We start from the raw sequence: 100,436 nt of genomic DNA on the forward strand, positions 1-100,436 counted from the left end.
TTCAACATGGAAATCGGAATGCTATCGAACGTGTCTTTTGGGAAATAGAACGCCGAACATCATCGTTTGCGAATAGTTTTAGCAATGTCGCGTTAGAGACAGCTCAAAACTGGCTCGAAGCCTTCGCAGTCTACCACAATTCACGCCAAACTTAACGCGACCCCTCGATGTCGAGATCGCTTTTCCGGTGTACTAAGAGTGGCAGCCGGTCGCGCAAGTCCCGAATCAGTGGTTCCCGGCGCGGGGAGAGTGTTCCGCGTGGTGGCCGGCGTTTGGTTAGGGGTGGGAGTCCGTCCTTGTGGAGATCCTCTTCGGTGACGACCCGCACGTCGAGCAGCTGTGCCAACTGCCACGCACTTCGTATCGCTGACGCGTACGCGGTCGCGCTCGTCTACAGGCGGTTCAAGGCGAGTGCCTCGGGGCTTGACTCCGAAGGTGAAGCCGACAACGCCTAACCTATCAAGTAGATGGGCAAGATACCACGCGGCGGTGGTCACACCCAACGTCATTAGGACGGCATCGCTCAGACGAGTAATGCTCGGTGAGGGACAACCGCTGCGGCATGGAATGACAGATCGACGAGCGAGCCGCGGGAACCCATTGTAAGGATGTTACGGCGGATTTTCTGCTTCGTTCAGTTGTGTAAGCGAGTTCTCCTCGTATGCACGCCGCCAGAGAGAATGTACAGCACGTGTAACCTGCCTTGGTTCTGTGACAGTAATACAGGAGCGCTGTGGGTGCTCTGACGACGCATCGGGTGGGTTGTGAAAATGCTTGTTTGGAGCGTCTGGTTTTGGATGGTAATCAAACCGGAAGTTGACATCCTGTTCGTCAGTATGGTGAAAATTGTAGTATCCCGTTTGGTACCATCGAACATCGAATCGACACGAGTCCGCATCTCCAATCCCGTCATCGAGTCGAACGACGAGTTTCGTCGGGTCCAGTAGGCTGTCGAATCCTGCCTCGATGACGAGACCATCCAGCGCTGTGAACTCGTCTCGAATCTGTTCTACCGCTGTTTCGTCTAACGACCCGACCTCCCCCTCGATATCTGTGTCAGACTCCATCTACGCCGTTGATCGCTCGCTGTCATCGCTGAGTGCACCGTACTTGTACAATCCGGTAACACGGCTGGTGTCAGCAACACGAGCCGCAGCAGCGTGACTATCGTCAGGGTCAAAATCGTAGAGTGAGAGCGCCGCCTGTGCAATCTCAAGATTCTGTTCGATCTGTTGCCAGCGAGTTATATCTTGCCAGCCATCGTCGCCGGGTTCTAGTTGGAGAGTGAGTTCGTCGACGTCAGCAACGTCGTACTGCTCTCGGAAGCTGTGTAGTTCCGTCTTGAGGTCTTGAATCGTGTCTCGGATCTCGCTTTTCGTATGTTCGCGATGAATTGCTGCGATACGCTTCATTGCCAGCATCTGAGGAGCGCGCATATATCGGGTTCCAGACTCTGTGTTGATTACTTTGACACGGCCAGTCTCCGCCAGTATCGAGAGGTATTTCCGCGCAGTTGGTTCACTTACCTGTGCCCGTTCGGCTATTGTACTGGCCGCTTGCGGTTCGGTGGTGACGTCACTGACGTGCCGGATACGGTCGAACGTGGTTGTATCCGCCTTCCACTCCTCAATAGCGGCCTCATTTACGTCTCCCTCCCACAGTTCGTGGGGAGCGTCAGTTGTGGTCATGTGTATCATCGGTTACTGGCCCTGTCCATAAAATACTTTCTTAGAAATAACTAATATTTGGTATTCTAGCCAAACTCGTAGTCAGTGTCGCGAGCGTTGACGTACTCGTCGTTGCCCGTTCGGTCCGGTACGTAACACGGACCGTGATCCGCTATGTGGAAGACAGGGGCTTCAATATCGAGGCCGCTTCGACGGTGAACTAGAAGCGGTAATCGGTCACGCAAGTCTTGGATGAGCGGTTCTCGCCGCGCGTTGAGCGTTCCACCCGGAGGCCGGCGTTCGGTCAGCGGCGGGAGTTGGCCTTTGTCGAGATCCTGTTCGGTCATAATCCGAACGTCGAGTAGTTGGGCTAACCGCCACGCGCTCTCAGTTACGCGGCGCGCGACAGCGAGGACGGGCATTGCCCGCATGAGCATAGCCCGCAGCGCGACTGCTTCGACGGCGTCCCGCTGAACCGGGACTTGGTGCCAGTCTTTACACTCAACCACGAGGAAATCGTCAGGATCACCACGGGGCTCGTCCCGGCGGCCGATCACGTCGGTTTCGAGCCCAAAACAGTACTCGTTGCGGGCTGTTCTGTACCCCCACTGCTCGAGTGTCTCGGCGACCTGAGTTTCGAGCCAGCGCCCGTTGGTCGGATCGTGGTCCGGATCCTCGTCGTCGGGCGTGCCCACGGCGTCAATTTCGGCCGTGAAATCGAGGTTGTCGTCACTCATCAGTCGGATCCTCGATAGTGTCAGCGGCGTCTGCCTGCTGGGCTGCCGCTTCGAGAGCTGTCGCGATCGTCTGGGTCTCGCTCGGCGTGAGGACGGCGAAGGTGACCTCGCGGTCATCGCCGAAGCCGAGGAGGACACGTGATCCCTCAGTGACGTCGGTGCTGTCGGTGCTGACCTGGATACTTCCATCCGTCGCTGTCGGGCGATCACGTCTGATGACGGTCTCCAGATCGAGTGTTGGGTCGCTCACTGTTGGTCACCCCCATTCCGGAGTCGTGTTTGTGGGGTCGTGACTGCTGTCGTCGGGTGTGGTGTCGGTATCATAATGTCGGTTGGGTGGTCTCGGGTGTCTCGGACTTGATGGGCGTGGCTGTTCGGCTGCCGGCTTGTGTTGGCGTTCGTCATTGGACGTATGTTGTAATCGGTGGCTGCGCCAGGTTCAGTGAGGATCGATATCGGTGGCAGTCTGTCCCATCCACCGCGATCGGCTCCCCCCGTGCGGTCGGGGGACGGGTCGGTCGGCCCGGCGAGTCTGGTTGACTGTCGATGCGTCACCAGAGGTGGCGCGAGCTGATTGCTGTTCGTCGAGAGCCACGCCGTTACTGGTGGTGTCTTCGGATATGGCGTCGGATTCGTCGTGGTCCACCGGCGGTGGCCTCCCTGCTGGACGGGCGTGACGCGGTCGAGATCGCGGACATCGCTCAGGCGACGGTCGTAGCTGCTCGCGGAGATGTCTGCGTGCTCGATTAGCTCTGAGCGACCGAGTGGGCCGTTGGCTCGCAGCAGGGTTGCGTACAGCTTGGTCGCTGTCGGCGTGAGGTCGGGTCGGAAGCGCTCCAGCGGGAGCGTGGCCGCTGCGCGCTCGACCGCGCCCAGCGTCGGCGTTCGAGACTCGTTCAGCGCGCGCAGTAGGCTCGCCACGACATCGTACGGACACGCGCTTGAGGTGTCCGCCGGGCCGAACGAGCGGAGACAGAGCCGCACGAGTCGCTGGCGCTCACGGGGTGTCCACTGGGCGTCGTGGGTCATCGTGACCTCATCGATCACCCGTCGGATTGCGGGGTAGGTCGTCCCGTCGATGACCGGAATTTCGAGTGTCGGTGCGTGCTCGGTGCCGTCGGCGATCGCCTCCCGGACAGTTGTGAGTTCCCTCGTGAGGGTCGTGGAAATCTCGTCGTGGCATTCCGTGATTGTCGGGCCGGTCACCACCCACGACATGGTGAGATCCATTGTCGCGTCGTGTTCCGGTTCATACGGGAGCCGCCGGCACAGCTTTGCGGGCCGGTCTTCGAACAGCATGCGGTACCCCGAATGAACGCCGTAGACGGACTGTTTGGGAGCAGTTTTGGCGAGGAACTCACAGAGGTTCTGGAGACGTGTTTGGTTACGTGCGAGTGCGCCGGTATCGGGCACTCTGATGGTCGTCGTGAGATCGATCCCAACTGCATGATACAGCTGGGTTGCTGAAGCGATCAGCCCGTGAAGATCTTTCAACAAGTCGCTGCGAGCGGCTGTGTCGTCGCTGTGCGTAAGTTCAGCGACCTGTGCGAGAAGTCGGTCTCGAACCGTTGTGATTCGCTCGCGCCACGCATCGTAGGTGATTTCGGCGTCGCTACACCAGCCGATTTGGTGGCCACGGCGGAGAATTCGGGCCGTTGGAACTGTCTGGCTGGGCTCATCGATCGCCTCAAACTCCTGGCCGAGTCGTGTCGGGGTGAGAATGTTCGAGAGGGCCTTTTCGCTCAGTAAGGCGCCCGCGAGACGTCCCAGGGTGGCTAAGGGGCCACCCCACTGGAGGACGACGAGGGTTTCATCGTCAATGTGGCTCAGGTACGCGATACGGCCGTCGTCGAGCGGCTGTGGGTGATCATCAATGAGCGTGATGGCCTCGTCATGGGCAACAGTGCCGAATCTCTTGTGGAGGTTGCGTGGAGCGTTCGTAGGCCGGGTGAGCCACTGGACGTAGTCAGCGTCTTCATCTGGATCGACGGTTGTTGCCACCCACTCGTCGGGCGCGGGTGTTTCTTCGCCCACCCGGCGGGGCGACACTGTACTTGTAGGTTGTTGAGGGGTCCCAGTAAGATTCCCATCAAACCGGCGCTGATCCGGATGGACGAGGTCGTAGTTGTCGTCGAGACACTGTTGGACGGTTGACTGGCCTAAGTCGGTGAGCTGGACGGTGTTGTGCTGGCTACGCCGATCGACAGTGACCAACTCGCGGTCTTCGAGATTGAGGACATACCTGCTAATAGTGCCCTCAGCGATATCGATCGTGTGATCGTGGATGAGATCCCGGTAGCTCCGGGCGTACTCGGTGTCGAGATTTCCGAGGAGCCGACGTTTCCCAGGTTCGATGTCGAGATCACGGATGACTTCCCACGAGGTCTCAGCAGTCTCGGCGTGGTCGGTGTGGGGGGACCGATCCCGGCTGGCAGTAAGATCAAGGTGACACTCAGTCTAGGTGGGATATCGCTTCGAGAGGTGTCGTCGGACTCTGGGGGAAGCGACGAGTCTGACATCGAACCCGTCGGCGAGCACAGCGATCGCCGCGAGTGCGCGGACGCCCGTGCGGCGGTCTGTAAGACAGGTCCAGGCGTCGCCATCAAGCAGGAGCGTGAGAGCGGTGGGGTGCGCTTCGAGTTCGCGATGGAGCGCAACCGGACCTTTCGCGAGCGCACCAAGGTCGGCGTTGACCGGACCACGCCCCGTCCCGATGCTGGTGACGGTGTCAGTGAGATCCGCGTGTCGCTGTCGGTGGTATCTGGTGAGTGTACTGGAGAGTTCGTCTCGATAGGTAAGCGCGAGTGTCGTGATCGCACGAGTGTATGCGACGGCTTCCGCGACCTCATCGGTCCAGCGGGTGTCCGTCGTTTGCCACGCTGGCAGGATTTCTCCGAGAAGCTGGGAGCTCGTACGCCACGGATCGGTGGTGGCGTGATCGCGAATGATCCGCTCGGTACATGACCGGAGTTCGGCGAGGAGGTCTGGAATCCACTCGGTCAGCCGAGGCGAAACTGCCGAACAGCGGATCCCCTCAGGTGAGCAGTCTGTGGTGTGGCTGACGAGCCGGATCCCTCGCTTGCGGGCTGTAGACTGGCGTGTTCGCACAGCCGATCACCGCAGGGTGAGAGGCTGGCTGGTCACAGCGGCCACCATCACTCCGACCCCTCGCGTGAGCAACCACCATCAGGGCGGGCGTGTTCTCGGACAGCGGTGAGCAGCGGGGGTGGGTCTCGCTGGGTTGGCTGGGTTGGGTCTCGTGGTGTTGGGGCGTCTAGATTGACGTTTGGTTCGGTGGCTGTCGTGGGACTCGTGACGACTATTGTCGGATCAAGGAGGACGAACGTTGTCGATTGCGTTCGGGTGTTCGAACACGTCCCGATATGACCCGTGAGGACGTATTCGTAAACACCGCGTGTGAAGACGGTCGGGTGCTCGTGCCTATCTGATCCGCACATAATGTAGCCGATCGCGTATGTCGGCTCGCCAGCCGCGCGGTAGGCGTAGGCGGTGACGTCGTCGCCTTCGTTGAGGGGTTGCCCGCAGACTTGACAGATCGGGTCAGTCGTGTCGAGTGCGATGCGCGTGAACTTGGAGAGAGCTGCGGCGTGTGAGTTGTCGGGTCGCGTCATTCGTTTCTCCCCTCCGCATGGTGAGTGCCGGCTTGCCATGCCTGTCGAGCAGAGAGTGCGCGGCGGCCCGGCTCGGTGAGTTGGTACTCGGTCGTGTCATGGGTTTGTTTGGTAACGAAGTCGCGTTCGACGAGTTCTCCGAGGATGTCACAGATCCGGCTGTGGTTGATGCCGTCGGTGTAGTAGTCGGCGAGTGTGTAATAGAGTGGACGGCTCTCGCTGGGGCCAGTCTGTGAGAGTATCCAGAGCAGGTCGCGCTGGGTTGCCGAGAGATCGGCAAGCGAGTGGGTAGTGTTCTCGGTGTGGCTAGTCATTGTAGCCCTCCACAACGTTCCCGTCGGCGCTACGTGTCGTAGCGCACGTTGTACAGAGTGGGCCGTCAAAGGCAGCGTCGTAGCCGTCGGCTGGGTAGGGACACAAACTATAGCTGGAACTGTTACAGTTCGATCCGTCGGTCGTCTCGCAGGGCTTAAGCCCCACAGTTGCCACCATTAGCATGGTTCTGTGTTACGGCACAGAACCCGTCCCGGTCGGGTGCCTGTACACCGCGGCCGGGGTTTCTACATTTTCTCGCGAGCCGAGGGTTCGTCACTCGGGTTCCGTATAGGATCGGTTGCTCTCTAGTAACATATAATTAACGGTGATGTTCAATATGAGCTTGTGGCAGTCTATAAGTGCTATCCGCCCGTAATATAGACTGTGAAACTGAATATGTGCTCTATGAGGCACTCAGGCAAGTGGATGACATCTCTTGATGATCGAATCTTGGAGTTCCTTCATGAAAATAAGCCGACAACACCCACAAAGATGACTACAGAAGCATCCTTGCCATACTCTAGACAGCATGTTGACAGGAGGTGTAAAAAGCTGGATGAAGAGGGCCTCCTCGAAAGCTTAGGCAATGGTGTCTACATGATCACCGAAGCCGGTGAAGCATATCTCAAAGGGCACCTCGATACTGAAAATTGGAGGTATATTGCTGAAGATGGTGAGGACTCCTATGACAATTTGGCTGAAAATACTGGAACCAACAAATAAACATCTTTTCCAAATATTTGTAAATTATGTTTTCGATCGGACAGGAAATAGTACGTGTGCCGACGCTCGCGACAACGACTACACTTCGGTGAGACCAGCGCTAGCAGGCCGTTGGAAACAGCTCTCTCCGTTTATTAATTACTCCGATCGAGCTGGATGAGCGTCAAGAAGCGACGTCGGGAGAGGCCGATCGCGAGCGCGATGAGTCCGATCAGGCCGAGCCAAGTGAGCAGGTACGCAATTCCGAGGTCAATCGCGGAGACAGTTCCAGTACGCGAGACGCGAAACAGTAGCTGGGCCGCGAGAAGCACGCCGTTCGTGACGAACACCCAGCCAACGATATGCTCGTTCCGAAAGAACCGTGCTACATCGGCGAGGCCCGGAATCCCAGAGCGTCCAAAATGAGACAGAAAACATGACGAATGTTCCGGGAACCATCTGAAAACCGCGTTTTCAACCTCTCCGTCACGAGCGAGGGTCTCGAAGAGCGAGCCTAACCCCTCATCGGCCTTCGCGTAGTGGCCGTGTCGCGTCGTTCGCAGTACGCCGATGTCGACGAGAATATCGAGGTATTTGCTGATCGTCTCGTTATCTTCCACACTGGAGAACCACTTCGAAACCTCGGCGACGGTGTACGTCTCTGCCCAGGACTTGTCTTCGAATCTCGCGCGTGTAAGCTCGTACTGGAAGGTACAATACAACTCGGGCAGACACACTTTCCGGTGGTTCGCGGGCAGGTTTTGTTTCGAGTACGATTCTTCAGAGGTCACAAAGACAGGTCCGTCGACGGCTCCGGAGTCGACTTGCTCGTTCCACCGGGTGATCCGTTCCAGATTGTGTTCCGAGTACAACTGCTTTGGGTCGTGCCGAAACACCCGATTACGATTGATCTCCGTGTGGCTTGGTGGGATCGGGGGAGCGGGCCGCATCGATGTCAGGTTAGGACACGAATCGGCAATATCACTTTTTGTCTCCAAATTAAATTACTATCTCGAAACAATGGAGTTCACGGCGTGAGATTATAAGCTTTTATCCGAATCGACACCACTCGATTCGGAACAACGCGCAATCATTCCCCACTTGATGCTTCGAGTGCCGATGAACGGCAACCAGACGACGAACACGCTTGAACAGCACGCATCTCGGAGAGAGTACACTGTCCAACTCTTCGAAGAAATGGACAAAGAGCCAGGCACAGTCTCTCACGCAGCCGGAGGGATAATCGCCACGACAGCGCTCAAAGACGGGGCCGATGAAGTCGTGAATCTGATCAAGGATCCACAGGTATGGAGGGTAGAGGCCTGTCTCAGTGATCGTAGTACGGCAATCAGGATTGCCGATACAGTTGTCACGGTCCCTGAAACGATCGCCACGGCGGTGCGGATCCACTACGAAGACGACGACAAGATCCGGACCCTCCAATTGTTAGGGACAGACACCTCTCGAGCCCATCGATACGAGACTGCCGTCGCGCAGTTCCTCCTGACATTCACGGAGGCCGCCAACGGCGCGTCTCTCGACAAAGGCGAGCTGGCCGACAATCTCGGTCGCTGGCATCGGAACCTCACTGGCGACACGATCAGCCCGGTGTGGATCGGGCGGACGCTTCAGGCGCTCGATGTCGAGACAACCGAGCGGGCGGTCCCCGACCGGCAGTGGATCAACGGAGAGCTCATGGAATAATTACATGGCTTGGAGCGTTCGGACAAAGCTCCGAGACTACAGATGTCTCTGGCCTCGACTCGAGGCAGTATCTCGCTACTCGATACACCACCGACGTGGTTGACAGAGAACTCTCACCGAACGACTATTACGACGATCTCCGGGTGTTCCGGTCGTCGCCGGACCTGAGTCACGAGTCCATTCGTGCGTCCGTTGAGACAGCGTCGACGGTAACTCGGTAGAAAGAAGCTGACTACTAATCTGTCCAGGGCACACGCGACTGTGCTCGGTTAGTTATCGACGACTGCTTCGTCCACTTCATCATCCGCTTCCGGCTCCTCACCGCCCTCTAGTTCGTCGAGGCGCTCCTCGGCGCGGTCGCGGTCTTCGGGGTAGCCCACGTCGATACGCCAGCCGTCCAGCCGGATCGCGTCGATGGTGCGGCCGGACTGGATGAGGAGATCGATCGCGTCGGGGAGTTCGTACTCGCCGCGGTCCGAGGGCTGAACGAGGTGGCACGCGTGAAAGATGGCGGGCGTGAACGTGTAGAAGCCGGTCATCACGAGGTTGCTCGGCGGGTCGTCGGGCTTCTCGACGACCTCGACGACCTCTCCGTACTCGTTGGTGTCGAGGACGCCGTAGCGCGAGGCCTCCTCGTAGGGCACCTCCTCGACGAGGAACGCGGCGTCGGCGCGGGCCTCTTTTTGACGGCTGGCCACGTCGGCGAGGTTCCCGCGGAAGACGTTGTCGCCGAGCATCAGCATGAAGTCGCCATCAACGTGGGGCTCGGCTTGGAGGATAGCGTGGGCGAGTCCGAGCTGTTCGCGCTGGTGCGCGTACGTGATCGGTACGTCGCGGTACTCGTCGCCGTAACGGTCGATTATCTGTTCGGCCTTGTAGCCGACGACGACGATGAGTTCCGTCGCGCCGGCGTCGATCAGGTTGTCGAAGACATCCTCGATGAGGGGCGTTCCGTTAACCTCGACGAGCACCTTCGGTTTGTCGTCGGTGAGCGGTCGGAGGCGTGTTCCTTTGCCCGCGGCGAGTACGACTGCTTGCATAGTTTGGTGATACTGGTGGGGTCGCAAATACTTTGTTACCGATCCGGCCATTCTGTGATGGAACACCGAGTCTGGATATAGACCGTATTCTGTGATTGCGAAAGCGCGGTATTGATACGTGATCAGTCGAAAGCGGGCAACTGACGAACCCCCCGTGATCCGCACATGAAATACGGCCGAACCTCGATGATCGACTTCTTGTCGAAGATCGTCATGTCTTTTTCGGGGTTCGTCGCGACAATAGTCCTCACTAGAACGCTCGGTCAAGAGCGATACGGGGCGTACGTCGTCGTCTTGTCAGTGCTAGCGTGGGTCGCGATCGCGGGGAATCTCGGTCTGTCTCCGGCAGTCAAAAAGCGCGTGAGCGAGGCCGACGACGGGAACTACGTCGTCTCCGGCGTTATTGTGCAGTTGATCCTGTACGCGATTGTCGCCATCTGCCTCTGGATCGCTCGTCCGTATCTAAACGCCTACATGGAAGTCGATGCGACGGGGATACTCATCCTGTTGTTGGCAGTCAAGCTCGCGATGGACTTCGTCCAAGCCGTTCTCGAAGGCCAGCATTTGGTACACATTTCGAGTCTCCTCTCACCGGTCCAGTGGACCAGTCGAAGCGTCGTACAGGTCGCACTCGTGTTGGCGGGGTTCGGACTCACAGGAGCGTTCGCAGGATACGTCGTCGGTGCCGTCGTCGCAGTGCTCGTCGGGGCATATTTCGCGTCGTTCAACCTGTCTCGCCCGTCTCGTCAGGACTTCGATCGGTTGAGGTCGTACGCGCAGTTCTCTTGGCTCGCGTCGGTGAAAGGCCGGACGTTCCTTTCGATGGACACACTCGTGCTCGCTGTCTTCGTTTCGAACAGTGTTATCGCGGTCTACGAGATTGCATGGAATCTCGCGTCGCTGTTTGCCATCTTCGGGTCATCGGTCAGACGCACGCTGTTTCCCGAGATGAGTAGGATATCTTCAATTGAGGGAGCAAACGATGAGATAGCGGAACTGTTGCGTGTCAGTCTCGCGTACTCCGGGTTGTTCATTATCCCAGGGCTGGTTGGCGCGGCGATCGTAGGTGATGTCGTTTTGACGATCTACGGTTCCGGCTTCCAGACCGGGTACTACATCCTACTCATCCTGACCTTCGCTCGACTGCTGTACGGGTATCAAGGGCAGTTGCTCACAGCACTTGACGGTATCAATCGTCCCGACCTGACATTTCGAATCAACGGAGTATTCGTCGCTGTGAATCTCGTTTTGAATATCTTACTGACGTGGCAATACGGCTGGTATGGAGCCGCTGTCGCGACAACGGTATCTGCCGCACTTGGAATGGTGTTCAGTTACTACTACGCGAACCAGATCATTGGTGTTACTGTACCGATCGACGTTATCGGCAAACAACTGTTCGCAGCAGGCGTCATGGCACTCAGCGTGTACGGAGGTCGACTTTTGATTGGCGATTCACTGCCACTCGTATCCGTTCTCGTCATCGGTGGTGCGGGTGTGTACTTTTCTGTATTATTAGCTATCTCACAGGATTTCCGTACAACTGTCGGGAGGAATATCCCATTCAAGATTCAGGACTTCGGCGAGTGATAAGCGAACATGTAAACCGAACGTGGAGCGTAATAGCGCAGAGCAAGTTGAGCAGGAGCAGCACCTGTGTGACCTCGGCTACAGGTAGACACATATCAGTCGGATTGTAGCGTGAACACATTTTATCAGCTCTCCTGCCCAACATGCTAAAGCTATTTAATATTCCATAGCTACACGCGACTATGTAGGCTTTAGTTCTTGAGAAAAGAGAATACGGAGTAACCCCGAGTGGGTGTGGCCTTGATGGGAATAGTTGATCAAGTTCTGGTGTGGGCTGGTCGCACTCGCGATATCGTTGCGCTTCGGACCGGTGCATTCGGAGACTTGATGGACGTCTCCGTGGACGGATACGGTTCGCGGTTTCACATCGATACGTACCGGGAGCTATGGCGGGTTCGTGACCTCGTCGGAGAGCGAGAAGTCATTAGCCATCTCCTGTCTGAACTGGATGAGGGGTCAACCTTCTGGGACGTCGGCGCTAACATCGGCACACATAGTTGTATCTGCGCAAGCAAGGCATCGGAAGTTGTGGCTTTCGAGCCGAACCCCGAAACACGGACACGTCTCGAGGAGAACGCGAAGCTCGCTGCTGGCAGCATCCAAACGAGGGCGGAAGCCCTCTCTAACGAATCCGGAGAAGGAAGACTCTCGAGTACTGATGACTACGCCGAGGGAACACACGAGATCACCGAGTCGGGTGGAACGAGAGTAGCGACCGCACGTGGGGATGATCTGTTTGGTGATATCCCCTCCCCTGACGTAATCAAAATCGATGTCGAAGGACACGAATTAGCGGCGCTTGAGGGAATGCAGGATGTGCTCACGAAGTCCTCTCACGTATTGGTCGAAGTACACCGAGGGGTGGACCTTGAGGACGTACAAGCGCTCGTTTCAGAGTCTGGACTCGAGACACACCTGTGGTCCAAACGGGACGGCGAACAGTTTGTGGTTGGCGAAAAATTGGAAATTAATGCTGACTGATTAACTATTCGTGTTGAATAGTGAAACGAGTAAGGCCAACACCAGTAATTCAGATGTCCGGCTAAAGATTACTGAAACTTGCTCGATATGCTTGATAAGAATAAACATCTAAGCTCCATCGTTAGAGTAATTACCACCACACAAAACATCGGAGCATGACGGATTACATCCTCTCATTCAAGCCAGCTATCGGTGATTACGGAGATCATGACCCTAGTAGCGCACTATTCAAGGACGGGAAATTAGTTTTTGCTGTCGAAGAAGAACGTTTCACCCGCCAAAAACACGCTAAGGGTCAGTTCCCACGAAACGCTATAGAGGCATGTCTTGAATTTGGTGAGATCGATTTGGGCGACCTCAACAAAATCATCTTGCCTTATCAGCCGGAGCTCCAACTCAATATATGGCAGCACTATTTCAAACAGCAAGCACTAAAACCGGACAACACCCTTGAGAAGGTCTTAGGACTTGAGCGGTTCGCAAAGGGAATAATATCGAAGAAATTCATCGATGGGTATTCCGTTGGCCCGGTTAAGAATGAACTACGGAAGATTAGTGATTCGGTTCCTCGGATCGAACACAAACCACATCACCGATGTCACGCTGCGAGCGCGTTTTACCCGTCCGATTTCGACGAAGCTGTCGTTGTAACAGTAGACGGTAGAGGAGAGTACGATGCGACCGCTGTGTGGAAGGGTACAGAGGTTGGTGTCGAACGACTAGAGACGTTCGAGTTCCCGAACAGCCTCGGCTACTTCTATGCCGTTGTGACCGAGTTCCTTGGCTATCATTCGTTTAATGGTGAGGGGAAGGTGATGGGACTCGCTCCCTACGGGGGGGACAACACTAGGATCCGAAGAACACTCGAATCCTGTATCTCCACCGGCGCGGACTACGATGTTACTGATCTTACCGGCGATGGAATCGAGGCAGGAGTTCAGAAGTTAGAGGACATCTTTAATCGTGAGCGCAAGGACTCACCGAGTGAGTTCACAGACTGGGAGAAGGATCTCGCACGGGTCACACAGGAGTTGACCGAAGAAATTGTTTGTTCGATTGTCGAGTGGCATGTCCGCCAACTCGGTATCTCTGATGTCTGTCTCGCGGGCGGAGTTGCACTTAACTGTAAAATGAATAAGACCGTTGAGCAACTTGAGGTAGTAGACGATCTTTTCATCCAACCAGCGGCACACGACGCTGGTCTTGCCCTTGGTGCCGGAATGCTGGAGTCGACACCCAGCGAAACGCCGTCGATGACCAATGCGTACTGGGGGCCCGAGTACACCGGCGAAATCGAACCTGTACTTGAGGAGTCGAAGCTAGAGTACGAGGAGGTCGACAACCCCATCGAAGTTACCGCTGACGCGCTGGCAGACGGTGAGCTGGTTGGATGGTACCAAGGCCGCCTCGAGCTCGGGCCGCGGGCGCTCGGAAACCGTAGTATCCTTGCTGACCCTCGGACGGTCGAATCACGAGATCGGGTAAACAAGTACGTCAAGCATCGCGAAGAGTGGCGACCGTTCGCTCCGTCGATGAAAGAAGAAGCGCTCGATGACTACCTAGTAAATGCCACATCGTCGCCGTTTATGATTAAGACCTACGAGGTCCGAGAGCAAAAGCGGGACGAAATTGCTGCCGCACTACATCCAGGAGACGAGACGACGCGACCCCAGACGGTCAACCACGAGCAGAATCCCCGTTACTACGATCTCCTCTCCGAGTTTGAGAGCCGAACTGGTGTGCCTGTTCTCTTGAACACGTCTTTCAACGATCACGCAGAGCCTATCGTCACTAAACCTGTTGAGGCCATCAAAGACTTCTACGGGATGGGGCTCGATAAGCTCGTCTTAGAGGACTACGTACTTAGAAAGTAATTCTTCTGAAGCGTATTCAATAACACCAGAATTTCGTTTCTCACCAGCATTTTGGGCTCTTCGAAGTAAGAATGGATTGTTGGCATGTCCATACACCGGTAGCTCTGCCATTGTTCTTCAAACGGAGACTCGTAGAACCACAAAGTAGGAACCTAATCTGACGGACTCCGGTTTAATCCCTCATTCTGTGTAGCCGTATTTCGGCGTTTGTGTACTGGTCCGTGGTTTGAGAATCATCCGTACAGGTACAGAGAAGCAGGATCCACGCCATTTTATATACTTGTACGGCAGAGGAACAATCAAAATCGGATATTACAATGAGTAAAGTAAACCTTCGAGAATCAACTGGTGTTGTCTAAATGGGAACCACGGATTCTGTTCGGCACATAGTAGGCGAGCTACGGGAGAACGGAGGTAACTGGGGTTGGTGGCGAGGGCGTATTCGCCGGTATATCAACGAACCTGTTCAACAGTCATTATCGCCACGATCGGAATCAACAAATTTCTTAGATAAACAATGGGATACGTTAGTGATTATTGATGGGTGTCGAGCAGATCTTTTTGAGGAACTCAACTTCGATAACTCGTTCGACCACTACGAACGAGTACGAAGTAACGCGAGTGCGACCCCAGAGTGGCTACAACACACATTCAACGAGCATGGAGACATCGTCTACATCAGCTCGAATCCAATGGTGTCACGACATCAACCTGACGCGTTTCACGAGATGGTGGAGGTGTGGCGTGATAATCTCGATCCAGAAACATCAGTCGTGCCTCCCGAAGCAATTACGGAAGCAGCGCTGAAAGCCAGAGAGGAATATCCAAATAAGCGTCTGATAGTTCATTATCTCCAGCCTCACTACCCGTTCATCGGGTATCCAGATTTGAACTATACTAATATGACGTACGACGATCTCGGACTTGATGCGAAGAACCACCAACATGAGGATATCGCTAGTACATGGGACGCACTTCGTGAGGGGTTGGTCGAGAAAGACGAGACTCTCGAAGCCTACGCCGAAAACTTAAAAGTCGTGATGGAAGATGTTAACTCTCTGCTCAATCAGCTTGACGAGCGGGTCGTAGTTACTTCTGATCACGGGAACATGTACGGAGGGAGGTCGTGGCCAGTTCCGATTCGGGTGTTTGGACATCCGCGTAATCTTCGCCTCGGTGAACTCGTGACAGTACCGTGGGGAGTAGATGAGGGGCCGAGGCGAGAGATCAAAAATGATAGTGTGAGCGCTGAGTCTAACGCGACAGACGAAACGGTTAGTGAGCGGCTCCAAGGGCTCGGCTATCTGGAGTGATTTAACGCCGGGTTTAATAACCATCTCCAAGAGATGAGAGTAACAACCAATGACCACTTTAGAAATAAACGGGATTGAAAATAACTTTGACAACGTCTACATTTACGTTGCTGACGCATTGCGGATGGACTATCTTAGTCCGTCGCTTCGAGACAATCACGGATTTACGAAGACCATCTCAAGCGGCACATTCAGTCCACCGGGGTTCGCGACACTCGTTACGGGGCGCTATCCCCATGAACACGGCGTCTACGGTTTTCATCATGAACTGGATTCTGAGATGGAAACCATATTTACCGCATTTCCAACAGTCAATACTGGTTTCTACCGTGGTATCGGCCAAATTGGAGAAGTACTTGGTGCAGAACACGATGTCCCTTCAGAACCGTTCGAGTTAGATGAGCCGTTCTTAATTATGGAACGTGATCTACTGACCCACGTTCCATACGCAAAAGACCAACAAACCACGATACCGGAAGGAACTGAATCGTATTGGAAAGAAGTCCGAACAGATCGCGGCAAGCTTATTGACGATTATGAGCGTTCGGCGCGTCTTTCTGCCGAGCGATTTAAATCGAGAGTCGCCGAATTAGAGGAGAAAGAGATTCTGGAGGATACGCTCGTAATCCTGACCGCGGATCACGGTGAAACACTTGGGGAGAATGGACTTGTGGGGCACCGACACTCAATCACACCTGAGATATCGTACGTTCCCACGTTGATTTACAACGAGGGAGCGAGTATTCACCAAGATCTTATCGGACATACAGATATCTTCCCGATCGTTGCGAACGCATTAGGAAAAAAAGATCAAGTCCCGAATGATGTGCTAACCCATGAGATATCGGAAACAAGTAACCGGGCAGTATATCTGACTGAGAGTGCAGATATGGATTCTGAAGGAGTTTGGGGACCAAACGGTGGTTACGTCTTCGTAAATGAAGGACTGGTTTCGCGTCTGAAGTGGATTGTGGTGAAGATGGCAATTAGTGGAGCGAGATACTACCATCGACGGCGACCGCTGTCTGTGATCAAGCACGGGATGGAAGGGTTACTATCTCAGCCTCTCAAATATGGAAACCCGCAGTTCAGCGAAGAATTCGCTGAGAAAGTCGTCAAGAACGCCTTAGAGGACCAGATAGAAGGAGAGGATCGTGAGTTATCTAGCGAAGCCGAAGCCAGACTTCGAGAACTGGGTTACATGGAGGAGGCGAATAAGTAAACGCCAAAATGCGCTGTTAACAGAGCGGCACCGTGGATTAGTCTGCGTAACCCATATCCTTAAGGTGCTCTTTTGTTTTCTCGTCAAGTGAAGCTTCGTCGGGAGAAATTTCTGATGGATTTCCTTCCGTCTCGTGCCACTCCGAGAGGAATTGTGACAGCTGTCGATACACACCCGGATATTCGGAATTGACCGCGTTTTCCTCGTCGGGAAGCCGGTAGAGATCCGTCTGTCGGTCCGTTTGTACGAGCTTGAACTCAGTCGTTCTAGCAGTCGTTATCTCCGACTGTGGCAAATCGGAACGATCAAAATTCGGGTTACACTCCAGCAGGCTCTCGTAATTCTCCTGTGATTCGTCGTCAACCGACTCCAAGTGCTCTTGACTGATGGCCACGTCCCGGGTTTCACTGCGGAGATCGACCCCTTGGAACTGACTCGTATCTGCTCCGACCCGTTCCAGTATCGTCTGTATTACGTCCATGTGCTGTGTCGGTCTCAAGCTGTGTCGCGATATGCCTTCCAGGCCGTAGACGACGAGCGGGACGTGTATCAACGCGTCGTGGAGTACAGTACCGACCGGATAGTGTCCCAGTAGATTACGCTCTCCGAGAAGATCACCGTGATCCGCAGTAATCACGATTATCGTATCCTCGAACGTCGATCTGATGTAATCTACGAGGCTACCTACGCAACTGTCGGTATATCTGATACAAGAGTCATACATGGAAACCAACGTTCGTAGGTCACTCTCAGAGAGCGGAAGGCCGTCGGCGATCAGCTGATTGAGGTTCTCATGAACCTCGTTTGCGAGTGAAACTGCTTCGTCCCCGTCGACCGTACTATTTTCGAGGAACGTCTCCTCGTACGCCTTGGGAGGGACGTACGGGAGGTGTGGGTCATCAAAGTGGACGTAGCAAAACACCGGTTCGCTTCCCTTCGACGCACGTTTGAGCTTCCGTTTGGTTATATCCGTGGTGAAAAACGAATTCTGTTTGCCGTGTGCACTAACATCGAGAGTGAACCCCGGCCCGTGCTCTCGGAGGTATAGGGGATACTTCGCGGCGCTGAGCCCCAATTCACGAGAAACAAAATCATCTAGCGTGTAGGGAGACGATTTCGTAAAGTCGTCGAACCGCTCGTCCAACCCCTTCGCTGCTCCTGCGTAGTTGTTCTCGGAAACCCCGATCGTCCGGTACCCGATTTCGGAAAGCAACTCCGGTGCTGTCTCAATCTCTTCCGGAATGCGTGCCGAGGACTCCATCCCGAGCATCCGATGACGTGATGGGTACATACCCGTCAACATAGACGGGACCGATATCGGTGTCCGTGAACTGTGTGCTATCGCGTGTTCGAAGTTAATTCCCCCTTCCGACAAAATGCGTGAGAGCTCCGGGGTTGTCGTGCGATCATAGCCATTGATCGACGTGTGGTCGGCCCGAACACTATCCAAAGTTATCCACACTATGTTCGGTTTATTCGAGGGGATGGGAGCAGACATCTCGCCAGACATACCTGCTTAGAACTGTCGGGACTACAAATCGTTTGCCCAGTACTTCTGACAACTTTCGCTCAGCGAACGAACCAACCAGAAACGTATATCGACACTATTATACTCAATATTTGAGGACCCCGATAAAGAAACTCAAAATACATTTAGAGATTGGGACCGGCCGCTTCTGAACGTACTTTTCGAATACGAGTTGGTATACGCTCTCTGGGCTACCACACAACCGAAAAAAAAGCATGAATAAGGCGAGCACTGAAGCCGAAAGGCCGAAATTCTTCCTCACGAACCGGCCGTGGTTACGGAACCGCCAAGTGAATAGTTCTGGTGTGAATTCGTCTCCCTTCTCCTTGTGATAGCAAAGCAGGTTCGGATCGTAACAAATCCTCCCGAACTCGCTAATACGAGCAAACACGTCGGTCTCTTCTCTCTGTGAGTGACCACCGTACCCGGTGTCGAACCCCCCGATCTCTCGAAGGGTCTCTCTCAAGAAACTCATGTTCGCCCCCTTAAGAGTGTCCACGTATATTGCTTCTTCGGGGATAAGTGTCGAAGCATCCCCGTAAATCGTTCCCACCCTCGTAATGGATAGAGTAGAAAAATCACACACGCCATAGTCCGTCTGCTCCGCGACCGGGGGGCAAGGCCCCCCAGCAGCCACTAGATCGTCGCCCTCCTCGAATCGACTTCGCACCCGATCTCCGAAGTCTTCTGGGCAATAAACATCATCATCAATGAACGTTACCACCTCAGTCGAGAGTGAGTTGATCGCCTGATTCCGTGCCGCCTGCATGTTCTCTTGGGGGCCTCTCTGATAGCGGATCCCATCTTTGGTTTCACACCAAGTTTCCAATTTTTCCCCCGATGAATCGTCCACGACGAGGACTTGTTCAAATTTGGTTAAATCGATCTGTAGGAGTGTCTCTACGGTATCGACAAACCGATCCATCGTGACGATAGCAAGGCCGACAGTAGTGTCATTCGATGTCATCTTTAAGTTAAAACCTGATCACGTGCCCGGTTGCTGAGCTTCCAGCCAGGTCTCCCGAAAACGCTTGCGAGTATTTTAAACGGGCACAGTATACCTGGATCCGGGTTGACTCGACAATGTTTGAACATAGAGGTTACGGCAGTCAGAGACCAAACCCTGTTCTCCAAGTAGTATTTCGCTTTGGTGAATTCTGTCTCCGAAAGCGCCTTCTGCTGTACTTCCTTCGGGTGTTTTTGATAGAGCTTCGAGTATTTCTCTATTATCTCGAATCGCCCCTCAAAGGCACCTTTCGACGCACCCCTCGCATCGGGAGAACGACTCTTTTCCACGAGCACCTCGTCAGCGAAGTCAAACTCACCGAACCTGGCTAGTTCGATCATCATCTGTAAATCGTCCCCGCCAGGTAGCTCAACGAACATCTCCGACTGTTCGATTGCGCTTCTTCGTATCAACATCGTCGAAGTCATACAGGGCCACATCTCGAATTCGAGTGCGTTGCGTAACACCTCTCCTCTACACGCATGATGCGGATGCTGTGACTCTCCGTCGAACTCTACACCCGAGTAAACGACAGCCAGCTCATCTCGACCGCGCATGGTTTCGACTGACTTTTCTATCTTTTCCGGCTTCAGTCGGTCATCATCGTCGAGAAAGTGAATGAAATCTCCGGACGATAGCTCGAATCCGGTCTGCCTCGCTGAGTTTGCCCCTTGATTCCCTTCTAATTGAACGTACAATACATCTTCTCGAGAATCGAGCCACTGGGATGCGTAGCCCTCCCCGGAGTCGTCGACGACGATTACCTCAACGTTTTCGTACGTCTGTGAAACCGCACTCTCGACGGCATCAACGACATCTCTTCGATAGTATGTCGGTATTATCACGCTCACAAGGGGCGACGGTCTCATTGGATTCGTGGTAGTAACACTACGTCAAAGGTCTGCTGGCCTCGATTTTCCCTTCGATAACGATCCTCACTTCCCAGATCCGGAGATTTCACTGTACCAGTCTGGTTCTGTGTTCGATTTCTGGACAGCATCCCAAACAGCGCTACGTACCCGATCGTGGAAGGCGTCCACCGAAAAGCGATCCGCGAACTCCTCAATCTCTCCGCTTTCCCATTTCACACCCTCGCTCTCGAACCGTGCCACCGCTTCTCGGATCGATGTGCCGCTCGGGTCTCTCGCGAAGGAATATCCGTTCTTGCCGTCGACGATCTGGTACTGCGTCATCCCTTCTTCTACGCCGATCAATGGCGTTCCAGCGGCGAGTGCCTCTACGGGAGAAATACCGAAGTCTTCGTCTTGGCCGTTGAAGACAAAAGCTCTCGCCTCCGCCAGCAGTTCTTTTTTTGTGGACTCACTAACGTAGCCCGCAAACTCGACGTTCTCTCCCGCCATGCGTTCAAGCTTCTCGCGCTCTGGGCCGTCACCGGCGACGACGAGTGTCGCGTCAAGGTTATCGAAAGCTCGGACGATATCGTCGACACTTTTGTGCCAATCTAGCCGGGAGAGGGTGAGGTAGTAGTCGTTCGTCTCGGCGTCGTCGGGGGAGTACTCGTGTGTGTCGACCGGTGGATACACCACCTCAATCTTCTCCGCCGGGATCCCCCAGTAGCGGATCATCCGTCGTTTCACTTGTTCGGAGTTCGCGAGGAATAGGTTTGGCTTGTGGGTATTGTGGTCGAACGCAACGCGGATAGCGTAGTACAACAGTAGTTTTACTGGCGTGAGACTACCGTCACCGAGTTCGTCAATCTGGTCCGACTGGCGTCGGTTCGTGTGATGGATGTACGCGACCCACGTCTGTTCGGTGGGGGGGACGTAGAACAGCGGTTCGTTCCCACTTGTAACAAGTACGTCGTGCCCACGGAGCGGTTCCGCGACCTGCCAGCCCAGCATGTGAGAGAGCATTCGGGCCATGCCACCCCGACGAAGTGCCCACCCGTGGATTCGTCCGTTGATTATCTGAGTCGTTTCGATATCATCGGGTTCGATAGTTTCGTCCCGCCATCCGACGTAGAGCGGAGTCGTATCAAACACACGTGAGAGTTCCCACGCGACGCGATCACCACCGCCGTTGACGTGTTCGCCCCAGTGAGCGACTGCGATGTCCTCACCAATAGAGTCCCCGCTCATTTATCAAGAAATGGTTGGCACTCCGCTAAAGACTTCACGAATAGGCACCGACCAGTTCAACGCCGCCACAGTACACCGCTGACTTCTTGAAGGAGAGATTTCTAACCTCACCCGATGGAATCGAATCTTGAGGAGTGGGTTTCCGAACTGCGCGATCATGTTCGAGAGCATCCGAAACGTGCGCCACTCTACTTCGTATTCACACTTTATTTAATCGTATGGTATGCGATCACCTCTCGCTATCCGATCGGCAAAAACGTTTATGAGAAGGATTGGGATTTGCTTATCGTCCTTGACGCCTGTCGGGTCGACACACTTCGCGAAGTCGCGAACGAGTACGAATTCATTAGGGATGTCGGGAGTGTATGGTCTATCGGGAGTCAGTCGGCAGAGTGGATGTCGAACACGTTTACCGAGGAGTACCGTGACGAAATCAAGGATACTTCCTATATTTCCGCCAACGGATATAGTGAATCAGTATTGGAGGCGGGGCTGCGCCCCCCGGCGAACAACACTCTCCCTATTGATTTATCATCGTGGTCTGTTGTTCCAGGTCACGATTTTAATTCGCACGTACAAGTCTGGAAGACCAACCATGATGAGAAGTACCGAACCATTCACCCGGAACCGATGACCGATCAAACGATTGAGGAGGGTCGTCGGGGAAGTGCTGAGCGGATCATCGCACATTACACCCAACCACATCTCCCCTATGTTGGAGCAGCAGTATCCGAAAGTCGTGAACCCACCGAACTAGAAGACCGCGGCTACGAACTACTCGAGGAGGGCCGAGATTCGCGTGACGAGGTTCTCAACGCGTACAAGGAGACCCTCCGGTGGGTTCTCGACGATGTCGAAGAACTCTTACAGAACATCGACGCGGAGAAGGTAGTGATAACGTCGGACCACGGCGAAGCATTCGGGGAAGGGAAAGCGTATGGCCATCCAGAGGGGTTCCCTCATCCTGCTGTGAAAAAAGTACCGTGGGTGGTAACGAAAGCGACCGACGAGAAGACACGCGAACCGGATACGGAATCGGACACCTCCGTCGAGACGGATATCGAAGAACACCTGCGAGACCTCGGATATCGTTGATCGCTGCTTACCGTTACTTATTCACGAGTTTGCCTTCTCCACCAGATCCGACGTTACCATCGCGTACAGATACCCCAACCCGACGGCCGCGGTGAACGCTCCGATCGCACCGAGCTGCGTCACCGCCGCGGTCGACGGCGACCGAACGAGCCCCTCCACCCGGCGCGGTACGCGGTCCGTCAGCAACCATTTAAGATAATCGCCCTTGGCGTCTGGTGCGTCCGGGTACAACAGATCCATCACGCGTTTGGAGTACCCCTGCCAGAACGACCGGAACACTAGCCACCGGAACTGCCCGCGGTACTCGAACAGCGTGTGATGGACGACGGCGTCTTCGGTGTACACCATTCCCCGGCCGAACTCCTCCAGCAGCCGAATTCCGACCGGCGCCTCGTGAGCCTGTAGGTGCTTGTCGCCCTTCCGGCCCGTGTTCGGGTCATACCCGCCGACCTCAAGAAACGCATCTCGTCGGTACGAGATGTTCGATCCGTACGTGTTCCGGACCTCCTCGCCGTCCTCGGCGAAGTTCGGCTCGACGCACCCAACGAGCCAGTAGAACTCCTCGGGGAAGAAGTCGGGCCGCTCCCCCTTCCAGTTCGGACGCACGTCGCCGCCGGCCGCGATCGCGTCCGTCTCCTCGTACACCTCGACGAGGTTCGCAAGCCAGTCCGGCTCCGCTACCCCGTCGTCGTCGATGAACGCGACGATCTCCCCAGACGCCAGCTCCGCGCCACGCGTCCGACTGTACGAGATTCCCTGGTTCTCGTCGTTGTCGGAGATCACGACGTTCTCGCGGTCGCCGAAGTCCGTGACCGCCCGCTCGTACACCTCTGGGTTGCCGTCGATCACGAGCACGACTTCTATCGGATCGTAGGTCTGTGCGAGGACGCTTTCGACAGCCTCCGTAAAGACGTCGTAGCGGTCCATCGTGTACGTACAGACGACGACGGAGACCTTCATTATCGCAAAATATCACGCCCGGATCAATAAGGATTCTGAACCTCCTGCCAGCCAGTTATAACAAGCCTTATGGACGTTTTGCGAGTTACACCGTGTAATGAGCGAACAAACCGACGCCGTCGGGGAGGACGAGAGATCGCTCCCCGAGGTCCTCCAACGGTGGTACCACGTTCCGGTCCTCCTCGGAGCCGTCGTGTTCATGTTGTGGACCCGCCTTCGGTCGTATGGGAACTTCGTCCGCAACGGCGAAGTGTACTTCCGCGGGAACGACGCGTGGTATCACCTCCGGGAAACGAGCTTCCTCCTCCAGAACTGGCCGAACACCATGCCGTTCGACCCTTGGACCGGTTTCCCCGTTGGCCGGTCGGCCGGGCAGTTCGGCACACTGTGGGACCACATCATGGTGGTCGGCATCTGGATCGCTCAGCCGATCATGGGGAGTCCCGAAGAGGTCATGCTCGTCATGTCCCCCATCGTCGGGGCACTCGTCGCGATTCCGACCTACTTTATCGCGCGTCGGTTCACCGACCGCGTTCCCGCGCTCGCCGGCACAGTGATACTGGCCTTGTTCTCCGGTACCTTCCTCCGGTACTCGCTCGTCGGTTTTCCGGACCACAGCGCGGCCGAGGTCCTCTTCCAGAGCACGGCTGTCCTCGCCTTCCTCGTCGCGTTTAGCGTGGCCAACCGCGAGAAGCCGGTCTGGGAACTCGTCGTCGACCGCGACTGGGACGCGCTCAAACGTCCCGCCGCTTACGCGGTCGCTGCGGGCGTCGCGCTCGGCCTGTACATGTGGACGTGGCAGCCGGGCGTCCTCTTGGTCGGCATCACCGGGGTCTTCCTTGCGGTGAAGATCACAAGCGATGTCCACCACGGCAAGAGTCCCGAGCCGATCGCCTTCGCGGGCGCGGTCTCGATGACCGTCGCGGGTCTCATGCAAGTTATCGCGCTCGACAACCTCGAGTTCGGTGTCACCAGCTATTCGCTCACACAGGTCGTCCTCCCACTCGGCGTCGCGGTCGGCGCCATCTTCCTCGCGTGGCTCGCGCGCCAGTGGGAGTCGCGCGACATCGAGGCGACGAACTACCCACCCGCGGTCAGTGGTCTCATTCTCGCGTCCGCGGCCTTCGTCTGGATCGCGCTCCCCTCCCTGTGGTCGCTCATCACAAGGAACCTCCTGAACTTCGTCGGCTTCAGCGCGAGTGCGTCGTTCCGCACTATTGGTGAGGGGCAACCCCCGCTCCAAGACGCCGCCTTCTCGGACTTCGTCCTCTCGCAGTACGGGCTCGCCTTCTTCCTCGCGCTCGCGGCGGTCCTCTACATCCTCGCGCGCCCGCTGTACCGCTCCGACGACACCAATCACACCCTCTACATCCCGGCCGCGCTCGCGGTCGTCGGCTCCGTCTACGCCGTCCCGCAGGCGTACGGCGCCATCGGTGGCCTCGTCGGCGTCGACTGGCAGGTGATCGGCCTGCTCATCGCCGCCGCCTTCCTCGTCGGCGCGACGCTGCTCGTCGAGTACGACGCCGAAGAGCTGTACTTCGTCGTGTGGGCGGCGTTCATCGGCAGCGCGGCGTTCACGCAGGTCCGCTTCAACTACTACCTTGCCGTCGTCGTCGCGGTCGGCACGGCGTACTTCCTCCAGGTCGCGCTCGACGCCCTCGACCTCGCCTCGCTCGACGCCGTCCGCGAGATCGAGGGCTGGCAGGTGCTCACCGTCGCCGCCGTGCTCGCGATCCTCATCGTCCCGCTCGTCGGCGTCGCCACCCCGGTCTGGCAGGCGGGCAACTCCAGCCAGCCGGGGAGCGTCGTCCAGTGGGACGAGAGCCTCCAGTGGATGAACGACGAGACGCCCCAGCCGGGCGAACTCGAGGGCGCGGACAACCCCATGGAGCTGTACGGCACCTACGAGCGACCGGCCGACGGCGACTTCGAGTACCCGGAGGGCGCGTACGGCGTCCAGTCGTGGTGGGACTACGGCCACTGGATCACCACGCGCGCCGAGCGCATCCCGAACGCCAACCCGTTCCAGCAGAACGCGGGCGAAGCGGCCGACTACCTGCTCGCGCCGAGCGAGAAGGAAGCCGCCGAAGTGCTCGCGAGCCAGAGCACCGAGGGCAACGACACCCGCTACGTGATGGTCGACTGGCAGATGGCGTCGCCGAACTCCAAGTTCAACGCGCCGGTCACGTTCTACAGCGGGAACGAAACGGTCAACGACTTCAACGAGCTGCTTTACCGGCAGGTGGAGGGACAGAACGGGCAGCAGGGCGGCCTCCAGCCCGCGCTCCAGACGCGGACGCAGCGCTACCACGAGAGCCAGATGATCCGGCTCTACCAGCACTACGGGAGCGCGGTCGAGCCGCAGCCGGTCGTCCTCGACTGGCAGCCGCAGACCGCACAGACCGCCTCGGGCGAGCAGGTCGACATCAAGGTCCTCCCGAGCGAGGGGCAGCCGATCCAGCGGTTCGATAACCTCTCCGCCGCGGAGTCGTACGTCGAAGAGGACGGCTCGGCGCAGGTCGGCGGCGTGATGGGCGTCCCCTCGGAGCGGCTCGACGCCCTCGAACACTACCGGCTCGTTCACGCCACGGAGGCCCCGGGGCGGTCGCCGTACGCCCAGCAGGCGCAGATCCTCGCCCAGCGGTTCGGCGTCGACCTCCAGGCGACGTTCGGCGAGTCGCTGTTCGGCGCGTTCAGCGACGACTTCGTCAAGACGTTCGAGCGGGTTCCGGGGGCGACGGTCGAGGGCTCGGGCGCCGAGCCCGGCCAGGAGGTGGAGGCGACCGTCGAGTTGGAGAAGCCGAACGGCCAGACGTTCGAGTACACGCAGTACGCGACCGCCGACGACGACGGGAGCTTCGAGCTCACGCTCCCGTACTCGACGACGGGCTACGACGAGTTCGGCCCCGAGAACGGCTACACGAACACGAGCGTCCGAGCGACCGGGCCGTACAACGTCACCACCGAGCGGACGACCGGCGACGACCTGTACACCACCCAGCGCGTCGGGCAGGTCGAGGTGACCGAAGGGCAGGTCGTCGGAGAAGACGACTCGGCGTCGACGGTCGAACTCGAAGAGGAGATCATCGACTGCCCGAGCGGCGACCCCGAGTGCCCCGTCGATGACGAGAGTGGAAGCGACGACGGGAACTCGACGAACTCCACCGACGCGGGGTCGCTGACCGGCGCCGAGCCGGCCGCGACGACGGCGACGGCCGCCACGACGGCAACCGCACCGAACTGACCGCGGGCGCCGAGGTCGCGCTCACCGCAGTCGATGCGATCGCGCGATCCCACCCTTCTTTACTGCGGCTGCGCTTCGTGCGAGCAGATGGCCGACCTCCGCGAGTGGGCGACGATCTACCTGAAGGGCGTGGCGATGGGGAGCGCCGACGCCGTGCCGGGCGTCTCCGGCGGCACCATCGCGCTGATCGTCGGGATCTACGAGCGCCTGATCGCGGCGGTCACCGCCGTCGACCCCGACCGCGCGCGTCGCGTGCTCGCCGGTGTGCGGCCCGGACGCCGCGCCGACGCTCGGGCCGCGTTCCGCGAGGTCGACGGCGCCTTCCTCCTCGTGTTGGGCGCCGGTATCGGCACCGCGGTCGTGGCCGTGTTGAGCGCGGTGAACCGCCTGCTCGCCACGCAACCGGTGGCGACGTACGGCTTCTTCTTCGGGCTGATCGCGGCGAGCGCCGCGGTGCTGCTCGGCGACGTCGACCTCTCGACGCCGCGCCGGAAGGCCGCCGCGGCCGCCGGCTTCGCGCTCGCGTTCCTCGCGTCGGGCGTCGCCGCGACCGCGCTCGGCAGCCCCCTCCCGGTCGTCTTCCTCGCGGGGGGCGTCGCCGTCAGCGCGATGGTGCTCCCGGGCATCTCGGGCTCGCTGCTGCTTATCGTCCTCGGCCAGTACGAGTACATGTCCGGCGTCGTCGCGCGGTTCGTCGACGGGGCGGGCGCGCTCGCGCTCGGGAACGGCGCGGACGCGCTCGTCGAGACGCTGCCGCCGGTGGCGGCGTTCCTGCTCGGCGGCGTCTGCGGGCTCTTCACGATCGCGCATACCGTCCGCTACGCGCTGTCGCGGGCGCGGGCCGCCACGCTCGCGTTCCTCGTGAGCCTCGTCGTCGGGGCGCTGCGCGCGCCGCTGGTGGAGGTGTCCGCGCGGTTAGCCGAGAGCGGCGAGTCGTGGCGGGCGGCCGCGCCGCGGTTCGCGCTGGCGGCGCTCGTCGGCGCCGGGCTCGTGGCCGTTCTGAATCGTTACTCCGCGGCGATCGAGTACTGAGCGGTGGGTCCGGTCGTGGTTAAGGAGGGAAAGCGAGTCACAGCCAGTCTGTCGTCACCAACCCACCCCAAATGGGTGGGCTTGTCGGTGGACCCGGTTTGGCCGACTCTGTAGAGAACGGAGGAGAGAGCCCACGAGAGTCGTGAGAGGAAGTCAAGCTGGTTCGGTCCGGAACCGAATGATCGGGACATCGGCGACGTCGTCGTAGTCGTCGTCGGCACCGACCAACAGCACCCCGTCGACGTGCGCTGCTGTCCCGAGCGCAAAAGCATCACCGAGTGCTGGTGAGTAGCGGAATTTGAAGTCGGCTGCTGGCGCCCATGTCTGTTCGGTGTCGATGCGACGGATGCCACTTTCCTCGAGGACGTCGACGACGGCATCAGCGCGCTCCTCGCCGTCGATCGCCCGCACAATATAGTGGACCTCGGCAAGATTGGCCGCCGAGATGTAGCCGTCTGCTGCGCCTTCGATGGCGTCGACGTACGTTTCGACGGTATCGCTCCCTGGTTCGTTACAAAAATAGGCGATGAGTGGTTCGGCGTCGAAGACGATCGTTTCGGGAATCTCAGCCCCGTCCGTCATGGGGCAGTCTCGTCGTCACCGGCGTAGCGCTGCCGCAACTCTTCTTCACTGGCTTTGTCCGCTGTCCGTTCCTCTTGGAGGCGCTCCGTTGCTGAGCGCCCCTGATCGTCGGTCTTCCCTTCCAAAACCCCACGCAGGTCTGTAACCGAGTGGATGGGGCGAACAACGATGTCGCCCTCTTCAGTCCGAATGAACTTCACACGGCCGGGCGTGTCGATACCCAACTCCTCACGGAACTCCTTCGGAATTGTGGCTTGCCCGCGCGACGATACGGACACTACTTTTTCAGACTCTGCCTTGCTCATACTATCTTCTATTATTATTTTTGTTCAGTCATATAAAAGACTAGCGTTGAATTAGGTAGTTAACAGATCAGGTCAGTCATTGATTCGCCGGTCTCGAGTGTGCGGCTCGTCGTGAACCTCTGACTCGGTACGTTAAGTAACCCGCAACGACTTTTCCGGTTCCCGCCCGTACGGTTGTATATGGTCCAGATGGAATCCGACTCGGAACTCGACCGCGACGACGCCGCCCCCGACTTCGAGTTGCCCGGCGCGGACGGCGAGACGTACGCGCTCGACGACTTCGAGACGGACGCGCTGCTCGTCGTCTTCACCTGTAACCACTGCCCGTACGCGAAGGCGAAGATCGACCTGCTGAACGAGCTCGCGGCCGACTACGACGATCTCGCGGTCGTCGGGATCAACCCCAACGACGCCGACGAGTACCCGGAGGACTCCTTCGAGGCGATGCGCGAAGCCGTCGCGGACGGTACCGTCGCGTACGACGCGTACCTCCGCGACGAGACGGGCGAGGTCGCGGCCGCCTACGACGCCGTCTGTACGCCAGACCCGTTCCTCTTCGGCCGCGAGGACGGGACGTGGCGGCTCCGGTATCACGGCCGGCTCGACGACGCGCTCAACCCAGATGACGAGCCGACAGAATTCTATATTCGCGACGCGATCGACGCTGTGCTCGCGGGCGAGGCAGTCGAGATTCCTGACCGCCCCTCGCGCGGCTGCTCGATCAAATCACCTACACCCGGCGCGTAAACGCCGGGGTTTGTCAGTGAACTCCCGGTCTACCCGCGTGATACGGTGGGCGTGAAATCGCCGCTCCCATTCACTGTTCCTGACTTCAGGGCAAGGTGATTGGTTGCCCCTCCGGAACCAGACTTACGCCGATTCCGGAGATACCGCGCTGCTATGTTTCGCGCCGCGTTGTAGTCGCTGTGTAGCTCTTTGCCGCACTTCTGACACACAAATTCATCGCCGTCGCGGTTACCCTCATGTGTGAACCCACACTCGGAATGACTACACTGCTGGCTTGTGTAGGCTGGATTCACCACTTCAACAGTGATTCCTTCAGCTTTCGCCTTGTAGGTTATCTTCCGCGATAGCTCTCGAAACGCCCACTGCTGGAATTTTGAGAGATCCGACATCCGCTCTCGGATATTCTCTAAGTCTTCCAGTACAATCGTCTCACACCCGTTGGCGACAGCCTCAGTAACTACCTCTTTCGACACATAGTGTAGATAGTTCTCGCTCCAATTGGCGAAGCGGTCACCAATCGACTGGATTGTGAGATGGGCTGATCGCGTTCCGGTCTGTTGTAGGTTGCCGCGTCGGCGTTCGTATTCGCGGCGTTTGTGGTTCAATAGGTCTGCGTTACCGATGAACGCACCAGAGCTGGTCACAGCGAGATACCCGTCCACGTTGCGATCCACGCCAAGGACTGTTCGGCCCTCAGCTTCTTCCTGCGTGTCGTCACGTTCCTGGTTGACTGAAACGTGGAGGTAGTAGGCATCTGTCTGCTGGTCGTATCGGAGCTTCGCCCCCTGTTTGTCCCATTCGTCTGATTCCATGTACTCAGCCTGAATGGAATCGTCTGGATAGACGTATTCGGCTTTTACACGACCACTGCCGTAGGCGGCAAGCGTACAATACCCATCAAAATAGCTGATTGCACTGGTATTGTAAACGGTCGTGTTCGACGTGAACACCGGCTTGGAAACTTTCTCACCCTCTTTCATGCGGTCAACGACGCCACGGAGTGCATCGGCGGCATGGTTGACCGCAGCAACACAGAGGTCAGAGTGCAATCCGGTTTCATCTCGGATGTCGTCGTAGAGGTATGGTTGAAGCTGGGAGCGAGAGGTAATCACGTACCCGTCGTTGTTGCCCTCCCATCCTCGATCAGCGAACCGCTGGGTGGCGTTCCTGAAGGTATCCATTGTTTCCTTCAGGTCGTCCCGGCGGTCGTTGGGAACAGAGAGTTTCACGACAGCGGTACGTTGAAGCTCCATCTACACATCACATGTGATGCTATGTATTTATATAAATTGGGGAGTTGGTTAGCATAGTGTTTTGCGGTTGGGTGTTACTCATGGCGCGATTCCCGCCCGCCGTGAACGGGGGGACTCCCTCGCTGTGTTAGGTGGCCGGAGGCCTGAGTCACCCTCACTAAGATCACACGCCAACACCGAATCGGCGTTCCGACGCAGACGGCTTAACAAGGGTCCGGGCCGAACAGGCGGTATGGGAATGAAAGGCGACGAGCCGGACCTCCACGAGATCGATCGCTACGACGGCGGGGTCGGCTGGATCGCGTACCCCGACGAGACGATGGAACGCGCGAGCCACGCGTTCGCGGTCGCGAACGAGGAGACGGACGGAGACGACGTGTGGGTGGTCGACCCGGTCGACGCGCCCGGCGTCGACGAGTTGCTCGACGAGCTCGGCGACGTCGCAGGCGTCGTGGTCGGGCTCGACCGCCACGTGCGCGACAGCGGCGAGGTCGCCGCGCGCCACGACGCCCCGGTGTACGTCCCCGAGTGGATGACGGGCGTCGCCGAGGAGCTGGACCCGGACGTCGAGATCGAGCGGTTCGGCTCGCGGCTCGCGGACACCGGCTTCGAGGCGATCCGGATCCGCGACTCCTCGCTGCCGCCGTGGCAGGAGGTCGGACTCTTCGACGGGGAGACGCTGATCGTCCCCGAGTCGCTCGGCAACGCCTCGTACTTCCGCGGCGACCGCGAGCGCCTCGGCGTTCACCCGATGCTCCGGCTCACGCCGCCGACGGCCGCGCTCTCCGGGCTCGACCCCGAGCGCGTCCTCGTCGGCCACGGGGTCGGGGTCCACGAGCGCGCAGCGGTCGCCCTCGAGGACGCGCTCTCCGACTCGCGGCGCAAGGCGCCGGGACTGTACGCGAAGACGCTCAAGTCGACGCTCCCGTTCTGAGCGCGGTCAGGTGCGCTGCGGTTCCGGGCGACCCGTGCGTGACCTTTTGCCAATGCGTCCCGTAGCGGCTCCCGACCAGTGATCTACGTCACCCGCGACCTGTTGACGGTGCTGCGCGAGCGCGCGGCGAGCGAGGACCCCGACGAGGCGAACCTCCGCCTCTCGGCGACGCCCGCCGGCGAGTTCGAGACCGATCTCGGCCTCGACCCGGAGACGCCGGTGGTGACCCACTTCACGCTCCCGTCAGTGGGGGAGTCCGTCAGCTCCGTGTTCGGCGTCGACCTCGGCACGCCGGCGGGCGAGGGCGGTGCGCGTTTCGTCTCGCATCCGGACGGATTCCTCGGGGTGTCGCGGACCGACGACCTCGCGGGCGTGGTGATCGTCGCGGTCCCGCCGTACGACGACGACTCGGTCGCCGCCTTCGACCGGTCCGGAGACGGGGTCGAGCTCGCCGTCGTCGACGCCGAACCGCCGATCGAGTCCGTGCCGGAATGAGCGGGACGCGCCGAGAGCAGGGGTTTCAAGCCGTCGGAGAGAGTACCACGCCGTAATGGCAGCACGGCCACCCGGCGGCGGCGATACGAAGGAGCCGGAGGCGATCGAGTTCGGCATCGCCGCGCTCGACGCCCGGCTCGACGAGGCGGACGTGTCGTTTCCCGCGACGGCCGCCGAGCTACGTGACGCGCTCGGCGACCAGGAGGTGCCCTACGACGCGCAGGGACGCTCCATCGCGCTCGCGGACGCGCTCGACCGCGTGCCCAAGCGGGAGTTCGAAAACGAGACGGCGTTTCTCGACGCCTTATACCCGGTGTTCGACGAGGCGCGCCGCGAGGAGCGCGGCGTGATCGCCAGCCTCCGCGACGCGCTTCCGTTCTGAGGTCGCGACCGACGGCTGCTACTCGGCCTCGCTTAACGGGCGTCCGGGCGGGCCTCGACTTCGCTCCCTTCCTCGTCGGACTCGCCGGTGTCGTACCGCTCGATGACGTCGTTGATCAGGACGACGTCGCCGACCGCGCGGACCCAGCGGTACGGGACGACCACGCCGGTCGAGCCGTCCACCTGTCCGGCGAACAGCTCGTGGTTGAGCTCGGCGAGCGCGAGGCCGGTCACGGAGCGCGCGTCCAAATCGAGCTGGATGTCTTCGATCTCACCGACGAAAACGCCGTTGCTCGAGTACACCTCGCGACCGACGAGCGCCGTGATCTCTTCGGGGGCTGCGTTCATACACGATACGGACACGAGCGCGCCTAATAAGCGTTCGTTGTCGAACGACGCGCGTCCGACGCCGACGGGTTCCCGGTACCCGAGACCGGGTCACCCTCGCGGCGCGATCACTTCGATCGGATGCCTCGGGGCGGCGTCGAGCAGGGCGTCGAGCTGCTCGGTACAGGACGTGCCGGGGGCGACGACCGTGCGGTCGGTGTCGCCGAACTGCTCCCGCAGCGGCTCGCCGACGTCCACGCTCAGCTCGTAGTAGTCCGTCTTGTAGCCGAACGAGCCGGCCATCCCGCAACACTCCGTGTCGGAGACGCGCACGTCGTAGCCGAGCCGCTCGAACGTCGCGGTCGCGTACTCGCCCACCTCGACCGTTCGGGCCTGGCAGTGCGGGTGGTACGCGATCCGTTTCCCGGACGCGACCGGCCCGGTCCCCTCGCTCGGCGCGCGCAGCCCCGCCGGGTCGGCGCCGTTCTCCAGCAGGCCGAAGACGTACTCCATGGCGTCGTAGCTCGCGTCCGCGAGCCGCTCGGACGACTCGCTCGGCAGGAACCGCTCGTACTCCCGGCGGAACGTCGCGAGGTCGCTCGGCTCGATCACGACCACGTCGCGCCCGGCGTCGAGGTGCGGGGCCAGCCCGGCGTAGAGGTCCTCGGCCGCGGCCTCGGCGGTCGCGACCATCCCCTGCGAGAGCGGCGGGCGGCCGCTCCCGGGCAGGTCCGGCACGCGGACGCGGACCCCGAGCGCCTCCAGCGCCCTGACGGTCGCCTTCCCGCGCGCGACGTCGACGTAGTTCGTCGCGGTGTCCGGGTAGACGACGGCCTCGCGGGTCGCCTCGTCGGCCGGGACCGCGGGGCCGCCGCGGGCGTCGAACCACTCGACGAGCGACTCGCGCGCGAACTCGGGGAGCTCGCGGCGGCGGTCGATCCCGGCGACCCGCTCGGCGAGCGCGCGCACCGGGCCGGCGTCCGCGAGGCGGTTCGCGATCGGCGCCGTCTTATGGCCCCACTTCGCGAGCGTCGCGTAGTTGCCCACGAGCCGCGTGCCGAGGTCGAGGCCGCCGGGCTCCTCGTCGGGCACCAGCTCCTCGAACGCCCAGTCGAGCTGGCTCGGGTCGGTCTCCCCGCGGTTGATCCGGTCGCGGACCGCGGTGTTGATCCACGGGATGTCGATGCCGACCGGACACGCCGGGACGCAGCGCGAGCAGCCGGTACAGAGGTCGTTGAACTCGGCCGCGACGTCGAGCCCCTCGATGCCGGCCTCCCACCCCGTCGCGATCCCGCCGGAGTACGTCTCGCCGCCGAACGCGTGCCCCCCGACGCTCTGGAAGTTGCCGCAGGCGTTCGAGCAGGCCGAACAGCGGATGCAGTACAGCGTCTCCCTCAGCGTCTCGTCGTCGCGCATCGCCAGCCGGCCGTTGTCGATGAGGACGAGGTGGAAGTCGCGGTCGGCGTCGGAGCCGTCCGCTAGCGGTTCCTGATCGCTTCCGAAGTCGGGCACCGGCGAGTCCACGGGCGGCGTCAGCGTCGAGATGTAAGAGGTCACGTCCTGACCCGTCCCCGAGCGTCCGATCAGCTCGACGAACGGCGAGAACTCCTCGACGGTCGGGACGAGCTTCTCGACGCCCGCGACCGCGACGTGCGTGTCGGTCGCCGTCACCGTCTTCCGGGCGTTCCCCTCGCTGGTGACGAGGAGCATGGTGCCCGAGTCTGCCGCGACGAAGTTCGCGCCGGTCATTCCGAGGTCGGCGCCCTCGATAAGGTCGCCGAGCCGCTCGCGGGCGAACATCGTGAGCTCCTCGGCGGTCTCGGGCGGGTCGTCGGGGTCGAACCGCTCGGCGAACAGCTCCGCGATCGCCTCGCGCGACTTGTGGATCGCCGGCGCGACGATGTGCGAGGGCTCCTCGTCGGCCAGCTGGAGCACCCACTCGCCGAGGTCGGTCTCGACGACGTCGACGTCGTCGGCTTCGAGCGCCGCGTTCACTTCGATCTCCTCGGAGGTCATCGACTTCGATTTCACCGCGCGCTCGGCGCCACGGTCGGCCGCGACCTCGCGGACGTACCGGTTCGCGTCGGCCGCGTCGTCGGCGAGGTACACCGTGCCCCCGTTCGCCTCCACCGTCTCCCTCACCTCGTCGATGAGGTCGGGGAGCCGCTCGATCGCGTCTTCCTTGACGGCGCGCGCCTCCTCTTTCAGCGCCTCGTAGTCGTCGAGGCGACCGGTCGACTCGTAGCGCCCCTCGTTGAAGCCGCGGGTGTTCTCGGCGACCGCGTCGCCCTCGGTCGCCAGCAGCTCGCGGATCCGCTCGGCCTTCGTCTCGCGGTCGGGGTCGCCCGCACCAGCGGCGTCGCTCGCGCCGGCCTCGGCGTCGCTGCTCATTGGACGCCCTCCGCCGCGTCGGCGGCGTCCGAGCCGTCCGTCGCGCCGTCGTCGCGAAGCAGGACCACGTGGACCTCCTTCGGTCCGTGCGCGCCGTGGACGAGGCCGCCCATGTCCGCGGTGGCGCTCGGACCGGTCGCGAACACCACGTCGACCGACTCGTCGCGCGCCCGCGGCCCGAGCCAGTCGAAGGCGTCGGGCATGTCGGGGACGATGTCGGCCTCCCGGAGGACGACGACGTGACGGTCGACGAAGAGGCTCACCGGCTCCGTGCCGGCCGGGTCCGCCTCCAGCGCGACGCTCCCGTACTCGGCGACGCCGAGCGACGCGGCGGTGACGCCGGTGTGAGCCGCGCGCAGGTCGGTGGTCGTCGGCTCCGTCTCGACTCGGTCCGGCAGCCTCGCCGGCGAGTCGGCGAGCCCGTCGGGCCCCGAGCGGCCGAGCGGGACGCCGACCGCGGGCTCGCCCGCGGCCGCCTCGACCATGGTCGCGCACTCCTCAGGCGGGCCCGCAGCGACCGCGACGCCGAGGTCGTCGAGCCGCCGCGTGAACGTCGACGCGTCTGCGAGTGACATGATCGTGCCTTCGCCGGCCGGTATATGGGTTTTGCGACGGCTCCCGGGCGGCGATAGCGCGGCCAGCACGCGGCGGGCGAGACCGCCGCGCGGGCGATCGAATTCTCCTGACGCGCAGACGGCAGGAAGTTTTTCACGGTTCGACTGCGAGGGGTTCGCATGGCGACAAACACCCCGGGTCCCGACCCGACGGACGGCGGGGACTTCGACTACACCGGCGGCGCGGTGGAGCGACCGGACCTCGTCGACGCGCTCGATCGCCGCGTCGCGGGCGACGTGCGGTTCGACGACTACTCCAAGCGGCTGTACGCGACCGACGCCTCGGCGTACGAGGCCACCCCGATCGGCGTCGTGATCCCGGAGTCGACCGCGGACGTCGCGGCCGTCCACGAGTACTGCTACGCGGAGGGGATCCCCGTCCTCCCGCGCGGCGGCGGCACCTCCCTCGCCGGGCAGACCGTCAACGAGGCGGTCGTCCTCGACCTGACCGGCGAGATGGACGGCGTGCTCTCGACCGATCCCGACGCCGAGCGGGCCCGCGTTCAGGCGGGCGCGTACGTCGGCGACCTCAACGCCGCGGTCGAGGGCGACGGGCTGAAGTTCGCGCCCGACCCGGCGTGGCGCGACAAGTCCGCGGTCGGCGGCGCGATCGGCAACAACTCCACCGGCTCCCACTCCCTGAAGTACGGGAAGACTGACCACTACGTCGAGGAGCTGGAGGTCGTCCTCGCCGACGGCACCGTGACGACGTTCGGCGAGGTCGCGGTCGAGGAACTTCGGGAGTCCGCGGACCCCGACGCCGACGACCTCCTCCCTCGAATCTACGCCGAGGTCGTCCGAATCGTAGACGAGGAGGCCGATCGGATCGACGAGCGGTTCCCGGAGCTGAAGCGGAACGTCTCCGGCTACAACCTCGACCGCCTGCTCGCCGAGTACCGCGGCGAGTACGGCGAGGAAGGCGTCGTCAACCTCGGCCGACTCATGGCCGGCAGCGAGGGGACGCTCGCGACGGTGACGGAGGCGACCGTCTCGCTCGTCGAGATCCCCGAGACGAAGGCGGTCGCGCTGCTCACCTACGACGACCTCCTCGACGCGATGGAGGACGTGGCGGCGTGTCTCGAACACGACCCCGCCGCGGTCGAGGTGATGGACGACGTCCTGTTGGGGCTCGCCGCCGACACGCCGGAGTTCGAGGACGTCGTCGGAATGCTGCCCGACGGCACCGACTCCGTCCTCCTCGTCGAGTTCTACGCGGAGAACGACGCGGAGGGGAAACAGAAGGTCGCGGACCTGATCGCGGACCGAGTGGGCGGGGAGGAGAGTTCGGCAGCGACCCGCGTCGACACCGCGGCCGACCCGAGTGCGGGCGCCGCCGAGACGACGAGCCACCCCCGGCGGGCGGTCCACGCGATGGAGGCGCACGACCCGGAGCAGCGCGACCGCTTCTGGAAGATGCGCAAGGCGGGCCTCCCGATTCTCCTCTCGCGGACCACCGACGAGAAGCACATCTCCTTCATCGAGGACTGCGCCATCCCGCCGGAACACCTCCCCGAGTACACCCGGGAGTTCCAGCAGATCCTCGAGGACAACGACACGTTCGCCACCTTCTACGCGCACGCCGGTCCCGGCGTGCTCCACGTCCGCCCGCTGATCAACACGAAGGACGTCGACGACGTCGACGCGATGCTCGACATCGCCGACCGCGTCACCGACGCGGTGGTCCGGCTCGGCGGGTCAGTCTCCGGAGAACACGGCGACGGCCGCGCTCGGACGCAGTGGAACCGGAAGCTGTACGGGGACGACCTCTGGGACGCCTTCCGCGACCTCAAGACCGCGTTCGACCCCGACTGGCTGCTCAACCCGGGGAACGTCTGCGGGGAGTTCGACATGCGCGAGAACCTCCGGTTCGACGCGGAGTACGAGTACGACGCCGGCTTCGACCCCGCGATGGAGTGGGCGGTCGACAACGGAATGCAGGGGATGGTCGAGCTCTGTCACGGCTGCGGCGGCTGCCGCGGCCCGCAGGAGACGACCGGCGGCGTGATGTGCCCGACCTACCGCGCGTCGGAGGAGGAGATCCAGGCGACCCGCGGCCGGGCGAACATGCTCCGGGGGGCCATCTCCGGCGAGCTCCCCGACGACCCGACCGACGACGAGTTCGTCACCGAGGTGATGGACCTGTGCGTCGGCTGTAAGGGGTGTAAGGTGGACTGCCCGAGCGGCGTCGACATGGCGAAGCTGAAGGCCGAGGTCGAGCACGCCCACCACGAGGAACACGGGGTCGACCTCCGGACGCGGCTGCTCGGCCGCTTCGAGTCGCTCGCGCCGCTCGCCTCGAAGCTCGCCCCGCTCTCGAACCTCCCGAACAAGATTCCGGGGAGCGGCCTCGTCGCGGAGAAGGCGCTCGGGATCGCGAAGGAGCGCGACCTGCCCACCTTCCGCTCGGAGACGCTTGTCGACTGGTTCGAGGCGCGCGGCGGCGCGGGCGTCCCGCGCGAGGAGGCCGCCCGCGACGTGCTGCTGTTCCCGGACGTGTACACGACCTACACCAACCCCGGCGCGGGGAAGGCCGCGGTGCGCGTCTTAGAGGCCGCCGACTGCCACGTTCGGATTCCGGACGTCGACGGCAGCGGGCGCCCGCCCCACTCGAAGGGGATGCTGGACGTGTCGCGCGCGACGGCGAGAGACGCCGTGGAGACGCTCGCGCCCGACGTCCGCGACGGGTGGGACGTGGTCGTCGTCGAGCCCTCCGACGCCGTGATGCTCCAGTCCGACTACCACGACCTGCTCGACGGCGACGCCAGCGACGTGCCCGACGCCGACGTGGCGGCCGTCTCGGAGCGCGCCTACGGCGTCATGGAGTACGTCGACGCCCACCGGCTCGACGAGGAACTCGCGCTCGACGCGCCGACCGAGTCGCTCACCTACCACGGCCACTGCCACCAGAAGGCGACGAAGAAGGACCACCACGCGGTCGGCGTGCTCCGGCGCGCCGGCTACGGCGTCGACCCGCTCGACTCCTCCTGTTGCGGGATGGCGGGCTCGTTCGGCTACGAGGCCGAGCACTACTCGATGAGCAAGGCCATCGGCGAGACCCTCTTCGACCAGGTCGACGCCAGCGACGGCGACGCCCTCGTCGCGCCCGGCACCTCCTGCCGGACGCAGTTGGAGGAGGGCCCCGGCGAGGTGCCGGAGCCGGCACACCCGATAGAGAAGCTGGCGGCCGCGCTGGCGTAGGGAGGCGGCGCGGCCGGACTCACGCACGCCCGGACACGTCGACCGACGGCCGGCCGCCCGGTGCTCAAACGGCCGGCCGCCCGGAACTCACTCCGGAATCCGGTCCACGTTCGCGGCGAGGACGGCGAGCAGATAGGTGACCGCCGGGAACAGCACGGCGACGACGGCGAGGTGCGCGGGATCGATTCCCGGCGGCCCGTCGACGAACGTGCCGGTGTACTGGAGGACCGCGAGGGTCGCGACGACGACCGCGGTGCGGACGACGTACTCGGAGGGGGAGGGCGTCGGGAGCTTCACGGAGCCCCGTCGCGGCGCCACCCACACAAGCGTTTCCCGTCAGTCGTCGACCACGGCCGTCAGTGGTCGACCACGGGGGCGATCTTGTCGCGTTCGCGCTCGCGGCGCCGCTCCAACAGGGCCGCGAGCCCCTTCCCCGGGCCGCCTTCGATGGGCCACCCCATGGTGCGCCACTGGGGCGGTTCCGGCGAGAACTCGGAACACGAGCCCGAACACTCCCGCGCGGTCGGGACCTTCTCCTTCGCCGCGCAGTGCGGGACGAGCGCGCGCCCCTCGCGGCGGAGTTCGAAGTGCCGGCAGTCGGGGCGCATCGTGTCGTGGTACGAGCGCCACCCCTTCCCGTAGGCGCGCTCGGCGATCTCCAGCCGCAGCGTCTCGGTCTCGGGGTCGCGGCGCTGGCCTTCTCCCGGGGAGAGGTCGCTGGGGTGCCACGCCACGTCGGCCGCGTCGGCGTCGACGCCCGCGGAGAAGTCGGTCGCGAGGATCCCGGCCTCGACGGGCAGCTCGCGGAGCAGCGCGGGTTCGACGCGCTCGCCGGTCGTCTCGGTCGCCAGCCACGCCTCGTCGGCGAGCGCGGTCCCGATGTCGTGTTCCAGTTGGTCGGCGAGCCGGTCGGCCGCGGAGCGATCCAAGTCCGGCTTGTTCTCGACCGCGACGATCCGCTCGACCCAGTCCGGGTACGGTCGCTTCCGGCGGATCTCGATTCGGTTGCCGTCGCGGCGTTTCTCGATCAGGTCCCGACCCGCCGCGCGGTGGACGGCCTGCCGGACGTAGCGCCAGGGGTAGCCGGGGTGCGGGAGCGCGTCGCGGTAGAACGCCCACTCGGCGGGCGCGCCGCGGACGACGTGGAGGAGGTCGGAGTCGATGGTCCGGTCGCCGAACTCGCGCCGCCGTTCGAACGCGGCCGGGTCGACTTCGACAACGACCGTGTCCCACCGCCGGTCCTTTGTGCCGAGCTGGCGGGAGACCAACGCGGGACGGGACCCCTCGCTCGGGTGCCAGGCCAGCTCGGCGTACCGGCAGACGAGGAGCTCGTAGCCGAACTCGGCGTCGGGCGTCACTGGTCGGACCGTCGGGCGGGGCGGACAAAAGCGGACCGCTCGGGGCGGGGCGGTCGTCGCCCGCGCCGCCCGAGCGTCCCGGTTAGACGTACTTCCCGTTCTCCTCGTCTTTCCGCTCGTCGAGGTAGTCGTGGGCCTCCTCTAAGATGTCGCGCGGCCCGTCCTGGGTGATCGTGTTGAGCGCCTGGTCGTAGTCGCGCCACTGGAGGTCGCGGTGTTCCTTCGAGAGCTCCGCGCTCGCCTCGAACGAGCGGGCGATGAACAGGTGGACCGTCTTGTGGATGGTCTTCCCGTTCGCCTCAAACACGTAGTCGTACTCCCTGCGGAACCCGTCGATCAGCCGGAAATCCTCGATCCCGGCCTCCTCGCCGACTTCTCGTATCGCCGTCTGCTGGAGCTCCTCGTCCCCCTCGACCCCGCCTTTGGGGAACTCCCAGTCCCCCGGTCGGCTCTTCAGGAGCAGGTACTCCCGTTCGCCGCGGGTGTCGCGGAAGAGGATGGCTCCGGCACTGGTCGCTTCGACCGTCATTGGCCGCAGGTAAGCGATCACCCCTAAAGAGCGTGTCGGACTTCCGAACAGAGGTGAGCGACCCGGCGGCGTCGACCGTTTTCCGGCCGGGATTCGCGGCGCGGTCGCGCGCGTCGAGCGCGGGTAGATGCGTTTTTACCGCTCGGGCGGCCATTGGCGGACGACCCCCAGCCATGACCTTCGTCACGAAACTCGACTTCGCGTCCGGCGACCGCGACGTGCTCGTCGAGACCGTCCAGGAACTCAAGGAGACGCTCGAACGGAAAGGCGCCGAGTGCAAGGGCCCGCACGCGAGCCCCTCGGAGAACGTCACCGTCCCGCTGTACAAGGACCTCGCGCCGGGCGACGAGTTCTCGCCGTGGCGCTACGACGTGTACCGCCGCTCGATGGAGATCCACGGCGCCGACGACATCGCGCGCGAGGTCGTCGGCCGCGACTTCCCCGACTCGATCCACGTCGAGGTCGAGGTCGACCAGAAGAAGCCGCTCGGGCACCGGCGGGACTGAGCCGCGCGACGTCTCCGAACCGACGGTCGACGCGGTCACGGCTGTGATTTTCTCGCGGTCCGCGGCGAATCGGCAGGCCCGCGAGCCACCCGCTCGTCAGCCGAGCGTCCGCAGGTTCTCCGTCTCGACGCGCTCTGGCAGCCGGTCGAGCGCGCGGTCGCACCACGCGTCGTGGCCGAGCGTGAGCGCCGTCTCGGGGTTCGCCTCGGCGAGTTCGACGACGCCCTCCGCGGCCGCGACCTGTGCCGCGTCGTCCGTCCGCTCGGGCACCTCCGCGGTGAGCGGGTACGTCTCCGAGAGCGCTGGCGGGTAGGGGCCGAACGGCGGCTTCACGCGCCACACGGCGTCGTACGCGTGGTCCGAGGGCGCCTTCGACTCGGTGAGGAGGAGGTCCCCGGGCGCCGCTAACCGGGCGAGCCGGTCTTGGTGGCGCCGTACCTCGGGCCGGCGGGCCGCCTCGTGGGAGGTGTAGAAGAAGGCGTCCTTCGAGCCGGGGTCGGTTCGCTCTAACTCGTCGGCGTGGTCGAGCAGCGCGCGGTAGCCGTCGAGCATCGCCGGGTGGCCGCGGGCGCGGCGGTCGACTAAGTCGAGCAGGTTCCCGGACCGGATCGCCTCCTTCACGCGGTGCAGCTCCTCGAAGGTGACGTGGAGGTTGTGCTCGGCGAGCAGCCGTTCCGTCTCCGCGTCGTCGAAGCCTCGGAGGTCGGCCGGGGTGTGGTCCGCGCAGACGGGACACGAGCAGGGGAAGTAGTCGAGGTCCTCCAAGTGCTCCGTCCCCGAGACGGTGAGGTAGCGGCCGTCGCGGGCCATCAGCGCGTAGGCGGCCGAGTCGAACAGGTCGCAGCCGGCCGCCACCGCGAGCGCTAACATCATCGGGTGGCCGGCGCCGAACAGGTGGACCGGCGCGCCCGGGCCGAGGCCGCGCTTCGCCGCGCGCACCGCCTCGACGACCTCGGCGTAGCGGTAGGAGTTCAGGAGCGGAACCATCGCGCCGACCGGGAAGACGTCGAGATCGGTCGCGGCCGCGTGCCGTCCCGCCTCCTCGCGGAGGTCGGCGTACGTCGACCCCTGAACCGGGGCGTTCACCAGCATCTCGCCGGTCTCGGCGTCCTCGGCGTCGGCGAGCGCCTGCTTCGTCGTCGCCAGCTCCCGCTCGGCCCGCTCGCGGTCGGCGTCGGGCGGCGTGGGCACGTCGACCGGCGTCGCCACGTCGCTGCCGATCCGCCGCTGAAACTCGATTATCTCTTCGGTCGTCACGTCGATGTCGCCGTACTCGGCCAACTGGAAGGAGCCGGAGTCGGTCATGATCGCGCCGTCGAAGCCGAGGAACTCGTGGAGCCCCTGATCGAGCACGCGGTCGCGGATGCGGTCCGTGCTGCGGATGATGTAGGAGTTCGTGATCAGCATCTCCGCGCCGAACTCCGATTCGAGCCGCTCGGGCTCGATCGTGAGCACGTTGGGGTTGACCACGGGCAGAAGCGCCGGCGTCTCGACCGTGACGTCGGCGCGGGGGACCTCCAGCCGGCCGATCCGGCCGGCCGCGTCGTGGTCCCGGATCTCGAAGTGATCGCGCATACCCCGACTGCGCGGACGCGAGCGGTAAGGGTTGCGTTCGGCGGCGACGCGGGACGCTCCCGTAGGGCGTCGGCCGTTCGGATCTAAAGTCCCGTCGGGTGCGAGAGGTACGTCGTCTCGACGCCCCAGTCCGCGGTCAGCGACTGGAGCGCGCGGACGCCGAACGTCTCCGTGGCGTAGTGGCCGGCGAGGAAGACGGTGACCCCGGCCTCGCGCGCGTCGTGGTACACTTGCTGTTTCCCCTCCCCGGTGATCAGCGCGTCCGCGTCGGCCGCGACCGCCTCGTCGAGCCAGTCGACGCCCGAGCCGGTGACGACCGCGACGCGCTCGATCTCGTCGGGGGCGAAGTCGAGAACGCGCGTGGGCGCCGCCTCGCCCGCCGGCTGTCCCTCGAACCCGTCGAGCGTCTCGCGGATTTCGCCCGTCGACCGCGGTTCGTCCGTCTCGCCGATCGTCCCGATCGTCACCGGCCCCATCTCGCCGAACGGCTCCCGATCGGAGAGCCCCACCGCGTCCGCGACCCCCGCGGCGTTGCCTAACTCCTGATGGCCGTCGAGCGGGAGGTGCGAGACGTAGAGGGCAATATCGTGTTCGACGAGCGCCGCGATCCGGTCGTGCGCTCGGCCGGTGACGCGCTCGATACCGCCCCACGAGAGCCCGTGGTGGACGACGAGGACGTCCGCCCCCGCGTCTGCGGCGGCCTCGATGGTCGCCTGCGCGGCGTCGACGGCGAACGCGACGCGCTCGACCTCGCCCTCGTCCGGACCCACCTGTAACCCGTTCGCGCTCGCGTCGACGTCGGCGTACGCGGCCGTGTCGAGTTCGTCGTCGAGTCGCTCGACGTACTCGGAGAGCTTCATATCGGTCCGTCGTGCGGGCGGGGAATAAAGCGCGGCGGTCCGACGGGAGCTGGGCGGCTCGCAGTCAGGGTCGATCCAAGATTCTCGCAGACGTCGATTTATAAATGAACGCGGCGGTGCGGTGGCGCGTGCCTGCGAGGCCGCCCCGCGGCCGAGCAGCACGCGCGAGGGAGTCGGTCGCCGAGCGAAGCGACGGCGACCGACGAGGCTGGGGAGGCGTGAGGCGCTGTGCGGTGCGGTCGGGTGGGACTCAAAGGGGCAGCCGCGAGGCGGGCGCAGGCGACGTAAGCACCGCAACGAGGGAGCGAACGAAGTGAGCGACCGAGTGAGGAGCGCAGCGAGCGTGCGCCCGCCTCGCGGCTGGGGCTTTGGAGGTGTTCGCCGTCGATCCGCGATCAGCCATTTATAAGCGAGCGGCTGGGGCTTTGGAGGTGTTCGCCGTCGATCCGCGATCAGCCATTTATAACTGAGCGGCTGGGGCTTTGGAGGCATTCGCCGTCGGTCTGCCAGGTACTATTTATAAACGAGCGACTGGGGTTTTGAAGATGTTCGCCACCGATCCGCCAGCAACGGCTTATAAATGAGTCGCTGGGGCTTCGGCGGGCTTCACGGCCGATCCGATATCAACTATTTAAAAACGAGCGGCCGGGCCGCCGAAGTCGTTCAGCGCCGACCCGCGGTCGACCACTTATAAACGACCGTACTAATCGTCCAACTCTTCGGCGACGGAGTCGGGGACCGCGTCCGGGCCGCCGGCCGCGGCGTCGGCGATGTCCGCCTCCTCCGGTCCCTCGGCCCCCGACGTGAACTCGGGGTCGAACAGCCGGAGCGCGGTCCGGATCGTCTCCCAGTCGTCCTCGCCGGCGGCGTCCCGGAGCGAGCGCGTCGGGGCCGCGAGCAGTTGGCCGACGAGCGCGTCCGCCAAGTCCTCGACCGTCTCGCGCTGCTCGTCGGTCAGCCCGCCCTGCGCCTCGAGCTTCGACATCGCGCGGTCGAGCTCGCGCGCCTTCACCTGATCCGCGCCGGCGTACATCGCCGAGATGGCGTCGTCCGCGCGCTTGCGCTTGTACGCCCGGAGGATGCGGTCGAGCTCCTCGTCGATGATCGACTCGACCTTCCGGGCCTCCTCCGCGCGGCTCTCGCGGGTCCGCCGGGTGACGTCCTCGAGGTCGTCGATGTCGTAGACGGTGACGCCCTCGCGGGCGCCGGCCGCGGGGTCGACGTCGCGGGGCTGCGCGATGTCGATACAGACGACGCGACCCGCGCCGTCGACGTAGGAGGGGTGGACGACGAGGTCGGGGCTCCCGGTCGCGGTGACGACGAGGTCGGCGTCGGGGATCACCGCGGGGAGGTCAGCGAGCGACACCGCCTCGGCGGAGGTGTCGACCTCCTCGACGACGAACTCCGCGTGCGGCACCGTGCGGTTCGCGACGACGATCTCCGAGACGGCGGTGTCGTCGAGCGTGCGAGCGGCGAGCGTTCCCATCTCGCCGGCGCCGACGACGACGGCGGTCCCGTCGGTCAGGTCGATCTCGCCGGCCGCCAGCCGGACGGCCGCGGAGCCGAGCGAGACGACGCCCTCGTTGATCTCGGTCTCCGTCCGCGCGCGCTCGCCGACGTGGAGCGCCTTCGTCACGGCGTCCTTGAGGACGGGGCCGATCCCGCCGGCGGATTTCGACTCCTCGTAGGCCTCGCGCAGCTGGCCGATGATCTGGTCCTCGCCGAGCACGAGCGACTCCAGCCCGGAGGCGACGCGCATCAGGTGTTCCAAGCTCTCCTCGTGGTCGAGGCGGCGGACCGCGCCGCCGCGAACCTCCGGCGCGAACGTCGACAGCGCCGTCGTCCCGTCGACGGTCCGGTCGGTGACGACGTACGCCTCCGAGCGGTTGCACGTCTGTACCGCGAACGCCTCCTCGACCCCTTCGCGCGCGAGCAGGTCGGAGACGGTCGCGCGGACGCCGTCGCCGCCGGCGGCCTCGATCTCGTCGACGGTCGCGTCGGCGTGGGCGACGCTCACGCCGGCGATCGCACCCGTCTCTCTCATCGACTGAGTACCCCCTCTATCACGGTGTCGGCCTCTTGCCGTCCGTAAGATCTCCCCTTTTGTAAAGCCTTCCAAACCCCCCGGGATCTGACAACGCGTCGGACCGCTTCCCGCCGCTTTTCGGGGGCGACGCCCGCCCCTTTCAGCTCCTCGCGGATCTCCCCCGAGAGCGCAGCCATCTCGCCGGCGCCCTCGATCTCGGCCTCGATCCGCTCCCGCAGCGCCTTCGCGAGCGCGGGGCTCGTCCCCCCCGTCGAGAGCGCCACGGTCACCGGCTCGTCCTCGACCGTCGCGGGCACGACGACGCTCCCGGGGTCGCGGCCGCCCGAGACGTCCGTCCGGTTGACGAGGATTCCCCGATCGAGCGCGGCCGACTCCACGGCGGCGTTGACCGCGGCGTCGTCCGTCGCCGCGACCGCCAGCGCCGGGTCGAGGCGATCGATCCAGTCGGCGACCGCGTCGGCGTCCGGGACCGCGCGGACCAGTTCGACCGACGGGCCGCCCTCGGTTCCGGAGTCGCGGTCGTCCTCGTCGTCCCCGTCACCCTCCGCGCCGCCCGCGCCGTCCGCGAACTCGCGCAGCCGCTCGTCGAACTCTGGGCTGACGACGACCACCCGCGCCGCCTCGTCGAACCCGCGCGCCTTGCGCGAGCCGACGGCGCCGCCGCCGAAGACGGCGACCGTCTCGCCCGCGAGGTCGTGGTAGAGCGGGGTCACGCCGTGTTGCTGTCCGCCCGGTCCGCGATGCGGATACCGGTCTTCTTCAGGATGCGCGTCGAGAACAGGGTGTCCCAGTCGTCGGCGCCGACGTCCCAGTGCTCGTCCATCAGCTCCCTGACCTCCGCGATCCGGCGCTCGCTCTCCGCCTCCGTGCGGCCGTGCGTCATCGCGAAGAAGTTGTACTCCCAGACGCCCGCGTGGCGCGGGCGCTCGTAGCAGTGCGTGACGAAGTCGAGGTCCGCCACCGCGGGCCCGACCTCGTCGAGCACGTCCTCGGGCACGTTCCAGACCGTCATCCCGTTCTCCGTGTAGCCGAGCGCGTAGTGGTTCGGGATGACGCCGACGCGGCGCACCTTCCCCTCCCGCTCGAACCGCTTTATCGTCTCGATCACCCAGTCGATGTCGGCGCCGATCGCGGCCGCGACGTCCGCGTACGGCGTCTCCGTCACCGGGAGCCCGCCCTGGATCTCGACCACGAGGTCGCGCTCGTCCGGAGTGAGCGTCCCGCGGTCGCTGGGCTCCACGTCGGGCCCCAAATCCGACAGGTCCACGTCGCCCTCGGGAACCGGCCCGTCGACGAGGAACTTCGCGCCGACGTGGAACTCCCGGAGCTTCGGGAGGTTGTACGTCTCCTGGCCCGTCGCGGCCTCGATCTCGTCGAGCACCTCCTCGACGCGGTCGCTCCCGTCCTTGTCGGGGTCCGGGTGGTCGGCGACGCTCACCACGAACCACATGTTGAGGTGGGGGTGCTCGCGCTCGTAGTTGTGCGCGACGGCGGTGAACTCGTTGACGGTCTCCGCGATCTCGTCGTAGCGCTCCGGCGGCGCGTGCATCGCGACGAGCGACGCCGCCCCGCCGATCTCCTCGGCGTTGACGAGCGCGCCGAACCGCGAGAGGATTCCCTCCTCGTCGAGTTCGCGGACGCGCTCGCACAGCTCCGGGCCGGTCACGTCCACGCCGCGCTCGCGGAGCGCGGCCGCCGCCCCGTCGAAGGGGCGCTCCGCGACCGGGAACCCCCCCTGGAACGCGTTGATGATCGCGCGGTCGAGCGCCGACAGGTCCGCGTCGACCTCTTGCATGGCCCGACATCGGGCCCGAGCGAGAATAAGCGATCCGGCCTGACGCCGCGAGGCTTCTGACCTGACGCCGCGGGGCTCCTGGCCTGACGCCGCGGGGCTACTCGTCCACGTCTTGCGCGATGTCCGCGAGCGACGAGCGCGGCCCGCGGTTCGCGTCGTACACGGTCCGTTCGCCCGGGACCCGGAGGCCGTACAGCTCGCCGGGCACCACGACGTCGAGAACGACGCTGTCGCCCGGCTCCCGGCCGTTCGCGTCGAGCCACTCGACTAAGCGGTTCGCCCCCTCGCCGGCCTCGCGCGCGAGCCGACGGTTGTCGAACGCGCCGCGGAGGAACCGTCCCGTGGAGTCGCTCGCGACCCGCGCGTGGTACTCCTCGCGGTCGATCGCGACGCGGATCAGGTCGCCCTGACTCACGCCGAGCGCGTCGCAGCTTCCGGACTCGACGCGGCCGTCGAGCGCGTCGTCGTCGGGGAGCCTGACGCAGGGCCGGCGAGTGCCGCCGCTCCGGGCGAGCGAGACGCGAATCGAGGAGACGTCCTCGCCGTCGGAGGGGACGCGAGGCATCGCGGCGTCGTTACTCGTCGGCGTCGTCGTCCGCGTCGCCCTCGCCGAGTGCGGCCGCAACGTCGCCGTCGCCGTCGACGACGCTCGCGTTGATCTGCGCGATGTCGTCGTCGATCTCGCGACCGCGGACGGTGATGCGCTTGCGCTCGCCCTCGCGGGACGGCTCGAAGCCGACGCCGCCCTCGAGGAGGAGCTCCTTCAGGCGCGTGCCGGAGACGTCCTCGCGCATCGGGCGCCCGGTCTCGTCGGATCCGCCGGTGAGTTCGATCGTGTGGTCGGAGAGCCCCACGGCGTCGCCGCCGATCTCGTCGCCGAGTTCGCGACCGAGGAATCGGTTGGCGTCCTGTCCGTCGACCTCTCGCTGGAACGTCTCGCCGGTCTCGGGGTCGGCGACGACGACTTTGAATTCGGCCATGCGCGAACCCAGTCCCCCGCGCATAAAAAGCACGTCGAAACGTCGGAACCGCGGGCCGCGCCGCGCTCAGGCGTCTGCACCGTCGACGCGGACGGTCTCGCGCTCGCCGTCGCCCCACGGGCCCTCGACGAACGCGGCCTCGACCGCGCGGGCGACGGCTTCCGGGTCGTCCGGGCCGCCCGCGTCGGCGACGCTCCCGACCGACTCCGGATCGAACGGCACGTCGAGCGCGTCGTAGACGGGAGCGGTGACCCGCGCGATCGGCTCGGGGTCCGCCGCCGAGACGACGAGGACGCCCGCGACGAGCGCCGCGTCGGCGCGGACGCGCTGGGCGAGCCCCGCGACCTTTCCGCCGCCGCCGACGCGCTCCGCGCCCTCGGTCGCCGCGCCGTCCGCGGTGCGCTCCCCGCCCGCGACCCGAAGCGAGTGGTCGCCCGGACAGAACGCGGCCCGCGGCTCCCCTCGGACCACGTCGGCGCCGAGGTCGCGGAGCGCGTCGCGGAGCGTCTCGGTCGCGGTCTCGTACCGCGAGTCGATCGAGCCGCGGCCGTCGCCGGTCGGCACCGCGACGCCGAACGACAGCGTCGACCCAGTGTACGCGACCGCGCGCCCGCCGACGTCGCGTTCGAGAGGCGGGAACCCCGCCGCCTCGGCCGCCCGCTTCGCCGCCTCGAACCCGGACTCGCGGCCGTCGCGACGGCCGAACGCGACCTGCCGGGGCGGCGCGGTGACGCGCACGGCCGGGACGCCGTCCGCGGCGGACGCGAGCAGGTCCGCCGTCGGCTCGCGGTCCGCGGCGGGCGTCTCGAACTCGCCCCTGTACACGCGCATACCGAATCCGACGAGTGGAGCGCACAAGCCCTTTGCGCCGGGGAGGATTGCCCGTCGGCGCGCTACGAGCGCCGGAGACGAGGCGGCCCGTTCACCGGCGCGTGACACAACAGTTTTGTCGGCTCTGGAAGTGGTTCAGGTATCGATGAGCGACCTCGGCGCGCTGCCGGTCCAAGCGTACCTGACCGCCTGCCTGTTGGCGGGGGTCATCGGGCTCTGGCTCGGCCGGGTCGCGTGGCGCGAGCGCGACGAGCCCGGGGGGATCGAGGTCGCGCTCTACCTGCTGTGCGGCGGCGGCGTCTCCCTCCTGTACGCGCTCCGCGTCGCCGCGCCCGGCGAGGTCGCGATGACGGTCGCGCTCAACCTGGCGACGCCGCTGTTGGGCGCCCTGCCGGTCCTCTGGATCCTCTTCGCCCTCGCGTTCACCGGGCACGACCGCTGGCGCACGGAGAACCGGATCGTCGCGCTCGCGGCGCCGGCGTTCGTCTGGGTCCTGCTGGCGTGGTCGAGCGGCACCCACGGGCTCGCCCGCCGCTCGGTGACGCCGGTCACGGACGGGCCGTTCACGCTGCTCGGCTACGGGCTCGGTCCCGCCGGGGGCGCGTACGTCCTCCTCGCGTACGGGCTGTGCGTCGCCGGCGCGGTCCTCGTCGTCGACCTCTACGAGCGGACGGGGAACCGCTACCGGCTCCAGACGTTCGTCGTCCTGCTGGGCACGCTGTTCCCGTTCCTGGCCGGCATCGCGACGTTCGTCGACGTCGGGAGCTACGCGAACCTCTCGTGGCTGCCGACGGCGTTCGTGATCCACGGCGTGTTCCTCTACGGCACCGTCTTCTGGCTCGGCACCCTCGACGCCGCGGTCGTCGCGCGCGACACCGCCGTCGAGGTGATGCAAGACCCCGTGATCGTCTCCGGGTCCGACGGCCGCATCCGCGACCTCAACCCCGCCGCGGAGGCGATCCTCCCGCCGGACGCCGTCGGCTCGTCGCTGTCGGAGGCGTTCCCGCGCTTAGAGGTCGGCGACGAGCACCCGATCGGCATCGGCGACCGCCAGTTCGACATCCAGGAGAACCCGATCACCGACCCCCGGGGCACCGACCGCGGGCACGTCTTCCTGCTCCGCGACGTGACCGCCCGCGAGGAGCGACAGACCGAACTCGAACGTCGGGAGGCCGAGCTCGAACGGCAGAACGAGCGCTTAGAGGAGTTCGCCGGCGTCGTCTCGCACGACCTCCGGAACCCGCTCGCCGCCGCGTCCGCGGCCGTCGAACTGGCCCGCCGGCGCGGCGACGACCCGGACGGCGCCTTGGAGCGGGCCGCGAACGCCCACGAGCGGATGGACGACATGATCGAGGGACTGCTCGCGCTGGCGACGGCGGGGGAGACGGTCGACGAGGTCGACCGCGTCTCGCTGGACGCGACGGCCAGGCGGGTCTGGTCGCGGCTGGAGACCGCGGACGCGACGCTGACCGTCGAGGGCGACGCGACCGCGCTGGCCGACCGCGACCGCCTCGAACAGCTGCTCTCGAACCTGTTCCGTAACGCGATCGACCACGCGGGCGAGGACGTCGCCGTCACCGTCAGCGTCGCGACCGACGGCGACGGGGTCACGCTCGTGGTCGGCGACGACGGCCCCGGGATCCCGCCCGCCGAGCGCGAGCGCGTCACCGATCGCGGCGTCTCGCTCGGCGGCGGCACGGGGCTGGGGCTGGCCATCGTCGGCGACATCGCCGAGGCGCACGGGTGGACGCTCTCGGTCGCCGAGTCCGACGCCGGCGGCGCGGAGTTCGTCATCGAGGGGATGGAGGCGGCGGAGCAGTGACCGACGCAACGGTCTCGCTCCCCGCGGACGTGATCGAGCGGTACGAGAAGTTCTCGCGGTTCAACTCCCCGTATCCCGCTCACGACCGCGGCCGCGCGGTCGACCTCTATCCCGGCGACGGCGTCGGGCGATCCCCGGTCGCCGGGACCGTCCGCGAGGTCCGCACCGTCGGCTGCCCCGACCGCCCGTACGCGGCCGCCGAGGACCACCTGATCGTCGTCGCCCTCGACGACGAGTGGTGCGCCCGCGCCGGCGCTCCCGCCGGCACCGTCGCCCGGATCCTTCACGTGATCCCGGAGGTGGCCCCGGGCGACCGGGTCACCGTCGGCGACGCGCTCGGGCCGACGACTCGCTCCGGCTTCTTCGGGCAGTGGGTCGACGACCACGTTCACCTCGGCTTCCGCCCGCCGGGCGCGAACCCCCGCCGAGCCAGCGGCTCGTTGCCGGTCGCCGCGGACGCTCCGGCCGAGCCGGTCGCGTGGGACGGGACGGGGACCGTCGTCGAGCGCGGCCCGACGCACGTCGTTCTCGACGGCCCGCGGCGCGCGGACTCGGCCCGCCCCGGGTCCGGCCCGGCGTTCGCCGCGCTCGCGAGCGACGAGGGAGTCCCCCTCGACGGCGGGCTGACGCACTACGCGGGCGGCGGGACGTTTCGAGGAACCGACGAGACGCTCGAAGCGGACGATACCCTGTCCCTGTTTGGCACGCGAGTCGGGACGGCGGCCGAACACGGCGGCGGATCGGCCGCGGGAGGGCTCCGCGTCGAGTGGGTCCCCGTCGACGTCCTCGCGAACGGCGAGCGCGTCACCGGGCTGTCGCTGTTCGCGGCGCGCGGCGACCGGTTCGGCGTGAAGGTGGTCTGCCCGGACCGCGAGTTCGCGATCGGGGAGTCGGTGACGGTCGACATCGTCCCGAGCGACGACCCGATCCGCCTCGGCGTCGGGTGAGCGAGGAGGAATACGGTAAAGCGGTTCACCCCGCCTCGGCGCCGTCAATCGCCGGCCCGTTGTCCCCCGTTTCCGGGGGCTACAAGCCGTCCCGGGATATTCCCCGGAACATGGACCGCACGGAGATCGCGGCGATGGACCCGCTCCCTGACGGGGCGACGGCGTTCGTCAGGCGGAAGTTAGAGGACGATCACGGCTACCTCTCGTGGCTGAACACGGAGGTAGAGACGATCGAACGCGGCCGGGTCGTCCTCTCGATCCCCTTCGACGACAAGCTCACGAACGCGGACGGCCGGACGATCCACGGCGGCGTGGCGGCGACGCTGATCGACACCGCGGGGGGCGTCGCCCAGCGCACGACGTTCGAGGACCCGCTCGACGGCGGCGTCGCGACGGTGAACCTCAACGCGAACTACCTCCGCCCCGCGGACGGCGACCTCCGCGCGGAGGCCGAGGTGGTCAGAGCCGGCGGCTCGATCGGCGTCAGCGAGATGACGGTCACCACCGCCGGAAACGGGGGGGAGGGAGCCGCGGGAGACGACGCGAGCGACGCCGACCGCTCGGAGGTCGTCGTCGGTCAGGGCTCGTTCCGGCTGTTCCGCGAGTAGCCGGGGAGGTCGGCAAGGATCGCGTCGAGGGCCGCACCGTCCGCAGTCGCGTCCGCGTCGTCGTCACCGTTGAGCGCCGCCGCCAGCGCAGCGACCGGCTCGCGGTCGACGCGGTCCGCGGCGGCGCGTACGACGACCGACTGCTCGCCCAGCGAGACGAACCCGCAGCCCAGCCGCTCGGCCGTCTCGCGGAGGCCGAGGCCGGCGTCCGCGTCGCCGGCGGCGACGGCGCGGACCGGGCTCTCGAACGCCTTCGCGGTCCGCTCGTAGCCGTCGATATCCCCGGCGAGCGCGCGGCGGTCGGCGTCGCGCTCGGCCGCGAGGTCGTCGAGCGCCGCGTCGAGGCTGCGCCGGAGCCCCGAGACGGTCGGGCGGTTGCGGAGGCGGAGGTCGCGGTCGACGAGGTCCGCGAGCCCCTCGATCCCCTCGGGGTTCCCGCCGGGGACGACGAGCCCCCACTCGCGGGTCCAGCCGCCGAGCTCCGCGGCGTCGACGTCGCGGTCGGTCGGCCCCGCGGTCACGGCCACGTCCGGGACGCCGTCGCGGAGGCGGCGGAGCCCCTCTCGCGAGCCGACCGGGAGGTAGCGAGGGTTGTCGAGCCGGTCGAGCAGGCGGTTGAGCGCGGGGTCGTCCTCCCCGACCCCGAGCAGCGTCGGCGGGCGAACGTCGGGCGAGAACAGGTCGACGGAGACCGTCTCCCCGACGTCGAGGTACTCGGTGTCGGGGTCGACCGCGACGACGCCGTCCGCCTCGACGAGGCTCGTCGTCGCGCCGGAGCCCTTGTCGACCGGGTAGACGAGCGGGCGATCGTCGCCGCCGTCCGTCGCGCTCTCACCGAGGTCGAGCAGCCCCACCGGCATCAGTCGCAGGCGGCCTTCGCCGTAGCGCTCGCCGACGCCCATCCGGCCCTCGACGGTCGCCGTCGCCGGCTCCGGCTGGCCGGCGGCCTCGCGGATCGCGGGCGCGACGAACGTCCGGAAGATCGTGAGCGCCGACACCGGGTAGCCGGGGAGACCGATGTAGGCGGACTCGCTTCCCCGGGAGTCGTCCGCCTCTTCGGTACGGTCGAGCCGCCCGACGAGCATCGGCTTGCCGGGTTTGACGGCCACGCCGTGGAGAAGCAGCTCGCCGCGCGCCTCGATCACGCGGTAGATCACGTCGACCGCGCTCGCCGAGGTCGACCCCGATGAGAGCACGAGGTCGCACTCGTCGGCCGCCCGGCGGAGCAGCCGCTCCATCTCCTCGTAGTCGTCGCCGGCGTGCGGGTACAGCACCGGCTCGCCGCCCGCCTCCTCGACGCCGGCGGCGATCGTCGTCGAGTTCACGTCGTATATCTCGCCGCGCGAGGGGTCGAGCTCTTCCCCGGGTCGGACCAGCTCGTCACCGGTCGAGACGATGCCGACGCGCGGCCGTCCCCTGACCGGGACCTCGTCGACGCCGAGCGCCGATAGCAGCCCGATCTCGCGGGGCGTGAGCCGCGTTCCGGGTCCGAGCGCGCGGGCGCCGGCGGCGATGTCCGTCCCCGCGGTCATCACGTGGTCGCCGGGCGCGACCGAGGTTCGGACCGCGATCCGGGCGGAACCCTCGTCACCGTCGCCGCCCCCGCCGACCTCGTCGGTGCGCTCGACCATCACGACCGCGTCCGCGCCGTCGGGCATCACCGCGCCCGTGGAGATCTCGGCGCACGTCCCCGGTTCGACCGTCACGTCTGGCGCCGCGCCCGCGTGGACCGCGCCGACGAGGTCGAGCTCGGCGGGGTCGGCCTCGTCGGCGCCGAAGGTGTCGCGCGCCCGCACCGCGTACCCGTCCATCGAGGCGCGGTCGAAGCCCGGCACGTCGATGTCGGCGTCGACGCGCTCGGCGAGGACGCGCCCGCGGGCCTCGCGCAGCGGGACCGTCTCCGGCGCCGGCGAGAGGTCGAGCGACGCGATCGCCTCGCGGGCGGCCTCGGGGGTCGCGAGGTCGCGGAACTCCTTGCGGTCGCTCATTCGGTCACCTCCCACAGCTCCACGTCGACGGCCTCGCCCGCGTCGAGCCCCTCCCGCGGCTCGGGGACGACGACCCAGCCGTCCGCGAGCGCGACGCTCGAGAGGATGCCGGAGCCGCTGGCGCGAGTCGGCGTCGCGGTCGGGAGCGCGTCGTCCGCGGAGTCCGCGTCGCCCTCGGCCGGCTCGTCGTCCGAGAGCGACACCCGCGCGAACGTCCGCACGCCGGGCTCGCTGGCGACCTTCCGTTCGAGCGTCGCGCGGCGCGTCGGGAACGGCTCGGCCTCGGTCCCCCCCGCGCGCTTCAGGGCGGGCCGGAGGAACTGCGCCGCGTTGACGATACACGCGACCGGGTAGCCGGGTAAGGAGACGATCGGCGTCCCTTCGGCCTGACCGAGACACACCGGGTGGCCAGGCTTTAACGCGACGCCGTGGACGAGCACCTCGCCGAGGCCGTCGACGACCTCGGGGATCAGGTCGCGCTCGCCGACCGAGGATCCCCCCGTGGTGACGACCACGTCGGCGTCGAGGTCGGCCGCGACCGCCTCGCGCAGCGCGTCCGGGTCGTCGGTGACGACGTCGCGGTAGCGCGCCTCGCCGCCCCAGCGCTCGACGAGCCGGGAGACGGTGAGCCCGTTCGTCTCGATCACCTCGCCCGGGCCGGGGTCGGACTCGACCAGCTCCTCGCCGGTCGGGATCACGGCGACCTCGGGCGGCTCGCGGACGGTCACGCTATCGAGGCCGACCGAGCGCAGGAGGCCGAGGTCGGAGGGGCGCAGGACGTGGCCGGGCTCGTACAGCCGCTGGCCGTCGGCGACGTCCTCGCCGGCCTCGCCGACGTTCTCGCCGGTCGCGACCGCGTCGAACACCTCCACCTCGTCGCCGACTTCTTCCACCTGTTCGATCATCACGACCGCGTCCGCGCCCTCGGGCACCGCGCTGCCGGTGTGGACGCGCGCGGCCTCGCCGGGCGCGACCGCGTCGACCTCGGCGGATTTCGCCGCGAGGACCGCGGGCGAGCGGTCGCCCGCGCCGAAGGTGTCGCTCGCGCGGACCGCGTAGCCGTCCATCGCGGCCCGGTCGTACCCCGGAACCGGCGCGGGCGCGTCGATCGGTTCGGCGACGACGCGGCCGTCCGCCGCCTCGACCGGGACCGATTCCGTCCGGTCGCGGGGGGTGACGGCGTCGAGCAGCGTCGCCCTCGCGTCCGCGACCCGGGTCCGTCGCTTGAACCCGGACTCGCGTCTGTCGTGGCTCATGCGATCACATTCGCGGCCGCGGGCAAAAACCCCGTTCTCCGCGCGGCGCGGCCGGCGGCCCCGTCGTCCACTCGCCGTCAGCCCCGCTGCGCCGTCAGGCGAACCAGGACAGCAGCCGCCGCGTGCGGTGGACCGACTGGAGCGCGGCGACCTTCGCGGCCACGGCGCCGTCCACCGCGGTCCGCTTGGTGGCCCGCGCGCCTCGGGCTGCCCCGGTCCGGGCGTAGTACGCCGACCGGCGCCCGGCCGCGCCGACGTAGTGTTTCGCCGCCATCCGGATCGGCGCGCGGCGCCCCTCGACGCTCGTCGTGCCGCGGCGGATCGCCGCCAGCACGTCGTCGGCCGTGACCTCGCGGACCGACTCGGCGCCTTCGACCGTCAGCTCCGTGAACGCCCGGCCGACGTACTGGAGGTGATGCGCGTCGCTCGCGGCGACGCCGGGGTAGCCGTGCTCGGCCGCGAACCGCCGCGCGCGACGGTTGCGATACCCGGTGAACAGCCACGCGTTGAACACCTCGATCGCGTCCACCTCGGCGACCGCCGCGGCTGGTCCCGGGTCCGGGCCCGGGTCCGGGTCAGCTTCGACGCCTTCGCCTTCCGGGGCGCCGTCGGCCGCGACGGGCTCGTCCGCGTCCGCGGCCGACCCGGGCGTCGGGATGTTGCGCTGGCGGACGCCGTGACGCGATCGCTGGAACGGGTGCGGGACGATGGCGACCCCGCCGCGGTCGCGGATCCAGCGGACCGTCTGGGCGTACGAGCGCCCGCGGGGCGGCATCCGGTCGACGCCGATCGCGAGCAGGTGCCCGTGCGCGGTCGACACCTCCACGCCGGGAATGCCGATCAGCCCGTACTCGGGGGCGATCTCGGCCGCTCGCTTCGACTCCCGGATCACGTCGTGGTCGGTGATGACGACCGCGTCGAGCCCGATCTCGGCCGCGTGTTCGAGGATGAGCTCGACCGGCTCGTGCCCGTCGTAGCTGCCCTCGGAGTGGACGTGCGGGTCGATACTGACGGTGACGCTGGACACGCTCGGACTACGCGGCGGCGGGTATATAAATGGGCGAACGACGGCCGTCGGACGACCGCCTCGCGTCCCCTCGCAAATCGACTCGCGGCTGGGGCTTTGGCGGTTTTCGCCGCCGATCCGCCAGCAGCCATTTATAAACAAGCGGCTGGGCTTCAGGGTGGGTCACCACGGGTTGCCACACGGTCGAGAGCGGTACCGATTTCACGCCGCCGGTCGAGCGAGGGTCCATGCCCGGACTGTACTACGAGGAGTTCGAGGTCGGCGAGACCATCGAGCACGCGAAGCGACGGACGATAAGCGAGGCCGACAACCAGCGCTTCTGCGACATGACGATGAACCAGCAGCCGCTCCACCTCGACGCCGACTTCGCCGAGGAGACCCAGTTCGGCGAGCGGTTGGTGAACGGGCTGTACACGATGTCGCTCGCGGTCGGGGTCTCGATTCCGGAGACGACCGACGGCACCATCGTCGCGAACCTCTCGTACGACGACGTCGAACACCCGAACCCGGTGTTCCACGGGGACACGATCCGCGCGCAGTCGACGGTCACCGACAAGCGGGAGACGAGCGACGGCGAGCGCGGCGTCGTCACCATGCGCGTGGAGGCGTTCAAGCTCGTCGACGGGGACGACGACGTCCTCGTCTGCGAGTTCGAGCGGACGGTGCTCTCCGAGAAGCGGCCGGAGGAGGACGGGAGCGACGCGGACGACTGACGCGCGGTTCCGTCGAACTCAGTCCTCCTCGCCGGCCAACAGCAGCCCGAGGTAGGAGGTGCGGACCTGCTCGTCCGCGTCGAGGCCGAGCCGGTCGAGCGCGTCGACCGCCGCCTCGCGCGTCGCGTCGACCTCGCCCTCTTCCTCGACCTCCCGCTCGATCTCGACGTACTCGTCGAGCCCGGTGACGGCGTCGAGCGTCACCGTGAACCCGTCGTACGACCAGAACTCGCGGCGCTTCTCCACCGTCGCGGCCGGCTCGAACCCGAGCCCGGAGAGGACCGCGGCGAGCGCCTCGCCGTCGTCGACGCCCGTCTCGTGTTCGGCCCGCGTCTTCGAGGCCGCCTCGAGGAGCGGCCCTTTATAAGTAACCGTCGCAGACGCGGCGGGTTCGGCGTCCGACAGCGCCTCTCCCTCCGACGACGAGCCCCCGTCCTCCGCCAGCGGCGTCTCGCGCCGGATCCGGAGCGCCTCGTCCGTCTCGGCGAACTCGCGGTGCGGCGCGTCGTAGTAGGTGTCGCGCTGGCGGCGCGCGTCGACGCGCTCGGCGCCGGCCTCGCGGAGTCGCTCCCGCGTCGCCTCCAGGTCGGCCGGGACCTTGATCTCGACCTCGTACATGGCCGAGGGTGCGGCCGGGGCGTTCATAAGCGGCGCGGGACGCGGCGGACTTCCGGGACCGGTCGACCGAGGTTTCGCGGGGACCCGACCCGGGCGACGCGCCGCAGTCTCCCGTTCGTCGGCGGCCTTCGGGCCGAACCGTGCTTCTTAAGGGTGTAACAGGTGACGTTCGGGTATGAGCGATCAGGAGCAAGCGGACGCGGCCGACGAGGCCGAGGAGACCGAGACCGAGACTGACGCCGACGGACTCGAGGACGGCGACTTCGTCCGCGTCGCGTACACGATTCGAACGGCCGACGACGGCCGCGTCATCGACACCACCGACGAGGAGACGGCCGAGGACGCCGAGATCGACGTCGACGAGTACGAGTTCGAGCCCCGCATCATCGCGCTCGGTGCCGGCCACGTGTTCCCCACCGTCGAGGAGGCGTTCGTCGGCGGCGCCGTCGGCGACGAGGGCACGGTCGACGTCCCCGCCGAGGACGCCTTCGGCGAGTACGACCCCGACGAGGTCGAGACGGTCAAGGCCGACAAGATCCCCGAGGACGACCGCTACCCCGGCGCGCAGGTCCAGATCGACAACCAGCAGGGCCACCTCGAGACGATCATCGGCGGCCGCGCCCGCGTCGACTTCAACCACCCGCTGGCCGGCGAGGACCTCGAGTACGAGTACGAGATCCTCGAGGCGATCGACGACCGCGAAGAGCAGGCCGCCGGCATGCTCGGCATGTACCTCCAGGAGGCGCCGGAGGTCCGCATCGAGACGGAGACCGAGGAAGAGGAGACCGTCACCGAGGACGACGACGGCGAGGAGACCGTCGAAACCGAGGAAGTCGAGAAGGACGTCCTCTACGTCACGGCGACGCAGGCGATGCAGATGAACCAGCAGTGGATGTTCCAGAAACAGCAGATCGCGCAGGACCTCATGGACCGCCTCGACCTCGACCGCGTGGTCATCGAGGAGGTCATCGAGGGCGGCGGGATGGGCGGTCTCGGCGGCATGATGGGCGGCATGGGCGGCGCCGGCGCCGGCGACGTCGACATCGAGGAGGCGCTCGAAGACGTCGACGTCGACGCCGACGAGATCGTCGACGAGATCGACGAAGAGTAGTCGACGCCGCTTCCCTACCTCCGCGGCTCTACCGTTTTTATTGCCCGGCGAGCGACCGCATCGCCGGGCGAACGGATCCCTTTTGCCCGGCGACGCGCCCACACCGAGTATGGAGATCGAACGGGCACGCGAGGACGCGCTCGTCGCCGGGGTCGCGGGCGCGGCGACGGTCGCGATCGCGCTGCTGTCGAGTTTCACCGGCGTCGTCTCTGTCCCGACGCTCCCGACGCTGGCGCCGCTCGCCGTGTACGCGCTGTACCTCTTCTCGCGCAAGGGCGGGCCGTACGGGGCCGTCGACACCGCGCGGAACTGGGCCGTCGCGGCGGCCCTCGTCGGCGTGATCGTGATCCTCGCGTCCGCCGCGCTGTAGGCTCGGAGCGCCAACGGACGGCCGCGTCAGGCGATGTCGCGGCTCGTGTCGACGGCGACCTCGTCGGTGAGCTTCAGCTTCAGCGGCTCCTCGAGCGCGGCGCCCCCCCGGAACTTGGGGACGACGAGGCGGTTCGCGATCTCGGTCCCGGTGACGGTGGTGCGCAGGTCGAACACCACGTCCGCGACCTGCTCCGTGACGCGTCGCGTCCGCGGGTCCTCGCCGCCGCGGAGCGCGTGGAGCAGCGCGACCCCCTCGGCGCCGACCACCCGTGACCGCACGTCGTCGAGGAACTCCGCGTACGCCGCCGGGGACGCGCTCTCTTCTACCGGCCCCACGGAGTCGACGATCAGCGTGCCCTCCTCGGGGAGATCGTCGGTCAGCGACGCCAACTCGTGGAGGTCGCCGGCGTCGTCCGTGGCCTCGACGCTCGTCTCCTCGTCGCCGTCGCGGCTGAGCGCCGCCGCCACCGCGTCGGCTGACCGGACGGTCGTCAGGTAGCGGCACTCTCGGACCCGGGCGAACCGGTTCAAGATGAGTTCGGACTGGCTGTCGGGGTTCGCCTTCAACACGACGACGCTACCGCTCGGGAGCCCTCCGCCGAACTGTCGGTCCAGCACCGAGATCCCAGTCGGAAGCGTCTCCATACGATCGCTGCCGCCCGTGGACGCTTGGGTCTGTCGATGGCGGCTCTCTCGGCCGCTCGTGACCCCGTCGCCCGCCGTTCCGGCGTCGCCGGTAGGTGCGATCCTCACGCGATCTGCCACCCGCTCGCCGCCGTGGTCTCACCGAGTCGCGAGGCGAGGCCGTCGTACGCGTTCCGCACGGCCGGGTCGGAGAGCGGGGCGCCCCCGCCGTCCGGAATCGCGCCGAGGACTGGACAGCCGAGCAGCGTCGCCACCCGGTCCGGCACGTCCGTCTCGCCGATCACGACCGCACCGACCGGCGGACAGTCCAGCCGACGGGCGATCGCCGCCGTCTTCGCGGCGTCGCGGAGCGCGGCGCGTCGGAGCGGCGTCGCGATCAGCGCCCGGTCCGCCGCCCGAAGCGGCGCGGCCACGTCCGGCGACGCGCCCGCCGGACTGTCGAGTAGGACCGGTGCGCCCTCGGGCGTCACGCCGTCGAGCGCGCCGAACGCCGCGCCCGCGTCGACCGACCGCGGCGTGTCCGGCGCGGCGAGGACCGTCGGCGCCGAGCGACCCGGACGGATCGGCTCCGTCCGGCGGACCGCGTCGAGGACGGTCCGCGCGTCCGACCCGTCGGCGTGACGGTCGGCGCCGGGCGGCGGCCCCCCGGCTCCGGTCTCGGTTGGGCCCTCGGACCTCGTCTCCGCGGCCAGCCGCGCGAGGTTCGGGAGGTCCCAGTCGGCGTCGGCCGCGACGACCGGCGCGCCGCGGCGCGAGAGCGCGCGGGCGAGTCCGAGGGTGGTCGTCGTCTTTCCGCTTCCGCCCTTGCCGCCGGCGACGGCTATCACGGCGGGCGTGGGTCGGTATCCGGTATAAAAAGTCGGCCGTAAACTAGCGTTAGTCCTGGCAGCAGCCGCCGGCCTCGCCGCCGAAGTCGACGGCGAGGGGCTCGGAGATGGCCTCGTTGACCGCTTCGAGCGTGTCCTCGAGCTCGTCTTGCGCGTCGAGGTACTCGCTCATCACCGGCATCGAGTGGAGCTCGTCTTGCGCCTCCTGGACGCGCTGGAGCCCGTCGTTCGTCGCCTGTCCGGTCTGCCGGGCCTGCATGAACTCCGCGCGCAGCTGCTCGAACTCGTCGATCCGCTCTTGGACTTCCTCGTCGCGCTGGACCGCGGCTCTCGCCTCCTCGAAGCGCTCGTACTCCGGGGTTTCGGCGATCCGCTCGCCGAGCTCTCGGCCGAGGTCCTCGATGGAGACCTGTTCGACGCTCATATCCGGACATCGTGGCCGAGCGGTTTGAACCTGCCGGAGCCGGGGGTCGGCGGGGTCAACAGGATCGGCCTCGGGCGTCCGCTATGCGGTCCGGGACGCCACGAACTCGACGACCGCTTCGAGCTCCTGCGGACCGATCCCGTGCCCGCCGGGGAAGCTGCCGTGGCTGACGTCGGCGCCGGCGGCTTCGAGCCGCTCGACCGCCGCCGTCGTCCGCGACTCGGGGATCACGCGATCGCCTGCGCCGGCGCCGACGAAGACGGGCTTGCCCTCGATCCCGTCCGGGTCGAGGTCGGCGTGCGACTCGGCGAGGTAGCCGTGGAGCGCGACGACCCACGCGTAGCGATCGGGGTCTTCCAGCAGGAGCGAGAGGCTCGTGATCGCGCCCTGGCTGAACCCGAGCAGGCCGATCCGGTCGGCGCCGAGCCCGTAGGCGTCGACCGCGCCCTCGACGCTCTCGACGATCAGGTCGAGGCTCCGGCGGAAGTCCTCGGCGTCGGGCTGGCTCGACTCCAAGCCGCCCGCCGAGAGGTCGAGCTCGTACCACGTGTACCCGCCCTGGAGCGGGTCGGGCGCGCGGAGGCTGACGACGTGGTGGCCGTCCGGCAGTTCGGCGGCGACCGGGAGCAGGTCCTCCTCGTCGGCGCCGCGGCCGTGGAGGACGAAGACGGCGGGCGCGGGCTCGTCGTCGGTCCCGTCGTCGGGGGCGACGTGGACGTGTTCGAGCGGAATGTCGGTCATCGGTGCGCGGTTGACGAGGGCGGCGGTTAGGTCCGTCGGCCGCGGCAGGCACACGAGGGCGCTCGGCGAGAGCGAACACCGGCCGACGCCGTCGACCCCGGAGCTGGTAACCGGGAGGGGTTACACCATCCGTCGCCGAACGCGCCGTTTAACCGTCCTGCCGCACAATTCGCTCGATATGAGCGGCTCCACGGAGGGCGACCTCACGAAGACGGGGATGGCCCTGAAACACGACCGCGAGTGGGACTACGAACTCGACCGAATCCTCGAGGCCATCGAGGAGCGCGACGCCTCGAAGGTCGGTCTTCAATTCCCCGAGGGGCTCAAGCGCCGCGGCCCGAAGGTCGCGGACGACCTCCGCGAGGTCGCGCCCGACGACGTCACCTTCATGCTCTCCGGGCAGCCCTGCTACGGCGCCTGCGACCTCGACACGTACCTGATGCGCCGCACGGACGTGTTCGTCCACTTCGGCCACACGCCGATGAAGGAGTCCGACAGCATCGTCTACGTCCCCCTCTTCTCGAACGTCGACCCCTTCCCGATCATGGAGGACGCGCTCGAGGAGGAGCTGACCGCGCCCGAGGAGGACGCCGACGTGGGGCTCGTCACGACGGCCCAGCACATGAACCGCTTCGAGGAGATGACCGACTGGCTGGAGGAGCGCGGCTACGAGGTCCACACCCGCCGCGGCGACGACCGCCTCACGAAGGAGGGGCAGGTGCTCGGCTGTAACTACGCCTCCGCGGACATCGACGCCGACCAGGTGCTGTACGTCGGCGGCGGGAAGTTCCACCCGGTCGGGCTCGCGATGGAGCACCCCGATAAGCGCGTGGTCATCGCCGACCCGGTCAACAACGCCGTCTCGGTCGCGGAACACGACCAGTTCCTCAAGCAGCGCTACGCCGCGGTCCACAAGGCGATGGACGCCGAGAAGTGGGGCGTCATCTTCTGTACCAAGATCGGGCAGGGCCGCTGGGAGAAGGCCCAGGAGATCGTCGACAACAACGACAACGCCTACCTGATCACCATGGACGAGGTGACGCCGGACCGCCTGCGCAACTTCGACATGGACGCGTTCGTCAACACCGGCTGCCCGCGGATCACGACCGACGACGGCCCGCGGTTCCACAAGCCGATGTTAACGCCCGGCGAGTACGAGGCCGCCATCGGCGAGAAGCCGCTCGACTCGATCGAGTTCGACACGTTCCACGACACCTGGTAGGGCGGCGCGGAGCGCCTTTCGAACGATAGCGAGCGTGCGCTGCCCTCGCGGCTGGGGCTTTGGAGGAGTTCTTCGGGGTATCTGACTCTGTTACCATTCTCTGGACGCGCTGTTTCTCCGCCATCGATCGCTCAGTACAGACGTAGCGACGAGCGATTTCGGGAGTGAGTGTCGTACGTCGTGAGTGAAGTTGTTTATAAGTAGAATCTCGGTTTAGCCGTTGGCTGTTTATAACTGGTTGACGCTGCTGCGGCGAGTGCCTCCAAATCCCCAGCCGCGAAGATGGCGCACGCTCGCTGCGCTCCTCGCTCAGTCGCTAGGGCTCCTTCGCTGCGGTGCTTACGTCGCCTGCGCCATCTTCGCGGCTGCCCCTTTGAGTCCCACCCGCACCGCACAGCACCCGCACCTCACGCCTCCCCAGCCTCGTCGCTGGCGGTCTTCGCTTCGCTCGACCGCCAGCGACTCCCTCGCGCCGTCGGTTCGCGGCCCTTCGGGCCGCTCACCGGGGCGCGCCACCGCCTGCCGTTTATAAGCACTCGTCGCCGTCACTCACGGTTATTTAAATACGATATCGCGGCAGCCGATCTGAGATACCCACTTCCGAAATCGCTCGTCGCTACGTCTGTATTGACGGTAATCGCAGTGGAAAATATCACTTACAGAGCATTTAAACAGACTCTTATATTTCTATTTTTTCTTGGATGCGGTAGGTGAGAAGCTTGGGACAAATCGCCGTAAAGCAAACGCAACAGTAGATGATACAATCCCTATTGGGACGCCATACAAAATTGCTGACCCCACGCCGGTTAAAAGCCCATAGTCAGGTTGGGGGTGATTAAGCGAGATGACAGCATACAGGGTAGAGCCGCTCATGATGATGACGGCGACGGCGATACTCACGAGTATTCCGGCGTTTCGATACGCCTGTATCCCTCCGAGGATAATTGCCGATATCGTGACTCCAAATGGGCTCATAAGCAAATCAAATGAGTTTCCCATACCGGAATTTCCAACAAGATAGAGTTGACAGAAGAACAGGGTCATGAGAACGACCGAGTACCCGAGATACCGAAGCGATAGCTCCGACGACTTGCCCAAAAGAAACGATTCCAACCGCGAATCCATAGATAGCGATAGTTTACTGGTTGTATAAGCTTTCATCTAGAGAGTTCGCGGGAAATCAGACATATGGATATCACCGAATCTCCTTTCTGATTCGGTTCCATCCTAACGGGCCGTCACGCCTCGCCCGGCGGGTTCACGAACAGTCCGTCGACGACGAGGGCGCCGGCCGCGAGCGACCCGCCGGCGACGGGGAGCGTGTACCCACGGACGACGAGCGATGTCGCCGCGTACGCGGCGCAGAACGCGAGCGGGATCGCGAGCAAGACGAGGTCCGCGCGGTCGACTCCGCCGAGGCCCGAAGACCGGGCCTCCCCGTGCCACCCGCTCATTCCATGTACCCCAGGTCCCGAAGCTTCTGCGCGATCTGTTTGGCCTCTGCCTCGGAGACCCCCTCGTCGGACTCCATCTCTTGGACGACGACGTGTTTCACGAACTCCTTCACCGAGCCGAACGGCTCGTCCTCGATGTACGCCTCGACGTCCGCGACGAACTCCTTCCGCAGCGAAATCGTGGTGTAGTCGCTCATTGCCGAACCCCTCTCACCGCGGGTTGATAAATCTTAATTACATCTAATTACCGCCTTCGGGCCCGAAGACCTCGTCCGCCGACGGAAGACGGGTTCGAGAGGACCTCCGTGCCGCGACCCGGCCGTACCGATCCCGCCGGATCCTCGGCCCTTTTGAGGAAGCGACCCGTGGTTGTGATCGATGACGACGAACGACGGCCACATCTCCACCACGCACATCGGTAGCCTGCCGCGACCCCCGGAACTGCTCGACCTGCTCACTCGCCGGCAGGACGGCGAGTCGGTCGACCCCGACGAGTGGGACGAGACGGTCGCGGACGCGACCCGCGACGTCGTCGATCGACAGGTCGAGACCGGCCTCGACGCGATCAACAACGGCGAGCAGTCCCGCGTCTCGTTCAACTGGTACGTCGCCGACCGGCTGAGCGGTATCGACGGGAAGCGGGAGACCGAGCTGTGGGCCGACCTCCAGGAGTTCCCCTCCTACGCCGAGGAGACGTTCAAGACCGACGTGATCGACCTCTCGATGCACCCGGTCGTCACCGAGGCGGTCGAGTACACGGGCCGCGAGGAGGCGGAGGCCGAGATCGACGGGTTCACCGACGCGCTCGCGGCCGCCGACCGCGACGTCGACGGTGCGTTCATGACCGCGGCGTCGCCGAGCGTCGTCACCGCCACGCACGTCGACGACCACTACGGGGACTACGAGGAGTACCTGTTCGCGGTCGCCGAGGCGATGAAGACGGAGTACGAGATCATCGCCGACGCCGGGCTCACGCTCCAGATCGACGCCCCGGAACTGCTGACGGTCGGCCACACCGCGGCGTACGCCGACGAGCCGCTAGAGGCCGCGAAGGACGCGACGCGGCTCCACGTCGAGGCGCTCAACGAGGCGCTCGCGAACGTGCCCGCGGAGCAGGTCCGGCTCCACACCTGCTGGGGCAGCTACGAGGGGCCCCACCACCTCGACACGGACCTCGCCGAGATGCTGCCGCTGATCTACGAGGCCGACATCACCGGGCTCAGCGTCGAGCAGGCGAACCCGCGCCACCAGCACGAGTACCGCGCGTTCGCCGAACATCCGGTGCCCGACGGCTGGACGCTCATGCCGGGCGTCGTCGACGTGAAGACGAACGTCATCGACCACCCGGAGACGATCGCGGACCGCCTTGAGCGCGTCGCGGACGCCGTCGGCGACGGAACACCGCTGACCGCTGCGCCCGACTGCGGGTTCGGCACGCAGGCCGGCCTCGGTATGGTCGACCCCGAGATCGCGTGGGCGAAGCTCGAAGCGCTCGTCGAGGGCGCGGAGATCGCGAGCGAGCGGCTCGCCTGAACGGACGGCGAACGGCGCGCTGCGACGCGAAATGGTTCTCACGTTGACTCGTCTCCCGCTAACGTTTATCACGTAAGCGGACGCCCGTTCAGGGAAGGATCTCCGCGATGTCCACAGTCAGGGGTTCGATCGCCGCCGTCCTCGTCGCGAGCACGCCGGACCGAGCGGCGGCGCTGCGGGCGTCGCTGGAGCGCGACGACGACCGCCTCGCCGTCGAACCGGTCGCGACGGTCGACGCGGCGCTGGAGATCCTCCGGGACTCGCCGGTCGACTGCGTGGTCGCGGTCGGTCGACCCGCGGAACCGACCGGCCTCCCCGCCGTCGAGGCGGTCCGCGACCGGTACCCGACGCTCCCGATCGTCTTCTGCCCCGACGAGGCGCTCGACGCGTCGGGCGTGGCCGAGGCGTTCGACGCGGGCGCCACAGACGTCGCGAGGGCGTCGACCGATTCGGACCGAGCGCCCGTTCTCGTTCGCCGCATTTCGAACGCCGTCGCGTCCGCCCGCGCGGTGGCGGAGGCGGAGCGACAGCGCGACCGCCTCGAGGGGTTCGTTCAGGGCGTCTCGCACGACCTGCGAAACCCCCTCAACGTCGCCCAGGGACGGCTCGAGATGGCGCGGAGCGAGGGAGACCTCGAACACGTCGACGCCGCGGCGTCCGCGGTCGACCGGACGCTCGAACTGATAACCGACCTGCTGACGCTGGCGAAGCAGGGCGAACAGCCCGAAGGGCTCGAACCGGTCGACCTGTCCGCCCTCGCCGACGAGTGCTGGGCGAACGTCGCGACCGGCGAGGCGACGCTCGTCGTCAACAGCGACCGGCAGATCCTCGCGGACAGGGGCCGACTGAAGCGGCTCTTGGAGAACCTGTTCCGGAACAGCGTGGAACACGGCGGCGAAGACGTGTCCGTCGCCGTCGGGGACATCTCGCCGATATACACGACGACGCGGGCCGGCGCCGTCCTCCCGTCGGGGTTCTTCGTCGAGGACGACGGCCCGGGGATCCCCGACGACGAGCGCGACCGCGTGTTCGAGGTGGGGTACACGACCGACCGGAACGGGACCGGGTTCGGCCTCAACATCGCCTCCGAGGTCGCCAGCGCTCACGGGTGGGAGATCGCGGTCTCGGAGGGCCCTCGCGGCGGCGCGAGGTTCGAGATAACCGGCGTCGAACACGAGGACTGACCCGGCTCGGGTCGACGCACGGTCTCGGCGGGATCAGCGCGATCGCGCCGCGCGCTCCACGTACGCGACAGCTTCCGCCGGCGACTCCGCCGCCTCGACGCCGTCGACGCCGTGCGTGTCGAGCCCGGCCACGGGGCGGCCCTGCGCGAGCGCGAGCCCGACCTCCGAGAGCGTTCCCGGACCGCCGTCGACCGCGATAGCGGCGTCGCCGTTCATCACGACGAGCGCGTTGCGCGCGTGCCCCATCCCCGTCGCGATCGGGGTCGTGACGTGCGGGTTCGCGTCACCGCGGTCATCCGTCGGGAGGACCCCGATCGTCTCGCCGCCGGCCGCGCGGGCGCCGCGGCAGACGGCCTCCATGACGCCGCCGAGGCCGCCGCAGACGACGACGTGGCCGCGCTCCGCGAGCCGCTCGCCGAGGGCCTCCGCGACCGCCGCCGTCTCCCCGTCGATCGAACTCCCGCCGATGACGCTGACTCGCATGCGCTCACCACGCCGGGGCGGCAGTAAAAGCGACCGGTAGCTCCCGGCTTTCCGCGGGAAGGGCCCCGTTCGCGTCGATTCTCGGCGTTGAGACCGTCACTGAAACCCTTATCACTGTTCGCCGTGAATGAGAGCTATGACGTACGATACCGTCGTGTTCGACAACGACGGTGTCCTCGTGGGCCGCACGCGCTTCGACGTGCTCCGGGACGCGACCCGGAACGCGTTCGAGGAGTGCGGCGTCGAGGAGCCCGATCCGGACGACGTAGAGCAGATGACCATCGGTGCGACCCCCGGCAGCGTCGGCACCGTCTGTCAGACGTACGACCTCGATCCGGGGTCGTTCTGGCGGACGCGCGACGACGTGGTGTCGCGGGCGCAACAGCAGGAGGCCCGCGAGGGGCGCAAGACCCCCTACGACGACCTCGACGAGCTCCAGGACCTCGACGTCCAGATGGGGATCGTCTCGTCGAACCAGCAGGCGACCGTCGACTTCCTCGTCGACCACTTCGACGGCTTCGACCGCATGGGCGCCGCGTACGGCCGCGAGCCGACGATCCACTCGCTCCAGCTCCGCAAGCCGAACCCCCACTACATCGAGCAGGCGCTCGGCGACCTCGACGCGGGGAACGCCCTGTTCGTCGGCGACAACGAGTCGGACGTCCGCGCGGCCGAGAACGCCGGGATCGACTCGGCGTTCATCCGCCGCCCGCACCGCCGCGACTGGGAGCTGAACGTCTGGCCGACCTGGGAGATAGACCGGCTCTCCGACCTCCACGACATCGTGGAGTGAGGCCGCGTCCCTCCCGCGTACTCCGCGTCCCGGCAGCGACGCGTCGGCCTCGTCGGCAGCGACCCTACGTGCCGCCGATGAAGCGTTTAAATCGGATGGCGCGTAACTCGTGTCCGTGACCGACTCGCCCCCGTGGGCCGACCTCTTCGGCCACCCCGAACCCTACCCCGAGCAGGCCGACGGCATCGACGCCGCCGTCGACGCGGCCGAGGACGGCGGCTTCCTCGCCTTGGAGGGCGCCTGCGGGACGGGGAAGACGATGCTCGCGCTCACCGCCGGGCTCGACCGCGTGCGCGACCCGGACTCCGACTTCGAGCGCGTCTTCGTCCTCACCAGCGTCAAACAGCAGCTGCGTCAGTTCGAGACGGATCTCCGGACGATAAACGACGACCTCCCGGAGGGGTACGACCCCGTCTCGGGGCTCACCCTCGTCGGCAAGGCGGACGTCTGCCCGTACGCGCGCGAGAACCGCGGCGGGATCGACCGCGAGAACGTGTACGAGCGCTGCGAGGGGCTCCGCGAGCGCACCCGGAACCTCGTCGGCGACGGCGGCGCGATGACGACCTCGAACCTCGTGAGCGAGGCGCGGAGCCAGCAGGTCGGGCTGATGGACTCGGGGAACGATGGCTCGTCGGCGGACGGCGCCGCCGACTACCTCTCCGTCGACGGCGAGCCGACCCCGTACCGCCCCGACACCGAGGAGTACGACGACGTCGAGTTCTGTCCGTTCTACGCCGGCTTCCTCGACGACCTCCCAGAGGACGGCGACCCCGCGGAGGCGGTCCCGTTCGACGTGACCGACCTCGGCCACGTCGACGCCGACGAGCTCGTCCGGCTCGCCGCGGGCCACGGCTCGTGTCCCCACTCGATCATGGGCGCGCTCGTCCCCGAGGTCGAGGTCGTCATCGGCAACTACTACCACGCGTTCGACCCCGTGACGACCGGGACGTTCACCGGCGCGCTCCTCGACGACTCGACGTTCGTCGTCTGCGACGAGGCGCACATGCTCGAACCCCGCGTGCGGGACCTCGTGAGCGACGCCGTCGCGGACGCCAGCCTCCGCGACGCCGAGAACGAGCTCACCCGCGTCGTCCAGCCGCTCTCGTTCGAGTCGGCGGGCGCGGAGTCCGACGACGCCGCCCTCGTCCGCGGCGAACTGGAGGACGCGGACGTGTCGGTCGAAGAGATCGAGGCCGTCCGGGAGTTCTACGCCGACCTGCGCGGCGAGCTCGACCGGCGCGTGACCGCGCACCTCGACCGCGAGCGCCCCGACTGGCGCGCGTCGATGCGCGACCTCGACGATACGGAGATCCCGCTCCGCGACCCCGAGGAGCCGGGCAAAGACGAGATCACGGCGTGGGCGGACGGCGAGGGGTACGGCGAGCGCGTCTGGGCGCGCGCCGAGCAGGTCGGCGCGGTCGTCAAGCGCGTCCTCGACTCGCTGGAAGACGAGGACAAGCAGCGCGCGGCCCCCGGCGTCGGCCGCACCCTCAACGCCTGGTACCGGGAGGGCCACACCGACTTCTTCCGGGCGATCGAACTCGAACGCACCTTCGACGAGACGGAGCCGCCGGACTCGTGGCGGCGGGCGTACAACGGCCGGCTCGCGCTCCACAACTGCCTGCCCAGCGAGCCGATCGGCGACCGGCTCGCCGAGTTCGGCGGCGGCGTCCTCATGAGCGCGACGCTGGAGCCGATGGACCTGTTCCGGGAGGTGACCGGGCTCGACCACCTGGCCGAGCGCGGTCGCCCGGTCGTCGAGCGGACGTACGGCCTATCCTTCCCCGAGGACAACCGGGCGAGCCTCGCGGTCGACGCGCCGAAGTTCACCCATCAGAACCGCGGCGCGCCGGGCGAGGAGAACCCGACGCGGCTCGCACACCTCGACGCGACGGCCGCGGTCGCGCGCCGCGAGGGGAACGTCCTCGTGGGCACCCCGAGCTACGCGGAAGCGTCGTGGATGGCGGAGTCGCTCTCGGCGCGGCTCGACAAGCCGGTCCTCTTGGACGAGTCCACGGGCGACCGCGAGACGGAGTCGCTGAAGGACGACTTCTTCGCCGGCGACGGGAAGGTGCTGGTGACGAGCCTCCGCGGCACGCTCACCGAGGGCGTCGACTACCGCGGCGACCGCCTCGCGGCCGCGGTCGTCTGCGGCGTCCCGATCATCAACACGGCGCGGCCGCAGACGCGGGCGGTGATCACCGCCTACGACCGGCGGTTCGAGTCCGGCTTCGAGACGGCGCTCACGGTCCCCGCCGTGCGCAAGGCCCGACAGGCCGTCGGCCGCGTCATCCGCGGCCCGGACGAGCGCGGCGTCCGCGTCCTGCTCGACGCCCGGTACGCCCGAGACTCGTGGAACGGCGTCCGGGAGTACCTGCCCGAACACGAGCGCGAGGAGTACCAGCCCGTCAGCCCGGACATGCTGGAGGTCGCGCTCGACCGGTTCGAGTCGAGGGCGCCGGCGACGAGCGAGTGACGAACCGGTTCGGATCCCGCGGATAACGGGCCGTTACTCACCGGTAGGAAAGTTGTAACTATGCGGGTACGGCGGTTGGCGAGCGTATGGACGCTGTCTCTCGGAACGAACGGTATCACCTCGTCTGTCGCGAGTGTTCCCTCGAAAGCCTCTGCGACGCCGCGACGGACGCGAACGCCCTCCGTCGCGAACACGTCGAGGAGACCGGCCACCGCGTCGCGGTCGACCGGGTCCAATAACGGGTCGGCGCGGGAGGGGGTGACCGACGACCCCTTCGAAACGAGGCGGCTCAGACCACGTTCGAGTCGATGTCTCGCGGGAAGTTGGTGAGCCGCTCCGTCCCCGACTCGGTGATCGCCACCGTGTCGGAGTGGCGGTAGCCGAACTCGTCGGTGTAGATTCCGGGTTCGATCGTGTACACGTGGCCGGGCGCCATCACGGCGTCGGCGCCGTCGTAGCGCTCGCCCCAGCCGCGGTCGATGTACGGCGGCTCGTGGGCGCCGAGCCCGATGTTGTGGCCGACGTGGTGTTGCACCAGATCCGTCACGCCCTGCTCCTCGAAGTACTCCCAGACGACCTCGTCGACCTCGGCGACCGGCACGCCCGGGCCCAAGGCGTCGATGGCGAGCGTCTGTGCCTCCAGCATGAGCTCGAAGTAGTGCGCCTGCTCGTCGGAGTAGTCGCCGACGAACATCGTCCGCTCTAACTCCGAGCGGTAGCCGTCGACGTTCGCCGTCGCGCCCGTGACTAAGACGTCGCCCTCGGAGAGCCGCTCGTTCGGCGTGTGGCCGTGCGGGAGCGCGGTCTCCTCGCCGGAGATGTAGCCGGCGTGGACCGGCCCGTCGCCCCGGACGCGGACGCTGTACGCGTCCCCGAGCGCGTCGAGCATGGCGCGGGAGGCCTCCGTGGAGGCGCGCTGCGAGACGGTCGCCGGGTGCGCGCCCGGCTCGGAGTAGTCGGCGAGGTAGCGGTGGCCGAGGTTCGCCCACTTCGCGGATTCGCGGATCAGGTCGACCTCGGCGTCGGACTTCGCCCAGCGCATCCGGTCGACCCACGACTGCGTCTCGACGTCGAGGGACTCGGAAAAGGCGGGGCCCTCGTACCCCATCACGCCCGGGGGGCCGTCGGCGTCGGCGGCGATCGCGTCGGCGCCGAGGCCGCTCAGCATGTCGACGGCGACCGAGACGGGTTCGCCGCCCGGGTAGTCGAAGTAGTCGTGGACGGCGTCGATCCGCGGGTTCGGGGAGACGCGCTCGACCTCTAACCGCGGGACGGTGATCTCGACGCGGTCGTCGGTGACCGCGAGGACCACCGGGCGCTCCGTCTGGATGTGGTGGAAGCCGGTGAGGTACTCGATCGCCGTCGCGCCGACCCAGGTCGCGGCGTCGGCGTCGGTCGCTGCGAGCCGGTCTCGGACCGCGGCGAGCCGGTCGTCGAAGGCCGACTCCGGAAGTCGCGTGGCCATACCTCACGATGTGCGAACGCGCCGATAAACGGTCGGGTAGCGGAACGGCGGTGCCGACGGCGCCGGCACCGGACCGACGGCGCCGGCACCGGACCGACGCCGCCGGCGCTCCGGTCGTCTCAGTTCTCGCGGCGGGCGAACGCGAGGTTGCCGGAGACGTTCTTGATGTACGCCGTCACGGTCTCGCCCTCCTGCGCGCCGGGGACGAAGATGGTGTACTCGCCGCGCTCGGCGACGCCGTCGCCCTTGCGGCCGGTGCCGACGATCTCGAGCTCGTACGTGTTGCCCGACTCGACGGCGTCCTCCTGCCGTTGGGTGTTGGAGGTGTTCTGCTTCGCCACCGGGCGGAACGCCCCGCAGGCCTCACACCGGAGCATCGGCGTCCGGTTCTCGGTCTCCAGTCGCGTGTCGGGGAGGCCGCACTCCGAGCAGGTGACGAACGACTCGATGTACGAGTCGATCGCGGCCTGGAAGTCGCGCTCGCGGAAGTTCCCGCTGTAGCGCGCGCGGCCGTCCTCGTACTGGCCCGCGGTCCCCAGCTCCTGCTGGATCTTCGAGTGGACGTGTTCGGGGTCGCGGCTCAGGGCGTCGGCGATCGCGGAGAGGTTCGTCAGGCGGGTGAACGCCCCGTCCTTCTGCCATTCCGGCTCGGGTACCGACAGTCGCTCGTCGGACCCGCCCAGATCCGGTACCTCATCCATCGCGCGGTCGAGGCTCGATTCGTAATCCATACGCGAGGAAACGACAGCGCGACGGAAATCGCTTCCGGGTTCGGTGGCGGCGGCTCCGGAATGTAAAGGAGGTTCTGGGTGGTAGTCTGGCAGAAATAGCGGGAGGTGAACTGCCTCGGAGACAACTGATTCAAGAGATCCTTGATCTCTCGTCATCCCGGAAAGTGAAGTCTTCCGGCTGCTCCGAGGCTTCCCGTGGTTTAATCTAACACTCCCGACCGACCATCGATCTGGTAGTCTCGAACGGTCGGGTGGGTCACGGTCGGGGCGTCCACGGCCCCCGATGCCTGCCGTCGCACCTTCCGAACTTGAGGGAGGCTGTTGAGAGCAGGCACATTCCAGTCGAGTTTCTTGATGCCTTTCACAGCGATGTTGACGCTTGCACCACGGTCGCTATGGTCTTGATGCCCGCACGACCGACACTTGAACCGCTTCTTGTTACGGTTCGCTCGCTCCGTGTGTCTACACATTGGACACCGCTGACTCGTGTACTCAGGGTTAATCCATGTGGTCGGTATCTCCTTGAACGACGCCTTATAGGACGTATAGAACTGGAGCGCGCGGAACGGGAGGTGATGTAAACGTCGGTTCATCCGCGTGCCGTAGTCGATGCTGTCGCGCATCTCTTTGAGGTCTTCAAAGACGATACACGGTTTCTCGAACTGACGGCTCCACTCCACGATATGACAACTCACCTTATGGAGTCGGTCGCGGACGAAACGTTCCTCACACCCTTCGAGCGTGTCGTTGATACTATTTTTCCTCGCGTTCTGGATGCGCTTTCGCATCGTGAAGTAGCGGTGGCGTTCAAATTTAATTTCGGGGAAGTCAATGACTAATGAATCCTTGATGCCATTCTCAGAGAGTGCGGTGAGAGCCACGTTATCTTCGTTCACATCCACGCCAACGACGGTCTGCGAGTCGTGCTTGCCTCGGACAGTCCGCTCAGTATTAGTAATATTAACGTGTAACTCGGGATCGTCGTTGTGGAACAGAGCTTCTGCTGTCCCAATTTTCCACTCGTCGCTTTCGAGTGCAGTTTTGAGTATATCAAGGTGAGAATCAGCTCCTTTGAGGACCCCTTTGATATGCTGGTACGGCTTCGCGCTGATGCGGAACGTTATATCGCCATCATCGTCGAGTGAGAGGTTGTACCCCTCTTCGTAGTTCGCACAAAGCGGGTACGTGCCGTCCTTGGTGTGGCTTGGCTGGCCGAAGTCGTCGTACTCGTGGTAGTTCTCCATCGCGCCGAGTGCTTTGGCGACGACACGCTGAGTCGTGTTTTTCACGAGATTGGAATTTCCCGCCACTCGTTCGGGAATCACGTCCCAGTCCAAGCCTTGTTTGGCGAGACGGATCGTTTCGTTGTACACCGACCGTGCTTCGAGGTTGGCGTCGTACAGCAGGCTCTCGTTGTCACTCTGGATATCGAGTTGGAAATCCATCGTCTTGATGAGAGCCTGTGTGTCGGTCATACACGCAAGCTTGGTAACCGTGGGCTTCACTTGAACATCAGCCATCCACGGTGGAAGTGGAAATTCCACTGAGCTTACGACGTTCACCCTAGGTCTCAAGCTCCAAGGAGCTCGGTCTGGCTTGCCAGAGATTTGAACCACGGTCACTCCGCTTCGCTCCGTTCCCTGGTTCAAATCTGCTCCGGGGCTATCTCGTCGACGACGCTGTTCACGCCTCGCTTCGCTCGGCGTTCACTGTCGTCGACAAAAGATAGCGGGAGGTAGATTTGAACTACCGATCTCCGGGTTATGAGCCCGGCGGAATCTCCTGGCTATCCCATCCCGCTATCGTAGCACAATCGGGTGCGACTGTTAAGGGTTCTGATCCCGACGCCGGTGTGCGATTCGTCCACGCGTCCGCGGCGGTCGCGAACCCTCGCGCGGGCGCCCGAATCGGAGCCGAAGATCGCACCGAGCGGCCGCTTCGCGGACCGCCTTTCCGTCGTCACTCCTCGCCTACGCCCTCGTCGTCGCTCGTCTGCGCCGCGACGGCCTTCATGCGGATCCGGAGCGCGAGGACCGCCACGAAGGCGAATCCGACGGTCACCGCGACGTCGGCCGGGTCGCCGGAAAGCGCCCGCTGCGCGGTGAGCCCCGCCATCAGCGCGAACATGAACGACAGCAGTCCCGCGATCGGAATCACGTACCCCTCGTTGAACGCCGACCCCTCGGACTCGTCGCTCATTTCTCACCCCTCTGCCGCCGACCGTGAAAAGGCTCCCGCGACCGACCGTCCCTTGCGTCGGCCGCAAACGATTTCACACATCATCGATAGTGACAGACGATGCACAAGCCGCTGTTGACGACGGACTTTCTGGACCGGGCGCGGCGCCACTACGCCGACGAGGAGGCCGTCCTCGCGGTCGACGGGACGCGATACACGTACGCGGAGCTCGGCGAGCGCGCCGACCGCTTCTCCGCCGCGCTTCAGGCGCGCGGGATCGAGAAGGGCGACCGAGTGGCGGTGTTGGACCCGAACACGCACTACCACCTGGAGGCCGCCTACGGCGCGATGCAGGTCGGCGCGGTTCACACGCCGCTGAACTACCGGCTCACGCCCGACGACTTCTCGTACATGCTCTCGGACGCCGGCGTCGACGCCATCTACGCCGACGCCGAGTACGCCGACAGGGTCGAGGCGGTCCGCGACGAGGTGCCCACCGAGACGTTCCTCACGAACGACCCGGACGCGGTCGGGGGCGACTGGGAGTCGTTCGACGCCGCGCTCGACGACGCGGACCCCGACGCCTACGAGCGCCCCGAGATGGACGAGGACGACGTGATCACGATCAACTACACCTCGGGGACGACCGGCGACCCGAAGGGGGTCTGTCGGACTCACCGCGCGGAGACGCTCCACGCGTACCTCATCTCGATCCACCAGGAGATCACCGACGACGACGTGTACCTCTGGACGCTGCCGATGTTCCACGTCAACGGCTGGGGCCACATCTACGCGATCACCGGGGCGGGCGCCCGGCACGTCTGTACCCGCGGGGTCGACGTCGCGGAAACGTTCGACCGGATCCGCGGCGAGGACGTCTCGTACTTCTGTGCGGCGCCGACCGTCCTCAACATGCTCGGCGACCACCACGCCGAACACGGGGGCGCGACGACGGGCGACAACGACGTGCGGGTCGCCACGGCGGGCGCGGCGCCGCCGGAGGCGACGATCCGCACCGTCGAGGAGGAGTTCGGCTGGGAGCTCAAACACGTGTACGGCGCGACCGAGACGGGCCCGCTGATCACCACCTCAGACGCGAAGCGGCACTTCGACGAGGGGGCCGACGACCGGTTCGCGGTCAAGAAGACGCAGGGGATCGGCTACCTCGGCACGGACGTCCGCGTCGTCGACGAGGACGGCGAGGACGTGGCCGCCGACGGCGAGACGATCGGCGAGATCGTCGTGCGCGGCAACCAGGTGATGGACCGCTACTGGAACAAGCCCGAGGCCACCGAGGAGGCGTTCTCGGAGCGGCTGGAGGGATACTACCACATGGGCGACCTCGCGGTCGTCGACGAGGACGGCTTCGTCTCGATCCAGGACCGGAAGAAGGACATCATCATCTCCGGGGGGGAGAACATCTCCTCGATCGAGTTAGAGGACACCCTCTTCGAACACGACGTCGTCTCCGACGTCGCCGTCATCCCCGCGCCCGACGAGCGCTGGGGAGAGACGCCGAAGGCGTTCGTCGTCCCGGAGGGCGGCGACCCGAACGACGCGGGCGCGACGCCCGAGGAACTGAAGGCGTTCGTCCGCGACCGCGTCGCCGACTACAAGACCCCCGGCGAGGTGGAGTTCGTCGCGGAGCTTCCCACCACCGCGACCGGGAAGATACAGAAGTACGAGCTGCGCGAGCGCGAGTGGGACGAGGAGGACCGGATGGTCGGCGAGGGGTAGCGAACTTCAGGCCTCTTCGCCGCCGCCCGCTTCGGAGTCGTCCGCCGTTGCGCTTCCCTCCCCGTCGCCCGCAGCCGCATCGCCTGCGTCCTCGCCGCCGTCGGCGTCGCTCAGCCGGTCGGTGTCGATGCTCACGCCGGGCGGGGTGACCACGAGGAAGCCGCGGAAGTGCATCAGCTCGCCGTCCATGTCCTTCACGTCGCGCGCGAAGGGCGCGGCGAGCTCGTTGAGGTCGCCCTCGATCGACAGCACCAGGGTGTTCCCGTAATCGACGCTGCGGACCCACTCCTCCGGGTCGGTCGTGCCGTCCAAGACGCCGAGGACGACGTCGCCCGCCGCCGCGAACGCCTCGTCCATCTTCGCCTCGGCGTCCCGCAGGTCGAGGTCCCAGTCGCTCATACGTGGGGGTCGACAGGCGACGGCAAAAGCGTTCGGGAGCCGGTCTGCCATCCGGACGCCGCCCGGTCGCGGAGTCGTTAAGTACGCGCCGACCCCAGCAGCGGACATGGAACGCACGCGGCGATCCCTGCTCGCGAGTGCGGCGTCGGTGGGCGTCGTCGGCGCGGCGGGGTGTCTCGGCGGCGGTGGGGGCGGGAACCAGCTCGAGACGGGCTCGTACGACTGCTCCCTCTCGGAGCCGACGGATCCGGACCTCGACTACCGGCCGACGCTCGGGAACCCCGACGCCGACGTGACCGTTCAGGCGTTCGAGGACTTCACCTGCGGCCACTGCGCGACGTACAAGCTCGACCACTTCCCGACGATCCGCGAGGAGTACATCGAGCCGGGCGACATCCACTACCAGCACTGGGACTTCCCGATCCCGGTCAACGAGACGTGGGCGGTCCCGGTCGCCAGCGCGGCCCGCGGCGTCGGCGCCCGCAACGGCGACGAGGCGTTCTTCGAGTTCGCCTCGGCCGCCTACGAGTCGCAGGGCGACTACGGCGGCGAGGCGCTCGGCGCGGCCGCAGAGGCCGCCGGTGCCGACCCCTGCGCGGTCCTCGCCGACGCGGAGTTCTCGGCCTACGAGGAGGCGTCGATGAGCGACCGCTCGGAGGGCGACTCGATGGGCGTCTCCGGGACACCGACGATATTCGTCAACGGAGAGCCCGTACAGGGTGGATACGGCGCCGAGACGATCGCCGCCGCGATCGACGACGCGCTCTGACGACGCGCCCTGACGACGGGCTCGACCCGTTCGGCCGCCCGGACCGGAAGCGTCGACGGCGGTCCGGGGAGCGTCGATCTTTTGCCCGTTCGTCCCGATTTATAAGTAGATGAGCGACGCCGATCCCGCCGCCGAAGTCGGTCCCTCCCACGGCGGCGACCCGTCCGCCGCGGCCGACGCCGGCGAACGCCGTCGCCTCGGCGCGGTCGTCCTCGCGGTGCTGATCTCGCAGGTCCTCCTCTACCCCGGCGTGCCCGACCTCGTCGTCGCGCTCGGGGCGCCCGCCGGCATCGACGCCGGCATGTGGTTCCTCGTCGCCGAGTTCGGCGCGTTCGTGACGTTCGCGGTCGTCTGGGGCGCGCTCTCGGACGCGCTCGAGACGCGGGTCCCGCTGATTGTCGCCGGCGCGCTCGGCGGCGCGGCCTCGTACGTCGCGCTCGCGTCGCTGCCGGGGCTCGGACTCGGCTTCGAGGCCGCGCTCCTCGTCAGGGTCGTCGGCGGCGCGCTCACCATCGGCGCGTTCTCGCTCTCGATCACGCTGCTGATGGATCTGCGCGGCGGCAACGGGCGCAACATGGGGACCGCGGGGCTCGCGATCGGGCTCGGGGCGGCGGTCGGCTCGGTCGTCGGCGGGGCGCTCGCCGACATCGGCGCGCTGTACCCGGTGTACGCCGGCGCCGTCGTGTTGGCCTCGGCGGGGCTGCTCGCGGCGACGGTCGACGACCGAGCGGCGACGGCCTCGACGGAACCGGGGACGGACTCTGCGGCGACCGAGACCGACGAGATCGGCTTCGCGGACGTGATCGCCCGTGCGCGGACGACGCCCGGCCTCCTCGTCCCGCTCGCGTTCGGGTTCGTCGACCGGCTGACGGCGGGCTTCTTCGCCCTCGTCGGCGTCTACTACTTCCAGGACCCGGCGACGTTCGGGCTGTCGGCGGCCGGCGCGGGCGCGACGCTCGCGCTCTTTTTCGTCCCGTTCGCGCTGCTCCAGTCGCCGTTCGGGGCGCTCTCGGACCGGATCGGCCGCTTCCTCCCCGTGGTGGCCGGCTCGCTCGCGTACGGCGTCGTCACGATCGGCGTCGGCGTCGCGCCGACCTACCCGATCGCCGCGGGGCTGATGGTGCTGGTCGGGGTCTGCGGCGCGCTGATGGCCCCGGCGACGATGGCGCTCGTCACCGACCTCGTCGAGCCGGAGGTGCGGGGCGCCGCGATGGGGCTGTTCAACGTGTTCGGCTCGCTCGGCTTCCTCACCGGGTTCCTCATCGGCGGCGGCGCCACGGACGCGTTCGGCTACACGCCCGCGTTCCTCGCCGTCGGCGGGCTGGAGCTGGCAATCGCGCTCGCGCTGCTCCCGGCGGTCCGGTCCATCTCGCCCGGCGCGGGCGTGATCGGGCGGCTCGGCGCCGAGGGGTGAGGTCGCTTCGACGGACCCGAGAAAGGGGTCGACGCGCCGTCGCCGTCGCGTGCCGCCTCGCGGTCCGGGATCAGCTCGGCGCGTACCCCTCGCCGTCCTCGGTGTCGAGGAAGGCGGTGAGGAGGTCGACCGCGGCCTCGACGTCGCGCGCGTCGGCCGTCTCGACGGCGGAGTGGTGGTATCGGACGGGGACGGAGAGGGCGCCGACCGGTCGCGCGCCCCCGGCGTTCTGGAGCGCGCCGGCGTCGGTCCCGATGTTCCGAGCCACCTCGCGCTGGAAGGCGATTCCGCGCTCCTCCGCGAGGGACTCGAGCCGATCGACGACCGCGGGCGTCGGGACGACGCTCGCGTCCTTCCGCTTCACGCCCACGCCGTCGCCGAGCTTCGATATCGCGTCCGCCGGGTCGACGCCGGGGTACGACTGTTCGAGCGTCCCGTCGAGCGCGACGGCGAGGTCCGGGTCGACGTCGACACCCAGGGCGGCCGCGCCCCGCAGGCCGACCTCCTCCTGGACGGTCGCGGCGTAGTGAACGGTCACGTCGGGGTCCGCGCGCCGCGCGGCCTCTATGAGCACGTACACGCCCGCGCGGTCGTCGAGCGAGGAGCCGGCGACGCACCGCCCCATCTCTCGGAGGTCGCCGTCGAACGTGACGACGTCGCCGACGCGGAACGTCTCGTCGGCCGCCGCGGGGTCGAGCCCGGTAAACACGTGCGCGTCGTCGAGCGTCCACTCGTCCGGCGCCGCCTCGGCGGCCGTGTGTGCGGCCGTGACCCCGACCACCGCGTCGTACTCCCCGTCCTCGGCGTGGACGGTGACCGGGTGGCCGCGGAGCGCGTCCGGGTTCCAGCCGCCGAGCGGCTCCACGGAGAGGAAGCCGTCGTCGTCGACGTCGCTGACGACGAGCCCGATCTCGTCCATGTGCGCGGCGACGAGCACCTCGTAGCCGGGAGCCGCGTCGCCCTCGGCGGTCGCGACGACGTTGCCCATCGCGTCCGTCCGCACGGCGTCGACGGGGGGAAGTTCGTCGCGCACGACGTCCCGGATCTCGTCCTCGCGACCGACCGGCCCGGGGGCGTCCGCCAGTCGCGCGAGCAGGTCGAAGTTGAGCGTGGCGTTCGCGGTCACGTCCCGACCCTTGCGGGTCGCGCGTGAAAGTCCGGGGGTCGCGGCAGAACGGGCGCTCCCGCGAGCGGCTCGGCGGGACGCAGCGCCGGGAACGCGGCGCCGCCCGCTCCGCCCCGAGGCGAGTCCTTTTAACCGTCGCGTCGCCTCGGTTCCGGTAACCGATGGACCTCCTCGTCGTCGGCGCCGGTGAGATCGGGCGCTGGGTCGCCGACACGGTCTCGGCCGACGCCGCACCCGTCGACGCGAGCGTCGCGTTCGCCGACCGCGACCCGTCAGTCGCGGCCGACGCCGCGGCCGGCCGAGACGCGCGGACGGTCGACGCAGACGGGGACTCCGTCCACGACGCCGTCTGCCTCGCGGTGCCGATGTCGGCGGTACCCGCGGCAGTCGAGGCGTACGCGCCGCGCGCCCGGGAGGCGATCGTCGACGTCTCAGGCGAGATGACCGACGCGCTCGCCGCGATGCGCGAGCACGCCTCGGAGCTCGAACGCGCGAGCTACCACCCGCTCTTCGCCCCGCCGCGCGTTCCGGGCAACGTCGCGGTCGTCGTCGACGAGGCGGGGCCGACGGTCGCGGCGCTCACCGACGCCATCGAGGCCGGCGGCAACGACGTGTTCGAGACGACCGCCGCGGAGCACGACGACGCGATGGAGACCGTTCAGGCGGGGGCGCACGCCGCGGTGCTGGCGTGGCGACTCGCGGCGGAGCCGGTCCGCGAGGAGTTCCACACCCCCGTGTCGGCCGCGCTCGACGAGGTCGCCGACACCGTCACGGAGGGCTCGCCCGCGGTGTACGCCGAGATCCAGCGCGCCTTCGACGGCGCCGAGGACGTGGCCGACGCCGCGGCGGCGATCGCCGACGCGGACGGCGAGGCGTTCGCCGCGCTGTACGAACGCGCCCGCGGCGACCGCGAGGGGCGGGACCGGCTGGAGTGAGACGACGCGAGGCAGGCGGGACACACCAACACGCGAGGCAGGCGAGACACCAATGATCGACAGAACCGCGGTCCGGAACAACGCGAACTACCTGCGCAACGTCAGACCGATCGACCCCGAGGAGATCGCCGAGTACGTCGAGGGGACCCCGCACCCGGCGGTCGTCCGCGAGACGCTCCGCGAGGAGGCGTTCGACCTCCGGCTCCGCGAGCGCGAGGACGGCGCCTTCGTCCCCGTCGACGACGCGCCCGTCGACCCGCCGGGCTGGGCCCCCGAAGCGTTGCCCGACGCGTACGCGTTCGCGGTCGAGGACTTGCTCGTGCGCGAGTACGGCGCGAACTGGCACCGCGGCGAGTCCGGCGACGAGCTCCGCGAGCGCGTCCGCCGGCTGAAGACGGACTACCTCTACGAGAACGACGTGGAGTACGACCGCGTCGCCGCGCTCGGCTACGCGATCTACCACCTGCCGGCGTACTACGCGACGGTCGGGTACGTCCTCGACGACCTGACCGAGAACGGCCTGCTCGACCGGACGATCCGCGTCCTCGACGTCGGCGCCGGCGTCGGCGGGCCCGCGCTCGGGCTCCACGACTACCTCCCTGAGGACGCGGTCGTCGAGTACCACGCCGTCGAGCCGAGCGCTGCGACCGAGGTCCTCGACCGAATGTTAGAGGAGACCGGCCGCAACTTCCGGACGACGGTCCACGAGACGACCGCCGAGGCGTTCCTCGGCCTCGAAGGCGGCGGCGAGGGCGGCGGCTCCGGCACGGCCGACGGCTCCAGCGCGGCTGACTCCGCGACTGACGAGCCCTTCGACCTCGTCGTCTTCGGCAACGTGCTCTCGGAGCTAGCCGACCCGGTCACGGTCGCGGAGGCCGCGCTCGACGCGCTCGCGCCCGACGGGAGCCTCGTCGCGTTCGCGCCCGCCGACCGGAACACCGCGACCGGGCTCCGCCGGGTCGAGCGCGCGCTCGTCGCGGGCGACAGCGGCGGATACCCCGGTAACGACGCCGAGATCTACTCGCCGGCGCTCCGGCTCTGGCCCGACGCGGTGCCGAGCGACCGCGGCTGGTCGTTCGACGTCGCCCCCGACCTCGCGGTCCCGCCGTTCCAGCGCCGGCTCGACGAGGCGACGGCGCGCGGCGAGACGGACGAGCCGGGCGAGTTCGTCAACGTCGACGTCCAGTTCGCCTACTCGATCCTCCGCCGCGACGGGAAGCGCCGGGTCGACGTCGAGGCGAGCGCGGAGCGGTGCGCGCGGATGGCCGAGTCGGAGCGCCACGTCACCGACCGGGTGAACCTGCTCGCGGTGAAGCTGAGCCACGACCTCAGCGAGGGCGACAACGCGCTGTACCGCGTCGGCGACGGCTCGCAGGCGACCGACCACTACCTCGTCTGTACGCGAGAGACCGCGCTGAACCGCGACCTGCGCGAGGCCGACTACGGCGCGGTCGTCTTCGTCGAGAACGGGCTCGTCCTCTGGAACGAGGACGAGGGCGCGTACAACGTCGTCGTCGACGACGAGACGGTCGTGGATCTGGTCGCTCCCTGAGCCGGCGCAGGGCGTGGGAAACGGTCGCGCAGTTTCGTCACCGAGTGCCACGAGCGACCGTCTCCGGTGTAGACTTATCAACCGGCCCCGTGTTATCGGTGCCAGATGGCGGTCGAAATCACCGAGGCGTTCGTCCGTATCGCCGGCACCTCTCCGGTAGCACAGGCGTTCGTCGGCGGCGTCGTCATCGCGCTGCTGAACCTCGCCGGGGCGTCGCTGGTCCTCGTCTGGCGGAACCCGTCCGAGCGAGCCCTCAACGGGATGCTCGGCTTCGCCGCCGGCGTCATGCTCGCCGCCGCGTTCACCAGCCTGATCATCCCCGGCATCGAGGAGTACTCCGGCGGCAACCCGATCCCGACGCTTATCGGCGTGGGGATCGGCGCTCTGTTTCTGGATCGGGCGGACGCGTTGATCCCCCACGCCCATTTCCTGCTGAGCGGCTCTCGTCGCACGGACGCGGCGAACCCCGGAGAGACGCTACCGGTCAGCGACGAGCGGTTGACCGGGGTGGTCCTGTTCGTCTTGGCCATCACGCTGCACAACATGCCCGAGGGGCTCGCGGTCGGCGTCGGGTTCGGTGCGGCCGCCGGCGATCCGGCGCAGCTCGGGAGCGCGCTGTCGCTGATGCTCGCGATCGGTATCCAAAACGTCCCGGAGGGGCTGGCCGTCTCCGTGGCGGCGATAAACGCCGGCCTCGATCGCCGAACCTACGCCGCGTTCGCGGGGATACGCGCCGGTGTCGTCGAGATTCCGCTGGCGGTGCTCGGAGCCGTCGCCGTCGCGGCGGTCGCGCCCCTGTTGCCGTACGCGATGGGGTTCGCCGCCGGGGCGATGCTGTTCGTCATCTCCGACGAGATCATCCCCGAGACGCATCGGAGCGGGTACGAACGCGTGTCGACGCTCGGACTCATGACCGGCGTCATCGTCATGCTGTACCTGGACATCTCGCTGGCGGCCTGACGGCGTTCCGCGATCGGCGGCGCCGTAGTCGGCCCCCCTGACCGCCACGCCGACGTCCCGAGCGATGACCCGCTCAGCCGACCGGTTCGATCAGGTCCGGCGCGTCGACGCTCGGCGAGTTCACCCGCGTCGACACCGGATACGCGGTCAGTTCGTCGGCGGGATACGGGTCCAACAGCCCGTAGGCTTCGTCGGGGTCGCCGCGGAGCCACGTCTCCTCCTCGACCGGATCCAAGATCACCGCCATCCGGTGATGAAGGTCGGCGACCAGTTCGTTCGGCTCTGTCGTGACGACGGTGAACGTCTCGACCGGTCCGTCGCCGTCGGCGTCGGTACCGCCGTTTCCATCCGTACCGCCGCCGAACGCGCCGAGGCCCGTCTGCGTCGTCTCCGGCGTCGGCGGCTCCCAGCGCTCGTAGATCCCGGCCATCGCGAACGGGCGGTCGTCCTCGAACGCGACGCGGTACGGCGTCTTTCCGGAGCCCCGGTCGCCGCCGACCCACTCGTAGAAGCCGTCCGCGGGCACGAGACAGCGCCGGCGCTCGAACGCGTCGGCGAAGCTCCGCTTCTCGCGGACCGTCTCCGCGCGGGCGTTGATGAGGTCGAACGACTCGTCGGCCCACGAGGGGGTCAGCCCCCACTCCATCCGAGCGGCCTCGGCCGGGTCCTCGTCGGTGATCACGGGGAGCGACTGCCCGGGCGCGCAGTTGTAGCTCGGTTCCCGGTCGCCGAAGTCGGCGCCGAAGCGCGCTTCGAGGTCGGCGGTGGGAGTGAACAGCGTGTAGCGGCCGCACATACGGACCACTTCGTGCGGGCGCACTTAACTCCGCGACGACGAGTCCGCCTCCGACAGCAGGTCCCATCGGTCGGCGATGATCCCGTCGACGCCGGCCGCGAGGAGCCGTTCGGCGTCCTCGCGGTCGGACGCGGTCCACGCGTTCACCGCGAGTCCGGCCTCGTGCGCCCTCTCGACGAACCGCGCCCCGGTCGCGACGTCGATCGGCGGGTGGACCGCAACGCACCCGAGTTCGGTCGCCGCATCGACCGCGCGCTCCCGTGGTCCGTCCGTGACGAGCAGCGCGCGGTCGGTCGCGGGATCGAGGTCTCGCAGCCGCGCCAGTTCGCTCGGCAGGAACGACGAGAAGAGCGCGTCCGTGCCGGCCTCGCGGACGGCGTTGAGGGCGTCGGCGGCGACTTCGGGCGTTTTGAGTTCGACGTTGACCGCGGTCCCGTCGGGGACGGCCGCGAGCGCTTCGCCGAGCCGCGGGATCGGCTCGCCGGAGTCGAGGACCGTCAGCCCTCGGAGGCCCTCCCAGTCGGCGTCCTCGACGCGACCGGTGGCGCCGGTCAGTCGATCCAGTTCCGCGTCGTGGAAGACGACGAGCTCGCCGCTCGCGCACCGCCGCACGTCGACCTCCACGGCGTCGACGTGCGGCGCGACGCGCTCGATCGCCGCGACCGTGTTCTCGGGGAACTGTCCGGCGCAGCCGCGATGGGCGATCAGCGCGACGCCGTCCGGGTCCGTCGGCTCGTCGGCACCGTCTCCGCGTTCCGCTCGTCGGTCCGTCACGCGTCTCTCTCGGGGCCGGAGCCCGTTAGCCGTTGCCTCGCCGACGCGACCGCGCGGCCGCGCCGACGCTCCCGCCGACTTTTTAGCCGCGCACCGCCCGGGGACGCACATGCGAATCGAGAACAGCTTCATCCCCGTCGAAGGGGTGGGCGAGACGACCGAACGGCGCCTCTGGGAGCGAGGGGTCACGACGTGGGACGAGTTCGATCCCGCGGTCGACGTCGCGGGCGTGGGCGCGACGACCGCCGACCGGATCGAGTCGTTCATCGCGGAGGCGCTCGCGCGGCTCGACGACGGGGATTCCGCCTACTTCGACCGGGAGTTCCCCTCGGGCGAGCGCTGGCGGCTCTACGAGAACTTCCGCGAGGAGACCTGCTTCTTCGACATCGAGACGACCGGCCTCGACGAGCGGCGCGACCGCGTGACGACGGTCAGCTTCCATCAGGGCGGCGAGACGACGACGCTCGTCGCGGGTGAGGACCTCACCGCCCGGCGCCTCCGCGAGCGGTTCGCCGACGCGAGCCTGCTCGCGACGTTCAACGGTGCGCGCTTCGACGTCCCCTTCCTCGAGACCTCCTTCGACGTCGAGATCGACACGCCGCACCTCGATCTCATGTACCCCGCGAAGCGGATCGGGCTCTCGGGCGGCCTCAAGCCGATCGAGAAGCAGCTGGGAATCGATCGCGACAGGCCGGACATCTCCGGGCGCGACGCGGTCCGTCTCTGGCGCGAGTACGAGCGCGGCGACGAGGCGGCGCTGGAGACGCTCGTCTCGTACAACCGCGAGGACGCGGTGAACCTCCGGACGCTCGCCGACACCGTCTGCGATCGGCTCGACGACGAGGTGTTCGTCGCCGCCCCGGACGGAGACGGCGACTGAGAGGGACCCGATAGGTCGAGGACGGCGGGTATGGACCGCCGCGATGGGAGCCGCCGGAGACGGCGACGCCGACGCGCTCGTAGTCGGCGAACCGGTTCCGGTTACCGGCGCAGGACGATACCGCTGTTACCGACGACGACGGCGTCGCCGTCCACGTCGACCGCGTTGAGGTTCTCGCCGGTCGGCGTGTCGAGGGCGAACCGGTCGTCGGCGGTCAGCTCTTGAACGACGCCGCCGCTGCCGACGACGTAGCCGGCCTCGCCGTCCGTCTCGACGTCGACGAGGTCGGCGTCGCCGAGGGCGTCGGGCGTCCAGTTCGCGCCGCCGTACGTCAGAACGGTTCCGTTGCCGCCCGAGACGGCGACGTCGTCGGGCGCGTCGCTGTCGAGGCCGTAGAACGTCACGTTCGCGTCCTCGATGCCGATGGCGTTCCAGGTGACGCCGTCGTCGGTGGCGAAGACGCGACCGTTCGTGTCGATCGCGTGCCCGCTGCGGGGACCGTGGAAGTCGATCGCGGGGAGAGCGGAGCCGCTGCCCGGCGTGACGTAGTCCCACGTGCCCGCGGCGCCGTTCTCGAAGCTGTAGTAGATCTTCCCGGAGTCGCCGGCGACGTAGACGTTCGCTTCGCCGGCGGCGCCGGTGACGGCGACCGAATTGTAGTTGTTCGTGTTGTCCATCGGCGCGGAGTGGTCCACGAGCGTGTCGGTCGCGGGAATGTACTCGCCGACGGCGCCGCTCGCGCCGACGAACCAGACGCGCTCGCCGTCGTCGGTGACGGCGGCGCCGTAGAGGTTGTTCCCGTTCCCGGTCGGGCCGCCGTCGCGAAGCGTCCGCCAGCCCTCGTCCCCGCGGGCGGAGAGGACGCCGCCGCCGCCGACCGCGAAGCGGCCGGCGTCCGCCGACACCACGTCGTGGAGCGTGCTGTCGGTCTCCGTCGCCTCGACGGTCCAGTCGCTCTCCGCGGCCGCGGCGACGCCGGTCACGCTTCCCGATGCGACGATCGCACCCAGCCCCGCCAGCGTCGCGCGGCGGGTCGTCGTCAGTGGTCGGCTCATGACGCACTCGGGGTTTTCGGTGCCTGTTGTAAGTGCCTTGTGTCAGTTTAGAGTTCTCCTGAAATTAAATCGCCTAAAACCGCGTTAAACGTCGACCGGAGCGACGATCCACGCCGCAAAACGACTCGTTCACCGTCCACAAAGCGGCGTGTCGGGCCCTAATACCGGATTTTAATGGTTCATCCGAAGTAGGCCGAACACGTTCGGCCCGACGGGTCAGAACTCGTCTTCGGATTCGGCCGCGTCCACCGCCGCTCCGGCGTCGGCGGTCACCGCCGCGGTCTCGCTCTCGGTCGCGTCGTCGCCGGACTCCGGGTCGTCGGCTCGTTCGCCGTCGCCGCCCTCGTCGCCGTCAGCGGCTTCGTCCGCTTCGTCACCGTCGAGCTCGTCGGACTGCTCGGCCGCTGTTTCCTCGGCATCGACATCTCGCTCGTCGGCTTCCTCGGCCTCTTCTTCCGTCTCGTCGGCCTCTTCTTCTGCTTCCGTCTCCTGGATCAGCTTCATCTCCCCGCGCGCACGGAGGGTACCCTGGATCTCCGCGCCGTCGTACACCACTAAGTCGCCCGCGGAGACGTCGCCGAGGACGCGCGCGCCGCTCTCGACGGTCACGGTCCCGCCGCGGGTCGTCACGTCGCCGTGGATGATCGTGTCGGCGCCGACGGTCACGTCCTCGCGGGCGCGCAGCGACCCGAACACCTCGTTGCGCTCGCCGACGCGGATCGACGCCGCGCGGAGGTTGCCGTGGAGGCGGCAGTCGTCGCCGACCGTGGCCGGGGTCGACACGCGCCACGCGTCGTCGGAGATCTCGGCGCTCCGCGGGACCAAGAGGGGATCCCGAACGTCGTCGCCGTCGGCGAGCGCCTCGGCCAGCTCGTCGGCCGCGTCGGTCTCGCCGACGCGCAGCAGCTGCGAGAGGACGATGAAGTAGAAGACGATCGTCGGCACCGGGTTGCGGATGACGATCCACCCGTTGGCCTCGAACCCCTCTTCGATCGTCACGTCGTCGCCGATGTCGAGGTCGCCCGACACCATCAGGCGGCCGGTGACGGTCACGCGCTCGCCGAGGTAGGCGTCCTCGCCGACCAGCACGTTGCCGTCGACGGAACACCAGGTGTCGAGCCGGCAGTCCCCCTCGGCCTCGATGTCGTCGCCGACGCGCACGCGCTCGCCGATCGCGACGTTGCGGCCGCGGACGCCGAGCTCGACGGTCGACTGCCCGCCCACGAGCACGTCGCCGTCGACGACCACGTCGTGCTCCTCGACGGTCGTCCCGGACGGGATCGAGAGCTCCTCTATCGGACCGTCTCCTCGCAGCGACACACCGGGAGCAGTCGCCCCGCGCTTATAAACGGTGCGGGGCGTCGGACGCGCGTCGGACGCACGCGCGCAGCGTCAGGGCCGCAGGACTCCCTTCCGGATCGGGACGTGAATCCCTACCGCGGCGGATCACGGTCGCTGCGCTTTTCAGTGCGCCGCCGAAGAGGCACCCATGGGATTCGGATCGTACGACGAGAGCGAACAGAAGGACCAGGACGTCGACACCGACGAGGACGACGCGGTGAACGTCCACGAGAACGACCACGACGGCGACGTCTCCATCGAGGGCGACGCCGACACCGACGACCTCGTCGGCCGCCTCTCCGAGATGCGGGACGACGACGAGGAGTAACAGACGACGACCGCCGCCGTCGCGGAACCGTCGAGGCTGAGCCCCGCGGCGGCGACTGACTCGTGTCGCGCTCCTTTTACAGATACGTCGCGTACGCCGACGCATGAGCACCGATCTGACGTTCACCGACCGCGGCGTCGACGTCGTCTACGAGGGGACCGAGTTCGAGTTAGAGAAGACGCTGATCGAGGACGCGACCGGGAAGTCGTACCGCGACGTCACCGACCACGAGGTCCTGACGATCGTCGCCGAGGACCCGGAGCTGGACGGCGAGCCGGTCCGGATCGGCGACGTGCTGTAGCGTCCCGGGACAGGGCTGTCGCGCTCACTCGACCGCGGCGCTACCGCTGCGGTCCCACGTTCCGACCGGACGACTTTTTCCCACGCCCTCCGAAGCGAGGGTATGGAGATCGGATTCGACCTCGGCGCGAACGTCCCGTCCGGCGTGTTCGCGCTCCACGCCGTCATCGCCCTCGTGTTCCTGGGCCTCGCGGGCGTGAACGGCGCGAACGGCGAACTGATCGGGTTAGGGATCTACCTCGCGATGGCGGGCATGATCGCCCTCGTCGGCGTCATGGCCGCGCGGATCGTGGCGCGGCGGTAGTCGGAAGCCGAATCGAATTTTCGACGACGCCGACCGGCCGACGAGCCCGTTCCTGTCCGTCGAGTACGCTTCTATTCCCCTACTCCGTTAGGGCCCGATCACGATCCAGACCAACCTTGGGCTGAACGGCTCTGTTGAAATCCTTCGGAAGTGATACATTCTGACCGGTGCGTGGTCAGTATAGACGTAGCGACGAGCGATTTGGGGAGTAGGTATCGCAGATCTGCGGCCGCGATGTCGTATTTAAATAACCACGAGCGACGGCGACGAGTACTTATAAAAAGGGGTGCGGTGGCGCGTGCCGACGAGCGCCAGGAGGGCGCGAGTCGCACGCGCGAGGGACGCCGCGAACGCCCGTAGGGCGTGAGCGGCGAGGTTGGGGAGGCGTGAGGCTGCAGTGCTGAGCGGTGCGGGGCGGGACTCAAAGGGGCAGTCGCGAGGCGGCCGCAGGCGACGTAAGCACCGCAACGAGGGAGCGAACGAAGTGAGTGACCGAGTGAGGAGCGCAGCGAGCGTGCGGCCGCCTCGCGACTGGGGCTTTGGAGGCCGTCATCCCAGCAGTCTCAATTATTTATAAACAGCCAACGGCAAAACCGAGATTTTACTTATACAAGACCTCACTCACGACGTACTCCCGCTACCGATCAGGAAGCACCATTCAGCGACCGAGTTTTCATCCCAATTTATATTTGAAGAATAGGGTTTCAACAGAGTCGCTTGAGGTCGTTCCCGTTGAGACCGATGAAGAACGCCAGATCGTACTCAAGGCTGTGAATTATTTCGACGACCGAATGATCGCGTTCGATTCGTTCCATGCCGCTACTACCGAAACTCGTGGCACCCCCTCTCAAGCTCTGACAAACCATACGAGGATATCGGTCCCGAGCGTCTTCCGCTGGAACCGATTGCGAGGAGTGAGCCGTGCCTCAGACGGACTGAGCACACCGAACCTATCCGTTTCTAAGCGTCCCAACGACGTCCAAGCTGAATGTCACCGCTCTCTGAATTTGACCGTGTAGCCGTTATTGCGGAGTGCTTCAACGAGTTCGTCTCCACGCTCGATTGTGAACTCGTGGAACGAGTTAGTGGGGCTATCTGCCGAATACAGCTCTGAGTCGATATTCTCCGGAATTTCGTTTTGATGGGTATCTTCTTGGACGACAACGGGCTGGCTGGGTACGTGGGTAGAACTGCTATCTTCTGACATTCGGACATACCGTGTTACAACTATTCGGTCATTTGAATTCCGATTCTGATCTCCGTTGAGAGGGCTATCTGACGCGATTGTAGACGCCGGCAGGTGTAGATTTACCGGGCTCTGTTGAAACCCTCAGGAACTGATCTATTCTCACCCAGTCGCGGTCAGTACAGTTGAATCAGGTATCGTGAGTTTATTGATGTCGAACGAACAAACTAAATCGGATGTCGGTGCAAAAAGCCCTCCTGCTTGAGCTATTCGCAATCGTTCTCGTACTTTATGGTGGATTCACAATATTGAGCACGGATATTATGGGTGAGACGTGGGCCTTGTATATCGGATTCTACCTCGGTCTCTTCGGACTCATCTACGGTCTCGTCGGTGTCAGGATAGTAGCGGCCGTCCGAAACGATGCTTGACATCCTCCCCGCGCTAAAGCGCGAGGCTCTCTCCTCGATTCTCCGTAATTCGGGACGCACAAGCCATCCCTTCGAAGTTACAGTGTTCGTTCACGGTTCAGGCAATCGAATCAGGGACGTTTGGAGAGACAGCTACCGTATCTGATTCCGACAGCTTCAATTTCGGTTGAGATGGGAAAGAACGGGCCGGAGAGAGTACGAATCACGCGGACTTCGCTCCGCTCGTCCGCTGCGTTCAAATGCCTCCTAAGCGCGTTGCTGCCGCTCGCGAGTTTGCTCGCGGCAGCAGAAAGTGGGGCCGGAGGGATTTGAACCCCCGATCGACTGATATCTCCGGTGCGCCTCGGAACTCCAGAGGGTCGTCAACACGACCGATGATCAGTCGGCCGCTCGGTATATCAGTCTGGAGTGTCGTCCCGGGCGCAAGCCTCTGGAGTCAGTCGCCATGCCTGGCTTGGCCACAGCCCCGCGTGATCTCGCATCAGACCGTTGCCGAAACGCGGATAAAGGGGTTTCGATCGCGGGCGTTCGGTGGACGGGGACGCGCTCTCGGTCCCGCGAATATCGGTCCACTCCGGCGCCGTGCGGGACGGAGGGAAACCGACGCTACTCCCGGTCGTCGGCGCTCCAGTCGCAGTCCTGGCACTTGTAGCCGGTGACGAACTCGGTCACGCTCGGCATGTACCCGACCGAGATGACGTCGCCGCCGCACTCCGGGCAGTCGCGGTCGGCGTCCGCGATCGACTCGGCCTCCAGCACCGACTCACCTTCGACCAGCTCTGCGAGCTTCTCGGGCGTCACCATCCGCCCCTGAACGACGCGGTTCGACATACCTGCCGTTCGGGGTCGAGTACCTAAACCCCGGCGACACGCGCGGGACGCGGAGCGACGACCGACGCGGGTCGAACGCGTCGGGGGTCGCGACCGATTATCCCGGGACTACAGCCACGGCGCCCGGGAGTCGTCGTCCGTGAACGGATCCGGATCGTCGTCGGTCTCGCGCCCCTCGCCGCCGTTCGCGAGGACTGCGACGTCGTCGTCGACGATGGGAGAGGGGCCCTCGGGGGGTGCGTCGAGCGGGGGATCGCTCGGCGACTCCGCGGGCTCCTCGCGGCCGTCGGTCGGGTCCGCGTCCGACGCGTCCTCTTCGTCGACCGATTCGCCGTCGTCCGGCGCGTCGCCGTCGTGCGCGTCGCCGTCGCCGGCGGCGCTCGCCACGCCGTCCGAGTTCGGGTCGTACGCGAACAGGGTCGTCACGGCGAGCACGGCGAGCGCGATGGGCGCGTCCGTCTGCATGAGGTCGAACGGGCCGAGCAGGATCGGCAGCGCGAGCACGCCCAGCGCGACCGCGGAGCCGAAGCGGAACCGGTCGATGTCGACGCGACCGCGGAGGTGCGGCGACAGCAGCGCGATCGACAGCGCGAACCCGACGCCCACGGCGGCGGCCGCGGTGCCGTTGACCACGTACTCGGTCGAGGTCCGCAGGGCGAACCCCGACGGGTCGAAGCTCGCGACGAGCCCGAGCCCGATGATCACGCCCGGGCTCGGCAGGTACTCGCCGACCTCCGAGCTGGCGGTCTTGGCGGCGACGGTCAGGATGACGAGCCCGGCGAACCGCTCGAAGACGGGGAGATCGAGGAGCCCCTGGAGGGTCGGCGCGAGCGCGGCCTCGACGGCGGCGACCGGGATGATCACCGCGCCGATCAGCAGGATCGAGGCCGCCATCTCCCGACGGGAGCCGTCCATCTCCGCGAGGATCACCGCGGCGGTCGCGGAGCCGCCGAAGATGAGGATGCCGGTCTCGACGACGCCCGTGGCCGAGCCGAGGACGCCGGCGACGACGAGGGCGGGGAAGATGCCGTCGACGAGCGGCAGGGCCATGACGGTCGCGAGCAGCTTCGTCGCGCTCCCGACCTGCTGTTCGAGCCGCAGGGCGACCGGGTGACGTGACGTGCTCATTTAGGGACGATAGCCCTGACCGGCGGGGTGGCGGTGGGACGCGTGCGACTCGCGGTGGTCCGGGGACCGGCACGCGGAGTCCACGCCGCGGGGGGTCCGACGAGCCCATGTAAAGGGTTTGCGCGGATTGCCGGCTGTAAAGCGGACGCCGAGGTCGGCGTTCGGCTGGCCGGCGATGCGCGCGTTCACGGGACTGTCGGAGTCCATACCCAATATACGTGTTTCGGTCGCGTTAAAGGTTGTGTGAGACGTGTCCGCACGACACGAATGATCGACGACGAGAGTAGTGCTTCGATGACGATACATCGACATTCCCGGAACATCCCCGATCATCTCTCGGTTTCCGCGTCTCGGATCGTCGATCGCGTCCGGGCGACCGCGGTCCGTCACGCGTGCGACGGCGGTGACGGGACTCGGCCGTCGAAATACCCACTATCGTGTATACAACACGGATTTGAATGTGACCAACCACCACGTCCGTGCCGTCTCGCAACGCTTTTCATCGGCCGTTCATGACGCATTATATGGCGACAGATTCTGGCCGATTCTCGGCGAAGCTCGAGGTTCCGGAAGCGCTGACGTTCGACGACGTGCTGCTCCGCCCCAAGGAGAGCCGGGTCGAGCCCGACGACGCCGACCTGAGCACGCGGGTGTCGAAGAACGTCGAGCTCACCGTGCCCGTGCTGTCGGCGGCGATGGACACCGTCACCGAGAGCGACCTCGCGATCGCGATGGCCCGCGAGGGCGGCCTCGGCGTCCTCCACCGCAACATGACCGTCGAGGAGACGGCCGCCGAGGTCGAGCGCGTCAAGCGCGCTCACGAGCTCGTCATCCGCCGCGAGAACGTCGTCACCGTCTCGCCGGACGACACCGTCAGCGAGGCGGACGCCGTGATGGAGCGACAGGGCGTCTCCGGGGCCCCCGTCGTCGACGAGGACGACGCCGTCCTCGGGATCATCTCCGGCACCGATATCCGCCCGTACCTCGAGGTCGGCGAGGAAGACGCCGTCCGCGAGGCGATGACCGACGAGGTCATCACGGCGCCCGAGGACGTCGGGGCCCGCGAGGCGCTGGAGCTGATGTACGACCACAAGATCGAGCGCGTCCCGGTCGTCGACGGCGACGACCGGCTCGTCGGCCTCGTCACGATGCAGGGCATCCTCCAGCGCCGCGAGCACGAGGAGGCCGCCCGCGACGAGCGCGGGCGCCTGCTGGCCGGCGTCGCCGTCGGTCCCTTCGAGGAGGAGCGCGCCGTCGCGGCCGACGAGGCCGGCGTCGACGTCATCTTCATCGACTGCGCCCACGCGCACAACCTCAACGTCCTCGACTCCGCGGAGGCGATCAAGGCGACCGTCGACGCCGACGTCGTCGTCGGCAACGTCGGGACGCGCGAGGCCGCCGAGGCCGCGGTCGACTTCGCCGACGGGCTGAAGGTCGGCATCGGGCCGGGCTCGATCTGTACCACGCGCGTCGTCAGCGGCGCGGGGATGCCCCAGATGACCGCGGTCGCCGAGGTCGCGGACGTCGCCGCCGACCACGGCGTGCCCGTGATCGCCGACGGCGGCATCCGCTACTCCGGCGACGCGATCAAGGCGCTCGCGGCCGGCGCCGACGCGGTGATGCTCGGTTCCTACTTCGCCGGCACCGACGAGGCCCCGGGCCGCGTCATCACGATGCAGGGGAAAAAATACAAGCAGTACCGCGGGATGGGCTCCGTCGGCGCGATGAAGTCCGGCGGCGGCGACCGCTACCTCAAGGAGGAGGACGAAGACGAGGAGTTCGTCCCCGAGGGCGTCGAGGCGGCGACCCCGTACAAGGGGAGCCTCGCCTCCGAGCTCCACCAGCTCACCGGCGGGATGCGCTCCGGGATGGGCTACGTCGGCGCCGAGACCGTCCCCGACCTCCACGAGCGCGCGGAGTTCGTCCGCGTCTCCACCGCGGGCCAGAGCGAGAGCCACCCGCACGACGTGATGATCACGGACGAGGCGCCCAACTACAGCCCGGACGAGTAGCCCGGACGAGTGGCTCGGACGAGCAGCCCGAGTAACCCGGACGGCCGGCTCGGGGGCACGCGACCGGATCCGATCCCGACGGCGCGACCGATTCCGCGGCGCGTCGAAGAGGTATTTTAATATAGCCAGCGGCGAGATGAAACGTGTGAGCGAACACCCCCTCGCTCCCGTCATCCATGAGTGAGCAACCGCCGCTGGTCCTCGTGGTCGAGGACGAACCCGACTTAGCCGACCTGTACGCCGCATGGCTCGGTGACGAGTATCGCGTCCGAACCGCGTACGGCGGCCGCGAGGCCCTCGACGAACTCGACGAGGCCGACGACGAGGTCGACGCGATACTCCTCGACCGCCGGATGCCCGGCCTCTCCGGCGACGAGGTCCTCACGGCCGTCCGCGACCGCGGCATCGACTGCCGGGTCGCGATGGTCACCGCAGTCGAGCCCGACTTCGACATCCTGGAGATGGGGTTCGACGACTACCTCGTCAAGCCGGTCACGAGCGACACGCTCCGCGAGACCGTAGAGGGACTCCTGCGGCGCGGCGAGTACGACTCCGAGGTCCAGGAGCTGTTCTCGCTGACCTCGAAGAAGGCGATGCTGGAGTCGGAGAAGAGCGCGAGCGACCTCGCGGACAACGAGGAGTACCAGCGCCTCACCGACCGGATCGGCGAGCTCCGCGAGCGGGCCGACGAGTCGCGCGACGCGGTCGCGAGCGACGACGAGGACTACGAGAAGCTCTTCCAGGACTTCGACACCGAGTAACCCGCGCCGACCGAGGGGGTACCCCGCCGACTCTTTATCACCGGTCCCGCCGAACGAGCGGTATATGCGCGTCCGGGACCTGCCGCTGTCTCAGCCCGTCGTCGACCACTTCGCCGAGCGCGGCGTGCGCGAGCTGTACCCGCCGCAGCGTGCGGCGGTCGAGGCGGGCGTCTGCGAGGGCGCCGACGTCGTCGCCGCGGTGCCGACCGCGTCGGGCAAGACGTTCGTCGCCCAGCTCGCGCTGCTGACGGCGGACGGTCCCGGGCTGTACGTCTGTCCGCTCCGCGCGCTCGCCCGCGAGAAGTACGAGACGTTCGCGGCGCTGCCCGGCGTCGACGTGGGCATCTCCACCGGCGACTTCGACGCCACGGGCGAGGCGCTCGCGGGCAACGACGTGGTCGTCGCGACGAGCGAGAAGGTCGACTCCGCGATCCGCAACGGCGCCTCGTGGGTCGACGAGCTGGCCTGCGTCGTCATCGACGAGGTCCACCTCCTCGGCGCGAAGCGGCGCGGGCCGACCCTCGAAGTGACGCTCGCGACGCTCCGGCGCCGGAACCCCGACCTCCAGACGGTGGCGCTGTCGGCGACCGTCGACAACCCCGACGCGATCGCGGACTGGCTCGACGCCGCCCTCGTCGAGTCCGAGTGGCGCCCGGTCGAGCTCCGGACCGGCGTCGCCGTCGGCGGCGAGGTCGCGTTCGACGACGGCACGAGCCTGTCGGTCGACGTCGACTCCGGTGAGACGGAGGCCGACGGCGAGCGCAACGGCGACGACGCCGGCGAGCGCGGCGACGAGGACGAGAGCGATCCCACCGAGGTCACGGCCGCCCTGGTCGCGGACGCCGTCGCCGACGGCGGCCAGTGTCTCGCGTTCGTCCGCTCGCGGCGCGAGGCGGTCGACCTCGCCGAGCGGCTCGCCGAGGAGGGGCTCGCCGCGGAGCTGGGCGTCGAGGACGCGGCCGCGGCTGCGGCCGAGGAGGCGACCGACGTGGACGGCACGCTGACCGGCCGACAGCTCGCGGGCTGCCTGCGCGCGGGCGTCGCGTTCCACCACGCCGGGCTCCGGTCGGGCCACCGCGCGGTCGTCGAGTCGGCGTTCCGCGAGCGCGACGTCGCCTGTATCTGCGCCACGCCCACGCTGGCGGCCGGCGTCAACGTCCCCGCCCGCCGCGTCGTCGTCCGCGACCAGCGCCGGTACGGGGAGGGCGGGATGTCGTGGATCCCGACGCTGGAGGTCCACCAGATGTGCGGCCGCGCGGGGCGTCCGGGGCTCGACCCGCACGGCGAGGCCGTTCTCGTCGCCGACGCCGACACGCGAGAGGCGGTCCACGAGCGGTACGTCGAGGGCGAACCCGAGGCCGTCGAGTCGCAGCTCGCCGATCCGGCCGCGCTCCGGACGCACGTCCTCGCGGCGATAGCGACGGAGTTCGCCGCGACCGAGTCGGAGATACTCGACGTGTTCGAGGGGACGTTCTACGCGCGGGAGACGGGCGCGGGCGGGCTCGCCGACGCGGTCGCCGTCGCGGTCGACGACCTCGTCGCGGCCGGGATGGTCGCCCGCGAGACGGGCGGCGTCGAGGACTACCGGCTCGTCGCCACCGCGGTCGGCGAGACGACCTCGAAACAGTACGTCCGGCCCGAGACCGGCGAGCGGATCGTCGCCGGCCTCCGGGCGGCCGCTGGGCTCTCGGACGCGACGACGCTCACGGCCTTCGAGGTGATCTGCGACACGCCGGACATGCAGGACACCTACCTCGGGAACGCCGAGCGCGCCGACGTCTATCAGTTCGCCCGGACGAACGCCGCGCACCTCACCACGGACATGACCGACCCGGACGACTTCGAGGCGTGGCTGGAGTCGGTGAAGACAGCGCGCATCTTGGACGAGTGGATCGGCGGCGCGACCGTCGAGGTGCTGGTCGAGCGCTACCGTATCGGCCCCGGCGACCTCGACTCGCGGGTCGAGCGGGCGGAGTGGCTGCTGAGCGCGGCCGAGGCGCTCGGGGAGACGATCGGCGTGCGCGTCCCGGCGGTGTCGCGGGCGCGGTCGCGGCTGTGAGAAGCGGGCGAGGCAAAACCGGCGACGGCTGGCGTCGGACCGCGGCGCTTCAGTCGGCTGAGCCGACCGCGCGGTGGAAGGGAGTCCGCGCGATGGTCTGTCGCAGCTCCGCGAGCGAGTCGCGGCCCACGTCGCTCGCGGCGGACATCACCGCGAACACCTCCTGTCTGGACACCTTCACGCCGGTTTCGGTGAGCGCGTCCTCCGGGCGGCTCCCGAGTTCGCGGAGGGTGCCGACCGCGAGCAGGTACGGGACGGTCCACGCCTCCATCGTGTTCCCGTTCGAGAGCGGCATCGTCTCCAGGTACGCCTGCGCGTCGTCGAGGAACGAGCGGGCGTAGTCGGCGGTGCGGTCCACGACGCGCGCGGACGACTCGCGGTTCTCCGGGTGGACGACGCGCTCCTGGTCGACGCCCTCGGCCTCCAGCCACTCGGCGGGGAGGTAGACGTTGTTCTCCTCGGTGTAGTCGTCGTACACGTCCTTCGAGACGTTGACGAGCTGGAGGAGGAGCCCGAACTCCTCGGCGGTCTCCCGCAGGCGCTCCGCGCGCTCCTCGCCGATGTCCTCGCGGGTGAGCAGGTTCGTGATGAGGTTGCCGACGGTGCCGGCCGCGTAGTAGCAGTACTGCTCCAACTCCTCGCGGTCGTCGATGCGGAGCCCGCCCTCCGTGGCGTGGCGGTCGACGAACATCGCCATCCCGTCGACCATCTCCAACACGGGCGGGACGATGGCCGCCTGGGCCTCCGGGTCGAGCTCCTCGAACGTCGCGGCGATCGTCGGCGCCTCGGCGACGACGGTCCAGTCGTCGTCGAGCTCGGCGGGCAGCCACTCGTCGACCGCCTCGCGGAACTCGCCGATGTCGGTCCCGTCGTCCGGGTCGATCGCCCGCCGGTAGGTCCGCAGCACGTCGCTCTGGGCGTCCGGCGGGATGTGCCCGGCGTCCTCGACCGTGTCGGCGACGCGACAGAGGAGGTAGCCGACGCAGATCTGCGAGGCCATCGGCTCCTCTAACACGTCGACAGTCAGCGCGAAGGTCCGCGAGACCCCCTGGACCGCCTCGTGACACCACGCGAGGTCGGCCTCCGCGGGGCCGTGTTCTCGTCCGCTCATTCAGTTGCCAGCCTTTACGGCACAACGCATAAAAACCCTCGTGGAACGTCCGTCGTCGCGTTAAGTTAGAGGATGAGGCGCTCGACTTCAGAGTGTCTATGGCCGAAACCGAGCGCCTCAGCGAACGTATCGCGTGGATCGACTTGTCGTTTGTGGAGCGAGATCGAACGCCGCGATGGG

Annotated in this window: 100 protein-coding genes, 2 tRNA genes and 2 pseudogenes; 45 read left to right on the forward strand and 59 right to left on the reverse strand. The window is 66.3% G+C overall.

Features of this window, described 5'->3' with window-relative positions; all coding sequences use genetic code 11:
• Positions 1-155: pseudogene (locus DVK07_RS14855) on the forward strand (IS6 family transposase); the annotation flags it as partial.
• A 456-nt stretch (positions 156-611) separates the two neighbouring features.
• Here the strand turns inward: DVK07_RS14855 and DVK07_RS14865 are convergent.
• The 5 genes from DVK07_RS14865 to DVK07_RS14885 form a co-directional block, all read right to left on the reverse strand.
• Positions 612-1,067 carry a hypothetical protein gene (locus tag DVK07_RS14865; protein WP_121597790.1) on the reverse strand — a complete coding sequence of 152 codons (456 nt, stop codon included), beginning with the start codon at positions 1,065-1,067 and terminating at the stop codon, positions 612-614.
• Entirely contained in the window at positions 1,068-1,688 is a 621-nt protein-coding gene (locus DVK07_RS23680; protein ID WP_233565451.1) for an ArsR family transcriptional regulator, read from the reverse strand. It lies immediately after the preceding gene.
• A 65-nt stretch (positions 1,689-1,753) separates the two neighbouring features.
• Entirely contained in the window at positions 1,754-2,404 is a 651-nt protein-coding gene (locus DVK07_RS22735) for a restriction endonuclease (protein ID WP_158603166.1), read from the reverse strand.
• Positions 2,397-2,654 carry a hypothetical protein gene (locus DVK07_RS14880; RefSeq protein ID WP_121597791.1) on the reverse strand — a complete coding sequence of 86 codons (258 nt, stop codon included), beginning with the start codon at positions 2,652-2,654 and terminating at the stop codon, positions 2,397-2,399. Before DVK07_RS14880 ends, DVK07_RS22735 begins: the two co-directional genes overlap by 8 nt.
• Positions 2,651-4,618 (reverse strand): plasmid replication protein repH, encoded by a 1,968-nt coding sequence (locus DVK07_RS14885; RefSeq protein ID WP_233565452.1) that lies wholly within the window; start codon positions 4,616-4,618, stop codon positions 2,651-2,653. Before DVK07_RS14885 ends, DVK07_RS14880 begins: the two co-directional genes overlap by 4 nt.
• 60 nt (positions 4,619-4,678) lie before the next feature.
• On the opposite strand from DVK07_RS14885, the gene DVK07_RS23685 reads away from it, so the two are divergent.
• Positions 4,679-5,368, forward strand: a complete 690-nt coding sequence (locus DVK07_RS23685) for a hypothetical protein (RefSeq protein WP_233565453.1) — start codon at positions 4,679-4,681, stop codon at positions 5,366-5,368.
• 191 nt (positions 5,369-5,559) lie between these two features.
• Here the strand turns inward: DVK07_RS23685 and DVK07_RS14890 are convergent, their stop codons facing one another.
• Together DVK07_RS14890 and DVK07_RS14895 are read right to left on the reverse strand one after the other, a co-directional pair.
• Complete coding sequence (locus DVK07_RS14890) at positions 5,560-6,036, reverse strand: hypothetical protein (RefSeq protein ID WP_121597792.1); 477 nt, start codon at positions 6,034-6,036, stop codon at positions 5,560-5,562.
• The gene (locus DVK07_RS14895; RefSeq protein WP_121597793.1) at positions 6,033-6,350 is read right to left on the reverse strand and encodes a PadR family transcriptional regulator; all 318 of its coding nucleotides are present in this window, start codon (positions 6,348-6,350) and stop codon (positions 6,033-6,035) included. The genes DVK07_RS14890 and DVK07_RS14895 overlap by 4 nt, the downstream gene beginning before the upstream one ends.
• 406 nt (positions 6,351-6,756) lie before the next feature.
• On the opposite strand from DVK07_RS14895, the gene DVK07_RS14900 reads away from it, so the two are divergent.
• On the forward strand, positions 6,757-7,074 hold the full coding sequence (locus tag DVK07_RS14900) for a MarR family transcriptional regulator (protein WP_121597873.1): 318 nt from the start codon (positions 6,757-6,759) through the stop codon (positions 7,072-7,074).
• Between the two features lie 134 nt (positions 7,075-7,208).
• On the opposite strand, the gene DVK07_RS14905 is transcribed toward DVK07_RS14900, so the two are convergent.
• A complete protein-coding gene (locus DVK07_RS14905; RefSeq protein ID WP_147441178.1) occupies positions 7,209-7,844 on the reverse strand; it encodes a hypothetical protein in 636 nt (211 codons plus the stop codon).
• 328 nt (positions 7,845-8,172) lie between these two features.
• Here DVK07_RS14905 and DVK07_RS14910 point away from each other — a divergent pair, with 328 nt between their 5' ends.
• Positions 8,173-8,757, forward strand: coding sequence for a hypothetical protein (locus DVK07_RS14910; protein WP_121597795.1), 585 nt, complete (start codon positions 8,173-8,175; stop codon positions 8,755-8,757).
• Between the two features lie 269 nt (positions 8,758-9,026).
• Here the strand turns inward: DVK07_RS14910 and aglF are convergent, their stop codons facing one another.
• Positions 9,027-9,797: a UTP--glucose-1-phosphate uridylyltransferase AglF gene (aglF, locus tag DVK07_RS14915; protein ID WP_121597796.1), complete on the reverse strand. Its 771-nt coding sequence runs from the start codon at positions 9,795-9,797 to the stop codon at positions 9,027-9,029.
• A 165-nt stretch (positions 9,798-9,962) separates the two neighbouring features.
• Here aglF and DVK07_RS14920 point away from each other — a divergent pair, with 165 nt between their 5' ends.
• The 5 genes from DVK07_RS14920 to DVK07_RS14940 all read left to right on the forward strand — a co-directional run bounded on the left by DVK07_RS14920 (position 9,963) and on the right by DVK07_RS14940 (position 16,777).
• On the forward strand, positions 9,963-11,387 hold the full coding sequence (locus DVK07_RS14920) for a lipopolysaccharide biosynthesis protein (protein WP_199719541.1): 1,425 nt from the start codon (positions 9,963-9,965) through the stop codon (positions 11,385-11,387).
• A gap of 327 nt (positions 11,388-11,714) precedes the next feature.
• Positions 11,715-12,368 (forward strand): FkbM family methyltransferase, encoded by a 654-nt coding sequence (locus DVK07_RS14925; protein ID WP_158603167.1) that lies wholly within the window; start codon positions 11,715-11,717, stop codon positions 12,366-12,368.
• A gap of 155 nt (positions 12,369-12,523) precedes the next feature.
• Positions 12,524-14,242, forward strand: a complete 1,719-nt coding sequence (locus DVK07_RS14930; protein WP_121597799.1) for a carbamoyltransferase C-terminal domain-containing protein — start codon at positions 12,524-12,526, stop codon at positions 14,240-14,242.
• 530 nt (positions 14,243-14,772) lie between these two features.
• The gene (locus tag DVK07_RS22270; protein ID WP_147441180.1) at positions 14,773-15,555 is read left to right on the forward strand and encodes a hypothetical protein; all 783 of its coding nucleotides are present in this window, start codon (positions 14,773-14,775) and stop codon (positions 15,553-15,555) included.
• 49 nt (positions 15,556-15,604) lie between these two features.
• Positions 15,605-16,777, forward strand: coding sequence for a sulfatase-like hydrolase/transferase (locus DVK07_RS14940; protein ID WP_121597801.1), 1,173 nt, complete (start codon positions 15,605-15,607; stop codon positions 16,775-16,777).
• Between the two features lie 37 nt (positions 16,778-16,814).
• Here DVK07_RS14940 and DVK07_RS14945 read toward each other — a convergent pair whose 3' ends face one another.
• From DVK07_RS14945 to DVK07_RS14960, 4 genes are all read right to left on the reverse strand, one after another.
• Positions 16,815-18,287 (reverse strand): sulfatase, encoded by a 1,473-nt coding sequence (locus DVK07_RS14945; protein WP_121597802.1) that lies wholly within the window; start codon positions 18,285-18,287, stop codon positions 16,815-16,817.
• Between the two features lie 103 nt (positions 18,288-18,390).
• A complete protein-coding gene (locus DVK07_RS14950; RefSeq protein WP_121597803.1) occupies positions 18,391-19,272 on the reverse strand; it encodes a glycosyltransferase family 2 protein in 882 nt (293 codons plus the stop codon).
• Between the two features lie 2 nt (positions 19,273-19,274).
• Positions 19,275-20,180, reverse strand: a complete 906-nt coding sequence (locus DVK07_RS14955; RefSeq protein WP_121597804.1) for a glycosyltransferase family 2 protein — start codon at positions 20,178-20,180, stop codon at positions 19,275-19,277.
• A 66-nt stretch (positions 20,181-20,246) separates the two neighbouring features.
• Entirely contained in the window at positions 20,247-21,410 is a 1,164-nt protein-coding gene (locus tag DVK07_RS14960) for a glycosyltransferase (protein ID WP_121597805.1), read from the reverse strand.
• Positions 21,411-21,524: 114 nt separating this feature from the next.
• On the opposite strand from DVK07_RS14960, the gene DVK07_RS14965 reads away from it, so the two are divergent.
• Positions 21,525-22,505, forward strand: a complete 981-nt coding sequence (locus DVK07_RS14965) for a hypothetical protein (protein WP_121597806.1) — start codon at positions 21,525-21,527, stop codon at positions 22,503-22,505.
• 21 nt (positions 22,506-22,526) lie between these two features.
• Here DVK07_RS14965 and aglG read toward each other — a convergent pair whose 3' ends face one another.
• On the reverse strand, positions 22,527-23,465 hold the full coding sequence (gene aglG, locus DVK07_RS14970) for a glucosyl-dolichyl phosphate glucuronosyltransferase (protein ID WP_121597807.1): 939 nt from the start codon (positions 23,463-23,465) through the stop codon (positions 22,527-22,529).
• Between the two features lie 97 nt (positions 23,466-23,562).
• On the opposite strand from aglG, the gene DVK07_RS14975 reads away from it, so the two are divergent.
• Together DVK07_RS14975 and DVK07_RS14980 are read left to right on the forward strand one after the other, a co-directional pair.
• Positions 23,563-26,709 carry an oligosaccharyl transferase, archaeosortase A system-associated gene (locus tag DVK07_RS14975; RefSeq protein ID WP_121597808.1) on the forward strand — a complete coding sequence of 1,049 codons (3,147 nt, stop codon included), beginning with the start codon at positions 23,563-23,565 and terminating at the stop codon, positions 26,707-26,709.
• 87 nt (positions 26,710-26,796) lie between these two features.
• Positions 26,797-27,741, forward strand: a complete 945-nt coding sequence (locus DVK07_RS14980) for a DUF368 domain-containing protein (RefSeq protein WP_121597809.1) — start codon at positions 26,797-26,799, stop codon at positions 27,739-27,741.
• Between the two features lie 153 nt (positions 27,742-27,894).
• Here the strand turns inward: DVK07_RS14980 and DVK07_RS14985 are convergent, their stop codons facing one another.
• Both DVK07_RS14985 and DVK07_RS14990 read right to left on the reverse strand, forming a co-directional pair.
• The gene (locus DVK07_RS14985) at positions 27,895-28,323 is read right to left on the reverse strand and encodes a PIN domain-containing protein (protein WP_121597810.1); all 429 of its coding nucleotides are present in this window, start codon (positions 28,321-28,323) and stop codon (positions 27,895-27,897) included.
• On the reverse strand, positions 28,320-28,628 hold the full coding sequence (locus DVK07_RS14990) for an AbrB/MazE/SpoVT family DNA-binding domain-containing protein (protein ID WP_121597811.1): 309 nt from the start codon (positions 28,626-28,628) through the stop codon (positions 28,320-28,322). Before DVK07_RS14990 ends, DVK07_RS14985 begins: the two co-directional genes overlap by 4 nt.
• Before the next feature lie 180 nt (positions 28,629-28,808).
• Here DVK07_RS14990 and DVK07_RS14995 point away from each other — a divergent pair, with 180 nt between their 5' ends.
• Positions 28,809-29,375 carry a thioredoxin family protein gene (locus DVK07_RS14995; RefSeq protein ID WP_121597812.1) on the forward strand — a complete coding sequence of 189 codons (567 nt, stop codon included), beginning with the start codon at positions 28,809-28,811 and terminating at the stop codon, positions 29,373-29,375.
• Between the two features lie 29 nt (positions 29,376-29,404).
• Here the strand turns inward: DVK07_RS14995 and DVK07_RS15000 are convergent, their stop codons facing one another.
• Positions 29,405-30,628: an RNA-guided endonuclease TnpB family protein gene (locus tag DVK07_RS15000; protein ID WP_121597813.1), complete on the reverse strand. Its 1,224-nt coding sequence runs from the start codon at positions 30,626-30,628 to the stop codon at positions 29,405-29,407.
• A 238-nt stretch (positions 30,629-30,866) separates the two neighbouring features.
• On the opposite strand from DVK07_RS15000, the gene DVK07_RS15005 reads away from it, so the two are divergent.
• The 3 genes from DVK07_RS15005 (at position 30,867) to DVK07_RS15015 (ending at position 32,439) form a co-directional block, all read left to right on the forward strand.
• The gene (locus DVK07_RS15005) at positions 30,867-31,562 is read left to right on the forward strand and encodes a hypothetical protein (RefSeq protein ID WP_121597874.1); all 696 of its coding nucleotides are present in this window, start codon (positions 30,867-30,869) and stop codon (positions 31,560-31,562) included.
• A 78-nt stretch (positions 31,563-31,640) separates the two neighbouring features.
• A complete protein-coding gene (locus DVK07_RS15010) occupies positions 31,641-32,057 on the forward strand; it encodes a hypothetical protein (RefSeq protein WP_121597814.1) in 417 nt (138 codons plus the stop codon).
• A gap of 55 nt (positions 32,058-32,112) precedes the next feature.
• Positions 32,113-32,439, forward strand: a complete 327-nt coding sequence (locus DVK07_RS15015) for a hypothetical protein (protein WP_017343026.1) — start codon at positions 32,113-32,115, stop codon at positions 32,437-32,439.
• Between the two features lie 32 nt (positions 32,440-32,471).
• Here the strand turns inward: DVK07_RS15015 and DVK07_RS15020 are convergent, their stop codons facing one another.
• The 3 genes from DVK07_RS15020 to DVK07_RS15030 form a co-directional block, all read right to left on the reverse strand.
• Entirely contained in the window at positions 32,472-32,786 is a 315-nt protein-coding gene (locus tag DVK07_RS15020) for a PRC-barrel domain-containing protein (RefSeq protein ID WP_121597815.1), read from the reverse strand.
• A gap of 90 nt (positions 32,787-32,876) precedes the next feature.
• Positions 32,877-35,156, reverse strand: coding sequence for an LUD domain-containing protein (locus DVK07_RS15025; protein ID WP_121597816.1), 2,280 nt, complete (start codon positions 35,154-35,156; stop codon positions 32,877-32,879).
• On the reverse strand, positions 35,153-35,731 hold the full coding sequence (locus tag DVK07_RS15030; protein ID WP_121597817.1) for an LUD domain-containing protein: 579 nt from the start codon (positions 35,729-35,731) through the stop codon (positions 35,153-35,155). The genes DVK07_RS15025 and DVK07_RS15030 overlap by 4 nt, the downstream gene beginning before the upstream one ends.
• A 159-nt stretch (positions 35,732-35,890) precedes the next feature.
• On the opposite strand from DVK07_RS15030, the gene DVK07_RS15035 reads away from it, so the two are divergent.
• Positions 35,891-38,968, forward strand: a complete 3,078-nt coding sequence (locus tag DVK07_RS15035) for an FAD-binding and (Fe-S)-binding domain-containing protein (protein WP_121597818.1) — start codon at positions 35,891-35,893, stop codon at positions 38,966-38,968.
• An 87-nt stretch (positions 38,969-39,055) separates the two neighbouring features.
• Here the strand turns inward: DVK07_RS15035 and DVK07_RS15040 are convergent, their stop codons facing one another.
• The 3 genes from DVK07_RS15040 to DVK07_RS15050 form a co-directional block, all read right to left on the reverse strand.
• Complete coding sequence (locus tag DVK07_RS15040) at positions 39,056-39,265, reverse strand: hypothetical protein (RefSeq protein ID WP_121597819.1); 210 nt, start codon at positions 39,263-39,265, stop codon at positions 39,056-39,058.
• Positions 39,266-39,324: 59 nt separating this feature from the next.
• A complete protein-coding gene (locus DVK07_RS15045) occupies positions 39,325-40,326 on the reverse strand; it encodes a DUF5787 family protein (RefSeq protein ID WP_121597820.1) in 1,002 nt (333 codons plus the stop codon).
• An 82-nt stretch (positions 40,327-40,408) separates the two neighbouring features.
• On the reverse strand, positions 40,409-40,855 hold the full coding sequence (locus DVK07_RS15050; protein WP_004596138.1) for a bis(5'-nucleosyl)-tetraphosphatase: 447 nt from the start codon (positions 40,853-40,855) through the stop codon (positions 40,409-40,411).
• Between the two features lie 173 nt (positions 40,856-41,028).
• Here DVK07_RS15050 and DVK07_RS15055 point away from each other — a divergent pair, with 173 nt between their 5' ends.
• Positions 41,029-41,361: an uS10/mL48 family ribosomal protein gene (locus tag DVK07_RS15055; protein ID WP_121597821.1), complete on the forward strand. Its 333-nt coding sequence runs from the start codon at positions 41,029-41,031 to the stop codon at positions 41,359-41,361.
• 96 nt (positions 41,362-41,457) lie between these two features.
• Here DVK07_RS15055 and tgtA read toward each other — a convergent pair whose 3' ends face one another.
• The 8 genes from tgtA to DVK07_RS15100 all read right to left on the reverse strand — a co-directional run bounded on the left by tgtA (position 41,458) and on the right by DVK07_RS15100 (position 49,449).
• Positions 41,458-42,936, reverse strand: coding sequence for a tRNA guanosine(15) transglycosylase TgtA (gene tgtA, locus DVK07_RS15060; RefSeq protein ID WP_121597822.1), 1,479 nt, complete (start codon positions 42,934-42,936; stop codon positions 41,458-41,460).
• A gap of 83 nt (positions 42,937-43,019) precedes the next feature.
• Positions 43,020-43,796, reverse strand: coding sequence for a Nif3-like dinuclear metal center hexameric protein (locus DVK07_RS15065; RefSeq protein WP_121597823.1), 777 nt, complete (start codon positions 43,794-43,796; stop codon positions 43,020-43,022).
• Positions 43,797-44,499: 703 nt separating this feature from the next.
• Positions 44,500-45,840 carry a glutamyl-tRNA reductase gene (gene hemA, locus DVK07_RS15075; protein ID WP_121597824.1) on the reverse strand — a complete coding sequence of 447 codons (1,341 nt, stop codon included), beginning with the start codon at positions 45,838-45,840 and terminating at the stop codon, positions 44,500-44,502.
• Complete coding sequence (locus DVK07_RS15080) at positions 45,837-46,556, reverse strand: bifunctional precorrin-2 dehydrogenase/sirohydrochlorin ferrochelatase (protein WP_121597825.1); 720 nt, start codon at positions 46,554-46,556, stop codon at positions 45,837-45,839. The genes hemA and DVK07_RS15080 overlap by 4 nt, the downstream gene beginning before the upstream one ends.
• Positions 46,553-47,638, reverse strand: a complete 1,086-nt coding sequence (locus DVK07_RS15085; protein WP_121597826.1) for an Lrp/AsnC family transcriptional regulator — start codon at positions 47,636-47,638, stop codon at positions 46,553-46,555. The genes DVK07_RS15080 and DVK07_RS15085 overlap by 4 nt, the downstream gene beginning before the upstream one ends.
• 97 nt (positions 47,639-47,735) lie before the next feature.
• On the reverse strand, positions 47,736-48,203 hold the full coding sequence (locus DVK07_RS15090) for a hypothetical protein (RefSeq protein WP_121597827.1): 468 nt from the start codon (positions 48,201-48,203) through the stop codon (positions 47,736-47,738).
• A gap of 10 nt (positions 48,204-48,213) precedes the next feature.
• Entirely contained in the window at positions 48,214-48,618 is a 405-nt protein-coding gene (locus DVK07_RS15095; RefSeq protein WP_004596146.1) for a 30S ribosomal protein S6e, read from the reverse strand.
• Positions 48,619-48,684: 66 nt separating this feature from the next.
• A complete protein-coding gene (locus DVK07_RS15100; RefSeq protein ID WP_121597828.1) occupies positions 48,685-49,449 on the reverse strand; it encodes a lipoate--protein ligase family protein in 765 nt (254 codons plus the stop codon).
• A 145-nt stretch (positions 49,450-49,594) separates the two neighbouring features.
• On the opposite strand from DVK07_RS15100, the gene DVK07_RS15105 reads away from it, so the two are divergent.
• The 3 genes from DVK07_RS15105 (at position 49,595) to DVK07_RS15115 (ending at position 52,826) form a co-directional block, all read left to right on the forward strand.
• Positions 49,595-51,271, forward strand: coding sequence for a histidine kinase N-terminal 7TM domain-containing protein (locus tag DVK07_RS15105; RefSeq protein WP_121597829.1), 1,677 nt, complete (start codon positions 49,595-49,597; stop codon positions 51,269-51,271).
• A complete protein-coding gene (locus DVK07_RS15110) occupies positions 51,268-52,218 on the forward strand; it encodes a hypothetical protein (RefSeq protein WP_121597830.1) in 951 nt (316 codons plus the stop codon). Before DVK07_RS15105 ends, DVK07_RS15110 begins: the two co-directional genes overlap by 4 nt.
• 110 nt (positions 52,219-52,328) lie before the next feature.
• Complete coding sequence (locus tag DVK07_RS15115; protein WP_121597831.1) at positions 52,329-52,826, forward strand: PaaI family thioesterase; 498 nt, start codon at positions 52,329-52,331, stop codon at positions 52,824-52,826.
• Here DVK07_RS15115 and DVK07_RS15120 read toward each other — a convergent pair.
• The 3 genes from DVK07_RS15120 to DVK07_RS15130 form a co-directional block, all read right to left on the reverse strand.
• The gene (locus DVK07_RS15120) at positions 52,796-54,814 is read right to left on the reverse strand and encodes a molybdopterin biosynthesis protein (protein ID WP_121597832.1); all 2,019 of its coding nucleotides are present in this window, start codon (positions 54,812-54,814) and stop codon (positions 52,796-52,798) included. The genes DVK07_RS15115 and DVK07_RS15120 overlap by 31 nt on opposite strands.
• On the reverse strand, positions 54,811-56,070 hold the full coding sequence (gene glp / locus DVK07_RS15125; RefSeq protein ID WP_121597833.1) for a gephyrin-like molybdotransferase Glp: 1,260 nt from the start codon (positions 56,068-56,070) through the stop codon (positions 54,811-54,813). Before glp ends, DVK07_RS15120 begins: the two co-directional genes overlap by 4 nt.
• A 94-nt stretch (positions 56,071-56,164) precedes the next feature.
• The gene (locus tag DVK07_RS15130; RefSeq protein ID WP_121597834.1) at positions 56,165-57,097 is read right to left on the reverse strand and encodes a PHP domain-containing protein; all 933 of its coding nucleotides are present in this window, start codon (positions 57,095-57,097) and stop codon (positions 56,165-56,167) included.
• Between the two features lie 227 nt (positions 57,098-57,324).
• Here DVK07_RS15130 and DVK07_RS15135 point away from each other — a divergent pair, with 227 nt between their 5' ends.
• Complete coding sequence (locus tag DVK07_RS15135; protein WP_121597835.1) at positions 57,325-57,810, forward strand: MaoC family dehydratase; 486 nt, start codon at positions 57,325-57,327, stop codon at positions 57,808-57,810.
• 18 nt (positions 57,811-57,828) lie between these two features.
• On the opposite strand, the gene cyaB is transcribed toward DVK07_RS15135, so the two are convergent.
• Positions 57,829-58,428 carry a class IV adenylate cyclase gene (gene cyaB / locus DVK07_RS15140; RefSeq protein ID WP_121597836.1) on the reverse strand — a complete coding sequence of 200 codons (600 nt, stop codon included), beginning with the start codon at positions 58,426-58,428 and terminating at the stop codon, positions 57,829-57,831.
• A gap of 175 nt (positions 58,429-58,603) precedes the next feature.
• On the opposite strand from cyaB, the gene DVK07_RS15145 reads away from it, so the two are divergent.
• On the forward strand, positions 58,604-59,539 hold the full coding sequence (locus DVK07_RS15145) for a peptidylprolyl isomerase (protein WP_121597837.1): 936 nt from the start codon (positions 58,604-58,606) through the stop codon (positions 59,537-59,539).
• Between the two features lie 109 nt (positions 59,540-59,648).
• The gene (locus DVK07_RS15150; protein ID WP_121597838.1) at positions 59,649-59,909 is read left to right on the forward strand and encodes a hypothetical protein; all 261 of its coding nucleotides are present in this window, start codon (positions 59,649-59,651) and stop codon (positions 59,907-59,909) included.
• Between the two features lie 26 nt (positions 59,910-59,935).
• Here the strand turns inward: DVK07_RS15150 and DVK07_RS15155 are convergent, their stop codons facing one another.
• The 4 genes from DVK07_RS15155 to DVK07_RS15170 all read right to left on the reverse strand — a co-directional run bounded on the left by DVK07_RS15155 (position 59,936) and on the right by DVK07_RS15170 (position 62,548).
• A complete protein-coding gene (locus DVK07_RS15155) occupies positions 59,936-60,556 on the reverse strand; it encodes a transcriptional regulator (protein WP_121597839.1) in 621 nt (206 codons plus the stop codon).
• Between the two features lie 104 nt (positions 60,557-60,660).
• Positions 60,661-61,383: a P-loop NTPase gene (locus tag DVK07_RS15160; RefSeq protein ID WP_121597840.1), complete on the reverse strand. Its 723-nt coding sequence runs from the start codon at positions 61,381-61,383 to the stop codon at positions 60,661-60,663.
• A 49-nt stretch (positions 61,384-61,432) separates the two neighbouring features.
• On the reverse strand, positions 61,433-61,807 hold the full coding sequence (locus DVK07_RS15165; RefSeq protein WP_017343000.1) for a YlbF family regulator: 375 nt from the start codon (positions 61,805-61,807) through the stop codon (positions 61,433-61,435).
• An 81-nt stretch (positions 61,808-61,888) separates the two neighbouring features.
• Positions 61,889-62,548: an alpha/beta hydrolase gene (locus DVK07_RS15170; protein WP_121597841.1), complete on the reverse strand. Its 660-nt coding sequence runs from the start codon at positions 62,546-62,548 to the stop codon at positions 61,889-61,891.
• Between the two features lie 178 nt (positions 62,549-62,726).
• Between DVK07_RS15170 and dph2 the strand changes: the two genes are divergently transcribed.
• Positions 62,727-63,770, forward strand: a complete 1,044-nt coding sequence (dph2, locus tag DVK07_RS15175; RefSeq protein ID WP_121597842.1) for a diphthamide biosynthesis enzyme Dph2 — start codon at positions 62,727-62,729, stop codon at positions 63,768-63,770.
• Positions 63,771-64,457: 687 nt separating this feature from the next.
• Here dph2 and DVK07_RS22275 read toward each other — a convergent pair.
• The 3 genes from DVK07_RS22275 to DVK07_RS15185 form a co-directional block, all read right to left on the reverse strand.
• Positions 64,458-64,814, reverse strand: coding sequence for a hypothetical protein (locus tag DVK07_RS22275; protein WP_147441181.1), 357 nt, complete (start codon positions 64,812-64,814; stop codon positions 64,458-64,460).
• Between the two features lie 194 nt (positions 64,815-65,008).
• Positions 65,009-65,224 (reverse strand): hypothetical protein, encoded by a 216-nt coding sequence (locus tag DVK07_RS15180; RefSeq protein ID WP_121597843.1) that lies wholly within the window; start codon positions 65,222-65,224, stop codon positions 65,009-65,011.
• A complete protein-coding gene (locus tag DVK07_RS15185) occupies positions 65,221-65,421 on the reverse strand; it encodes a hypothetical protein (RefSeq protein ID WP_007993996.1) in 201 nt (66 codons plus the stop codon). The genes DVK07_RS15180 and DVK07_RS15185 overlap by 4 nt, the downstream gene beginning before the upstream one ends.
• A 181-nt stretch (positions 65,422-65,602) precedes the next feature.
• Here DVK07_RS15185 and DVK07_RS15190 point away from each other — a divergent pair, with 181 nt between their 5' ends.
• Both DVK07_RS15190 and DVK07_RS15195 read left to right on the forward strand, forming a co-directional pair.
• Positions 65,603-66,757: a cobalamin-independent methionine synthase II family protein gene (locus DVK07_RS15190; RefSeq protein WP_121597844.1), complete on the forward strand. Its 1,155-nt coding sequence runs from the start codon at positions 65,603-65,605 to the stop codon at positions 66,755-66,757.
• 107 nt (positions 66,758-66,864) lie between these two features.
• On the forward strand, positions 66,865-67,941 hold the full coding sequence (locus tag DVK07_RS15195) for a HAMP domain-containing sensor histidine kinase (RefSeq protein ID WP_121597845.1): 1,077 nt from the start codon (positions 66,865-66,867) through the stop codon (positions 67,939-67,941).
• Positions 67,942-67,974: 33 nt separating this feature from the next.
• Here DVK07_RS15195 and DVK07_RS15200 read toward each other — a convergent pair whose 3' ends face one another.
• Positions 67,975-68,424: a TIGR00725 family protein gene (locus tag DVK07_RS15200; protein WP_121597846.1), complete on the reverse strand. Its 450-nt coding sequence runs from the start codon at positions 68,422-68,424 to the stop codon at positions 67,975-67,977.
• A gap of 136 nt (positions 68,425-68,560) precedes the next feature.
• Between DVK07_RS15200 and DVK07_RS15205 the strand changes: the two genes are divergently transcribed.
• The 3 genes from DVK07_RS15205 to DVK07_RS23385 all read left to right on the forward strand — a co-directional run bounded on the left by DVK07_RS15205 (position 68,561) and on the right by DVK07_RS23385 (position 71,932).
• Positions 68,561-69,217, forward strand: a complete 657-nt coding sequence (locus tag DVK07_RS15205) for an HAD family hydrolase (protein ID WP_004598188.1) — start codon at positions 68,561-68,563, stop codon at positions 69,215-69,217.
• 115 nt (positions 69,218-69,332) lie between these two features.
• Complete coding sequence (locus tag DVK07_RS15210) at positions 69,333-71,693, forward strand: ATP-dependent DNA helicase (protein ID WP_121597847.1); 2,361 nt, start codon at positions 69,333-69,335, stop codon at positions 71,691-71,693.
• Between the two features lie 86 nt (positions 71,694-71,779).
• A complete protein-coding gene (locus DVK07_RS23385) occupies positions 71,780-71,932 on the forward strand; it encodes a hypothetical protein (RefSeq protein WP_199719543.1) in 153 nt (50 codons plus the stop codon).
• A 50-nt stretch (positions 71,933-71,982) separates the two neighbouring features.
• Here DVK07_RS23385 and DVK07_RS15215 read toward each other — a convergent pair whose 3' ends face one another.
• The 5 genes from DVK07_RS15215 to DVK07_RS15235 form a co-directional block, all read right to left on the reverse strand.
• Positions 71,983-73,158: a Xaa-Pro peptidase family protein gene (locus tag DVK07_RS15215; protein WP_121597848.1), complete on the reverse strand. Its 1,176-nt coding sequence runs from the start codon at positions 73,156-73,158 to the stop codon at positions 71,983-71,985.
• A 119-nt stretch (positions 73,159-73,277) separates the two neighbouring features.
• Complete coding sequence (locus tag DVK07_RS15220) at positions 73,278-73,889, reverse strand: translation initiation factor IF-2 subunit beta (RefSeq protein ID WP_121597849.1); 612 nt, start codon at positions 73,887-73,889, stop codon at positions 73,278-73,280.
• A 200-nt stretch (positions 73,890-74,089) separates the two neighbouring features.
• Positions 74,090-75,364, reverse strand: a complete 1,275-nt coding sequence (locus DVK07_RS15225) for an RNA-guided endonuclease TnpB family protein (protein WP_121597850.1) — start codon at positions 75,362-75,364, stop codon at positions 74,090-74,092.
• A 251-nt stretch (positions 75,365-75,615) separates the two neighbouring features.
• A tRNA-Met gene (locus DVK07_RS15230) sits at positions 75,616-75,690 on the reverse strand.
• Positions 75,691-75,848: 158 nt separating this feature from the next.
• Positions 75,849-76,088 carry a hypothetical protein gene (locus tag DVK07_RS15235; RefSeq protein ID WP_121597851.1) on the reverse strand — a complete coding sequence of 80 codons (240 nt, stop codon included), beginning with the start codon at positions 76,086-76,088 and terminating at the stop codon, positions 75,849-75,851.
• A gap of 99 nt (positions 76,089-76,187) precedes the next feature.
• On the opposite strand from DVK07_RS15235, the gene DVK07_RS15240 reads away from it, so the two are divergent.
• Complete coding sequence (locus tag DVK07_RS15240; RefSeq protein WP_121597852.1) at positions 76,188-77,804, forward strand: long-chain-fatty-acid--CoA ligase; 1,617 nt, start codon at positions 76,188-76,190, stop codon at positions 77,802-77,804.
• Positions 77,805-77,810: 6 nt separating this feature from the next.
• On the opposite strand, the gene DVK07_RS15245 is transcribed toward DVK07_RS15240, so the two are convergent.
• Positions 77,811-78,203: a DUF5779 family protein gene (locus tag DVK07_RS15245; RefSeq protein ID WP_121597853.1), complete on the reverse strand. Its 393-nt coding sequence runs from the start codon at positions 78,201-78,203 to the stop codon at positions 77,811-77,813.
• Positions 78,204-78,309: 106 nt separating this feature from the next.
• Between DVK07_RS15245 and DVK07_RS15250 the strand changes: the two genes are divergently transcribed.
• Both DVK07_RS15250 and DVK07_RS15255 read left to right on the forward strand, forming a co-directional pair.
• On the forward strand, positions 78,310-78,972 hold the full coding sequence (locus tag DVK07_RS15250; RefSeq protein ID WP_121597854.1) for a thioredoxin domain-containing protein: 663 nt from the start codon (positions 78,310-78,312) through the stop codon (positions 78,970-78,972).
• Between the two features lie 109 nt (positions 78,973-79,081).
• A complete protein-coding gene (locus DVK07_RS15255; protein ID WP_121597855.1) occupies positions 79,082-80,386 on the forward strand; it encodes an MFS transporter in 1,305 nt (434 codons plus the stop codon).
• 70 nt (positions 80,387-80,456) lie between these two features.
• Here the strand turns inward: DVK07_RS15255 and DVK07_RS15260 are convergent, their stop codons facing one another.
• Positions 80,457-81,512 (reverse strand): M42 family metallopeptidase, encoded by a 1,056-nt coding sequence (locus tag DVK07_RS15260; protein ID WP_121597856.1) that lies wholly within the window; start codon positions 81,510-81,512, stop codon positions 80,457-80,459.
• Positions 81,513-81,673: 161 nt separating this feature from the next.
• Here DVK07_RS15260 and DVK07_RS15265 point away from each other — a divergent pair, with 161 nt between their 5' ends.
• The 3 genes from DVK07_RS15265 (at position 81,674) to DVK07_RS15275 (ending at position 84,959) form a co-directional block, all read left to right on the forward strand.
• Positions 81,674-82,447 carry a prephenate dehydrogenase gene (locus tag DVK07_RS15265; protein WP_121597857.1) on the forward strand — a complete coding sequence of 258 codons (774 nt, stop codon included), beginning with the start codon at positions 81,674-81,676 and terminating at the stop codon, positions 82,445-82,447.
• Between the two features lie 52 nt (positions 82,448-82,499).
• The gene (locus DVK07_RS15270; RefSeq protein ID WP_121597858.1) at positions 82,500-83,999 is read left to right on the forward strand and encodes a small ribosomal subunit Rsm22 family protein; all 1,500 of its coding nucleotides are present in this window, start codon (positions 82,500-82,502) and stop codon (positions 83,997-83,999) included.
• 105 nt (positions 84,000-84,104) lie between these two features.
• The gene (locus tag DVK07_RS15275; RefSeq protein WP_121597859.1) at positions 84,105-84,959 is read left to right on the forward strand and encodes a ZIP family metal transporter; all 855 of its coding nucleotides are present in this window, start codon (positions 84,105-84,107) and stop codon (positions 84,957-84,959) included.
• Positions 84,960-85,032: 73 nt separating this feature from the next.
• Here the strand turns inward: DVK07_RS15275 and DVK07_RS15280 are convergent, their stop codons facing one another.
• Complete coding sequence (locus DVK07_RS15280) at positions 85,033-85,755, reverse strand: SOS response-associated peptidase (RefSeq protein WP_121597860.1); 723 nt, start codon at positions 85,753-85,755, stop codon at positions 85,033-85,035.
• Between the two features lie 24 nt (positions 85,756-85,779).
• Positions 85,780-86,529, reverse strand: a complete 750-nt coding sequence (locus DVK07_RS15285) for a glycerophosphodiester phosphodiesterase (protein WP_233565454.1) — start codon at positions 86,527-86,529, stop codon at positions 85,780-85,782.
• A gap of 109 nt (positions 86,530-86,638) precedes the next feature.
• Between DVK07_RS15285 and DVK07_RS15290 the strand changes: the two genes are divergently transcribed.
• Complete coding sequence (locus DVK07_RS15290) at positions 86,639-87,409, forward strand: ribonuclease H-like domain-containing protein (protein ID WP_121597862.1); 771 nt, start codon at positions 86,639-86,641, stop codon at positions 87,407-87,409.
• Positions 87,410-87,510: 101 nt separating this feature from the next.
• Here DVK07_RS15290 and DVK07_RS15295 read toward each other — a convergent pair whose 3' ends face one another.
• Both DVK07_RS15295 and DVK07_RS15300 read right to left on the reverse strand, forming a co-directional pair.
• A complete protein-coding gene (locus DVK07_RS15295; RefSeq protein ID WP_199719547.1) occupies positions 87,511-88,392 on the reverse strand; it encodes a hypothetical protein in 882 nt (293 codons plus the stop codon).
• 288 nt (positions 88,393-88,680) lie between these two features.
• Positions 88,681-89,784, reverse strand: coding sequence for a polymer-forming cytoskeletal protein (locus DVK07_RS15300; RefSeq protein WP_121597864.1), 1,104 nt, complete (start codon positions 89,782-89,784; stop codon positions 88,681-88,683).
• Positions 89,785-89,953: 169 nt separating this feature from the next.
• Between DVK07_RS15300 and DVK07_RS15305 the strand changes: the two genes are divergently transcribed.
• The 4 genes and pseudogenes from DVK07_RS15305 to DVK07_RS24380 form a co-directional block, all read left to right on the forward strand.
• Positions 89,954-90,133 carry a DUF5786 family protein gene (locus DVK07_RS15305; protein ID WP_008445673.1) on the forward strand — a complete coding sequence of 60 codons (180 nt, stop codon included), beginning with the start codon at positions 89,954-89,956 and terminating at the stop codon, positions 90,131-90,133.
• Between the two features lie 103 nt (positions 90,134-90,236).
• Entirely contained in the window at positions 90,237-90,434 is a 198-nt protein-coding gene (locus DVK07_RS15310) for a DUF5800 family protein (RefSeq protein WP_121597865.1), read from the forward strand.
• Positions 90,435-90,536: 102 nt separating this feature from the next.
• Entirely contained in the window at positions 90,537-90,737 is a 201-nt protein-coding gene (locus DVK07_RS15315; RefSeq protein WP_121597866.1) for a hypothetical protein, read from the forward strand.
• A 716-nt stretch (positions 90,738-91,453) separates the two neighbouring features.
• A pseudogene (locus DVK07_RS24380) lies at positions 91,454-91,701 on the forward strand (hypothetical protein); the annotation flags it as partial.
• Between the two features lie 27 nt (positions 91,702-91,728).
• Here the strand turns inward: DVK07_RS24380 and DVK07_RS15325 are convergent.
• Positions 91,729-91,944, reverse strand: coding sequence for a hypothetical protein (locus DVK07_RS15325; protein ID WP_082224245.1), 216 nt, complete (start codon positions 91,942-91,944; stop codon positions 91,729-91,731).
• Between the two features lie 215 nt (positions 91,945-92,159).
• Here DVK07_RS15325 and DVK07_RS15330 point away from each other — a divergent pair, with 215 nt between their 5' ends.
• Positions 92,160-92,354, forward strand: a complete 195-nt coding sequence (locus DVK07_RS15330) for a hypothetical protein (RefSeq protein WP_007346299.1) — start codon at positions 92,160-92,162, stop codon at positions 92,352-92,354.
• A 293-nt stretch (positions 92,355-92,647) separates the two neighbouring features.
• Here DVK07_RS15330 and DVK07_RS22740 read toward each other — a convergent pair.
• The 3 genes from DVK07_RS22740 to DVK07_RS15340 all read right to left on the reverse strand — a co-directional run bounded on the left by DVK07_RS22740 (position 92,648) and on the right by DVK07_RS15340 (position 94,313).
• Positions 92,648-92,822, reverse strand: a tRNA-Trp gene (locus DVK07_RS22740).
• Between the two features lie 138 nt (positions 92,823-92,960).
• Positions 92,961-93,185 carry a DUF5795 family protein gene (locus tag DVK07_RS15335; RefSeq protein ID WP_096393250.1) on the reverse strand — a complete coding sequence of 75 codons (225 nt, stop codon included), beginning with the start codon at positions 93,183-93,185 and terminating at the stop codon, positions 92,961-92,963.
• Positions 93,186-93,293: 108 nt separating this feature from the next.
• On the reverse strand, positions 93,294-94,313 hold the full coding sequence (locus DVK07_RS15340) for a DUF5794 domain-containing protein (RefSeq protein ID WP_121597867.1): 1,020 nt from the start codon (positions 94,311-94,313) through the stop codon (positions 93,294-93,296).
• A gap of 524 nt (positions 94,314-94,837) precedes the next feature.
• Between DVK07_RS15340 and guaB the strand changes: the two genes are divergently transcribed.
• The 3 genes from guaB to DVK07_RS15360 all read left to right on the forward strand — a co-directional run bounded on the left by guaB (position 94,838) and on the right by DVK07_RS15360 (position 99,145).
• Positions 94,838-96,325, forward strand: a complete 1,488-nt coding sequence (gene guaB / locus DVK07_RS15350) for an IMP dehydrogenase (protein WP_121597868.1) — start codon at positions 94,838-94,840, stop codon at positions 96,323-96,325.
• A gap of 176 nt (positions 96,326-96,501) precedes the next feature.
• Entirely contained in the window at positions 96,502-97,086 is a 585-nt protein-coding gene (locus tag DVK07_RS15355; protein WP_121597869.1) for a HalX domain-containing protein, read from the forward strand.
• Between the two features lie 64 nt (positions 97,087-97,150).
• Positions 97,151-99,145, forward strand: coding sequence for a DEAD/DEAH box helicase (locus DVK07_RS15360; protein WP_121597870.1), 1,995 nt, complete (start codon positions 97,151-97,153; stop codon positions 99,143-99,145).
• Positions 99,146-99,194: 49 nt separating this feature from the next.
• On the opposite strand, the gene DVK07_RS15365 is transcribed toward DVK07_RS15360, so the two are convergent.
• Entirely contained in the window at positions 99,195-100,256 is a 1,062-nt protein-coding gene (locus DVK07_RS15365; RefSeq protein ID WP_121597871.1) for a phytoene/squalene synthase family protein, read from the reverse strand.
• Positions 100,257-100,436: the final 180 nt, after the last annotated feature.

It is taken from the genome of Halorubrum sp. Atlit-26R, from assembly GCF_003666015.1.
Taxonomy (GTDB): Archaea; Halobacteriota; Halobacteria; order Halobacteriales; family Haloferacaceae; genus Halorubrum.

What these genes read in the sequence shown, in the direction of transcription:
- DVK07_RS14865 (WP_121597790.1), bottom strand. Translation starts at nt 1,067, where the DNA reads ATGGAGTCTGACACAGATATCGAGGGGGAGGTCGGGTCGTTAGACGAA.
- DVK07_RS23680 (WP_233565451.1), bottom strand. Translation starts at nt 1,688, where the DNA reads ATGACCACAACTGACGCTCCCCACGAACTGTGGGAGGGAGACGTAAAT.
- DVK07_RS22735 (WP_158603166.1), bottom strand. Translation starts at nt 2,404, where the DNA reads ATGAGTGACGACAACCTCGATTTCACGGCCGAAATTGACGCCGTGGGC.
- DVK07_RS14890 (WP_121597792.1), bottom strand. Translation starts at nt 6,036, where the DNA reads ATGACGCGACCCGACAACTCACACGCCGCAGCTCTCTCCAAGTTCACG.
- DVK07_RS14895 (WP_121597793.1), bottom strand. Translation starts at nt 6,350, where the DNA reads ATGACTAGCCACACCGAGAACACTACCCACTCGCTTGCCGATCTCTCG.
- DVK07_RS14900 (WP_121597873.1), top strand. Translation starts at nt 6,757, where the DNA reads ATGAGGCACTCAGGCAAGTGGATGACATCTCTTGATGATCGAATCTTG.
- DVK07_RS14910 (WP_121597795.1), top strand. Translation starts at nt 8,173, where the DNA reads ATGAACGGCAACCAGACGACGAACACGCTTGAACAGCACGCATCTCGG.
- aglF (WP_121597796.1), bottom strand. Translation starts at nt 9,797, where the DNA reads ATGCAAGCAGTCGTACTCGCCGCGGGCAAAGGAACACGCCTCCGACCG.
- DVK07_RS14920 (WP_199719541.1), top strand. Translation starts at nt 9,963, where the DNA reads ATGAAATACGGCCGAACCTCGATGATCGACTTCTTGTCGAAGATCGTC.
- DVK07_RS14925 (WP_158603167.1), top strand. Translation starts at nt 11,715, where the DNA reads ATGGACGTCTCCGTGGACGGATACGGTTCGCGGTTTCACATCGATACG.
- DVK07_RS14930 (WP_121597799.1), top strand. Translation starts at nt 12,524, where the DNA reads ATGACGGATTACATCCTCTCATTCAAGCCAGCTATCGGTGATTACGGA.
- DVK07_RS14940 (WP_121597801.1), top strand. Translation starts at nt 15,605, where the DNA reads ATGACCACTTTAGAAATAAACGGGATTGAAAATAACTTTGACAACGTC.
- DVK07_RS14945 (WP_121597802.1), bottom strand. Translation starts at nt 18,287, where the DNA reads ATGTCTGGCGAGATGTCTGCTCCCATCCCCTCGAATAAACCGAACATA.
- DVK07_RS14950 (WP_121597803.1), bottom strand. Translation starts at nt 19,272, where the DNA reads ATGACATCGAATGACACTACTGTCGGCCTTGCTATCGTCACGATGGAT.
- DVK07_RS14955 (WP_121597804.1), bottom strand. Translation starts at nt 20,180, where the DNA reads ATGAGACCGTCGCCCCTTGTGAGCGTGATAATACCGACATACTATCGA.
- DVK07_RS14960 (WP_121597805.1), bottom strand. Translation starts at nt 21,410, where the DNA reads ATGAGCGGGGACTCTATTGGTGAGGACATCGCAGTCGCTCACTGGGGC.
- DVK07_RS14965 (WP_121597806.1), top strand. Translation starts at nt 21,525, where the DNA reads ATGGAATCGAATCTTGAGGAGTGGGTTTCCGAACTGCGCGATCATGTT.
- aglG (WP_121597807.1), bottom strand. Translation starts at nt 23,465, where the DNA reads ATGAAGGTCTCCGTCGTCGTCTGTACGTACACGATGGACCGCTACGAC.
- DVK07_RS14975 (WP_121597808.1), top strand. Translation starts at nt 23,563, where the DNA reads ATGAGCGAACAAACCGACGCCGTCGGGGAGGACGAGAGATCGCTCCCC.
- DVK07_RS14980 (WP_121597809.1), top strand. Translation starts at nt 26,797, where the DNA reads ATGGCCGACCTCCGCGAGTGGGCGACGATCTACCTGAAGGGCGTGGCG.
- DVK07_RS14985 (WP_121597810.1), bottom strand. Translation starts at nt 28,323, where the DNA reads ATGACGGACGGGGCTGAGATTCCCGAAACGATCGTCTTCGACGCCGAA.
- DVK07_RS14990 (WP_121597811.1), bottom strand. Translation starts at nt 28,628, where the DNA reads ATGAGCAAGGCAGAGTCTGAAAAAGTAGTGTCCGTATCGTCGCGCGGG.
- DVK07_RS14995 (WP_121597812.1), top strand. Translation starts at nt 28,809, where the DNA reads ATGGTCCAGATGGAATCCGACTCGGAACTCGACCGCGACGACGCCGCC.
- DVK07_RS15000 (WP_121597813.1), bottom strand. Translation starts at nt 30,628, where the DNA reads ATGGAGCTTCAACGTACCGCTGTCGTGAAACTCTCTGTTCCCAACGAC.
- DVK07_RS15005 (WP_121597874.1), top strand. Translation starts at nt 30,867, where the DNA reads ATGAAAGGCGACGAGCCGGACCTCCACGAGATCGATCGCTACGACGGC.
- DVK07_RS15015 (WP_017343026.1), top strand. Translation starts at nt 32,113, where the DNA reads ATGGCAGCACGGCCACCCGGCGGCGGCGATACGAAGGAGCCGGAGGCG.
- DVK07_RS15020 (WP_121597815.1), bottom strand. Translation starts at nt 32,786, where the DNA reads ATGAACGCAGCCCCCGAAGAGATCACGGCGCTCGTCGGTCGCGAGGTG.
- DVK07_RS15025 (WP_121597816.1), bottom strand. Translation starts at nt 35,156, where the DNA reads ATGAGCAGCGACGCCGAGGCCGGCGCGAGCGACGCCGCTGGTGCGGGC.
- DVK07_RS15030 (WP_121597817.1), bottom strand. Translation starts at nt 35,731, where the DNA reads ATGTCACTCGCAGACGCGTCGACGTTCACGCGGCGGCTCGACGACCTC.
- DVK07_RS15035 (WP_121597818.1), top strand. Translation starts at nt 35,891, where the DNA reads ATGGCGACAAACACCCCGGGTCCCGACCCGACGGACGGCGGGGACTTC.
- DVK07_RS15050 (WP_004596138.1), bottom strand. Translation starts at nt 40,855, where the DNA reads ATGACGGTCGAAGCGACCAGTGCCGGAGCCATCCTCTTCCGCGACACC.
- DVK07_RS15055 (WP_121597821.1), top strand. Translation starts at nt 41,029, where the DNA reads ATGACCTTCGTCACGAAACTCGACTTCGCGTCCGGCGACCGCGACGTG.
- tgtA (WP_121597822.1), bottom strand. Translation starts at nt 42,936, where the DNA reads ATGCGCGATCACTTCGAGATCCGGGACCACGACGCGGCCGGCCGGATC.
- DVK07_RS15065 (WP_121597823.1), bottom strand. Translation starts at nt 43,796, where the DNA reads ATGAAGCTCTCCGAGTACGTCGAGCGACTCGACGACGAACTCGACACG.
- hemA (WP_121597824.1), bottom strand. Translation starts at nt 45,840, where the DNA reads ATGAGAGAGACGGGTGCGATCGCCGGCGTGAGCGTCGCCCACGCCGAC.
- DVK07_RS15085 (WP_121597826.1), bottom strand. Translation starts at nt 47,638, where the DNA reads ATGCAAGAGGTCGACGCGGACCTGTCGGCGCTCGACCGCGCGATCATC.
- DVK07_RS15090 (WP_121597827.1), bottom strand. Translation starts at nt 48,203, where the DNA reads ATGCCTCGCGTCCCCTCCGACGGCGAGGACGTCTCCTCGATTCGCGTC.
- DVK07_RS15095 (WP_004596146.1), bottom strand. Translation starts at nt 48,618, where the DNA reads ATGGCCGAATTCAAAGTCGTCGTCGCCGACCCCGAGACCGGCGAGACG.
- DVK07_RS15100 (WP_121597828.1), bottom strand. Translation starts at nt 49,449, where the DNA reads ATGCGCGTGTACAGGGGCGAGTTCGAGACGCCCGCCGCGGACCGCGAG.
- DVK07_RS15105 (WP_121597829.1), top strand. Translation starts at nt 49,595, where the DNA reads ATGAGCGACCTCGGCGCGCTGCCGGTCCAAGCGTACCTGACCGCCTGC.
- DVK07_RS15115 (WP_121597831.1), top strand. Translation starts at nt 52,329, where the DNA reads ATGGACCGCACGGAGATCGCGGCGATGGACCCGCTCCCTGACGGGGCG.
- DVK07_RS15120 (WP_121597832.1), bottom strand. Translation starts at nt 54,814, where the DNA reads ATGAGCGACCGCAAGGAGTTCCGCGACCTCGCGACCCCCGAGGCCGCC.
- glp (WP_121597833.1), bottom strand. Translation starts at nt 56,070, where the DNA reads ATGAGCCACGACAGACGCGAGTCCGGGTTCAAGCGACGGACCCGGGTC.
- DVK07_RS15135 (WP_121597835.1), top strand. Translation starts at nt 57,325, where the DNA reads ATGCCCGGACTGTACTACGAGGAGTTCGAGGTCGGCGAGACCATCGAG.
- cyaB (WP_121597836.1), bottom strand. Translation starts at nt 58,428, where the DNA reads ATGTACGAGGTCGAGATCAAGGTCCCGGCCGACCTGGAGGCGACGCGG.
- DVK07_RS15145 (WP_121597837.1), top strand. Translation starts at nt 58,604, where the DNA reads ATGAGCGATCAGGAGCAAGCGGACGCGGCCGACGAGGCCGAGGAGACC.
- DVK07_RS15150 (WP_121597838.1), top strand. Translation starts at nt 59,649, where the DNA reads ATGGAGATCGAACGGGCACGCGAGGACGCGCTCGTCGCCGGGGTCGCG.
- DVK07_RS15155 (WP_121597839.1), bottom strand. Translation starts at nt 60,556, where the DNA reads ATGGAGACGCTTCCGACTGGGATCTCGGTGCTGGACCGACAGTTCGGC.
- DVK07_RS15165 (WP_017343000.1), bottom strand. Translation starts at nt 61,807, where the DNA reads ATGAGCGTCGAACAGGTCTCCATCGAGGACCTCGGCCGAGAGCTCGGC.
- DVK07_RS15170 (WP_121597841.1), bottom strand. Translation starts at nt 62,548, where the DNA reads ATGACCGACATTCCGCTCGAACACGTCCACGTCGCCCCCGACGACGGG.
- dph2 (WP_121597842.1), top strand. Translation starts at nt 62,727, where the DNA reads ATGAGCGGCTCCACGGAGGGCGACCTCACGAAGACGGGGATGGCCCTG.
- DVK07_RS22275 (WP_147441181.1), bottom strand. Translation starts at nt 64,814, where the DNA reads ATGACCCTGTTCTTCTGTCAACTCTATCTTGTTGGAAATTCCGGTATG.
- DVK07_RS15180 (WP_121597843.1), bottom strand. Translation starts at nt 65,224, where the DNA reads ATGAGCGGGTGGCACGGGGAGGCCCGGTCTTCGGGCCTCGGCGGAGTC.
- DVK07_RS15185 (WP_007993996.1), bottom strand. Translation starts at nt 65,421, where the DNA reads ATGAGCGACTACACCACGATTTCGCTGCGGAAGGAGTTCGTCGCGGAC.
- DVK07_RS15190 (WP_121597844.1), top strand. Translation starts at nt 65,603, where the DNA reads ATGACGACGAACGACGGCCACATCTCCACCACGCACATCGGTAGCCTG.
- DVK07_RS15195 (WP_121597845.1), top strand. Translation starts at nt 66,865, where the DNA reads ATGTCCACAGTCAGGGGTTCGATCGCCGCCGTCCTCGTCGCGAGCACG.
- DVK07_RS15200 (WP_121597846.1), bottom strand. Translation starts at nt 68,424, where the DNA reads ATGCGAGTCAGCGTCATCGGCGGGAGTTCGATCGACGGGGAGACGGCG.
- DVK07_RS15205 (WP_004598188.1), top strand. Translation starts at nt 68,561, where the DNA reads ATGACGTACGATACCGTCGTGTTCGACAACGACGGTGTCCTCGTGGGC.
- DVK07_RS23385 (WP_199719543.1), top strand. Translation starts at nt 71,780, where the DNA reads ATGGACGCTGTCTCTCGGAACGAACGGTATCACCTCGTCTGTCGCGAG.
- DVK07_RS15215 (WP_121597848.1), bottom strand. Translation starts at nt 73,158, where the DNA reads ATGGCCACGCGACTTCCGGAGTCGGCCTTCGACGACCGGCTCGCCGCG.
- DVK07_RS15220 (WP_121597849.1), bottom strand. Translation starts at nt 73,889, where the DNA reads ATGGATTACGAATCGAGCCTCGACCGCGCGATGGATGAGGTACCGGAT.
- DVK07_RS15225 (WP_121597850.1), bottom strand. Translation starts at nt 75,364, where the DNA reads ATGACCGACACACAGGCTCTCATCAAGACGATGGATTTCCAACTCGAT.
- DVK07_RS15235 (WP_121597851.1), bottom strand. Translation starts at nt 76,088, where the DNA reads ATGAGCGACGAGTCCGAGGGGTCGGCGTTCAACGAGGGGTACGTGATT.
- DVK07_RS15240 (WP_121597852.1), top strand. Translation starts at nt 76,188, where the DNA reads ATGCACAAGCCGCTGTTGACGACGGACTTTCTGGACCGGGCGCGGCGC.
- DVK07_RS15245 (WP_121597853.1), bottom strand. Translation starts at nt 78,203, where the DNA reads ATGAGCGACTGGGACCTCGACCTGCGGGACGCCGAGGCGAAGATGGAC.
- DVK07_RS15250 (WP_121597854.1), top strand. Translation starts at nt 78,310, where the DNA reads ATGGAACGCACGCGGCGATCCCTGCTCGCGAGTGCGGCGTCGGTGGGC.
- DVK07_RS15255 (WP_121597855.1), top strand. Translation starts at nt 79,082, where the DNA reads ATGAGCGACGCCGATCCCGCCGCCGAAGTCGGTCCCTCCCACGGCGGC.
- DVK07_RS15265 (WP_121597857.1), top strand. Translation starts at nt 81,674, where the DNA reads ATGGACCTCCTCGTCGTCGGCGCCGGTGAGATCGGGCGCTGGGTCGCC.
- DVK07_RS15270 (WP_121597858.1), top strand. Translation starts at nt 82,500, where the DNA reads ATGATCGACAGAACCGCGGTCCGGAACAACGCGAACTACCTGCGCAAC.
- DVK07_RS15275 (WP_121597859.1), top strand. Translation starts at nt 84,105, where the DNA reads ATGGCGGTCGAAATCACCGAGGCGTTCGTCCGTATCGCCGGCACCTCT.
- DVK07_RS15280 (WP_121597860.1), bottom strand. Translation starts at nt 85,755, where the DNA reads ATGTGCGGCCGCTACACGCTGTTCACTCCCACCGCCGACCTCGAAGCG.
- DVK07_RS15290 (WP_121597862.1), top strand. Translation starts at nt 86,639, where the DNA reads ATGCGAATCGAGAACAGCTTCATCCCCGTCGAAGGGGTGGGCGAGACG.
- DVK07_RS15305 (WP_008445673.1), top strand. Translation starts at nt 89,954, where the DNA reads ATGGGATTCGGATCGTACGACGAGAGCGAACAGAAGGACCAGGACGTC.
- DVK07_RS15310 (WP_121597865.1), top strand. Translation starts at nt 90,237, where the DNA reads ATGAGCACCGATCTGACGTTCACCGACCGCGGCGTCGACGTCGTCTAC.
- DVK07_RS15315 (WP_121597866.1), top strand. Translation starts at nt 90,537, where the DNA reads ATGGAGATCGGATTCGACCTCGGCGCGAACGTCCCGTCCGGCGTGTTC.
- DVK07_RS15325 (WP_082224245.1), bottom strand. Translation starts at nt 91,944, where the DNA reads ATGTCAGAAGATAGCAGTTCTACCCACGTACCCAGCCAGCCCGTTGTC.
- DVK07_RS15330 (WP_007346299.1), top strand. Translation starts at nt 92,160, where the DNA reads ATGTCGGTGCAAAAAGCCCTCCTGCTTGAGCTATTCGCAATCGTTCTC.
- DVK07_RS15335 (WP_096393250.1), bottom strand. Translation starts at nt 93,185, where the DNA reads ATGTCGAACCGCGTCGTTCAGGGGCGGATGGTGACGCCCGAGAAGCTC.
- DVK07_RS15340 (WP_121597867.1), bottom strand. Translation starts at nt 94,313, where the DNA reads ATGAGCACGTCACGTCACCCGGTCGCCCTGCGGCTCGAACAGCAGGTC.
- guaB (WP_121597868.1), top strand. Translation starts at nt 94,838, where the DNA reads ATGGCGACAGATTCTGGCCGATTCTCGGCGAAGCTCGAGGTTCCGGAA.
- DVK07_RS15355 (WP_121597869.1), top strand. Translation starts at nt 96,502, where the DNA reads ATGAGTGAGCAACCGCCGCTGGTCCTCGTGGTCGAGGACGAACCCGAC.
- DVK07_RS15360 (WP_121597870.1), top strand. Translation starts at nt 97,151, where the DNA reads ATGCGCGTCCGGGACCTGCCGCTGTCTCAGCCCGTCGTCGACCACTTC.
- DVK07_RS15365 (WP_121597871.1), bottom strand. Translation starts at nt 100,256, where the DNA reads ATGAGCGGACGAGAACACGGCCCCGCGGAGGCCGACCTCGCGTGGTGT.